Source organism: Streptomyces achromogenes, assembly GCF_030816715.1.
Lineage (GTDB): Bacteria > Actinomycetota > Actinomycetes > Streptomycetales > Streptomycetaceae > Streptomyces > Streptomyces achromogenes_A.
The window spans coordinates 7,101,891-7,215,587 of sequence record NZ_JAUSYH010000001.1 but is presented as its reverse complement, the minus strand read 5'-3'; the positions used below and the strand labels follow the sequence as shown (position 1 = coordinate 7,215,587).

The following is a 113,697-nucleotide window of genomic DNA, read 5'->3' as shown; positions in this document are numbered from 1 at the left end:
AGGGGAAACAACCATGGACCTGCGTGAGACCGCCCGCCTCGCAGCCGGAGCCATCGCCGACCGGCTCGCCGCCCCGGACGACGTGCGCGACCTCGACCTCAAGCAGGGGTGGTGGCCACAATCCCTCGCGCACGGCGCCGTCGGCGTGGCTCTGCTGCACATCGAGCGTGCCCGCGCCGAGCAGGGCCCTTGGCAGCGCGTACACGACTGGCTCGCCTGCGCGGTCGACGGCGGAGCCGTTGGCGGAGCGGACGCCCACCTCTACTACGGAGCGCCCGCGCTCGCCTTCGCCCTCCACTCCGCCGCCGACCGCCCCGGACGGTACGCCCGCGCCCTGAGCACACTCGATACACACGTAACGAACCTCGTGTGCACGCGACTTCGCGCCGCCCACGACCGCATGGACCACGGCGAGTTCCCCGAGCTGGCGGAGTTCGACACGATCCGCGGATTCAGCGGCCTGGGCGCGCTGCTGCTGCATCGCGGCACCAACCCCGATCTCCTGCGGAACGTCCTCACCTACCTGGTGCGGCTCACCGAGCCGGTCAAACACGACGGCGAACTCCTCCCCGGCTGGTGGAGCCACCTTGCCCCCTCCGGCAAACGTTCCCCTGACTACCCGGAGGGCCACGCCAACAACGGCGTGGCCCACGGCATCGGCGGCCCCCTGGCACTCTTGGCCCTCACCGCCCGCCAGGGCATCACCGTGCCCAACCAGAACGAAGCGATCACACGCATTCTCAACTGGCTGGACCGATGGCAGCAGGACGGACCAGCTGGACCGTGGTGGCCGTACTGGATCACCCGCGACCAACTGCGCAACGGCCAACCCGGCCCCGGTCCCTCCCGCCCATCCTGGTGCTACGGCACCGCAGGCTTCGCACGTGCCCAGCAGCTCGCCGCCCTCGTCACCGGCGATACCCACCGCCAACACCTTGCCGAGACCGCCCTCCAGCAGGCCATGACCGATCCAGGCCAACGCAATGCCACCGTCGACCTATCCCTTTGCCACGGCTTCGCCGGACTGGCGCACATCACGCAACTCGCCGCCGCCGATGCGATCACCCCCGGCCTCACCGACTGCCTGCCCAGCCTGCTCGCGCCGATCACCGGCACCGCCCCCGACACCCTTGTCCACACGCTGTGTAGCCCGGCCGACGGCGGAGACATCGGACTCCTCGAAGGAGCCGCAGGCACGGCGCTCGCGCTCCACGCCTTCTCCACCGAAGGCCCCTCCCTGTCCGGCTGGGACAGCTGTTTCCTGACCAACTGACCTGGAGAGACACACATGGCTCCGGAAGAATGGCCGCAGCGCGTCCTGACCTTCACGGCATGGGACCAAGCGGAGACAACGGCCGCACAGCACCTGCTGCCCCTGCTGGCCGCCAACAACGCCGAGCTGGCCCACTGGTCGTTCCTGCGGAAGTTCCCCACCTGGCGGCTGCGATACCGCCCCGCCGGTCCGGCCGCGGCCAAGCGCCTGGACCTCGCACTGGATGAACTGGTCTCGGCCGGCGCCCTCGCCTCCTGGAAGCCGGGGCTCTACGAGCCGGAGGAAACCGTCTTCGGAGGACCGGCCGCCATGGCTGCCGCACACCTCCACTTCCACGAGGACAGCCGCCACATCCTCGAACACCTCACCCGCCAGCAGTCTGGAAAGCCCGACCCACTTGGCCGACGGGAGCTGGCCGTCTTGATGCTCAGCGTGGCGATGCGCGCTGCCGGCCTCGACTGGTACGAGCAGGGCGACGTGTGGGCGAGGGTCGCGGCTGAGCGAGACGGCGGCATAGCAGCGTCCGACCGGATGAGGGCATCCGTGCAGCGACTCATGACCGTCGACGTCAGCCCGTCCAGCAGCCTCGCCCGCGACGGCCGACTGGAGACGCTGACCGACTGGATCAACGCGTTCGACGCCCTCGGCCGCCGACTCGCCGACCTCCACCACGGTGGGGAACTCCAACGCGGCCTGCGGGCCGTACTCGCCCACCACGCCATCTTCCACTTCAACCGACTGGGCCTCCCCCGGGAGGAACAGCACACCTTGTCAACACTCGCGAAAGAGGTAGTCATGGGAACGAGCGACAGCGCCGCGTTTACCCCCAGCACGACGTCACCGACCACTACGGTCAGCGACGTGAACAGTGACACCATCGAAGCCAGCGCCGCCGACGACCTGCGTACTCAGCTCATCGACCGGTTGGTTACAGAGGGCTCGGTTCGCACGCCTCGCGTGGAGGAGGCGATGCGGACGGTACCCCGCCACGTCTTCGTCCCCGATGCTCCGCTGGAGGCGGCGTACAGCAACGCGCCCGTCAACATCAAGTTCGACGACAGCGGCGCGTCCATCAGCTGCGCCTCCCAGCCCGACATCGTGGCGATCATGCTCGAACAGCTGGAGGCGAAGCCGGGGCACAAGGTGCTGGAGCTGGGCGCCGGCACCGGCTTCAACGCGGGACTCCTCGGCTACCTGGTCGGCGAGAAGGGCCACGTCACCACCGTCGATGTGGACGACGACCTGGTCGAAGGCGCCCGCGCCGGACTCGTTGCTGCGGACATCGACAACGTCGAGGTCATCCTCGGCGACGGCGCACTCGGTTACGCGCCGAACGCTCCCTACGACCGCATTGTCGCCACGGTCGGCGCCCACGGAGTCCCGCACGCCTGGCTCGACCAGCTCGCCCCCGGCGGACGACTCCTTACCCCGCTGCGCCTCCGCGGCAGCGTCTCGCGCTCGATCGCCTTCGAGCGGGCCGAGGACGGCGCCTGGCGCAGCGTCGGCTCCGAGATGAACACCTTCATGCCGCTGCGACGCGGCATCGCGGACGACCCGCGCCGCTTCGTGCAGCTCACCGACGACGGCTCTGTGACCCTCGTGACCAACGGCGACCAGGTCGTCGACGCCGAGGCCCTGGCCGGGGTACTGGGTCAGACCCGCGCCGAGGCATGGACCGGCGTGAACTTCCGGGGGCCGGAGTCGGCCGAGTGGCTGGAGCTGTGGCTGACCTGCACAATGCCGAACGGCCTCAGCCGGATGCCCGCAACCCGAGAGGCCATCGACCGGGGTGTGGTCAGCGCCCCGTACGCGAGCTCCACCGCCGTGTTCGAAGGCGGCACGCTGACGTACCTCACCCGCCGTGCGGCCGCCGAGAAAGCCCCGGACGGTGCCACCCTGTACGAGTTCGGTGTCATCGGCCACGGGCCCGAGGCGCAGGCCCTCGCCGACCAGGTCGCCGAGCAGATCCGCGCCTGGGACCGCGACTACCGCAGCCGCGAGGTGCGGTTCGAGATCCAACCGGTCGACACCGCTGCACTCGCACCGAAGCCTGGCCGCTTCGCGCTCGACAACGCACTCAACCGCCTGATCATCGAGTGGCAGTGAGATGGACGCCAACCGGATAGCACAGCGGTTCCCGCTGGTCGCTCGTCCGCGCCCCGCGTGCCCGCCGCTCTCCGAGCGCGTCAAGGAGATCAGCACCCTGGCTGAGACCGCTCACCAAAAAGGCGGTCTCAGCCAGGCGGCCACAGCGATGAACAAGTCGGCCCTGATCGCCAGTGACTGCGGTCTTCCGAACCTGGCACGCGAACTGTGCTGGCGCCACGCCGAGATCTACCTGCGCGCCCAGCCGTTGGGCGCGCAGGAAGCGCGGTATGCCTTGGAACCTCTCGTCAACCTTGCCCGTCTGCACATCCGAGATGGCGAAGGGGAACATGCCTACCGGCTCCTCGACACCCTGAACCGCGCGGTAAAGAGCAAAACCAATCTGCTCTTTGAGGATCACCTTGTATCGTTCCGGAATCTCACGGCCACAGCAGAGGATCACCGAACCGTGTGCCAGTGGCTGTGGACGGTGCTGCTGGGCGATGGAACGCGCGCGCTCGTCGCAGCCAAGCAATGGGACCGAGCACGGGCGCATGCTGTGCAGCACAAAGGAATTGGCCGTCGCCTTTTCGACGGCCGCCAGGTGGAAATCGTGACGCGCTGCCTCGGGGGAGACCCAACCTCGGCACGCCGGATCATCGACGAGAGCACGCTAACCGAAGCCTGGGAACACCCCGTTGCGGCATGTCTTACGGTGCTCTGCCTCATGGTCGGCGGAGGAGTGCCGGAAAGCGCGGGCGAGAAGATGGCAGCGGAGTTCCTGAGTCACGACGCCGGGTCTGAACTGGCCGTCTTCCGCGCACGCGTTGGGCTGACAGTCCTCGACCTCTCCCCGTACTCCAGCCAGGCCGGGGTCGCCCGTCGCCTCGTGAACGACGCGGTGCGTTTCGGAGACGGCTACGTCGCGCGAGACGTCCTCTCGCACGCCGCTTGTTCCGCAGAGATGACCGCAGGAGAACAACGCAGGCTGACCGAGGCGGTCGGCTCCGCTGGGCTGGGATGCGGCGCTATGCCGCACAAGCTGGAACGGGATCTCCTTGATGCCGTGGAGGTGAGCACGACAGCAGTTATGCAACACCTCGTTGGCCGGCATTCTTCCTAGCCTCGACTTCCAGCCCATGACCTCGCTCGAATGGAGACCCACCCTTGACTCCCGTCACCGATCCCACCGTATGGCGGGACGAGCTCGTGAGCCGCCTCGTCGACAGCGGCCACTTGCGGACCCCGGAGGTCATCGCCGCGTTCCGGGGCACCGAGCGCCATCGGTTCCTCCCCGGTATCGATCTTCAGACCGCCTGCGTCGACGACGCCGTGGCGATCAAGCACGACGCGACGGGCGCGATGATTTCCTGCATCTCCGCACCCTCCATCGTCGCCACCCAGCTCGAACAACTGGGTGCCCAGCCCGGCCACAAGATCCTCGAAGCCGGGGCCGGCACCGGCTACAACGCCCGGCTGCTGTCAGAACTCGTCGCTTCCGAAGGCCGCGTGTGGACCGTGGATGTCGACCAGGACCTCGTCGACGGCGCACGGAAGAACCTCGCTCAGGCCGGGGCCGCAAACGTGACCGTCGCGCTGGGCGACGGCGCCGCCGGTCTGCCCGAGCACGCGCCCTTCGACCGCATCCAGTTCACGGTCGGCGCCGGCGACATTCCCGTGCGAATTCTCGACCAGCTCGCCCCCGGTGGACGCCTCGTCATCCCGATGCGGATTCGCGGCAGCATCTCCCGCAGCTTCGCGTTCGAACGCGACGGCCAGACCTGGCGGACGGTCTCAACAGAGATGATGACATTCGTCCCCCTACGCAAGGGCATCTGCGACGACGTCTGCACCATGGTCGACATGGCAGGTGAGGGCGACGTGCGCCTGGAGACCTACAGCGAGCAGAACGTCGACCGCGAGGCGATCCGCACCGCCCTCGACCAGCCCCCAGCCGAGATCTACACCAACGTGAAGTTCCGCAAGGGCGACTCCTACCAGTGGCTCTACCTGTACCTGGCATACCTGTTGCCGAACGGCCTGTCCCGGATGCCGGGCTCCCGCACCGGCCTCGTCCCGAACTTCGGCTGGGGCTCGATGACCGCACTCGATAATGACACCTTGGCCTACCTCACGAAGCAGGAAGGCGATGACGAGCACGGCCATTTCTGGCAGATCGGGGTCATCGGCCACGGCCCTCGCGCCACCGAGCTAGCCGACCAGGTCGCCACCGAAATCAGCGAGTGGAACCAAAACTGGGGCAACAACGCACCCGAACCCAGCTTCCGCATGGCCGTCGGTGATGCCCGCAACCAACTGACAGCCTCTGAGCCCCGTTTCGTCATGGACAAGCCCTGCAGCCGCCTCGTCGTCGACTGGCCCCGCAGGAGTTGAACCGACGATGCCATCACAGCAACGGAGAGAATTTCAGCGCCGTTGACCAGCATCACCGAACATGCAGCGCAGCGGTATTTCCCTTCTGGGTGCCAACACCCTTGCGCAGCGTGCATTTTTCACAAGCTCGTGACCTGAGAGCATCGATTACTTCCCTGATCTACCTGTAAAATCAACGAAGGCCGGAAACGGTCACCCGGGCGTCGCGGACATGACGCGAGACGACAAGTCTGCGCCCCCGGAGGACATCGTGCCCGCCCCGTTTCCCGCCTTAGCCGGTATGACGGCCCACCTCGGCCGCGCCCGACGCAATGCGGTCACCAGCTACGCAGGCGCGCCATCCTTCAGGCGCGCTGACGCCTCAAGTCCCGCAGTCACGCGGGTCATTGCCGCTGCCCCGAAGGGTAACGCGGGGTCCCTCGGACGCACTCACCTGGCAGAAACCCAATTCCGTGAGCATCACTGTCTCCCTGGTTGTTGTGCTGGCCGTCATGGTGTGGCTGCTGATCCGCAAAGGCGGCCTCAAGGCCGGCCACGCAATTGCGGCCATACTCCTCGGCTTCTATCTCCACGACAGCTCGCTCGCTCCGTCCATCAGCCGCGTCGTGCAGAGTGCGGTCGAGACGATCAGCGAGATCCGCATATAGACCGGCCGCCGGGGCACCCCCGTGGGCCCGGACCATACGCCGCCTCCCCCGTCGGCTGCGGTCTGGCGCGCGTGCCCCGGCGGCCACTCCCACGCGAATCCCGGCCTGCTCGCCACGGTCCGCGCACCCGGTGCGGATGCGCTGATCGCTCTTTCCCTGCCAGCCATTCCCTCCTCCCTGCCAGGACCACGTTCCGCGAGGTCACCAATGTCTGATCTGTCATGCCCGCGACCCATCGGTCACCGACGTGGCCAGCGCCGGCGTGCGCGCGGCGCCGAGCCGCTACGCACCGAGAAGGGGCTGCGCCTGCGGCTGCGGCTTCTGGTGCTCGTGCCCGCCCTCTTGGTCACGGCGATCTTGTGTATGGCGGCTGACGTCGGCACGACGGCACGCGTCCATGTGGATGGCTGGATCATCGGGGCGGTGGCAGCAGCCGCTGGCCTGGCCGTGCTGGTCTCCGCGGACTGGCTGGCCGTTCGCACGGCGGCTGAGCTGCACCGGCAGCGCAGCGAGTACAGCGATTCAGTGCATGGCTGGCTGCGGCACTTCCAGGCGGGTGTGGACGAGGGACGCAAGAGCATCAGCGATGCTCTGGAGAAGCTCGACCGGGGCGAGCGGCCTTCCCCTCCCGACTTCTCCCCAGCACAGGCGAAGCCCGAGGGCAACCCGTGGAAAGAAACCGAGGCCGCTCTGTTCCAGCTGCACGCAGAAACGTGGCGGGCGGTGGTGAACGGGCGGCAGACGGAACTGACACAAGCGCTTGTCTATCTCGCCGGGGGCTTGACCCTGCTGCTCGTACGCGCGCTGGGCACCGTGACGGAGCTGACCAAGCAGGTCCAGGACCCGGACGTGCTGTATCGGGTGTTCGACGTCAACAACCTGCTCAAGCGCATGCGTCGGTCGGCCGGACGGCTGGCGGTCCTGGGCGGTGTGAAGGCCCGCCAGCTGAACCAGCCGATCGGGCTGGTGGATCTGCTGCGGGGCGCGTCGGGGGAAATCGAGAAGTACGCCCGGGTCCGCATGCACACGTCCACCCTGGATGTGCGGATACCGGGCTTCGCGGGACCCGACCTGATCCACCTGCTGGCCGAGCTGGAGGAGAACGCCACGCTCTGCTCGCCACCGGACAGCAAGGTCATCGTGCGCGCGACGAGGGTCACCGCCGGCCTGGCCGTGGAGGTCGAGGACCGGGGCATAGGTATGGCCCAGGGCGAACTCGACCGCTACAACCGGATGCTGGCCAAGCCGCAGGACACGGACCTCGCCGAGCAGCTGGCCCAGCGCCAGACCGGCCTGCTCGTCGTGGCCAAGCTCGCCCGCCGGTACGGCATCCAGGTGCAACTGCAGAAGAACCTCATGCACGGCACCACAGCGCTCGTGGTCGTGCCGGACAAACTCCTGCTCTGGCGGCACGAGTCGGCGGCCCTGCCGCCGGCTCAACCTGCCGCACACGGTGCTGCTGCTCCGGCCCCGGAAACGGAATTCGCGGGGCATCCCGGCCCCCGGCCGACTGGCGGTCCCAGGCCCAGTCCCCCCGCTCCGGCCCCGGCAGGAACGGCGCCCTTGCCCTACCGTGCCGCGCGGCATACCCCGGCGCAGCACCCCGTCGGTTCGGCAACGATCAGTGCCACGCCACCGCCGGGCCCAGGACACGACACGCGCCCCCGACTGCCGCAGCGGACACCACAGGCGACGGTCCATGAGCCTGCGGCCCCTACCGCGCCAGAGGCCGCACCCGCCTCACTGTCGCCGCCGGATCCCGCCTTCGTCAGCAAGTTCGCCCAGGGCGTGCACCGCGCGGAGCAAGCCGAGGCAGACGGCGTGGCGCAGCCGTCCGAGGAGAGCGCGAGATAGCCGCTGGCTCCCCGCCTCCCGACCACGTCCTTCGTGCCCGCCTTCACGCCTGGGCACCAGCCGTACAGCGTACGAAGATACGGAGAATTCGATGACCACCGACTCGACGACAGTCAAGCCGGAAGAGATTGTGGACCAGCTGCTCAACGACCTGGCCCAGGTGCCGGATGTGACCGGAGTCCTGCTCGCCTCGCAGGACGGTCTGCGGCTGGCTCATGCAGGACCGGGAATGGACGGCACTCTGGCGGACCGCCTGGCCGCAGTGATCAACGGCATGTACTCGATCGCCAACGGTGTCGACGACGGCAAGGGCCGTGTCGAACAGGTCCTGGTCAGGAAGAACAACTGGATCCTGTTCATCATGAGTTCCGGGAGTCCGCCGGCCGTGGTGGCGCGGAACGCGGGACGTGACCCGGACAAGGTCGAAAGCGTGTTGGGCGTGCTGACCAACACGCGGGCGGACGAGGGTGCCGTCGGTTTTGCGATGGTCAACCTGATCCAGCGGATGGGCGAGTTGCTGGCCACACAGGCACGCGTGGGCGGGGCCCCTTCCGGTGACGGCCAGTGAGATGGCGGCCGCAAGCGGCCCGGCCTGGACCGTCGAGGACACCGAGGCCCCCAGCCTTTATGTCCTGACCGGCGGCCAGACCAAGCCCACACACGACTTGCAGCTCGAGACGCTGCTGTGGGCCGAGGGAGAACCGCCCTCCGGCCAGCCACCAGAAGCCGAGCAGGCCATGGCGTTGTGCCGGGAGCGGCCCCTGGCCGTCGCCGAGATCGGCGCCCTGATCGGGCTGCCGTTCCAGATCACCAGGATCCTCATGTCCCGGCTGATCGACATCGGTGCGCTGAGCGCCGTGACCGCCGCAGGCTCCGCCGACCTTCCCGACGTTGCTCTCCTGAAGGCCCTTCGCGATGGACTCCTCAAGCTCTGACCTCGGACTCTCACGCCCGCTCGCCGACGCGAGGCCCACCTCTGTCAAGATCGTCGTCGCCGGCGGGTTCGGCGTCGGCAAAACCACCTTTGTGGGCGCCGTCTCCGAGATCACCCCGCTGCGTACCGAGGCCGTGATGACCGCCGCCTCGGAGGGCGTGGACGACCTCACGCTGCTGTTCGACAAGAAGGCGACCACCGTCGGCATGGACTTCGGCCGAATCACCTTCCCGCAGCTCAACACCATCCTAATGCTGTTCGGCACGCCAGGACAGACCCGGTTCTGGTTCATGTGGGACGAGCTCACGCGAGGCGCCCTCGCCGCGGTCGTCCTCGTCGACACCCGCCGTCTCGACGAAAGCTTTCCCGCGGTCGACTACTTCGAGCGACTCGGACTGCCCTTCCTGGTCGCCGTGAACGAGTTCGACAACGCCAGCCGCTACGACCCCGACGAGGTCTCCTCCGCACTCGCCCTGCCGGCCACTGTTCCGGTCATGCTGTGCGATGCCCGCAAGCGGGCGGACGCGGCCGGCGTCCTCGGCCGACTCGTCGACCACGCGCTCATCCGCTCGCATGCCCCCGCCAACCTCCTTCAAGGAGCACAGCTGTGAACCCCCACGCTCAATCCGACCTCCGGTCCGCCACCGGCTCCGACATCGACTGGCAGAGCCACCTGCCCGAATTCCTCGACCCCGCAGCTCCGCCCGTCGGCGCCTTCGACGCATTCGCCCAGCAGGTCGCCGCCGCGGCAGGCACTCCGTACGCGATGCTCAACTGGGTCGGCAGCGAGCAGTTCTTCCTCGGTCTCGCCAACCCCGCAGGGGGCGAACTGCCGGTGGTGGGCCGCACCATGCCACTGACCCACGGCTTCTGCCCGCACGTCGTCCAGCGCCGGGGCTCGCTGGTCCTGACCGACGTCCTCGACTTCGACGAGTTCGCCGGCAACCCGGTCGTCGACGAGATCGGGGTCCGCGTGTATGGAGGAGCCCCCCTCATCGACGAGCGTACGAACCATGTCTGGGGCACGGTCTGCGTGGTCGGCACCGAGCCGCGCGACCGCGCGGAAGGCCGGCCGCTGTGGGCCCTCATCGACCACTATCGCGACCTCTTCATGACCGAGTTCTACCGGCGCACCAGCGCCTAGCAGCACCCGCGCGCCCGGCCGCAGCACCCGCGACCACCACCCCCAGGGGGAGACAACGATGCCCACGATGTCGTCCACGACTCCGGATCTCACGCCCGACTACGAAGCCCTGGTCCAGCACTTCGACGAGTTCGCAAACGCCGAAGTCACCCCCCGAGTCCAGCGCATGGAGTCCTCCCCTCACGCCGTGGAACGCGACCTGGCCCTGCTCATGGCCGAGCAGGGATGGTTCGGCGCCACGATCCCCCGCCAGTACGGCGGTATGCATGCGGGACATCTCGCCAAAACCCTCATGATCCAGAGAATGGCGCGGGCCTCGGGCGCGGCCGGCGCCATCCTGCAGGCGAGCCAGCTGCCCGTATCGATGATCATCCACTTCGGCAGCGACGAGCAGAAGGCCCTGCTGCTGCCCCAGGTCGCCTCCGGGGACACGCTGCTGTCGATCGCGGTGACCGAAGAAGAGACCGGCAGCCACGTGCTCGGCATGGAGACCACCGCCCGCCGCGAGGGCAGCGACTGGATCATCGACGGCAGCAAGGTCCATATCGGCAACAGTCACATCGCCCACGTCCACTGCGTCGTGGCCCGCACCGACTCCGCCGACACGGCCGGCTCCCGCGCCCTGACTGCCTTCCTCGTCGAACACGACCGCGACGGACTGACCGTCGAACCGCACCGGTCCGCCCTCGGCCTGCACGGCTTCAGCTTCGGCAAGCTCACTTTCGACGGCGTACGAATACCCGAGGCCAACGTGATCGGCGGCGTAGGCGACGGCAAAGACATCGCCTACAGCAGCAGCATCCTCTATGGCCGGCCCAACCTCGCCGCGGTGTCCCTCGGCATCCACGAAGCGATCGTGGAATGCGTGACCGACTTCCTTGAGGGGCGCCGCCGCTACAACGGCACCCTCGCCGACCTTCCCGTCCTGCGCGACCGGGTCGGCGACATGAAGTCCCGGCTGATGGCCAGCCGCGAGCTCGCCTACCTCGCCGTACGCATGCTCGACTCCGGCCGCAGCTGCGATGACCGGCTCATCAACTCCAAGTACCTCAACCATAAATGGGCCGTTCAATCGGGCCAGGACGCCATGGAACTGCACGGCGCCCACGCCTTGCGCACGGACTACGCCCTCCAGCGGCTATGGCGGGACGTCCAGCACACCTACTCGCCCGCCGGAACCGGTGAAGTACAGCGCCAGCGCCTGGCCGAAACCGAGCTCGGTGCCCCTCCCGTCCAGTGGTCCGAACGGCTCGCCGCCAAAACCTCGCTCTTCCTCCCCACCAGCACAGCCGCCTGACTCCCGAGCGCCTTCCCTTCCTCTCCTACTCAGCCGACACGGAGCACCTCCATGACGAGTACCACTCCCGCCGTACGTACGGCCGAAACAGATGTGTCCGCGTTTGTGGTCGGGGCGCGGCGGGAGCTGGACAGCATTGCAAACCGGGGCATCGTCTCCGCCCCACGTGCCGTCGCCGACACGCTCACCACGCTGGAGGAGCTCGCCCCCGCCCTCATTCCTCACGCCCTGGCCCTCGCCGCAACGCTCGATGAAAAGGAACGGTCCGACCTGCACGAGCTCATCGAGCGGACCGAGCGCCGCGCCGCCGCTCGGCCGCGGGCAGACCTGGCATACGAACATCTGCTGGTGCTGGTCAGCCAGTTGCAGGAGCTGCTGCGCCAGCTGGAGCGAGCGCACGGCATCTCCTGCCGAGGCACACAGGCAGGCGGCGCCAGGCGCCGCGGCGACCAGGGCTCAACCGGACCACAGATATAACGACTCGCTGCTCGAACCCGAAGAGGGAGATCCGTTGACCTGCGACGACACTGAACTCCGCGTTGCCTGCTGGAACCTTGAGCACAACGGCGGCAGCGGACAGCTGCGACGTCTTCCATCCAGCCCATGGTCCACATGCGCATCGGCCGTCGGCATTTCGGCCACGGTCGCCATCTGGTGGGACCGCCTGAATCAGCGGCCGGTGACGTGCGGGCCACGAGATTAGGCGGCTGGGATATGACTCAAAACGTGCGTTCGAAGCCGGACGTCGCGTCGTTGTTCCGGTCGTCATCAGCTATCCCCCAAGTCGGCGCCGGAGGTGCCCAGTTGCCTGTAGTTCAGGCTCCCCCGAACGATCTCCGAGCGGCCCTATGGCCGTTTGCGTTCGCCTTCCGGTTTACCGACAGGGCGAGGGGAGGTAGCTGGTGAGCGCCGAGCCCACATCTCAGGCGTCTGACGGCGCGGCGTCGCGCCGATTGCCGCCTCCGCCGCCCGCCGAGCTGCGCTACGGCGGCCGGTACGCCAAGAACCCCCTGACAGACGCATCGTTCGCGCAGATGTGCAGGCGGCTTCCGTCAGTGCTGGCGCAGACCGCACGGATGGCGTGGGCGATCGACCGGTCGGCGGTGCTGCTGCTGGCGGGCTGCCAGCTGGCCATCGGCGTGAGCGCCGCCGTACTGCTCACCGCCACATCCCGCGCGATGCACTGGATCCTCGCCGACGGCGAGGTGGCCGACCGGCTCCACCAGGCGCTGCCGGCCCTGCTGGTCCTCGCCTGCGCCTCAGCGGCAGGGCGGGTGGCGACCGCCCTGTCCTCGTACGCGGACGGCCGGATCACCCCGCGGTTGACGACCGAGTCCGACTGCGCCCTGGTGGCGGCGGTGTGCCGGATGGAGGCCGCCGCGCGGGCGGAGGACGGCTGCGCGGACCGGCAAGAGGCGGCGGAGATGGGGGTGGTCCGCAGCCACGTGATGGTGCAGGACGCCACCCGGTTCACCGCCGCTGTCGTACGTATGGTCAGCGCGAGCGGGGTGCTGTCGGTGCTGCACCCGCTGTTGCTGCCGCTGTTGCTGCTCGCCGTCGTCCCCGCCGGCGTGGGCGCCGTCCTGCACGCCCGTGTCAGCTACGAGACGCACTACGCCAACGTGGGCGACCGCAATGTTCGGCAGAACCTGCGCGGCTGGGCGACCAGCGTGAAGTTCACCGATGAGATCCGCGCCAACGGCATGACCTCGTACCTGGTGTTCTGGTACCGGTCGATCTCGGAGCGGATCGACGCGCGCACCCTCGCCGCGGCGCCGAAGATGTTGCGGATCGTGCTGGTCAGTTCGGCGATCGGCGGCATCTTCCTCGTCGCCACCTGGGCGGGTCTCGCCTGGCTGGCGGCCAGCGGGCGGATCGAGCCGTCGATCGCCGCGACCGCGGTCATCGCGGTGCAGACCGCGCTCGCCGCCCTCAGTCAGCTCGTCATCTACGGCGCAGCCATGTTCCACACCTCCCTCTACCTCGCGGACATGGGCGGCTTTCTCGACTACGCCGCCGAACGCGCGCCCAACCGGGGCGAGTTCACGCCGAGTCGGCCGGTGGAGGAGATCCGCCTCGACGAGGTCGTGTACCGGTATCCGGGCAAGGAGACTCCGGCCGTGGCGGGAGTGTCGCTGGCGGTGCGCAGCGGCGAAATCCTCGCCGTGGTCGGCGAGAACGGCTCGGGGAAGTCCACCCTTACCCGGCTGCTCGCCGCCATCTTCCTGGCCGACAAGGGCATGGTCTCCTGGAACGGCCGCGACGTCGCCGACCTCGACCCCGACAGCCTGTGGGACCTGTCCGGGCTGGTGCCGCAGAACTTCGCGCACTGGCCTCTGTCCGTCCGCGACAACGTCACCCTCGGCCAGCCCCGCGAGGCGGGCGACGACCTGGTGTGGCGGGCCTTGGAGGAGGTCGGGCTGCGGGACGCCGTCGAGGAACTCCCCGACGGCCTGGACACGCTGCTGGCCCGGGAGCTGTGGGGCGGGACGGAACTCTCCGGTGGGCAGTGGCAGCGCCTGGCATGCGCGCGGGCCCTGTATCGCAGGTCAAGCCTGCTGATCCTGGACGAGCCTACCAGCCAGATGGATGCCCGCGGCGAGCACGCCATCCTGGAAGAGATCAAGACCATCGCTGCCGGCCGGATCACGATCGTGGTGACCCACCAGCTGGTCAATACCAAGATCGCCGACCGGATCATCGTGATGGAGCACGGCCGGATCGCCGAACACGGGACGTACGACGAACTCGCTTACGGCGGTGGCCTGTTCGCCGAACTTCTGGCCCTGTCCACCGACCGCTGACCCAACTACGTCGCGCCCCGGCCCCGGGGCGCGACGACCCCACCACTTGCCCGCCGTACGGATGGAGGATTCCGTGACCGCACCAGCCGTTACCACGACCACGGCGGCGCTGCTCGTCAGCGCGGACGGCCGCTACCTGCTGCATCTGCGGGACGCGAACAAAAACATCTGCAGCGCCGGACAGTGGTCCCTGCCCGGAGGCCATCCCGAACCCGGCGAAAGCCTCGACGACACGATCGCCCGCGAACTGATGGAAGAGGCCGGCCTGCACATCCCCGACCTCGTCCCGCTCGCCGTCGTCGAGGACATCGACGCCGACGACCGGACCACCAGCCGGGTCCAGGTGTACACCGGGACGTGGGACGGCGACCCCGCCCTGCTGCCCCTCACCGAGGGGATCATGCTGCGCTTCACCGATGCCGAGCAGATCCCGTATCTGACCATGGACCCCGGCACCACAGCCGTCATCCGCCACCACCAGGAGGGTCGACGCCCAGACGGTGATGCCGCCGACGCGTTGCCGGTGCTGCGCCTACGCGATGCCGACACGAAGACGGTGCCGAACGTTATCGGCGTCCATCTGTACCTGGAACGGGACGGCGAGATCCTGCTCGGGTTGCGGCATCCCGACTCCGCCTACGCGCCCCTGGAGCACCACTTCCTGGCCGGTCACTGCGAACGGGAATCCGCCATCGCCTGCCTGATCCGGGAGGCTTGGGAGGAGGCCGGGTTGGTGATCAAGGCTGTGGACGTCGAACTCGTGCACGCCGTCCACCTCGTCGACTCCCCCGGCGCACAGCCGCGCCTCCAGCTGGTCTTCCGAGCCCACCGATGGCAAGGCGAACCCCAGGTCCTCGAGCCGGACAAGTGCGTCAGCTGGGGCTGGTGGCCCGCCGACGCCCTGCCGGAGCCCACCGTCGCCTACACCCGGGCCGCCATCGACGGCATCCGGAGCGGACGCCTCTACACCGAACTCGGCTGGGCCTGACCCTTGCCCCTTTCCCCTCGCCTTCTTGAGGAGATCGCCACCATGCCCGAACCCGCCCCACCCGTCTCCCCCACCATCGCAGCCATGGACGACACCGACGCGGCGAGAGCCCGTGCGGCCATGGTCGCCCGCTTCCACAAGGCCGGGCATCTACCCCCGGGCCCGGTGTCCGAGGCACTTCTGGCGCTGGACCGCCAGGTACTGATGCCGCAGGCGTACGTGCGACGCAGCGCACCGGACGAGGCCCCACCACGCTGGGATCTGCTGGACTGGTCGGTGCGCGAGGACCGGGACGAGCTGTTGCACGTGCTCTACAGCGGGGACAGCGTCGCCATCCAGCATGACGGTGAACCACTGCTGGGCCGGGCGCGTGGCACGCGCTCGGGCGGGGCGATGACGTCCATGTCGAGTGTGATGGGGATGACCGCCGAGCTCCTGCAGGAGCTGGATCTGGAGCCTGGACAGCGGGTGCTGGATGTCGGCACGGGCGCCGCCGTGACCGCTGCGGTGGCCTGCTTCGTCAGCGGCGACGCCGGGGTCGTCACCATCGACCGCGACGAACACGTCACCTCGGCCGCCGCCGCGCACCTCGCCGACCTCGACTACCGGCCCACCGTGATCACGGGAGATGGAAAGGCGGGCTGGCCCGACCGGGCGCCGTACGACCGGGTGTTCGTCTCCTTCGCCGTGCCCCGGGTGCCACCGGCGCTGGTGGAACAGCTCGCGCCGCAGGGGTTATCGCTGGCGACGGTCGGCACCAGCTCGCCCTCGTGGCCGGGACTTGCCGTGATCACGAAAACCGCCCGGGGACGCGTCGCGGGAGAGCTGCGGGCGGTCGAGTTCGGGCACCGCGCCGGGTGGGGCTGGGGCCGCCTCTTCCTGTCCGCCGCGTTCCGCGAACAGATGGCCACAGCCGAAGGCGTGATCGTACGCGGGCACCGCCTGCCACCACCCCGAGAGGCGCGGGGATTCTGGCTGGCCCTCGATCACCTTCGGCCCGGACTGGTATGCAACTTCGGCGCCGAGCACCTTCAGATAGGAGCTCCGGAGTGCGGCTCCTGGGTGCGCGTGAGCCCGGATGGTGACGGCACGTGCTCAGTCACAGAGTTCGGGCCTCGCAGCATCTGGCACGAGATCGAAGAGATCGCGGACCAGTGGCGGGTGGCCGGCGAACCCGACGCGTACCGGATCGAGTTCTCTGCGGACGGAAAGCAGTGGGCGGTCGCCGGATCCGGCCGTGTCGAGCTGTGCTGGACGCTCCGCGACGAACGCCCTGTGAAAGGGGACCTGCAGTGAACCCGCCCGCCGATCACCCACCCACTCCGGATCCGGATGGCGAGGACCTGTTGTTCGGGCCAGCGGCCGACGGGTACGCCCGCTTCCGGCCGGGCGTACCCGAGCAGGTTGCGTGGCTACTGGCCGACGCCGTGAAGGGCGTACCGGACGTGACGCTGCTCGACCTCGGAGCGGGCACCGGGCAAGTTGCCGCAGCTCTCCTCCCAGCGCTTCCCCATATCACTTACGTGGATCTGGTCGACCCGAGCCGGGCCCAGCTCCGTGAAGCCGCCATCACCCTCCACCCCCTATTGGGGAACCGCACCCTGTCCTGCCACGAAGTCCCGGCCGACCAGTTCAACCCTCAACGGCCTCACTACCGGGCCGACTTGATCACCTGCTGCCGGGCCTTCCACTGGATGAACCGCCCCGCCGTACTGGCGATGGCCAACCGGGTCGCAGCCCCGCACGCGACGCTCGCACTCATGGGTGACGGCAGCCTGTGGACCCACGAAGCAGACTGGACAGGCGCGTTGAAAGGCTTGATCCAGTCCTATCTCGGGCCCGGCCGCCGTGCCGGCAGCTGCGGCACCTACACCGAGCCGAGCCGCCGTTATGAGGACGACCTCGCCGACTCCGCCTTCAGGGACGTCAGCCAGCACCTCTTCCGCTTCCCCCGGGCCTGGACGCCGCAGCAAGTGATCGGCTATCTGCGCACCACCTCGTTCGCCAGAGCCGACCTGTTCGCCGAGCGGCACGCCGAGTTCGAAGCGGAGGCGCTGCACCTGCTCGAAGGACACGCCGATGAGAACGGACGGGTGACCGAGCAGGTCGACTTCACGGTGCTGCTGGCCCGCCGCCCGGGAGGCACCGCGTGAGCGAGTAGGCCGCCGCTGGGCGGTTCACACTTCCGGTCGACGTGCACCTGCTCCTGCTCCTGCTCCTGCTGCGCGACAGCCCCAAGGGCGAGCAGGTGCTGGCCGTACCTGTTCCCAGTGTCGTACACGCTGATGTTCACCGCGCAGACCAGCCTCGCCGGTCCGCCGGTGAATCCACCCCCGGACTCGGAGTGCGGGCCTGCCAGATGGGTCACCCCTGCGCAGGTCAGGCATCGGTGCGCGACCTGCACCTGGCTGCCCTTCCTCGCCGTGCTGCGCGAGGCCCGGCACCAGGCCGACCTCTGCTGGAACTTAGAAGCCTGAGCCTCCCGCGTCGGGTGCGAGGAGACACCGATTGAGAAACGTCACCCTGCGTCTATGCCGGACGCTTAGGCAAACGCTCCTCAAGCGGCTCGAAGCCTTCAGGCACAGTGATCCCGAACCGCTGGCACAGCAACGGCACATCGTGGCGATCGACATCACGGGCCGGGTATCCCGTATGCCAGCGCACCGCCCACTCAGCCGACTCGCACCGCACCGCAGTCCCGGCAATCAAACCATGTCCGGCGAGTGCCTCAGCCGGAAAAGCACCGCCATCCACCACGGATCCGTAGTGCAGCGATCCGTCCGCGAGCGGCTCGTAGAGGTGCAAGTCGACCCGCAACCGAACACCGTCGTGCAAGACGAAGTTCCACGGCCTGTCACCAGGCCACGGGAAGATCCGGTCAACACCAAGCTCCGCGAACGCGACGAACAACGGCTCAAGATGTACGGCCGGCGCCCATACGTCAAGGTCGGAATGTTCTCGCGTCTGCTCCCCGAGCAGCGCATCCACGCCCCACCCGCCGCCAACACACGCATCTACGCCGTGGGCGTCGAGCCGCTCCACAAGCGCGACTACATCCTTGGCTGACATCGAATAATGGCTCACCGCATCAGGCTAGAGGCTAGCCCGACCCCACATCTGGCGATCACTTCGGCTTCACCGGACTGGCTCCCGGGGAGAGCCGCCAAGACCGCCTACGCCTCGTCGAGCCCAGCGGCGGATCTAGTGCCGCCTCAGGCAACGTTCGCCCTGTCGACGACCTTGCGTAGTCGTTCGTCGGCGGCGTGGTTGTTCCGCCAGAGGATGTAGCGGCGGATCATGCTGCCCTGTTCCTTGTGGCTGGCGTGTTAAGAACGGCGAGCGGGTCCTTGTCCCGGCTGCTCGGACGAAGAACGCGCGGAGCAGCGAGGTCCGTTGCCTGACACGGGCCTTTCGGCGTTGGGTGCAGGTCGGGTTGTTCGGGTACGGCGCGGACGGTGTGCTCTCACCGAGGTGTTCGCGGCGCCGGGAGCCATCCCGTGCGCCGCGAACACCTCGGATTCTGCTTCTGGGCTAGAAGGCCGCTGTCCGGTCTTCGCTGCGCGGGTCGATCACCTGGTGGTCGGTGTAGATGCCCGCGCGCGCCTCACGACGCCAGGGACGCGCGTAGGTCAGTGCCCATGTGGCGGCCTCGGCACTGTCGTCGAGGTTCACGACGGCTACCGATGGGGAGTCGTCCGCGGGGCACCGCGCAAGCCAGTCGCCGTTGGGAGCGACGATTCCGGACGGTGCGGTGGCGCTGTGCTGTGTCGGCCCTGACAGGCTGACCCAGTAGCTGTTGACCGCGGCGTGGCCTTGGGCTTGGGCGGCGGTGTTACCCGGGGTGCCGCTGGTGGAGAACAGGACGCAGTCGACATCCAGTTTCTCGTATTCTGCGAACAATTCCGGGTAGTGGATCTCCATGCCGAGCAGGCAGCCGAAGCGCACACCGTCGACCTCGAAGGTCACCGGTGAGTCGCCCGGCGAGTACATGTACGAGATCTTCGTCTTCGACAGCAGGCGCTCGTCATAACGCGTGACGACGGCGCCGCGATCGGAGATGACGTAGAGGCTGTTGTGCGGGCGGTTCGGCTCGGTCAGGCGGTGCACCGATGCGATCACCGTCCACAGCCGCAACTCGCGGGCCTGCTCGGCGATCGCGGCCAACTCCGATTGGAGTACCGGCCACTGGCACCGGTCCCAGTCCGCCGGGCCGACCGTGTCCGGGCCGTCGACAGACATGACGAACTTGCTGGGAAAGCAGATCGCGCCTTCCGGAAAGTGCACGATCCTCGCTCCCTGAGCAGCGGCCTCGCGCATCAGAGCACGGACCTCACTCCCGCTTTCGCGCAGCGCTTCAACGTCTCGGGGGTCTTCGCGTACGGGGGTCTGCGCTACGGCAAGCCGCACGCTCTTGGGATTCCTTGCTTCCGACATGACGTCTCCTGATGGAGTCGGACGGAAGTGCCGGAGGGCGGACGTGTAGGACTCACCGGTCTTGGCGGCGCGGGCACGCACCTGGTGCTTGAAGTTCCTACGGGCTGTCATCGCGGCCTTCCACGCCTTGAGCGACGGCTCCCCAGCAACCTCGCCCGAGGCGATCGGGCTGCGAAAACGACCTGAGACGCTGGTCCCTTTGCCTCCGATGGGAGACCGTGCTGGGGACGGTCGCGGGAGGTTCGGCGTAGGCCACGCAGTCGGTCATCATGCCGTCACTCGCAGACTCCGTCAACATCCTTCAACACGTCCAGCGCGCCGTCGCACGGCCGGCCGCTGGAGAGAAACACCTCGGCTCAACCCACTGAACTTGACCGAGAAAACACGTGTGGCTACAGGCATGGCCCCGGCGGACACGGCACCTGTACGCGCAGCTGATCCCCAACCAGGACGGACCGGACGCCGAGCCGCAGATCTGGATCACCCCACCCCGGCACGCTGTGCGGACCGTCGATGAGCTCGCTGACGTGGTCGCCGCGGCCATCGCTCCCTACGAGCCGGTCCAGAGGCCAGGCGTGCTGATCAAGACGTGGCTGACTCGTCCGCCCTTGTCATCCCGGTAGATCGAGTCCAGCAAGTCCCGCTCCGTTGGGTGCCGTTGAGACGAAACGGCGCGATAGAGAAGGCCGCGAAGAACCCAGGCCGGGGGCGGCCCCGGCGCAGAACAGCAACGAGTGCGCTCCTGCTGCATTTCGCCATTCACCATCGCGGGACCGCCGGTGGTGACCGCGGCGGTTCGTCGCAGGTGAGAGACACCCTGTCGTGAACCTCGCAGCGCTTCGGCGGGGCGGGGCGTTCCTGACCGCTCAGGAGTCGGAAGGTTCATCCGCCGAGGTCAGCAGCCCAGGCTTCCATCCTGGTGGGCTGACAGATCGGGGTGGCGCGCCTGGCTTGATGACGGCCTGCCCCGGCTCGCTCTCGTCGTGATCCATCAGTTTCTGTCAGTGCCCGCTGCTACACCATTTTCGAGGGACAGGCCGCGACCGCGGCTCGTATATGGGAGGGGACACCATGTCGAAGGCGCCGAACGGCTTCCACTACGTACGCGGCCACATTCGCCGCAATCCGAAGCCGGGCAGCGGGAAGCGGATGAGCGGCTGGATGATCGCTGGCCTTGCGGCCGGCATCTGGTTATGGGGGCAGGTTTTCGGGTTCAGCGAGGCGAGCTCCACGACGCCGCCCGCTCAACCGCAGCCGGCCGTCTCCACTCCGGCCGCCCGCTGATGGGGCGTAAGCGGTTACGCCTTCGCCGCCCGCACGGCGCGCCCGAGGTCCTCTCGGCCGCGCTCGTGGCATTGGCCGCCCTGGTCCTGACGTTCCAAATGGCCGCCGCGGCGGTCGGAGCACTCAAGGACGCCTGGCCGTTCCTCTTGGCCCTGGTCCTGCTGGCGGGGGCCGTCGGGGCCTGGCGGATCGCGCGCACGGTGCACGGTAGACGGCGTGCCGCCGAGCGGCTGGCCACGCTGCGGATCACCCTGGCCGAGTTCGACGCCATGGACGACCGGCAGTTCGAGCACGCGTTGCGGGACCTGTTGGTCCGCGACGGCTGGTCGGCACGCCGCGTGGGCGGCAGCGGCGATCAGGCCGCTGACGTCATCAGTGACCACACGCACGTTGGGCGGATCGTCGTCCAGGCCAAGCACACCCGCGTCGGCGGGAAGGTGGGGTCCTCGGTCATGTACGCGGTGAAAGGGACGGCTGGCCCGGTCCACCGCGCCGACCACGCCGTCGTCGTCACCAACGGCACCTTCACCCGTGACGCCATGGCCTGGGGCGACCGGCACAGCGTCCACTGGGTCGACCGGAACAGACTCCGGCGCTGGGCGGAGACCGGCACCGCGCTGCACGAGCTCCTCGGGCTGTCCGCACGCTCCCGCCGCGCCCGGTTCAGGCGCGCCGCCTGACACGCCCCTCATCGTCAACGTCTTGGAGGTGTGGTGTTCGATGAAGACGGGTCGCTCGACCCGCTGCTGAAGTTTCTGTTGTACGCCGTCCTTGCGCTGGCCATCGGCAAGATGGTGTGGGAGTGGCTCACGGACGACGTCAGCCGGTGGATCACCGTGGACCTGTGGGGGCTGATAGCCGATCACCCCTGGTGGACCGGCTTCATCGCCGTCGGCGCACTGGCCACACTCACCCTCGTTACGAGGCTGCTGTCGTTCCGGTTCGGCGCCGGCACGTACGCCTACGTCGGTGACGGCGAGGACTACGCGTCCACCGCCGCACCGGGCGAAGCCGTGGATCCGGATGTGTTGACCTTCAAGATGAAGCAACTCGCCGCGATGACCGCGACGGGCTTCGAGCAGGCGTGCGCCGATCTCCTAGCCCGTGACGGCTTCCGCAGGACACGGCGGGTGGGAGGCGCCGGAGACCTCGGCGTGGACGTCACCGCCCGCGACCACGACGATCGGCTCCTGATCTTGCAATGCAAGCAGTACCAGAACCCCGTCGGATCGGGGCACGTGCAGAAGTTCAACGGCACGGCACGCCTCCACCACGGAGCCGATGTACCGATCATGATCGGCCTCAACGGCTTCACTCAGCCTGCGATCGACTTCGCCGCGCACCACGACCTCATCCTCATGGGCCGTCCCGAACTGAAGAAATGGGCCCACGGCCAGCACCTGTACGACGTCCTCGGCATCCCGAGCACGACGCAGTGACCGGCCGCCCGGTCCCGCCGCCCGCTGTCGAAGCGGCCATGCTCCGCCTCGGCGCTACGGCCGACGAGGTACCCCGGGAGACGGGGTACTCCTACGCCACCCGCAACCCCCGTGGTCCCGGAGGCGTTCCTTCACCGACACCCCAGGCGAGCACGTATTCATCGACGAAAACACAGCTGACGCCCTCGCCGCTGTCGTCCACGAGCGGCTGCGAGACTTCGCCGCCCGCTTGCAGACGGTCAAACGCACGCTGACACCGCACTACTTCACCGGTCTCCTGCGCCCGCACTACCCACTTCCCAACGGCGGTCAGTGACCGCGCATGCGTTGGTCGTAGTCCGCCGCTGGTTCCAGACCCATCGCGGCGCGGCGTTCATCGAGCCGATCGGGGTCGGCAACGGGCTGCAGGCGCAGGTTCGAGCCGTCTGGGTCGTCGGTGTACTGCGTTCCGTACACCTGGGGTTCGCCAGCTGCGACCAGGACCCGGTCGGTGAGGTAGGCGAGCTGGCGTGGAGAGGCGTCTCCGGCCGCGACCGCAGCCTTCAGGAGTTCGAGCGCCTGGCGCTGGAAGGCGGGCGCGAGATCGGCGTGTTGGGCAAGAAGCCATGCCTCCTCAGCTCCCTGCGCGCCCATTAACGCGGCACCTGGCCAGCCGTGTTCGGCGATTACCTGCTTGAGCCAGGCGGTGTTTTCTGCGTCGATCCGGCACATCTCGCGTCCGTCACGAGTCTTGGCCGCGAGGCGCCGTGCAGCTTGGTCTTGTTCGGCGCGGCGGTGGAGCTCGGCGGCGAGGTCGTGGTTCATCGTGTACAGATTGCCCGCGTTCGTGACTATGGACAAGCAAAAGACCCAGGCACCCTCCGGCACTGGTCGCGAGAGGCGTGCGGGCACGCTGGAAGGCGCAGGTCATGCGCTGGGGCTTCAGGACCGTAATTCCGCTGGGTAGCTGCGAGTTCGCGCAGTCGTTGGGTGTGTGTTGGCATCGCCGAGGACGCGCACCACGGTGGGGAGGACCTGGGCGGCGAGGGTATGGGCTTCCTCGGACCGGTCGGCGACGGTGAGGACGCGGGCGAGGTCGCAGCTGATGGTGATCGTGTAGGGGTGGTCGGCGCCGAGCTTCGCGGTGCACATCTGCCGTACGCGTGCGACCTGCTCTTCGGCGCCTGCCAGGTCACCGGTGTTGCAAGGGCCCCCGCCGCCATCTGCCACGTCGCCGACCTGCTGTCCGAACCTCTCTGCGACCGGGCCACCATCGGCATCATCACCCCGATCATGCCCACCAGCCCGCCCGCCTCCGGCGAGGGGCAGCGGAACAAGGCGACGCTGTTGCCGCTGAGTCGAGCACTCGCCGGGCCCGTCGCCCGCTGGGCGGTGTCGCCTCCCCAGGCGAGAAGATTCGCCGTACCAGATCACGGAGTCGCGACCAATACTCCAGCTGTAGATCGTGATCTTGGTGTCTGCCTGCCGTCGGCATAGAGCGACTCGCCTCAGGGCGTGGGGCATAGGCCCTGTCAGGTGATGGCGCTGAAGTACGCAGCTGCAGCGTCGATGAAGCGGTCGTGTGCCGCCCGTGCAGCGTCCTGCGCTGCGGTGAGCTCCTCGATGCTCGTGGCGGCATCGACCATGTTGTAGGTGGCGACAACCATCGCCTGTGCGGTGGCGTGGACAGCCGGGTCGGGCACGAGGAGCCGCAGCGCAACCAGGGGGCGGGTGATGGCGGAGCGGGTGATGTGAGACCTGGCTCGCAGTTCTTCCAGCTCAACGTCGCTGACGCCGCGCAGCCGAGCTTCCCCACGCATCCACAAGGCCCGTCGGTGGTCGGATCCGGCGGAGGCGAGTGTGGTCACCGCGTCGAGCCGGTCGCGGCGCAACTGCTCAGCGGCGGCTGCGCGCTCGGCGCGGCCAGCCGCCAGGTGTTGGAACGTGCCGGTGACAATCGATCCCAGGAGCGTCCCGATAACGGCAAGAACAGTGGCGATCATGAGCTGCTTTCTTGGCCGGGCACTTGGTCCGGGACCGGTGCAGACGGGTGCAGCCACCGTTGATCATCGTGAGTTCTGTGGACTGACGATGAGACGGTGGCCGCAGGTCACAGCATAGATCCCGCCCGATGGCGGGAGGCGTTCGAGGTGGTCATGGGACGGATTGCGACCGGTTCGCCCGGGCCGAACCCAGTCTGTGAGCCGGGCGGTTGGTGCTGGGCCTGCTGTCGGACCTGCCGCGCAAGAATTGCTGGACCATCGTGGAGTGGGCCGGGGAGGCCGGCCCGCACGGCATGCAGCTATCTGCTGTGCCGGGCCGTCTGGGACGCCGAACGCCGTCCGCGGTGACGTGCGTGAATACGTCTCGTGCATCTCCACGACGATGCCGCGGTGCTGGTCGTGGACGAGACCGGCGACCTGAAGAAGGGCAGCCATACCGTCGCCGTCCAGCGCCAGTACACCGGCAGGCCACAGTGCGGCAGGGTCTCGGGGAAGCGGTTGCTGGGTCACTGCGCCGAGAGTAGCGGGCGCCGATCGCCCGCCGTCAGGCCGACGGCGGACTGATCAGCGTGCCAGCTGGAACACGGCCGCGGCCACGATGGTGCCGAGGATTGTGCCGGCGATGACCTGATTGCGTGTGTGGTCCCGCAGCTCGACCCGAGACCATCCGACGATGACGACCAGGAGGAACCCGAGGGCCATCCACGCACCGTAGGTCTGTACGAGCATCGCGCAGGCACCTGCCGAGACGGCCTGGTGCACGGAGATCTTCCAGACGAACGTGATCACGGCGAGGATCGCGAGGGTGACCAGCATCGACACGATGAGGGCGGTCATCGTCCGCGGGGCCCCTGCGGCTGCCATGAGGAGGATTCCGGTGGCCACGGAGAGCAGGATGACGGCCATGACGACGAGCCGTGCAGGCTTGGCCCCGACGTGTCGATCGCCCCAGTGGCCCTTCCTAATGCCGTACTTGATGAAGGTGATGGGAATGATGGCGGCGAAGAGTGCGCCGACTGCTCCCCAGGCGACGCCGGTCCATTGCGCCGTGTGCCAGCCGATTAGGAGGGTGACGGCGATAATCCAGTTTTTCGGCTCAAGCCAGTCGGTGATGCGGCGTGCCAGTTTAGACTCCGCGGGGTGCACGTCAGTTGTCATGGGAGGAGTCCTTTTCCGGTCCACCTGCCGGCAAGGAGGCAAGTGCGACTTCCTGGCGGGTGAATTCTGTTACGACGGGTGAAGAAGCGTAGGCGCGGGATACCGCGTGGAGCCACGCGAGTTCACTCGGCCGGTCCCTTCCAGTGACGCCGAGGGGCGGGTGCTCAACACCTTCAAGTTGGTTTCCTGTTCGAGCGGCGCTAGCGGCCACGCGCAGCCAGGCAGCTTCTGTCACAGCATCAACTTCCTGCTCACTTACGCCTTTTTGGAAGGCGAGCGCGCGAGCCCGCTCGCGGACATCAACTGACACGTATTCACGTAGCGCCAGGCATGCGTCCTCGATTTCGATGACGCACCGTTCAAGTCGGAAGCCGACACGCTGCTTTGGAACCGTTGCGGAGAGCACCACGTGGGGAGCAGCGTCAGTCAGGCGCTTCCACAAAGGCTGGAGCCGCCTGAGAACGATCCAGGATCTGACGTACTCCACAGCCACGGAGAGCGGTGGCAGGCAGCTGCCGAGCGCGATCGACAGAATCGCCAGCTGCTTGAGTGCGGTGGAGATCTGGTACTCCAGCGTCGGATACCGGACTCCGGTGGCGAGGTCCAGCGTGACGAAGCCGACGCGTTGCAGGGCATAGAGGCTGCCGAGCAGCGTGCCGAGCCCCATGAGGCCGAGGCCGGCCCTGCCCAGGAGGGTGCGGCTGTGCCGGACGCCGCTGAGGAAAAGCCAGGTGGCGACGAACATGGCGATGCCGATGTAGAGCGTGAAGACGGCCGTGTAGAGAACCGGATAGATGGCGCGCTCACCGTCGCCGACCCGTACTGGCCCACCTGGCATCCAGTTCGCCAGCGCATAGAAGAGGACCATGAGGGGGAGCGTGGCTGCGATCGCTGCCAGCCTGGTGCGGCGGGCTAGGCCCTGCGGGCGGACGACAGCAACGATGAAGTCCAGGAGGAAGGCCGCGGAGGTAACGCCGAGCAGGTGTTTCAGCAGCGGAGTAAGGCTGGTGACGCCGGCGTTGTCGCTGATAGCGGCTTTGACGGCGGGCACCTCGAAGGTCATGGCCGCAGCCAGGGCCGCGAACGTCAGCGCAAGGCTCCGCTGCTTGTGGGAGTGACGGATGGACGGCAGACGCCATACGGTCACGAGCCACAGGGAGCCGGCGACGAGGGTCGGAGTGTTCATGAGCGGCGGTTCCTTCGGGGATGGACGAGGGCGTCGTCAAGACGCGTCATGGCGCCTGGCCGCCCTGGTTCTCGGCCGGAGTGCGCCAGTTCCTCGAACAGCTCACCGAGGGACGAGGCGGCCATCTCGGCGTCGTACTCGGTCTCACTGTCGTAGCTGGTCCGTCCGAGCGCTGTGAGTACGGCCGAGGGGTCGACGCCCTGCGGCATGATCGACAGGAGCGACTCCACGACGCTCGTGTTCTCGCTTGCATGCCCGAGCAGTAGGTGCGCCAGTTCGTGGCGGACTATTTGCGCGCGGTGCCGCTCACTTGTCGCCGTCACATGAAATATGTGATCTCCGCTTTCGAAGGAGATCATGAGACCGCACGGGGCGTTGACACCTCCCAGGTCGGGCAATTCGTGGAGGTGCAGCGGGCGCCCACGCTTGACCGCCAGCTGGCGGCATACTTCATCCACCGCGTAGGGGTCGGATATTTCGATTCCTCGCAATTGCTCCTCGCACTGTCGCCTCAGCTGCGCTTCTTTTCGCGCATAGCGCCGATTGAACATGAACGAGATCCTTGCTGTGATCCCCGAGTAAGCGCAGTACGCAGTTCTTACTCGACTCTTACTCACCGGCGCACGAGAATTCCCCGCGGCCAAGCGGAGCTTTACACAGCCTCGCCGAGCGACCAAGAGGATCTTGAAGGCATATCCGTCAAAACGGGATAGCAGGTGAGGGAGGTCACGTTACTGAGGGATTGTCAGGCTTATCAAGACCCTCTAGGCGACGTGCCTGTTCAATTACCGTCGTGATCATTTTGAGGCTGTCGGCCGAGAGTCCATTGGCTCGCAGTGCGAGCCCTCGCACCTTGCTGTCCCCCACGGCCGCGATCAGCTCCATGGAGGCCCGGATCTTCTCGGACTCCTCGGCGTCGAAGTCAGGGAAGAAGTATTGGGGTGTGACATTGAAGTGGCGCGCCAGCGCTTCGACGGTATTCACGGTCGGGTTCGGCTTGGCTCCGGAGCGTAGCTGCGAAATGGCGCTCTCCGAGACAGTGAGGCCGTCCGCCTCGCCGGCCTCACGGATCGCGCGAGATACCTCCGCGTTGGTGTACCTCTTGCCCGTCGCCGGGTTCTTCACCGTTTCGAAGAGGTGGTTCAGCTTGTCGGCGAGGCTCAGCTGCCGACCGCCGGACGACCCCGAGGGCACCTCCGCCGATCCGCTGGACTCCACCATCACCCGGCTCCTTCCATCTACACCCTGAAGACCTGACGATACTCCAGTGTTGATGTGAGACCAACCCGCGAGACGGAACACTATGGTGTTGACAGGCGGGGATCACTTTGGCGTATGTTCCAGCCACGGCAACACCAAAGTGTTGCAACGCCAGGGAGGGGCTGCAGAGCGCATCGCTCCCTGTGGCGTTCCCCATACCCCTAGGCACGAGGACCGCACATGATGACCCGCCCCGCGTCGCGGCCCGCTGCCACCCATAGGCGCAGGTACCGCCGCCCTCCGTCGCGACTTGTAGAGAGTCCTTTAGCAAGGTCTGGATCTTGCCGCAGAGCCTGCATATGTTCGTCGTCCCTCGCCGGGCACCCCGCCGGGCGGCAACGACGCTAGGAGCCATCTGCTGAACGCACGATCCAGCCAGGTGAGATAGCCCCGAAAGCAGCGACGGCGCCCATGGAGCGGTAACTCCGGGACGCCGAACGCCAACTGGTACTCCTGCCCCGGCAAGGGCGGAGATTTACCCACCTTCACCGCACCGGTCCTTTCCTACGAGGCACACCGGCGCGGGTTTCACTACGGAGGAGAGTCTTACATGCCGCCTGCCCTGCGCAAAGGGCCGGTGTCCCCGGCTCGCGCGGCAGCCGTCCTCGCTTCGCCGCCTGGCTCACTGACTGCGCACCGGTCGCTCGGCGCCCTCGCGCCGGAGCCGACCCCCGGCGCCCGCCCCGTTTGGGCGGTGCCCCGATGAGCCGGGATACCCGCGAATGGGCGTGGGAGTACAGCGCCAGCCGCGGAAACGCGCGCCTGGTCCTGCTGTCGATCGCCGACCGGATCCCCGACGAGCAGTGCGTCGCCTGGGCGTCCCTCACTTCGCTGATGAAGCGCACTAACGCAAGCCGCAACGCCGTGCGAGGCGCCTTGGTCGCGCTGGCCGACAGCGGCGAACTGGAAGTCCTCGACGACCTCGACGGCCCGCAGCACAGCACGGTCTACCGGCTGCCGCGCGCCGCTGCGTGGCTGGCCAAGGTCGCGGCGGCCCGGAAGGACGACCCCGAGACGTACGTCGAGCCCCTGGCCGAATCCGATCCGGTGCCCGAGCTGGACATCGAGCGGCTGCGCAAACACGGCATCTGGCCCAAGGCCGGGTCGGAATCCGACCCCCATGGCCAGAATCTGACCGGGTCAGATCCCGACCCCTCTCGTCAGAATCCGACCCCTCCCCGGGTCAGATCCCGACCCCTCCCCGGGGCAGATTCTGACCCCCAGAACCGTAGTGAACCGAAGGTGAACCGTAGGTACAGCAGCAGGGGTGCTGCCAACCTCACCTCCGCCGCGGACTGGGAGATCGACGAGGAGAGCCGCTCCTGGGCGCAGCAGCAGGGACACCTCACCCGCCTCGGCGAGCAGGGGCTCCAGGCCGCCGACACGAAGTGGCGCTCCCACCGAGCGGCATGGAGCCCGCGCACCGCCGCCGCGTGGGCCGCCGACTGGCGCACCTGGATCGCTCGCGAGCACAACCCCACACCGGGACGACCCAACCTCTACGCCCTGCCCGGCGGCACCCCCGCCGCCAGGGCTGGCATGACCCGAGCCGAGGCGCACACCGCCGCCCTGCTCGCCGCGCTCGACGAACCGACTGGAACGGAGTAACTGCCTTGAACCCACGTGAAGTTGCTGCCGTCCTCGCTTATCTCGGCCGCCTCGACCCGCGCACGATGCGCACTGACACGGGCGAAGCCCGTGACCAGATCGCCCAGTGGCACGAGCTGCTCGGCGACGTGCCCTTCGCCACCGCCCACGGCTGGGACGTGCGTGAGGCGATCAAGGCGCATGTGCTCGCCTCCCCGTACCCGATCCTGCCGGTGGACGTCGCCCGCCGCTGGCGCGCCTACCGCCGCGACCGCCTGGACCGGCACACCGACCCCACCCCGGTCGCCGACCCGGACGACCCGGCCGCCTGGCGAGCCGAGCTCCTCGGCACCCGGCACGCGGTAGCCGCAGGGGCCACCGCCCCCGCCACACACCGGCAGATCACCAGCGGCGGACCGCACCCTGACATCGAGAAGCGCCTCGCGGCCATCGGCTCGTGCATCCCGGCCACCGTACGCGCCGACCTTGCCAAATATCGGCCCGCCCGCGCCGCCCGCGAGGCCGCCATCGCCGCCGGAGGCCCCGACGTGCTCAGCGTGCGATGCGAGTGGTGCCACGCCAGCGAGGGCGAGCCCTGTCGCAGCCGGCGCGTCGGCCTCGACGGACGGGCCAGGGGCAACGCCCCGCGTGCCACCCCGCACCCGAGCCGCATTGATCTCGCCGCGGCAGCACGCATCCAGCAGGTGGCAGCGTGATCGCCCGCCGCACGCTCGCCCAGATGATCCGGCTCCGCCATGGAGCCCCGCGGCGCATGCCGATGCGCCCGCTGCCTTCCGGCCGCTGAGCCGACCCCCTTTGGCAACCGATCCACCTCCGGTGCGGCCTGCCGCCGTACCCCTGCCCGCTTCGAAGACGCGACCTGCCGCAGCCACCCGCCGCTGCTGCCGCGCTGACCGCTCGACGAGGCGACCTCCGGAGACTCTCTTGCGCCACATCACCACCAACCACACCCCCGCCCCGACGATCCGGGGCATCGCCGACCACAGCTGGCAGGAACGGGGCCTGTGCCACGGCCTGCCGGCCAAGGACATCGACGAGCTGTTCTTCCACGCAGCCCGCAACCGCGCAGCCATCGACGAGGCCAAGGCGATCTGCGGCAGCTGCCCAGTGAAGAAGGCGTGCTTCGACTACGCCCTCGACAACGAGATCCGCCACGGCATGTGGGGCGGGCTCACCGAGGACGAGCGCCGCCCCTGGCACGCCCGAGTCAACAAGCGCCTGGAGTACAGCCGCGTCAAGGCCGCGTTCGAGGGCCGCGACGTCCACCTCAGCGACGCCGAGCGCGAAGCCGTCACGCGCCACGCCTACGTCCGCGGCTGGAGCCCCGAGCGTCTCGCCTACGCACTGCGGCTCGACCTCGACTGGGCGCGCGACCTGATGCGCAACGCCGCACACGCTGTCGCCGACCGCGACCGCTACTGGGGGCAAGTCGACGAGGCCGAGGCAGCCGACGACGAGTACGTCGAGGACGAAAACGCCGAGGACGCCGCCTCACCGGTACAGGTGCCCCGCCAGGTGCAGACCCACGCCCTGATAGCCGCTCTCCGAAAGGCCGCATGACTCACCTCATCGCCATGTCCCTCCCCTCCGGCATCGAGCCTGTCTACGGGGTCGCAGCCGTCGGTGTGCTCGCCCTGGTGCTGGCCGGATGGTCGATCCGGCGTAACCGGACCCGGGCGGGCGGCCCGCGCGCCGGAACCCCCGCGGTCTGGGTCGCGGCCCTCGCCGCCCTCAACTGCACCGCCTACAGCGCGGACACCAGCTGGCGGTTCGCCGCTGACTACCTCGACATGGCCGGCACGCTGGAGCGGGCCATGATGTTCAGCGCGGCCGAGCTGGCGCTGTTCGCGACCGCGCTGATGGCCCGGCAGAACCTGAAGACCCAAGGAGCGCCCGGCCTGCCGGGCGGCCTGGTCTGGGTGATCACCGGGGTGCAGGTCATCCCGGCGTACGCCGAGTCAGGCACGGTAGGCGGCACCGTGCGGGCCTTCGTCGGCCCGGTCATGGCGGCCGTGCTCTGGCACCTGGCCATGGGCATCGAGCTACGGCTGCACAAGCCGGACGCCGCCTCGCAAGGGCTCCTGGCCACGCTCGGACGTGAAGTGCGTGAGCGTCTCCTCTCACGCCTCGGCGTCGCCACCCGGAACCGCGATGCCGCGCAGATCACCAAGGACCGCGCGACTCGGCGGGCAGTGGCACTCGCCTCCTTGCTGACCGCGATGTCGGCGGAGGAGCGTGAGAATCGCCGTGGCAGCCGGATCACGCGTCGGCTCCAGTCGGCTCTCGCACGGTCCGGTGTCGGCACCGACCCGCACCAGCGTCGTGCGCTTCTGGAGCAGCTGGCCGCCCGCCGGCACGCCACAGCGCTCGCCACAGTGGCCCTGCCGTCGCCCTGGATTCAGCCCGAGCGGGACCAGGACGCCGATCGAGGGGACCGGTCCCCTCGCGCTCCGTCCGTCGTGACTCGGCCGGCGAACGAGAAGCAGGCGAGTCCGTGGCTGAGCGCGGTCCCCGACGACGGTCCCCAAAGCCCCGCATCGATCGGGGACCGGCCGGACGGGGACCACACAGAACCGGGGACGAGGAGCGAGCCCGACGGGGACCGTCCCCACTCGGACGCCGTCGACAACGGGGACCGAGCCAATGAGCCCGGCTCGAGCCTGCTGAGCGAGGGCAAAGAGGCCGCGATCGGGGACCAATACGCCGCGCCCGCCGGGACCGTAAACACTGACGGCGGCGCGAGCGGCAGTGCCGAGGGTGTGCACGAAGTCGCTGCTCAGAGGGGCACAGGCCCGTCCCCGGCGGCTGTCCCCGGCGGCGACGAGGGCCGGGAGCACCCGGGCACCGAAGCGGGGACCGAACCGGACGGGGACCGTCCCCACACCGTCCCCAACGACGACGGGGACCGCGAACACCCCGACACCGAAACGGGGACCGAACCCAACGGGGACCGTCCCCACACCGTCCCCGTACGGCGGAAGCCGAAGGCTAAGGCGTCCCGGAACCGGCCCCGCGGCAGCCAGTCCAAACGGTCCCGGAAGCAGCCGCAGCTGACCGTCGAGGAGATGGTCGAGCGGGTCCGTCCCCACGTGCCGACGCTGCTGAAGCGCGACGGAAACGAGTCCCTCACCCGGGTGCAGCTCCGGGAAATCCTCCGCGCCCAGAAGCTCCAGGGCGGCAGGAACGAACGCCTGACGCCGGTTCTGCAGCGGCTCCGCGACGAGGCAGGCACCACCACGACAAGGAGTACGGTCCCATGAAGACCTGCCAGCGCTTCGCGCACATCAAGACCGGCTTCGAGCAGGACATCCGCTTCCTACGCGGTCACGCCGAGCGTCACCAGGGATCCGCGTCGGCGAAGACCAGCGCGAAGAACGCCATCTCGGTGAAACGGAACATGGCGCGGGCCTTGAACCGGCACCTCGATCGCTGCCCCGAGTGCGGCTGATGCTTTCAAACAAGCAGGTCAGGCGCCTGCTTCCGTCATTCCTTCTGGTGGCCCGGCCTCGGCCGGGCCACCGCCCCCGCACTGGAGGGATCGCCATTCCTGCCCGTCACCCGCGTACGCACGCACCGTCCGCCGCCGAGGCCGGCGCGTGGGCGGAGGTGCTCGTGCGCCACCAGCTCCTGCACGCAGCCGTGCTGACCCCGGGCGGCCAGTGGCTCGTCCAGCACCGCGCCGAATCCCCCGTCCAGCTCCTCGACGGCCCAACCGCCATCGTCGATCTGGCCGCCGAAATCCAGCACCACATCCGCACCACGAGGAACTGCATCCGATGACGAACCCGACGACAACCCCCAGTCCCGCGCCAGGTGGGCCGGAAACCAACTCGACCTCAACGCGAGCAAGTTGGTGCGAGAGTAGTACTCCCGTTGGGAGTACTACTCTCGCGTCTTCCGCCCCGGGGGTGGCGGAAGCGGTCCAGCGCCGGGGGGCACTGGACCGTGGGGATGCGACCGAGGGCGGCTCGCATCCTGAGGAGGAGACGACTCACCCGTGCCACAACCCGCACTGCACGCACAGTGCGAGCGCGCCGCCGAGTCAGCCGCCCGCGCGTAACCGCCCGCCCAAGACCAAGAGCAGCAAGCGCAAGCACCTGATCACCAGCCGATTCAACGACGCCGAGAAGCAGTCCGTCCTCGACGCCGCAGCAGCATGCGCCATGACGCCGTCCGGCTTCCTCGCCCACGCCGCCCTAAGCGCCGCCCGCGATCTGACCCGCACGGCGGCCGAGGTCGCCGGCGAACGCGAAGTGATCGCCGAGCTGTTCGGTCTGCGCCGTCACCTCGGCCAGATCGGCAACAACCTCAACCAGGTTGCCAAGAGCCTCAATTCAGGCGGTGACGCCCCGCAGGCCGCAGCGGTCCTCGCCGCTGTGCACCGTGCCGCACAGCGTGTGGACACCTTCACCCAGCACTACCTGGACAGCGAGCGTCCGGCTGCATGATTCCCCGCGTCCACGACATGGGCACCCGCACCATGGGGCTGCTCTACTACCTCTACGGGCCCGGCACGCACGAGGAGCACGTCGACCCCCACCTCGTCGCGGCGTGGGACAGCCTGGCCCCCGACCCCGGCCGCGACCCCAAGGCCACGTACGGCGACCTGCAGCGCCTGCTCGACCAGCCCGTCATGGCACTGCCCAAGAGCGCCAGGCCCGCCGAGCACGTGTGGCACCTCTCCGTGCGAGCCGCTCCCGAGGACCCGATCCTCACCGACAAGCAGTGGGCGGACATCGCCCGCCGCATGGTGGCCGCCACCGGCATCGCCCCCGAAGGCGACGATGCCGCCTGCCGCTGGGCAGCCGTCCGCCACGCCGACGACCACATCCACATCATCGCCACCGTCGTACGCGAGGACGGCCGCCAGGCCCGCATCCGCCAAGACGGCGCCCGCTCCCAGGCGGAAGCACGGAAGATCGAAGTCGACTACGGGCTGCGCAGATTGAACGCCGGTGACGGCACCGCCGCCAAACGCCCCACCAGCGCCGAACGCCACAAGGCCCAGCGCCAGGGCAAAGAACGCACCCCGCGCGAGGAGCTGCGGGAAACCGTGCGCCGCGCCGCCGCCGGCGTCGCCAGCGAACAGGAGTTCTTCGACCGCCTGGCCGCCGCCGGCCTGCTGATCCGCCAGCGCACCGCGCCCTCCGGCGACCTGCTCGGCTACACGGTCGCACTGCCCGACGACCGCAACGAGGACCAGGAACCGATCTTCTATTCCGGCTCCACCCTCGCGCCCGACCTCTCCCTGCCCCGCATCCGCAAACGGTGGTCCGGCTCCGATCCCAGCCACGGCAGCGACACAACCACCGACCGCTCCGCCGACTCGACGCGCATCAGCCCGTCGACCGCACGGCGCCGGGCGACAACGGCGGTCTGGCAGACCGTGCTCGTCCTCGACCAGGGCGACGACGGGCAGATCGCCGCGCACCTCGCCGCGGCCGGCGAGGTCCTCGACGCACTCGCCAAGACCTCGGCCGCACACACCCGCCGCGAACTCCGAGACGCCGCCTGGGCATTCGAGCGTGCCACCCGCTCCCACATCCGGGCCGAGCGGGGCCACGACCGCGCCCTGCGCCAAGCCGCCCGCGACCTCGTCTACGGCGGCCCCGCGCTCGGCCGAGGGGAGGACGGCGCCACCGCGGCGATGCTGATCGACATGGCGTTCTTCCTGGTCACCGCTGTCGCCCACTGGCACGGAAAGAAACAGCACGCCCAGCAGGCCGCTGCTGCCCGCCAGGCCGCCGAGCACCTGCGCGCCGCCTACCAGGCCGCCGCCCCCATGCCATTGGCCGCCCTGCATCAGCGCGGTCGGCGCCTGTCCCAGCCCTTGCGCCACAAGCAGGCCGCCTACCTGCGTCAGGCGGTGCCGGAGCTGGCAGAGCAGGTCCTGGCCGAGCCCGGCTGGTACGCCCTGGCCGCCACCCTCGTTGACGCCGAGAGCGCCGGTTATGACCCGGCCGCGCTCCTGGCCGAAGCCGCCGAGCGACGGGAGCTGGACACCGCCGGCTCGATCAGCGACGTGCTCGTGTGGCGGCTGCGGCGGATGGCCGATCTGCCCGCAGACGCATCCTCCATGCCCGAGCACACCACCGCCGCGCCCGCGGCCACCCGCGGGACCGCACAGCGCGCGACGAAGGCCAACGACCGTTCCGGCAAGACCCGTTGAGTTCAACAATTCTAGAGTTGCAGCAGGTCAGAGACTTACGGCACTCTCCTCGTGCAGGCCCGACGACAGAGATGGAGACGGCATGTTCCGACGCACTCGTGCGGACCGAGAGTTCCGTGAAGCCCAGCGTGCTGGCCAAGCGGTGCTGGCGATGCACAGCGAGCTGCCGCTGCCCGACGCACCCGGCCCGGCAGCCGCGGCGACCCCGGCCGCGCCGGAGACCACGGTGGTGCCCGACTTTCTGCCGCCGGAACTCCGGGCGCCGTCCCGCCAGGACGTCTCGGGATTCATGATGCGCTGGGACCAGCCGCTCGTCATCGACGGGGAAGTCCACCAGTGCCACTGCGGTGCGTACCGAAACTGGATCGTCTTCAACATGCGCGACGACTCGGTGTGGCTGCGCTGCACGGCCGGCCACGAGACGAAGGAGCCGCGCCTGGACACCGCCTGGTACAACCGCAACTCCGGTCCGGTCGACCACTTCCACCCCACCCTCGAAGACGGACTGCGCCACCTCGGCCACTGAAGCCACGAAACCCCTTCCCCCCACCTCTGCGTACGTCGGCACCCGGAGAGCCGACCCGGTCAGACCGTCCGTCTCGCATCACCAAGGGGTTTCCGCATGCGCCGTTCCACCACGACCGCCCTCGGCCTGAGCGCCCTCACTGTCCTCGCCCTGACCGGCTGCTCGAGCAGCACCGAGCCCGTCGGCACCTCGGCCGCGTCCTCCGCACCCGCACACCGGGGCGGCGGCGCGCCCTCGGCATCCGCGCCGCTGTCCTCGGCCGAGCTGAACCAGCGGCTGTTGAACGAGAGCGACCTGGGCGGGGGCTACTCCCGCAAGCCCGAGACCGCTCGCCGGAACGACGACGTCACCGTCATCGGCTGCCCGGCGCTGGAGAAGCTCGGCAGCGACGCGGCCACCGGCTCCGGCCTCGACTTCACCCGCAAGGCGAAGGAGTCCTTCACCTACACCGGCAGCAGCAACTCCGAGGTGAGCGAGGAGCTGTACAGCGACAGCCCGGCGAAGCTGTCCAAGGGCATCGGGAAGGTCTTCGACGCGATGCTCTCCTGCCCCTCGTACCAGGTGACGTCGGGAAGCACGATCCTCGACATGGGCACCGAGAAGACGTCCGCGCCGGACCTCGGCGACGAGCAGTGGAGCCAGCTGCTCACCTACTCCGCCGGCGGACAGCGCAGCGTCGTCAAGCAGACGGCGATCCGCACCGGCAACATCCTGGTAATCGTCTCCGGCTCGCCGGGCCTCGTGGATGCCCACCTGGACAAGGCGCTCGCCAAGGCGCGCACTGCACGCTGATCTGCTCCTCCACAGCCCCGGTGTCCGGGCCTGTCCTCCCGACAGGCCCGGACACCGGGGCTTCGGCGTGTGAGGCGATCAGCCGTCGAGACGGAGTTCGCGTGGCTCGTAGCGGAGTTGGAATGTCTGCGCGTGCTCCCCGTCCATCCAGTACAGGGTCATGGTCGACAGCATGCTGCGCTTGATGTACCGGGTTCGCGATGGCATTCCTTCGTCCTGTTGGACGATCCAGGCTTCCACCCGCTCCGGCAGACCGAACCTCAACGCGTATGCCTGTGGGTGCTCCGCCGAACGCAGTTCCCAAACGGGATGTGACGCTGCCTGATTGATGCGGCGCAGGCGCACCGCGTGCGTGGGGTGCGCTCTCGCGTAATCCACGAAGCCGTACAGATCATCCGAGGCCAGTCCCAGGACGAACGGCGCTGCCGGAAACGCCAGGACAAGACCCAGCTGCGACCGGCTATGCAGGGCCTGAGCCAGGTAATCGAGTGGGCCGCGAATCGCATCGGGCAGGTCCACGTCGCCGGCGTCCATTTCCAGCAGCGGCCCGCGAAGATACGCCCGTATCTCGCGCACCTTCGGCCGCTCGGCCGCGGGAGTGGCTTCGAGCACTGCGTGAATCGTGTCAGCCGTGATCTTGACGAGATTCCGCAGTACAGCGAAGTCCGGCGCGGAGAGGTCAATCAGGGATATCTGGTGGGCCAGCGCGTAGTCCTGTGCCTCCGGACTGAAGCCGGAGGTCGAGAAGATCGCATAGCTATAGCGGTATCGCGTCCGCGGCCGGCCAGTCCCCGGGGCGGTGAGCGTTGTGGTCTCGCCCTCATTCACGTCGTGGATCACACCGTGGCCGTTGCGTACGGTGGGCAGACCAACTGGCGTTGTGGTCAGGTACTTTGCCTCCACGAACAGGCGGACAGGCAGTGAGAACGGCGGGACGTACCGGAACTGTCCGAGCGCGTCGACCTGGTGCCATGCCCCGCGTCCACGGACCAGCAGACCGTTCTTGTCCTCCTTCAGCACCTTCCATGGCTCTTTGTCCTTGTCGTCGTCGGCCGTGAGGACTTCGAAGCCGCTGGACCGCAACAACCAGGCCAGCACCTCCTCCAGGAGGTAGCCGCGCAGTGGTCCTTTGCCGATTACTTTGCCTGCCACGACGGCGATCCTATGCACGGCCTGGATCTTGGTTCCAGGGTGCCGTCAGGGGGATGCCGGGGCACGGCGAAGGCCCGGTGGTTCCGCTCTCCTGAAGGGAGTAGAACCACCGGGCCTAGAAGTGGAGGCATCCCCCCGTCGATCCCCCGCCTCGGTCACCGGCTATGAGCAGCTCGTCAGCCGCGGCGTACGACGGTGAGACGGTCCTCCGCACCTTCGGGCAGCGTGCGGCGCGGTACCGGGCCAGGTGCGGCGAGGGACGAGGCGAAGGCCGCGACCAGCTCGTGCGGAGCGCTCGCGCTGAAGCTCGCACACCACAGGTACGACGCCCCGAGCACGGGCTCCGCCCACGCCTGCCACCCCAGAAGGTCATCACGGGGGTCGGCGTCGTGGATGAGCGGCGGCAGCATCTCCAGCGAGACGTTCGTGGAGAAGCCGGGGTCGGTGGCGGTCGTGCGCGGACGGTCCATGTCGCGCAGCCAGCCCCCCGCGCTGAGCGCGGTGAGCACCGACTCGGCGTTCTCGAGCCCGGCATCGGGTGTCTCGCTGGCGTCGAGCGCGAGCAGGAAATCGGTGAGCGCCTCGTGCGGTACTCCGGGGGTGAAGTACGCGTTCCACTCGGTAAGGGCCGAGGCGGCGTGCGGGCGAGCGGAGAGCTGCCAGGCCACCGCGAGGCCGCCCAGCTCGAACGGGTAGGCGGCGAGGATCCACTCGGCGCCGCGCAGACCGTCGGGGCTCACATAGAGCAGGGTGTTGCGGGAGGTCGGCCACATGCGCCAGCCGAGCTCGGTCAGGGTGTCGCCGATTCGCTCGGCGAGGACGCCGTCATCACCGGCCAGGTGGCGCGGGGTGACCCAGTACACCGGGTCCGGCGAGGTGGGGTGGGAGGGATCGATGGGGTGTTGCGGCTGCAGGGGCGCCTCCATGGGTTCGGGGGTGAATCACTGGCCTGCGTCCGGCCCGGTCGCCCCGCGTCGGCGGCGCGGGGGTGCCTCGACCGGGTCCTGCCAGGTCAGAGCGACGGCCACGGCGGGCGGCAGCGGGCCGAACTGCTCGGCCTCCGGGGACTCGGCGATGTAGACCATCGGCCGACCGTGCTCGTCCACCGCCTTCTCCACGCCGCCCAGACGGTGGGCCATGGGGAAGAAGGGGTTGATGGCAAGACGGACGGGTGTATCGCGGTCGCAGGCGGACAGCAGGTCGAGGATGTCGCCGACGGTCATCTCGGGCGAGTGCGGGTCCAAGGCGTTCTCCTAGCAGTAGCGGGCGAAGCCGCGAGAGCAGGGGCAGGGTACGCGTCGCGTATACAAGGAAGAGGATGCGCCCGTCACAGGGGCCGGGACGTTGACAGGATCTGGGCCACGACGCCGGCAACGATCTCCGCCGGCGTGTCCGTACCGAAGGCCATCCGGTAGCCGGGGACGTTGGCGGTACCGGTGACGGCGATGACCCAACCCTCGCCCGTCACCCAGTCTTCGTCAGCGCCGCCGGGCCGACCGTTCGGGAAGTAGCCAAGGTAGAACCGGCCGTCGCGCGAGCTGACGTGCACGTCGGCGCGGTCGTCGACGATGTGCGTGAAGTCGGCCTCCGAGAACTGGTCGATCACCTCCATCGCCTGGCCAGCACCGAGCTTCCAGGAGCGGAGCCGCAGAGCCGCGACCGTCGTGGCGAATCCAGGTTGCGCAGCATCCAATGCCACAGCATCACCTCTCTGACCTGGGGTTACCGGAAGGTCGTTCAGGTTGACATGCCGTCGCAGCGTCCACCAGCCCTTTGGGCGATCTTCCTTGTCTGCCACCGGCGAACTTGTCTGTTGTCAGCGAAGCCAGCCGCTTTGCCATCCAACCCGGTCGAATAGTGGTGAGCTCTCGGTGTCGCCGCAATGGACACCTCGGCCATGCCGTTACGCGTGAGCTGCGCACTCTCGGATGGGACACTTGGTCACATGAAAGAGGTGCGCTGCGAGCGATGCGACAACATCATTGGCATGGGGTGCGCCTGCCCTCCTGATGGCAGCGTGCCCAAGGCACACCCGGAGGAAAGGTGTGTTCGACAGGAGTGGCGGCGGTTCCCCGGCAACGCCATCTTGATCAAACAGAATGGTAAGGCGCACGTTCCAGGCGCCTGCGATCACATGACAGAAGACGAGGTGCGGCCTCCGAAGTGGGGTTGGATTCTCGATCCGTCCCCCGGAGATTGGGGCCGTATCAGCGAAAGCAGCCCAGCCATCGCCACGGAGGGGAACGCGCAGCTGAGGGCGACGAGCCGGTGCATGACATGCATGGGGACTCTCGGCGGCTGATGAGCTGCAGGGCGTGCTGTGCTGTGGGGCAGCTGACCAAAGGACCGACGGCTTGCCGTCGGCCCTCGTTCGTTTCGTGGTTCTGGGCACGCCGGATGCGGCACGACTCGGTTCGATGGCAAAACGATTGGGTTCGATGTCAACGGACAGAACAGTCCTTGGACAGTGAAGCCAGTCGCCCTGTCATCCAATCGAGGCGTTTGACCTCGGGCTCGGGCTCGTGCAGTTCGATGCGCACGCGGCGCCGGTCGCCCTCGGCGACGAGGAGTCGCTCGAAGGCGGAGTAGATCGTCTGGAGCATCTGCCCCGACCGCTTGCCCGACTTCTTGCAGTAGGAGAGGTCTTCGCACAGCGAGTAGGCAGCGCCCAGTCGGACTGCTGGTAGAAGTCGGCCTGGCCGGTGTCGGGCTGCATGGAAGGTTTCAGTGAACCTCTTTCATCCTCTGTATGCGCAGATCAGGAGGGTGTGGACGGAAGAGACGATGCGTCCGATGCGGTTGGTCGAGCACCGGGCTCGACCAAGTAGACGCCAAGTTTTCAACTGTGCGAAGGCACGTTCGCCGGGGGCGCGCAGTCGGGCATGGTCCCGGTTGTACTGCTGGTAGTGCTCGGGCAGTTCGTGGTGGTGGTAGTAGGGGGTGCGGGCGGTGGCGCCGGCGCCCTGGTGGGCACGGTCGGCCAGGACGAGGATGTGCCGGGTGAGGCAGTTCTCGATCACGCCGTGGGCACGGGCGGCGGTCAGGTCGTGGGTGCGTCCGGGCAGGGCACGCGAGAACCACAGGGGTGTGCCATCGGGTGCGGCGATGACCTGCACGTTCATGCCGTGCTTCTTGTGTTTCTGTGCTATGCGGGCTGCTTCCGGTTCTTGGCTGAGGAGGCGCGGGGACCACCGCGGTGCCTCATCCATGGGAAGACGCTGCCAAACGCGGTTTCTCCGGGACATGGGCGGGGTTGCCAGCCACCGGGGAAGGCATCGGGGCCCCGGCCCACGTGTCTGGGATCGGCTAGGGAAGGATCTTGATTGAGCTGTGCCAGTTCAGCTGGAGTGGCTGCTGGATGGCGATGTGCAGGAATCCCATCGCCTCCAACTCGCGAGCTCTGCGCAGGGGTCCTACATCCATCGGGCGCATCGTGCCGGAGCGGACAAGTTCCGCGATCTTGTCCTTGGCTGCGGAGTCGTCTCCGGCGATCAGGACGTCGAGCGGGAAGCTGTGGCCCTCGCCTGTCGTCAGCAGGCCGGCGAAGGTGGTGTTGAACGCTTTGACGACTTTCACGTCGGTGCCGACGATCTGCTGGATCTCCTCGGCCGCCGAGCTGTCGGGGAGTGTCACCCGCGCGTCCATGGTGGAGACGTCGATGGGGTTGCAGATGTCCACGAGGACCTGTCCGGCCAGTGCGGCCCCGGCGGATCTCGCGACCTGCAGCGCCGCGTCGTACGGCAGCGCGAGCACGGTGACGTCGGCTGCCTTTGCCGAAGCGGCCCAGTCGCTTTCGCCGTCCGGGAACCGCTGCTTGAGCTCCTCGGCCAACGCCCGAGCAGGCTCGACGTCGGGGTGGACCAGGCACACTCCATGACCGCCTGCAAGAGCACGGGTGGCGATGGCGCGGCCCATGTTGCCGGGGCCCACAATGTTGATCTTCACTGCTGCTGCCTTCCGGGTCGGCGGAGCGTACGACGCCGTCGGGTCCGGCGGCCTGCCAATGGGCAGCTGGCCTCCGAGCGAAGGGCCGCGTCAGGGTTCAGGACGCCGAGAGGCGCAGATGCATCCCTATCCCGAGGTCCGACGGCTGTGCCTGAAGGCCGGTCACTGTCACCTGGATGGCGGACACGAGCGCGGCTGCTGACCGTTCGGACGACTGTGGAAGATCCCCTGGCCGTTTGGTCGGCACATCGACTCGCGCCTCGCCGCCGATCGCACCTGCCCGCTTCGCCGGCGGATTCAGCCCAGTGACTGGTTCTGATGCAGCCATGACATGGCGGAGACGTCGAGTAACCGTCCGTGTGGCCTTCGGGTGGGGAGTGTGGTGAGGATTTAGGGGTAGTTGCGATGGGCAAGGACGGCGCTTCGGACGTGAGGCGGACTGTATGAAGCTGGCTGAGCAAGACCAGGGTCAGCAACTGCGCCCAGACTGTTCGATTGCGGTCTCCGCTGCGTTCGAGGGCAGCGAGGAGATCGCCCAGGCCCGTCTCATGGCCCGGTCTTTCCTGCTGGAATTGCAGGACGAGCACGAGGTGCTGGTGTCCTGCCGGGCGGCGGGCATGATCGAGCTGGCGGTGAGTGAGCTGGTGACCAACGCCCGCAAATATGCTCCAGGGCCCTCCTTGCTGACGTTCGAGCTCAGCGGAGACGCCGTTGAGATCACCGTGTGGGACACCGAGCCGAAGATGCCCGTGCTCCGGCCGCCGGACCCGACGCGGGTAGGCCAGCACGGGCTGGAGATCGTCCTGGCGGTGTGCCAGAGCTTCGAGGTCCATCGCGAGCCGGTCGGCAAGCGGATCAAGGTGACGGTCGCTTTGGCCGATGACCAGCTCGGGGACGCAGCCGGCAGTGCGGGGTGATCAGGCGGCCAGGTCCAAGGCGGCAGTCTGCACGTTCGGTCGATCAGCCTCACGGCCGGAGCGAGGGGGCTGGTGCGCTCGAAAGTCCTCGCGGGACTGCCGGCCCCGTTCGGCCTGGACATGGTCGATCACAGTCCCTCGCCGGATGCTGACCGCACGCACGCCTTTTGGGGTCTGTCCGACGCACAGCGATGCCGCGCCGCATTTCCGTCCGCGTCCGAGAGGTCTTGGCGCCGGTCAGCGGCTGTTGTCGGGGCTGCGGACGACTGCCACTGGGCAGTGTGCGTGATGCAGCATGGCCTGGCTCACCGATCCGAGCAGCAGTCCGGCAAAACCGCCGCGTCCGCGTGCACCGACCACCAGCAACTGAGCCTTGCGGCTCGCCTCGATCAGCGCCTCCCGCGTCCCACCGTGGACAACCTCGTGCTTCACGCTCACGCCCGGGTACGTCTCCTGGTAGCCGGCGAGCGCCTCGGACAGGAGACGCCCCTCTTGTGCGGCCAGCGCTTCCGGTTCGTTCGCGTACGGCACCGCCTCGTCCTGCGGCGCTGGCATCGGTGCGTTCCAGGTGGTCCAGGCGTGCAGAGCAACGATGTCGACCCCGCGAAGTGCCGCCTCGGTGAAGGCGAAAGCAATCGCTCCGGCCCCAGCCGAGGACCCGTCGACCCCCACCACGATCGGCCCTGTAACCTCGCCCTCTTCGCGGACGACGAGAACCGGGCACCGGCCATGAGCTGCGAGATGCACCGCCGTCGATCCCACCATCAGCCCGACGAAGCTCCCCATACCGCGCGACCCGACAACCACGAGGTCCGCGGCACGCGATTGCGCCTGTAGGACCGTCAGCGGTTCCCCTGGCACCACAGCGCGGGAGATATCCACCTCCGGTGCCAACGACCGGGCGCGCTCCTCCGCCTCGGTCAGCAGGCGTTCCACCATGTTGCGCAAGCCGCCCTCAGGAGGGCCCAGCGGCGACGGGCCCAGTTGCACGTGCATGGCGGGCCAGATGAACGCATGCACCAGCCGCAAGTCTGCGCCGCGCCACCCTGCCTCCCGCGCCGCTGCCTCTACTGCGGCCATGCCCGAGGCCGAACCGTCCACGCCCACCACAACCAGACCGCTCATCACACCTCCCGCTTCCCTACCTTCCAGGTTCACTCCGACGGCTTCCTGCTGCCAAACGATCAAGAGGCCATTGCGGGGCTGGTCCGCCACCCGGGAGGGGAGGCTGCCCACCGATCACGGGTCGTAGCAGCTCAGCACCGGGCCGTCTGAACCGTTCGGATGGCACGTTGCGGTCGGGGGCGGCCGGCTTCGGGCGGACGGAGTCGTCGGGTTTCCACGGCCAGCGGCTCGGCGTAGGAGCGTGGTCCCGCAACGCTGCGCCCACACTGCGTCAGCGCTCGGTCGCGGAAACAATGAGGGCATGGCTCCTTCGACGAGCGCGGGACTGCCGCCCTCCTGGCACGCTCTGTCTGCCGGTGAAGTGGCCGCCGGGCTCGATGTGGATCCTTCCTCGGGGCTGTCGTCGGCTGAGGCGGCCCGGCGGCTTGTGGAGTATGGGCCGAACCGCCTTGAGGAGGCTCCGGCAGAGCCCGGATGGCGGGCGTTCCTACGGCAGTTTCAGGACTTGCTGATCGTCATCCTGCTGGTTGCAGCGGCGGTCAGCCTGGTGGTGTCCCGGGAGTGGGAGACGCCGGTGGCGATTGTCGTCGTGGTGTTGCTCAACGCGACGATCGGGTTTGTTCAGGAGTCACGCGCCGAGGCGGCGCTGGATGCCCTGCGGCAGATGACCGTGACGACCGCCACCGTCCGTCGTGACGGCCGACTGGCACGGCTGGACGCCGCGGAACTCGTGCCTGGGGACGTGGTGGTCCTGGCGGCCGGTGACCGGGTGCCCGCCGACGGCCGGTTGTTTTCGTCGAGCTCGCTGGAGGTGCAGGAATCCGTCCTGACGGGTGAGGCCATGGCGGTGGCGAAGTCGGCGGATGCCACCGTCGAGGCCGAGGTGCCGCTGGCAGACCGGGTGACCGCGGTGTACATGAATACGGCTGTCACCCGCGGTCGCGGGGAGGTCTTGGTCACCGACACCGGTATGGCCGGCGAGACCGGCCGCATCGCCGACATGCTCCACAAGGCCCAGCCGGGGCCGACACCGCTGCAGCGGCAGATCAACGCCCTCAGCCGCACCCTGACCTGGGTCTCCGGGGTGGTCATCGTCGCTGTCTTCGCCCTGGGGCTGGTGCGCGGGCAGGATTTCGGTGACCTGTTCGTCAGTGCCGTGTCCTTGGCGGTCGCGGCCATCCCTGAAGGACTGCCGGCCGTCGTGGCCTTCACGCTGGCCATGGGGACCGGCCGGATGGCCAAACGAGGCGCGATTGTCAAAAGACTGGCATCGGTGGAGACCCTGGGCAGTACCTCGCAGATCTGCACCGACAAGACCGGCACGCTGACCTTGAATCAGATGACGGCGCGGGAGCTGCTGCTGGCCGGCCGCCGGTTCACGGTCTCGGGACAGGGCTACTCCTTCGACGGCCGCATCCGCACCACCGACGGCTCGCCGGTGCCGGCCACCATGGACGACGCGTTGACCGCGATGGCCCTGTGCTCCGATGCCGTCCTCCGAGACGGGCAGGTGGTGGGGGACCCAACGGAGGGCGCGCTGGTGGTGCTGGCCGAGAAGGCCGGCATCGATGTGCCCCGGCTGCGCCAGGAGCGGCCCCGGCGACTGGAGATCCCTTTTGACTCCGCTTACAAGTTCATGGCGACCTTCCACGACTGGACCGATGACACCGGCCGTGAGGTGATCCGGTGCTTCGTCAAGGGTGCCCCCGATGCGCTGGCCGACCGTGCGGACCGCTACCTCGGCGGCGAGACGATCCTGCCGTTCGACGAGGAAGCCCGGCAGCGCTACGGCCAGGCCAACAGCGCCCTGGCCGGACAGGGCATGCGGGTGCTGGCCCTGGGGGCCGAGGACTTCCCGGCCGAGGGCTTCCAGGCTCCCGCCGACCCGAAGGAGTTGCTTGATCGGGTGGTGCTGCTGGCCCTGGTCGGCATCGTCGACCCACCGCGCACGGAGGCGCGCGCGGCGATCGCCGAGTGCCGCAACGCCGGGATCCGGGTCCGGATGATCACCGGTGACCACGCGATGACCGCCGGGGCCATCGCCGGTGAACTCGGCATCCCGGGGCAGGCCATCACCGGCGCCGAACTGGACCAGATCGACGACGACGCCCTGCCCGGCCGACTCGACGAGGTGGGGGTGGTCGCCCGGGTGTCGCCGGAGCACAAGATCCGGATCGTACGGGCGCTGCAGGCCCGCGGAGACGTGGTCGCCATGACCGGCGACGGAGTCAACGACGCACCCGCGCTGCGCCGGGCCGACATCGGAGTGGCCATGGGCGTCACCGGGACGGAGGTGACCAAAGAAGCCTCGACGATGGTCCTGACCGACGACAACTTCGCGACCATCGTGGCCGCCGTCCGCGAGGGACGGGGCATCTACGACAACATCGTGAAGTTCGTCCGCTTCCAGGTCTCGACGGCCTTGGGCTTCGTGACCACGTTCCTGGTCAGCTCACTGACCGGCCTGGCAGGGGGCGCACCGTTCACGGCACTGCAGATTCTGTTCGTCAACCTGGTGATGGACGGCCCGCCGGCGATGTCCCTCGGAGTCGACCCCGTCAGCCCGGACGCGATGAGCAAACCCCCACGCCCGACCGGCGAACCCATCCTCAGCAGAAAGCGGCTTGCCCGGATCCTGCTGACCAGCGCGGTGATGGCGGCAGGCACCCTCGCGGTGCTGACCTGGGGACCAGGACCCGAGGCAGAACCGGGGCAGGCCACCGTCGCGGGCACCATGGCCTTCGTCACCTTCGTCTTCTTCCAGGTCTACAACCTGCTCAACGTCCGGCACGACACACACAGCGTCTTCAGCAGGCGGACGCTGGAGAACCCCTCCATGTTCGTCGCCGGTGCTGCCGTGATCGTGCTGCTGGTTCTCATCGTCGAGATGGACGCCCTGCACGGCTTCTTCACCACGACCAACCTGACCTCCAGCCAGTGGCTCGTGTGCGCAGCCGTCGGCTCGACCATCCTGTGGGCCGGCGAGCTGGTCAAGACTGTGCTGCGGTCTCGTACCCGCCGCCGCACGCGCTCACGGACCATGCAGCCGCAGCCCAGCAGAACACAGTGAGTTCGGGTCCTATGAACCGCTTGACCATCGGCCAACGGCGGGCACCGATGCGGTCACCGGATGCGGGGCCACGTATCGCTCTTCAGTGCTGGTCGTACACCAGGAGGCCGTCCTCACGCAGCCGGGCACCAACCGTCGGCCGGTGTTCGGTCAGCCGCCCGTCATGGGACAGGTGCAACACCGGGGTCCCGCGCGCGAGTACCGCGAAATCGGCGATGATCCGCCGGTGGCAGCGCCACCACACCGCCTCCGCGCACATGACCGTGGTGCGCACGGCCGCGGCCTGCACGAGTAGCTCGTCCATAGCTGCCACGAACTCCGGGTCCCGCGTGTACCCGGCGTATCCGCGGAAGGAGGCGTTCTGCCAGAACGTGTCGGGCGAGTCGGGCGCGGTCCTGCGGAAGCCCCCAAGTCGAGGTTCCCACCGGTAGGCGATCCCCTGACGCGGCATCCACTGCTCCAAGGCGCCTCGGTTCGCGTCCGGGTTGTGGCGGCTTCCCGGAGCGGTGCGGACGTCGACCACGGCCAGCACCTCGGCGCCGTCGAGGAGGGCGGCCATCTGTTCTCTGGTGGCGGTGCTGTGCCCGAAGGTGAGCAACTGTCCGCGGCTCTGGTCCGTGCGGTTCACACGTCAGCCGGTTTGGCGACGGTGAGGAGCACCGCTGCGTCGTCGATCGCCTGGAGGGCGTGGCGTGCCGGGGGGATGACGATCAGGTCGCCGCTGCGCCCCTCCCAGGTGGTCTCGCCGCTGGTAAGCCGCACGCGTCCGCGCAGCACGAGCAGGGTTGCCTCTCCGGGGGTCTCGTGCTCGGCCAGCGACGTTCCGGCGGTCAGGGCGAGGACGGTCTGGCGCAGTGTGTGCTCATGGCCGCCGTAGACGGTGGTGGCGCTGCGCCCGCTGGAGGTGGAGGCGGCCCGTTCCAGTTGCTCGCGAGCTTGTGCGTCCAGGGAGATCTTCTGCATGTGTGCGGTCTCCAGGTATGTGGGGCGGCATCTATCCGCTGGTGCGCCGTTCGAACAGTCCCGTATGGCTGGACGCGCCGACCGGCACCGGCTCCTACCCACTCGACGGATCGGCGGGGTGTCCCTGCCGGCCGCGATCGTATGGCGTATTACCCGTATTTCACACAGTGTGGATGTGTATGGGGGCAGAAGGGATGAATTTCATGGATGGACGGGACTCGGCCGTGAACGTCGTGGTGGGTGTCGACGGCTCGCCTTCGTCGCATGCCGCGCTGCGGTGGGCGGTCCAGTATGCCGAGCTGATCGGCGGTGATGTGGTGGCAGTGGCTGCCTGGGAGCTGCCCTGGGCGTACGGGTGGTCCGCGCCCGCGGTGGATCCCACGTTCGACCGAACGATCGCGGAGCAGGGCCTCGTCAACCAGGTGCACCAGGTTCTCGGCGAGTCGGGCGCCGCCCAGGTGCGAAAGCGTCTGGTCAAGGGCAATCCCGTCGAGGTGCTGCTCAGTGAGGCGGAAGGGGCCAAGGCCCTCGTGGTGGGCAGCCGGGGCATGGGCGGTTTCCGTCGAACGCTGCTGGGCTCCGTGAGTCAGCAGTGTGCGATGCACGCCACCTGTCCGGTCGTCATCGTTCGTGGGACCGTCGAGGTGACGCACGCCGGTACACAGACTGAGTGAGGCGGGGCCCGCTGCGGGTGAGGGCCCCCTTGGCGGCCCCGTCACTGGCGCGCAGACGAGGCGGTGTGCGCCGCGCTCGGTCAGGTGCCCCTGGTGGCCGACGACTTTCGCGAGTGGGGGTTGCGACGGGCTTGGCCATCGCTTCGCTGCACCGCCTGCACCGGCGGCGGGGCGGGGGCGGTCGACGACATCCTTGCCGACCCACCCCGGGTCGGCCGGCAGCATCGGGGAGGCGGACCGAGCCTCCCCCACCGGAGACTGCGGATGCGGCCGGGGGATGCCGTTCATGTGCGTCGGTGTGACGTCGATGCTTCCGGAAGCCGGCGGTGCGGTTCTCGGCACGGTGTCATAGGGGGAGCAGGGCGCGCAGGGCGTAGGGCAAGATGCCGCCGTGCCGGTAGTAGTCGGCTTCCGTTGGGGTGTCCAGGCGCACGCGTGCGGTGAACCGTGTGGTGCCGCCGACCCCTTCCGCCTCGACGGTGACCTCGTCGTGCAGCTCGGCCAGGCCGTGGATGGTGTACTGCTCCTCACCGGTCAGGCCCAGAGAGCGGGCGCTGTCGCCGGGGGCGAACTGCAGCGGCAAGACTCCCATCCCGATCAGGTTGGAGCGGTGGATCCGCTCGAAAGACTCGGCCAGGACGGCCCTGACGCCGAGCAGCGCAGTTCCCTTGGCGGCCCAGTCCCGCGACGATCCGGAGCCGTACTCCTTGCCGGCGATGACGAGCAGGGGGACGTCCTCGGCGGCGTACCGCATCGCCGCCTGGTAGATCGTGGTCTGCTCGCCGTCGGGCAGGTGACGGGTGTAGCCGCCCTCGGTTCCGGGCGCCAGCAGGTTGCGCAGCCGGATGTTGGCGAAGGTGCCGCGGATCATCACCTCGTGGTTGCCGCGCCGGGAACCGTAGGAGTTGAAGTCCCCGGGCGCGATGCCGTGGGCCTGCAGGTACTCGCCCGCCGGTGAGTCCCGTTTGATGGCTCCGGCCGGGGAGATGTGATCGGTGGTGACCGAGTCGCCGAGCAGGGCCAGCACCCGGGCGCCGGTGATGTCGTCAGGTGGCCGTGGCTTGCGGGGCATGTTTTCGAAGTAGGGCGGCTTGCGCACGTATGTCGAGGCGGGATCCCAGGTGAACAGGTCACCCTCGGGGGTGGGCAGGGCCCGCCACCGCTCGTCGCCGGTGAACAGGTCCGCGTAGCCGTCGGTGAACATGCTCGGCCGCAGACTGGTGGAGATCACCTGCTGGATTTCGTCCTGGGTGGGCCAGATGTCGCGCAGGTGGACGGGCCGGCCGTCTGTGCCGGTGCCCAGCGGATCGCGGGTGAGGTCGACGGCCATGGAGCCGGCCAGGGCGTAGGCGACGACCAGCGGTGGTGAGGCCAGATAGTTCAGTTGCGTCTCGGGGTGGATGCGGCCTTCGAAGTTGCGGTTGCCGGAGAGCACCGAGGCCACGGTGAGGTCTGCCTTGGCGACTCCTTGGGAGACTGCGGGGATCAGGGGGCCGGAGTTGCCGATGCAGGTGGTGCAGCCGTAGCCGACCAGGTCGAAGCCGAGCGTGTCCAAGTACGGCATCAGTCCCGCGCGTTGGAAGTAGTCCATGACGATCCTCGACCCCGGCGCGAGGCTGGTTTTCACCCAGGGCTTGGACCGCAGGCCGCGCTCGACGGCGTTCTTGGCCAGCAGCGCGGCGGCGACCATCACCTGGGGGTTGGAGGTGTTGGTGCAGGAGGTGATTGCGGCGATCACGACGGCGCCGTGTCCGATCTCGGAGCTGCTGCCGTCTTCCAGCGTCACCGGGACGTGCTCAGGCGGCCGTGCCTTGCCCGTTCCGGTCGCATCGAGGCACCCCGGCTGGTCGCCGGGGTGGCTGCCGGTGACGGCCACCGGGTCGGACGCCGGGAAGGACTCCACGCCGCTCTGGTCCAGGCCGACCGGGGCCGCGTCGCAGGTCACGTCGCCGTCCAGGACAGCGCGCAGGACCCGTGAGGCGTCCGCCAGGGCGATGCGGTCCTGCGGCCGTTTGGGTCCGGCGATGGACGGGACGATGGCCGACAGGTCCACTTCGAGGGTCTGCGAGTAGTCGGGGGTGTGGGAGGGGTCGTGCCACAGTCCCTGCTCTTTGGCGTACGCCTCCACCAGCGCCACCTGCCCGGGGGGCCGGCCGGTGAGCCGCAGGTAGGAGAGGGTCTCGGCGTCGATGGGGAAGATCGCGCAGGTGGCGCCGTACTCCGGGCTCATGTTGCCGATGGTGGCCCGGGTGGCCAGTGGCACCTCGGCCACGCCGGGTCCGTAGAACTCCACGAAGGAGCCCACGACGCCGTGCTGGCGCAGCCGCTCGGCGATGGTCAGCACCAGGTCGGTGGCGGTGCTCCCTTCGGGCAGCGCGCCGGTGAGCCGCACGCCGATGACCTTGGGGATGAGCATGCTCACCGGCCGGCCGAGCATCGCTGCCTCCGCCTCGATGCCTCCCACCCCCCAGCCGAGCACGCCGAGCCCGTTGACCATGGGGGTGTGGGAATCGGTCCCGACCAGGGTGTCGGGGAAGGCCGTGCCGTCCTCGGCGAACACCACCCGGGCCAGGTGTTCCAGGTTCACTTGGTGGCAGATGCCGGTGCCCGGGGGCACGACGCGCAGGTTCCGCAGTGCGGTCTGCCCCCAGCGCAGGAACTGATACCGCTCCCGATTGCGCCGGTACTCCAGCTCCACGTTGCGGCCGAACGCCTCGGGAACGCCGAAATGGTCGGCGATCACCGAGTGGTCGATGACCAGTTCCACGGGCCGCCGTGCATCGATCAGCGCCGGATCGCCGCCGAGCGCGGCCATGGCCTCGCGCATCGCCACCAGGTCCACGATGCACGGCACCCCGGTGAAGTCCTGCATCAGCACCCGCGCAGGCGTGAACTGCACCTCGGTCGCCGGCTCCGCCGCCGGGTCCCAGCCGGCCAGCGCCTCGATCTGGTCGGCGGTGACGGTGCGGCCGTCCTCATGGCGCAGCAGGTTCTCCAGCAGCACCTTGAGGCTGTACGGCAGCCGTTGTGAGCCGTGCAGGGCGTCGAGCCGGTGGAGCGAGTAGGAGGTGCCATCGGCGTCGAGCGTGCCGCGGGCGGCGAAGCTGTCCAGGGACATGGGCGTGCCTCCTCAGTACGGGTCGGGCGGAGGTCGGCACGGGCTGGGGTCCCCCCAACGCGTCCCGGCGAGGGGCCCGGGCCCGGACCGGCCGTCCGCCCTGGGACTCGCGTGCCGGCCGGCTCGCCGACCTCCCGCCGTCACCTCAGGTCACCACCCTGCGCCCGGGCGCCCGTCCGCCGTGTCGACAGGCCGGCGCAGCCTTGCAGGGCAGCACTGCCCAGGCGGGCGGAACCAACCAGGGTCAGTCTCGACCACGCATATCCGGCCCGCAAATGGGGCGAATCCGGGAGCCACGGGGGAGGGGACGCGGGGCTCCGGCCTTGGCGCATCCAGCCTGCGTACCGAGCGGAGGGGTGATAGGACGGATCGAGGGTCTCGTCCGCATTGCCCGGAATCGATGGGAAGGGAACTCCGGATGGCGAAGATCGCGATCAACGGTCTCGGACGCATCGGGCGGGCCGCGTTCAAGATTCTCCACGACCTCGACGGGGTTGAGGTGGCTGCGGTCAACGACCTGGTCCCCGCCGAGAATCTGGCTTATTTGCTCACCCACGACACTGTCTACGGACGCTATGGGAAGTCCGTCACCGCTGCCGGTGACGCGCTGGTCGTCGACGGACACACCGTCCCGCTGTACAGCCGCCGCGACCCGGCCGAGCTGCCGTGGCACGAACTGGGCATCGACCTCGTCCTGGAGTGCACCGGTGCCTTCCGGCGCGAGGAGGAACTGACCCGGCACCTGTCCGCGGGCGCACGATTCGTGATCCTCTCGGCGCCCGCCCGCACCGAGACGATGGCCACCGTCGTCCACGGCGCGAATATCGCCCCAGCCGGGCAGCAGGTCATCTCCTGCGCAAGCTGCACGACCAACTGCATCACCCCCGTGGTGGAAGTGATGAACCGCAGAATCGGCGTGGAGCGGGCCGTGATGACCACCATCCATGCCTACACCTCCACCCAGCAGCTCATCGACGGGCCCAGCAAGGACTTCCGGCGCGGCCGGGCCGGAGCGGCCAACATGCTTCCCGCCTCCACCGGCGCCGCGCTCGCGACCACCAAGGCACTCCCGGAGCTGGCCGGCCGCTTCGACGGCGTGGCCGTCCGGATCCCGATCCCGGTCGGATCGATCGCCGACATCGTGCTCGTCACCTCCCGCCCGACGTCGCCCGAGGAAGTGAACGACCACTTCCGTGCGGAGGCCACCACCGACCGCTACAGCGGCATCCTCGGCGTCTCGGACGAGCCGATCGTCTCCAGCGACATCATCGGCGACTCCCGCGCCTCGATCGTCGACGCGGCGATGACCCGGGTCGTGGACGGCACCCTGGTCAAAATCATGAGCTGGTACGACAACGAGTGGGGCTTCACGCACCAGATGGTCCGCGAGGCGCTCTCCGTGCTCGGCGTCACTCAACCGCGGTGAGAAGCGCCCCACCGCAGTCGCGCGGACCGGCCGTTGCACCCACCGGGAAGGAACACGGTGAAGGTCAAAGAGATCATGACCACCCGGGTGGTCACCGTGGCCGAGGACACCCTGGTGGCCGACATCGCCGCGGCGCTACGCGGGCACCGGATCAGCGCCGTGCCGGTCCTGGACACCGCCGGCGCGGTGGTCGGCCTGGTCAGCGAGTACGACCTGCTCGCCCGCGAGGGAGCTACCGCCCGCGAGGTGATGACCCGCGAGGTCATCACCGCCACCGAGGACACCGACGTCGAGCAGGTACGCCACCTGCTGGTCGAACGCCGTATCCGACGCGTCCCGGTCCTGGCCGGACAGCGCCTGGCCGGCATCGTCAGCCGGTCCGACGTGATCGCGCTGCTCACCACCGAATGGGCCTGCCAGGTCTGCGGACAGACCGAGCGCGGCCCGCACCCGCCACCGCGCTGTCCCACCTGCGACGCCGGCAAGAACCGGTTCACTCAGCAGGCACCGCCCCCCGGCAGCTGACGCAACCACGGCAGACAGCAGGCCCAGACAGCAGGAGACACCGGCCATGGACCCGACGCAGGACCGTACCGAGCCCCACCCACAGGCACCCCCGGCGAGTGAGGACCCGGCGGCGCTGCGCGGCTGCTACCGGCAGATGGCCCTGATCCGGCACTTCGAACTGCGGGCCGCGGAGATGTACACCCGGGCGAAGATCGGCGGCTACTGCCACCTCAACCTGGGCGAGGAGGCCACCGTCGTCGGCCTGATGGCCGCACTGCGGCCGACCGACTACCTGTTCACCACCTACCGCGACCACGGCTATGCGCTTGCCCGCGGTGCCGACCCCGGCAAGGTGATGGCCGAACTGTTCGGCCGCGCCACGGGCCTGTCCGGCGGGCGAGGCGGCTCCATGCACCTGTTCGACGCCGGGCTGCGGATGCTCGGCGGCTACGGGATCGTCGGCGGCCAGATGCCCCCGGCGACCGGGGCGGCCCTCGCGATCGCCCACCGCGGCGAGCCCGGACCGGACAGCGAGGCCGTGATGTGCCTGCTGGGCGACGGCACCACCAACATCGGCGCCTTCCACGAATCTCTCAACCTCGCCGCCGTATGGCACCTGCCCATCGTCTACGTCATCGTCAACAACCACCTCGGCATGGGCACCCCGGTCGAGGCCGCCTCAGGAGAACCAGCGCTGTACCGGCGCGGCTGCGCCTACCGGATCCCCGGCGCTCGGGTGGACGGCAACGACGTGATCGCCGTCCGCGACGCAGCGCAGACCGCTCTGGAGCAGGCGCGCACCGAGCACCGGCCCCGGCTTCTGGAGGCCGTCAGTCACCGGCTTCGCGGCCACTCCGTGGTCGACCCGGCCCGCTACCGCTCGGCGCAGGAGACCGAGCGGCTGCGTGAGCAGGACCCGCTGCCCGCCTTCCGGGCCCGCCTGATCGAGGACCGCATCTTCAATCAAGAGGCGGCGGACCGCATCGACGAGGAATGCGAGCAGGCGGTCACCGCCGCCGTCGACTTTGCCGACGCCAGCCCGCCCCCGGACGTCGCGACCCTGTTCGACCACGTGTACGCCACCGAGGTCGCCAACACCCACTTCGGCCTGCCCGGAGACAGCCCGACCGGTCCCGGGCTCTTCGTCGACCGCCCCGGGAAGGAGTAGCCGTGGCCGCTGTTACCTACCGCCAGGCGCTGCACGACACGCTCCGGGCGGAGATGCTGCGGGACGAGAACATCCTGCTGATCGGTGAGGAGATCGGCGTCTTCGAAGGCTCCTACAAGATCACCGCCGGGCTGCTGGACGAGTTCGGCCCCCGTCGGGTGCGGGACACGCCGATCTGCGAGGAGGGCTTCGTCGGCGCAGCGGTCGGAGCGGCCATGCTGGGCCTGCGGCCGGTCGTCGAGATCATGACCATCAACTTCAGCCTGCTGGCCATCGACCAGATCGTGAATCACGCCGCCAAGATGCATGCCATGTTCGGCGGCCAGGTCTCGGTGCCGATGGTGATCCGCACTCCCGGAGGCGGCGGGCAACAACTGGCCGCCACCCACTCGCAGAACCTGGAGGTCTTCTATGCCCACGTGCCCGGGCTCAAGGTCGTCGCCCCCTCCAGCCCGGCGGACGCCAAAGGGCTGCTGACGGCCGCCATCCGCGACGACGACCCGGTGCTCGTGCTGGAGAACCTCGCGCTGTACAACACCAAGGGCGAGGTCCCCGACGGCGAGCACACCGTACCTATTGGCACCGCGCAGATCACCAAAGCCGGCCGGGACCTTACCGTCGTCGCCTACTCGCGCGCTGCAGCGATCGCCCTGGACGTCGCCCACCGCCTCGAGACGGAGGGCGTCTCGGTCGAGGTCGTCGACCTGCGCAGTCTGCGACCGCTGGACCGGCAGACCGTGTGCACTTCGGTACGCAAGACCACCCGCGCCGTCATCCTCGAAGACGACTGGCTCAGCTACGGCATCGGCGCCGAGATCGCCGCGACCATCGCCGAGGGGGCCTTCGACCGCCTCGACGCGCCCGTCCGCCGCGTTGCCGCCGCCGAGGTCCCCCTGCCGTACGCCAAACAGCTGGAGACCGCCGCCCTGCCCGATGCGGCAGCACTGACCCGGGTGATCCACGAAACCCTCGACGCCACCGGTTTCACCGCCCACCCGACCACGCCTGCAGGCGGTTAGGAGGCCCGTGATGCCCGAAGTCCTCATGCCCCGCCTGTCCGACACCATGGAGGTGGGCACCCTGAGCCGATGGCTCACCCACGAGGGCGCCCCGGTCCGCAAGGGCGATGCCATCGCCGAGATCGAAACCGACAAGGCCGTGATGGAACTGGAGGCATACGACGAGGGGCCCCTCACCCGCATCCTCGTCGCCGAAGGCACCACCGTGCCCATCGGAACCCCTCTCGCCGTCATCGGAACCGAACCCCAGGCCGCGCCGGATCAGCCTGCACCTGAGCAAGCTCGGCAGACGGCCGCACCTGCCCCGGCACCGCCCGCAAGGCCGACCGAAGGCCCCGCGCAGACCCTCCCCGCCACCGCCGAGCCTTCCGCGCCCGCCCGGGGGGACGAGCAGGAGGTGCGCACCTCCCCGCTGGCCCGGGCATTGGCCCGCCAGCACGGCATCGACATCACCACGCTCACCGGCAGCGGCCCCGGCGGGCGCATCATCCGCGCGGACGTGGACGAAGCCATCACCCGGCACGGCGGACAACCAGGCGCCATCCGGCCCCCCACTGCACCCGAGCCGCCCGCCGGACTCGCAGCGGCGCACCCGACGCCCGCCGAACAGGCCGAAGACGACGAGGAAGTGCCACTGAGCACCATCCGCCGCCTCACCGCACAGCGCCTGACCCAGAGCACGCAGCAGGCCCCGCACTTCTACCTGACCACCGTCATCGACGCCGAACCGCTGCTCGCCTTCCGCGCCGACATCAACGCGCAACTCGGCGAACCCGGCCCCCGCATCAGCGTCACCGACCTGCTCGTCAAAGGGTGCGCGACAGCCTTGCGCACTCACCCGCAGGCCAACTCCTCCTGGGACAGCACCCGCATCCTGCGCCACCGCCGCATCCACATCGGCGTCGCCGTCGCCCTCGAAGACGGACTGACCGTCCCCGTGGTACACGACGCCGACCGCAAACCCCTGACTCAGATCGCCCGCGAGGCCCACGCCCTGGCCGACAACGCCCGCGCCGGCCGCCTCGCATTGGAGGACCTCAGCGGCGGCACCTTCACCATCAGCAACCTGGGCACCTACGGCGTCGACCATTTCACCGCCGTCATCAACCCGCCCCAGGCCGCGATCCTCGCCGTCGGCGCCGCGCAAAGCCAGCCCGTCATCCGCGACGGCGAAGTCGCCGTCGGCACCACCATGGCGCTGACCTTGTCCATCGACCACCGCGTCCTGGACGGCGCCACCGCCGCTGCTTTCCTCGCCGACCTCAAAACACTCCTCGAACACCCCTTGGGCATCGTGCTGTAGCCGATGATGACGCTGCCCGCTCACACGCCCGGACTCGCCCGTGCCGCCGGCCTGCGCCGCCCGCCAACCGTGCGCCTGCGGCATCGCCGCACCACCGGTTCAAGTACCGCCAGTACAGCGAGGAGCACGACGGGACCGGACCACAACGGCCCTCAGACCGCTGCACCGCCCGCCCTGACCAGCCAGCCTCTCCCTGTCGCGCCGCAACAGTCCCAGCAGCAGTCAGAGCCACGGCCCGAAGTCCGCGACCGTCACCGAGTGCCGGAGGCCCGCCATGATCACCCATCCTGCGTACACCGTCGAACCGTGGTGCCTGCGCGAGAGCGAGCTCGACCTGGACGTGCTGGAGCAAAGCGAGTCGGTGTTCGCACTGGCCAACGGCCACATCGGCTGGCGCGGCAACCTGGACGAGGGCGAGCCGCACGGGCTGCCGGGGTCCTACCTCAACGGCGTGTTCGAGTTCCGTCCACTGCCGTACGCGGAGGCCGGCTACGGATACCCGGAGTCCGGGCAGACGATCATCAACGTGACCAACGGCAAGGTGATACGGCTGCTGGTGGACGACGAGCCGTTCGACCTGCGTTACGGCCGACTGCACCACCACGAGCGGGTGCTGGACTTCCGCGCCGGGGTACTGCACCGCAGGGTCGAGTGGACGACTCCGTCGGGGCGCACGGTGCGCATCCGCTCGACCCGGCTGGTCTCGCTCACCCAGCGGGCGACCGCCGCGATCGCCTACGAGGTCGAGGCGGTGGACGAGGAGGTGCGGATCGTGCTCCAGTCCGAGCTGGTCGCCAATGAACAGCTTCCGACGCGGGAGGGCGATCCTCGGGTTTCGGCCTCCTTGGGGGCGGTCCTGCAGCACGAGGAGGACTTTGTGCAGGACAGCAGGCTGCGGCTGGTGCACCGCACGGCCCGCAGCGGGCTGCGCGTGGCGACGGCGGCCGACCATCTGATCGAAGGCCCGCCGGGCACTTCTACCTCCGCTGAGAGCGGCCAGGATCTCAGCAGGCTGACGGTGACCTCGCTGTTGCGGCCGGGCCAGCGACTGCGGGTCGAGAAGACGGTCGCCTACGGCTGGTCGGGCGCCAGGTCGCTGCCCGCCGTCCGTGACCAGGTCGACGCCGCGCTGGCCGGGGCGGCCAGCACCGGCTGGGAGGGCCTGCTCGCCGAACAGCGCGGATACCTGGCCGCCTTCTGGGCGTGGGCGGATGTCGAGCTGGAGGGCGACACCGAGATCCAGCAGGCCGTCCGGTTCGCGCTTTTCCACGTGCTTCAGGCAGCGGCTCGCGCCGAGGAACGGGCCATCCCCGCCAAGGGACTGACCGGCCCGGGCTACAACGGCCACTGCTTCTGGGACGCAGAGACGTATGTGCTGCCGATGCTCACCTACACCGCACCACATGCGGTGGGGCCGGCGCTGCGCTGGCGGCACACCACGCTGCCCGCCGCGCTGGGGCGGGCACGCCAGCTCGGCCTGGCGGGGGCTGCGTTTCCCTGGCGGACCATCGACGGCGACGAGTGCTCCGCCTACTGGCCGGCCGGCACCGCGGCGTTCCACATCAACGCGGACATCGCCGACGCGGTGGTGCGCTACACCGCTGCCACCGGTGATCTGGTCTTCGAGCGGGAGGCAGGACTGGAACTGCTGGTGCACACCGCCCGGCTGTGGTTCTCGCTCGGCCACCACGACCCGCACGGAGTGTTCCACCTGGACGGCGTCACCGGGCCGGACGAGTACAGCGCGATCGCCGATGACAACGCCTACACCAATGTGATGGCGCAGCAGAATCTGCGCGCTGCCGCCGACGCGGCCGAACGCCACCCCGACCTGGCCGCCTCGCTCGGCGTGGACGACGAGGAGACCGCGGCCTGGCGGGATGCTGCCCGGCGGATCGTGCTGCCGTTCAACAAGGAACTCGGCGTGCACGAGCAGTCCGCGGGCTTCACCTCCCACCAGGTGTGGGACTTCGCCGGCACCCCGGCGGACCGCTACCCGCTGCTGCTGCATTTCCCGTATTTCGACCTGTACCGCAAACAGGTGATCAAGCAAGCCGACCTGGTCCTGGCCATGCACTTGCGCGGCGACGCGTTCACCAAGGAGGAGAAGGCCCGCAACTTCGCCTACTACGAACCGCTCACGGTCCGGGACTCCTCACTGTCCGCCGGCAGTCAGGCCGTGATGGCCGCCGAAGTCGGCCAGCTGCGCCTGGCATACGACTACGTCGGCGAGGCCGCGATGATGGACCTGGCCGACCTGGAGCGCAACACTCGCGACGGCCTGCATATCGCCTCGCTGGCCGGGACCTGGACCGCGCTCGTAGCGGGCTTCGGTGGGATGAGACACCACGGGGACGCCCTGTTCTTCGCCCCGCGGCTGCCCGAGCAGATCAGTCGGCTGGCTTTCGCCGTGCAGTTCCGGCAGTGCTGCGTGCATGTGGACATCTCGCACCAACAGGCCACCTACACCTTGTTGGCGGGGGCGGAGCTCGAGATCCACCACCACGGCCGCCCGTTGAAGGTGACCAGGGACGTCTCTCGCAGCGGGCCGATACCCGCTGTCCCCGATCTGCCGGAACCGCAGCAGCCTCCCAGTCGTGGTCCGACCCGCCGCAGATGGGCGGGGCACAACGAGTGAGTCCACATCCACATAGCATTCGTCGCCCCACGGACGCCACGGACGCCACGGACAGGCGACATGCCGCGGTCTTTCCTGGGATGCGTCAAGAGGAGGCGCCGCGGGAGTCGGCCGGAACGACGACGACGGGCAGGTGAGCGTGGTGCACGACCTCGGTGCTGGTCGATCCGAGCGTGAGGCGCCCCCAGGCGCCCGAACCGCGGGTGCCGACCACCAGCAAAGAGGCGTCCTTGCTCGCGTCCAGCAGAACCTGCGCCGGTCGGCCCGCCTCAGCGATGATCTCCACCTCCACGTCGGGTCCGCCGAGCTGCTTCCGTAGTTCGTGGACCGTCTCGGTCACCGCCTGTCGGGCGACATCGTGGAGCTGTTCATAAAGGGTGGTGGCACCCTCCGGAACGGCCATCCATCCGTAGCCCGTGAAACGAGCAGGGGTGTAGTCGTAGGCACAGACCGCCCGTAGACCGATGCCGCGCAGTTGCGCCTCGCGCAGAGCGAAGAGCACGGCGTGCCGAGCGTGCGGGGAGCCGTCCGTGCCGACCACGATCGGACCAGCCGGGACGTGCGCGGGAGTGTCGGTCATCGGGAATCCTTCCAAGGTGGCTCCGGCGGCCGGCCGGGCAGCATTCTGATCAACGTCAGGAAGCGGTCGTCGTATCTGTTGCACTACCGGTGCAGCCACTTCCGCTCGGCCGGGTGAGGCACCTCACGGCCGCACCGGCACGGTTATGGCCGGTCGCCGGACCGCTCACCGGTGCTGGGCGCTGAGAAGGAGAGCCTCGAGGGGCACCTGTGGGTCGGTGAGCATGTGAATGTCGACTGGATGGGCGGTGCGGACGAGGGCCTGGAGCTGGTCGTTGACGTCCCAGGTGTTGACGTTCATGCCTGCGAGCACCCGGTTGCCGGCGAGCCAGAAGGCGATGAACTCGCGTCCGGCCACGTCACCGCGGAAGACGACCTGGTCGTAGCCGCCCGGCTCGACATATCCGGCGTACTCCATGCCCAGGTCGTACTGGTCGGTGAAGAAGTACGGCACTCGGTCATACACCGCGTCCTGCTGGCCGAGCATCGCCTTGGCGGCGGTCTGCGGCTGGTGCAGTGCGTTGGCCCAGTGCTCGACGCGGATGTGCTTGCCCAGCAGGGGGTGGAAGGCGTTGGCGACGTCACCGGCGGCGTAGATGTCCGGGTAGGAGGTGCGCAGCCGTTCGTCGACGCGGATGCCGTTGTCGACCTCCAGGCCCGCCTCCTGCGCCAGCCCAATGTTGGGCGTGATGCCTACCCCGACGATGACCACGTCGGCGTCGATGCGGGTGCCGTCGGACAGCCGTACCCCGTCCGCCGCGCCGGCGCTGCCGGTGATCTCGGCGAGCTGTGCGCCGAACCGCAGATCCACGCCGTGGTCGCGGTGCAGGTCCGCGAACACCTGGGCGACCTCGCGGCCGAGGACCCGCAGCAGCGGCAGTTCGGCCATCTCCAGCACGGTGACCTCCACACCGGCCGCGCGGGCGGCAGCAGTGGTCTCCAGACCGATCCACCCTGCGCCGATGACCACGGCCCGTGAGGCGGACTGGAACGCTTCCTTGATCTGGTCGCTGTCCTCGACCCGCCGCAGGTACAGCACCCGCTTGAGGTCCGCGCCGGGGACCGGCAGGCGGCGCGGGGAGGATCCGGTGGCCAGCAGCAGCTTGCCGTAGCCGACCCGCTTGCCGTCGGCGAGTGTCACCTCGCGGGCGGCCGGGTCGACGGCGGTGACTGCCATGCCGAGCCGCAGGTCCACGTTGTGTTCCGCGTACCACTGCGGCGGGTGGACGTAGATCTGCTCGCGCGCGTCCTTGCCCGTCAGGTAGCCCTTGGACAGCGGTGGCCGCTCGTAGGGCCGTTCGCTCTCGTCCCCGATGAGGACCAGCGGGCCGTCGAAGCCCTCCTCGCGCAGGGTCTGCGCGGCCTTGGCACCGGCCAGGCTGGCCCCGACGATCACACACGCGTCGTTCGTGGACATCGTCAGTTCCCTTCCTGGGCTGCGGGCCGGCTCCGCAACGTTTCGGCGAGCTGTTCGGAGAGCTGCTCCCAGCTGGCGTCGAACTTCGACACCCCTTCGTCCTCGAGGGTCTGCACGAGGTCGACGTAGTCCACGCCCACTGCCCGCAACCCCTCGAGAACCTGCTGAGCGTCGTGGTAGTGGGTGCGGACCGAGTCGGCCGGCACCTGGCCGTGGTCGGCGACCGCGCGCAAGGTGGCCTCGGGCATGGTGTTGACCACGCCTGGCGCGACCAGATCGGTCACGTACCGCGTGTCGGGGTAGGCGGGATCCTTGACGGAGGTCGAAGCCCAGAGCGGACGTTGTGGGTGAGCGCCCGCCTTCTCCAGAGCCTGCCAGCGGTGTGAGGAGATCACGCGCTCGTAGTGCTGGTAGGCCAGCCGCGCGTTGGCGATCGCCACCCGGCCACGCAGCCCGGCCCCCTGTGCGGTGCCGGTCTTGTCCAGGCGTGCGTCTGCCTCGGCATCGACCCTGGAGACGAAGAACGAAGCCACTGAGCCGATCCCGGACAGCTCACGGCCCGCATCGCGGGCGCGTTCCATCCCGTCGAGGAAGGCGGCCATGACCTCGTCGTAGCGGGCGAGGGAGAAGATCAGCGTGACGTTGATGCTGATTCCCTCGGCCAGGCACGCGGCGATCGCCGGCAGGCCCTGCCGGGCGGCCGGGATCTTCACGAACAGGTTGGGCCGGTCGACCAGCCACCACAGCGCCCGCGCCTCCGCGATCGTCGCCGCGGTGTCGTGCGCGAGCCGGGGATCGACCTCGATGGAGACCCGCCCGTCGACACCGTCCGTCGCGTCGTAGACCGGGCGCAGCACGTCACACGCCCACCGGACGTCGGTTGTGGTCAGCGACCGCAGCGCCTCACCGACCCCGACTCCGCGGGCCGCCAGATCACGGATCTGTGCGTCGTACGCCTCGCCGCTCGTGATGGCCTTGGCGAAGATCGTCGGATTGGTGGTCACCCCCACCACCCGGTCCCGCGCGACCAGGTCCGCCAGACTGCCGGACACCAGCCGTTCCCGGCTGAGATCGTCCAGCCAGATCGACACTCCGGCATCGCTCAGTGTCTTCAAGGGATTCATGACGCTGCCACTCTTCCCGCGCACCAGGCGGAGTGAGCAGCTCAAGGGTTCTTACTGCTCGTCCGCGGCCCGCACCAGAGCTTGCCTGTCGCTCCATCGTCTCTGGAAGGCCAGTGGCCCGCAATCCGCACACCGGCTCAGGCCGACGGCGTGCTGGCCGGCCTGGACGGCTCGCCGACCGCCGAAGAGGGAGTCCGTATTCCTGATCTTCAGTGAAGTTCCAGGTCCAGCCGCTGAGCTACCACCATGGTTGCGGGACGGCCCGGAAACATGGAGGCATTTGGCACGAACGATGGGGCTAACGACATGCGGGCGCGAGACCGTCGCATTCCATCGGCCACCGGCCGCTCATCTGGCGTGCCGCTGGGACGGTGACGACGACGGTGCCCGAGTCGGCTGTGGTCACCTCTGGTCTGAGCGCGCGGTTTCGAGGGCGGTGCACCGCTGCCCGGGACGGTGCGGTCACCGGGACGCGGACTCATTCCACAACGCCAACAGCGCGGTGTCATCGCCACGTGCGGGGGCGACCCGCTCCACCAACTCGTCCAGGAAGTGGTCCGGCGAAAGGCCGCGCAGGTTTCCAGCTTCGCCGCGGAGCCGCTCGAGGCCAACGGACAGATCCTCACCGCGCCGCTCTATAAGGCCGTCGGTATAGAGCAGGAAGAGGCTGCCTTCGGTTAGCGGCGCCGTGGCCGCCGCTTCCCGCGGCACGTCGGTGTCCACTCCGAGTGGAAGGCCCTCGCCACCGGCCAGGAACCGTGCCCGGCCGTGGGGGCGGACGAGTAGCGGAGGCGGATGCCCGGCGTTGGCCCAGGCAAGCGCGGAGGGGCCGATAGCCGACGGACGCGCCACGCCGAAGATGAGCGTGGCCGTGACGTCGGGCTCGTTCAGCTTCTCCAACGCCTGGTCCAGGCGGCGCACCACCTCGTCCGGCGGGCCGGGACGGTCGAGGACGAGGGCGCGGAGCATGTGGCGCAACTGGCTCATCCGGGCAGTGGCCCGCACGTCATGGCCGGCCACGTCACCGACGGTGAACGCCAAGGTCCCGTCCTGAAGTGCAATGGCGTCGTACCAGTCGCCTCCCACCTCTGCGTACGTGCGCGCCGGGGAGTATCGGGCGACGAGACGAAACGGGTGGACGTCAGGCAGGCTGTTCGGCAGCAGAGAGCGCTGCAGGTGCGTTGCGATGTCGCGTTGCTGACCGTACAGACGCGCGTTGTCCACCACGAGTGCGCCTTGATGCGCGAGGCTGTCGATCAGCGGGACCTGAGCTTCGGTGAAGGGACGACGCGCTTCGGTGCGGGCGACGATGATCACCCCGAAGGGGCGCCCACCGGCTTCCAGGGGACACGCGATCGCGGTGGTCGCGCCCAACCGGGTCAACAACTCCAGTTGTGCACGTTCCAAAGGATCCGCTGCTTGGTCAGGCGTCGGCACGTCGGGGATCAGTACGGCGGTGCCTCGGCGCAGGGCTTGGGCCAGCGGTGCGGCAGAGCCCTGCGGCCATGAAGGGAGCAGTTGGGATGATTCTCCCGGACGGGGGCTGTTCGAGCGGCCTGTCCCACGCCCCGTCACCACAGCCCGGCGAGCCCGGCCCCTTTCGTCCAGCAGGTCGATCACACACCAGTCAGCCAGTCGTTCGACCAGGAGTTCCGCAAGCCTCTGCAGGCTTCCCTCCCAGCCTCGACCCGCTTTGAGCGCGTTCGTGACATCCGCCAGCAGCCTGAGGGGAATGGCCTCCTCCACGCGCCGCCTCCTACATTCGCACTACCGTTTCGCCAACGTCATGCCTCTCGCGCGATCGGAGACCACCCCCCTCTCCCGCCAGTGTGCCCGCAGCGATTACAAACGGCGTGTCGGCGTTTCCCCAGGTTGACCCAGCGTCGTTTGCCCGCCTGAATCGGCGCTCCGACGTCGTCCTCGGGATACGACGCACGACACGCCTGAATGGAGGAATACCTCAGCCTCGATGGAGCAACGCCGCGGTGGCGCAGGCATACGTGTGACCGTCGACCGTAGTGTGCCGCAGTGACCACGACGGACAATGCGGGAGCAGCCGTACCCAGCGTCCAGGCCCATCCGCGGCGGCTGCGGGGCGGCAAGATAGTGGTGGCGTGGCTGACCACCACCGACCACAAGACGATCGGCTCGCTGTACCTGATCACGTCGTTCGCGTTCTTCATCATCGGCGGCGTCATGGCGCTGCTCATGCGTGCCGAACTGGCCCGCCCCGGCATGCAGATCTTGTCGAACGAGCAGTTCAACCAGGCGTTCACGATGCACGGCACGATCATGCTGCTGATGTTCGCGACACCCCTGTTCGCCGGCTTCACGAACTGGATCATGCCGCTGCAGATCGGCGCCCCCGACGTGGCGTTCCCCCGCCTGAACATGTTTGCCTACTGGCTCTACCTGTTCGGCTCGCTCATCGCCGTCGGCGGCTTCCTCACCCCGCAAGGCGCGGCCGACTTCGGCTGGTTCGCCTACGCCCCACTCAACGACGCAGTCCACTCACCCGGCATCGGCGGAGACATGTGGATCATGGGCCTGGCCTTCTCCGGCTTCGGCACGATCCTCGGCTCGGTCAACTTCATCAGCACGATCATCTGCATGCGTGCTCCGGGCATGACGATGTTCCGCGTGCCGATCTTCACCTGGAACGTCCTGCTCACCGCCGTGTTGGTGCTCCTGGCGTTCCCTGTGCTGGCCGCCGCTCTGCTGTGTTTGGAGGCAGACCGGAAATTCGGTGCCCATGTCTTCGACGCCGCCAACGGCGGACCGTTGTTGTGGCAGCACTTGTTCTGGTTCTTCGGACACCCGGAGGTGTACATCATCGCGCTGCCGTTCTTCGGCATTGTGAGCGAGGTCATCCCGGTCTTCAGCCGCAAGCCGATCTTCGGTTACATGGGCCTGATCGGCGCCACCATCGCGATCGCCGGCCTCTCGGCGACGGTGTGGGCACACCACATGTTCGCCACCGGCGGTGTCCTGCTGCCGTTCTTTTCCTTCATGTCCTACCTCATCGCGGTCCCGACCGGCGTGAAGTTTTTCAACTGGATCGGCACCATGTGGAAGGGGTCGCTGAGTTTCGAAACCCCGATGCTGTGGGCGACGGGCTTCATGGTCACCTTTCTGTTCGGTGGTCTGACCGGTGTCCTGCTGGCCTCGCCGCCGCTGGATTTCCACGTCACGGACTCGTACTTCGTCGTCGCTCACTTCCACTACGTCGTCTTCGGTACGGTCGTCTTCGCCATGTTCTCCGGCTTCCATTTCTGGTGGCCGAAGATGACGGGCAAGATGCTCGACGAACGCCTAGGTAAGATCACTTTCTGGACGCTGTTCACTGGATTTCACGGCACTTTCCTCATCCAGCACTGGCTGGGCGCGGAAGGCATGCCGCGCCGGTACGCGGACTACCTGGCAACGGACGGGTTCACCGCGCTGAACACCATCTCCACCATCAGCTCATTCCTCCTCGGCATGTCGATGCTGCCGTTCTTCTACAACGTGTGGAAGACAGCCAAATACGGCAAGAAGGTCGAGGTCGACGATCCGTGGGGATACGGCCGTTCTCTTGAATGGGCGACGTCGTGCCCGCCCCCGCGGCACAACTTCCTCACCCTTCCCCGCATCCGCAGTGAGTCACCGGCGTTCGACCTGCACCATCCCGACATCGCCGCGAGAGAAGAACTGCGGGACCGCTCTGCGGGACAAGCGGCCCTGGGGCAGGGTGGGGGCGATGAACGGTGAAGCGTTCCGGCCTCGGCGTTCGTGCTGAGCGGCACAGCCAGGAGTACGCGCGCGGCCTGAACGAGTTGGAGGGCTATTTACTGGCTCAGGCCGAGGCGACTGACGCCCTCAGTTGCGGCGAGGCGTTCGCCGCGCAGATGCCCTGGCTGACGACCGCTCAACGGGAGGAGGTCGTCCGCCTCTATGCCACCGACCGGCTTCAGATCTCACGTGCCGCCCTCCAACGCGTCACCGACCGGGTGCTGGAGCTGCAGTGCCAGTACTCCAGCCGCTACCACGCGCTGCAGGTCCGGCTGCTGGGTCTCTTCCTCTCAGCCCTCGCCGTGTTCGTCGTTGTGCTGATGATCCTTGTGTACTGATCAGCCGCCCCCAGTCCCACTGGCCGTTACCCACCAGGGGCCCATCGGAGGCTGGTCAGTGACGAGGAGGCCGTCGTCGCGTGGGCTCCCCCGGCCGTCGGCTCGTCGCTGGGCTGCTGTTGATCCCTGAGCCGCGCTGTCTGCTCGTATGGTGCCGTCCGTCTGGGGCCACCCGGCCCGAGCAACGAGGCTGGACTGCGCAGGGCTGGGAGCAGCCCAGCGAGCTCTGCCAGGCTCCCGCGACCGAGGAATGGGGCGAATATGATCGCAGGAGACGCTCTGCGGCGCTCGCAGTGCGGTAGGAGTTCTTTTGGGGTGTATTGGTACAGGAGCCCGTTGACCGGGCGGTACTAGGGCCTCAAGGCCACGGACAGGGACGCACGCTTCCCGCTTCTCGGCACCCAGCTTCTATCGAGACGAAGGCAGTCGTTATGAAGCCAGTGCTCACTGTGGGTCTGGACGGCTCCCCCGAGAGCCTGGCCGCTGCTCGCTGGGGCGCGGCGGCAGCCGACCGGCAAGGGCTTACCTTGAGGCTTTTGCACGCGTGGATCCCGCTGGCGCCGGGGCCTCGCGGTGTCTCTGCGGAGAGTGACCAGCACCATTGGGCACAGCGCATTCTTCACGACGCGCATGTCGAGATCCACAAGCGTTACCCCGTGCTGTCCATCGTTGAGGATCTTGTAGCCGACGACGCCAGACCCGCACTGCTGACAGCGGCAGCGAAATCCCGGATGATCGTGCTGGGCTCGCGTGGACTGGCGGCTGGCAGTTACTTCCTTGGCAGCACCAGCATGGACGTCGTGTCACGGGCCGAGCGGCCGGTGGTCCTCGTACGTGCAAGCCTGGAGGAGACAGGGCCTTCTCCCGTCGGCAACTGCGTGGTGGTCGGCCTGAGCCTGCGGGACCCATGCGATGAGCTGTTCGAGTTCGCCTTCTCTGCCGCCCACGCACGCGGAGTGCCCCTACGGGCTGTCCACGGCCACGAGGTACCGGTGCAGGCGCATATGCCCTGGGGCGTGGACGCTGAAGTTGCCGCAGAGATCACGGACAAGGCGCAGAAGAAGCTCCGCAAGCAACTCCGTCCATGGCGCAAGAAGTTCCGCGGTGTGCGCGGTGATCAAAGTCCTCACCCTTGACAGCCCGGCCAGAGCAGTCGTCCACGACACGGAGACGGCGGGACTGCTGGTCGTTGGCAGACGCAGGCACCGGGGCGCCCTGGCGCCGCGGCTCGGGCCCGTGGCCCAAGCGGCCGTGCACCATGCGGCCTGTCCCATCGCCGTTGTCCCCCATGGCTGAGCCCACCTCCCACAGGACAGGTCGAGGAGTAGTGGTTTTGATGCGTACGGGCAATGAACCGATGACAGCCCGGAGTCCCCTGCGAGCGCGCTTCTGGCTGAGTGTCTGGGGTCTGGTCTGGGCAACCTTCGGAACGGTCGTGTTCGCCCTGGTCGGGCGGCCCGGCTGGGCAGTGGCGTGCGGCGTGCTGTGGCTTATCGTCACCATCGGCATGGCCGTGATCCTTCGGCGTATGCACCAGGGCTCGCGCTGGCAGCCGGGCCGCGATGTCCCGCCGTACGTGCCGCCGGAGGGCCGTCGCCGGTAGAGAAGATCAGGAGACCCTGGCCTGCGCAGGGCCGGGGGCGAATCGGAAGAGCGTGGCGGGCACGGCCATGCCGCACACCACGGGGCGCACCAATGTACTCGTCCCCACAGCGTTCGCTGCCTTGCTGCTCGAATAGATCCTGGATCGCCAGCGGCTGGCCGCCAGGGAACGTCACTTCGGCAGTTGCCTCGAGAAAGGCGCGCGATAGGCGCGTCGCCAGGATGGTCCCCCGCTCGGGGAAGGGTGGTGACTTCAGGGACGTCACCGAGATCGAGGATTGGGCGGCCCGCTTGGCAGGTGAACTTGATGACGAGGAGCACCGCTGCCTTCCGTCCGACCGTAAGGCCACGCACTCGTATGCCATGCCCTCGGCCGCCTTCTCTGGCGGGCCGTAGGGGAGTCACGCAGCGTGGATGGCAGAGGTGCTGGTCAGTGCAGCGGACGTATCAGCCATCGGAGGTGAGAGGTATGGAGAGGGACTCTGGGCCGCGTGTTGTGGTGGGCGTCGATGGGTCGCAGTCCTCGTACGCGGCGCTGCGGTGGGCCGTGCGGTACGGCGCTCTCATCGGCGCTGGCGTGGTGGCTGTGGCCGCGTGGGAGTTGCCGGGTGGGCGTGTCTGGCCGGCTCGGGCCATCGATGCCACCTTCGATGAGCAGAGAGCGCGAGAGGGGCTGGTCCAGGAACTCAGGGATGTCCTCGGCGCGGAGTATGCCGACACTGTTCGGGCGTACTTGGTGCAAGGGAACGCTGTTGATGTGCTTCTGGGGGCGGGCGAGGGCGCCGAGGCCATGGTTGTGGGCAGCCGGGGGCGGGGCGGCTTCGCCAGGGCCCTGCTGGGGTCGGTCAGCCAGCATGTCGCACAGCATGCGAAGTGCCCTGTCGTGATTGTCCGCCCGGACGCGTCGTGACCCAGGGTGTGGTTGTGAGCGCAGAGATGCGTATGGCGTACGGAGAATCCCGTCGGCAGCAAGGCGGCGCGTCCTGGACGCCGGCCGACGAGGCGTACGCCCTGGTGATCCGACCGGTCAGTGCCTGCGAAGGCCGTCTGCGGCCGTCCGTTCCCCACGGCCCCTCCGGCCGAGCGATGGGGCCGACGCCCGTGCGAAGCCCGGGGCTATGGGAGAGGCTGGATCTGCAGGGCGATCCCCGCAACCGGCGTCTGGTCGTACCTCCGGCGCAGCGCCGTCTGGAGACAGAAAGAGGAGGGGACGCCGCCGGCCCCGCCATCACCGCAGCGCGCCGCGGGCGGGAGACTCCGGCCTTCAGCTCGGCGGGGTTGGCCACAGGCTGCTGCACCACGCGGCCTGCCCGGTCGCGGTTACGCCGCAGCGGGTGTGATCGCCCGACGCACCGACGAGAGGAGTTCTCATGGCCGTCCGGTCCGAGAGTACGCTCGCACCCGTGCTGCGGGATGTCGGTGCTGTCGTCCTCGACACCGACGGAGTGATCACCGACTCGGCTCGGGTGCACGCCGCCGCCTGGAAGGATGCCTTTGACGCCTTTCTCAGTGAGCACCCGCCGGAGGACCCCACGCAGCGGCGCCCCTTCGACGTCCGGGCCGACTATCTCCCTTACGTGGACGGGAGGTCCCGGCTCGACGGCGCCGCCGCTTTCCTCGCTTCACGGGGGCTTGACCCCTCGGCCGAGACGGTGCGGGCTGTCGCCGCGGACAAGGAGCGGCTGTTCACAGCGCGGCTGCGCGAGAAGGGCGTCGACGCGTATCCGGGCACGGTGCGGCTCGTGCATGCCCTGCGCCGGGCGGGGAAGCCGGTTGCCGCCGCCTCCGCGTCCCGCCACGCCCGTGAACTCCTCGTCCGGGCCGGGGTGCTGGATCTGTTCCACGTGCTCGTCGATGGCGGTGAGGCGGCCCGGTTGAGGCTGCCGGGCAAGCCGCACCCCGATCTGTTCCTCGAGGCGGCTCGTCGACTGGGCGTCCCGGCCGACCGCGCCGCCGTCGTCGAGGACGCGCTGGCAGGCGTCGAGGCAGGCCGCCGCGGTGGATTCGCCCTCGTCGTCGGCGTGGACCGCACGGCCAGCCCGGACACCAGGGCGAGACTGGTGCAGCAGGGTGCGGACATTGTCGTACGTGACCTAGGAGAACTGCTCGTGGCAGGAACGCAGCAGTGACCGGCTGGACCTGGCGGTACGAGGGCTATGACCCCGCGGACGAGCGTCTGCGGGAGTCCCTGTGCACGCTGGGCAACGGCTACTTCGCCACCCGCGGGGCGCTATCCGAATGCGTCGCGGACGACGTGCACTACCCAGGCACCTATGTGGCGGGTTGCTACAACCGGCTCACCTCGCAAGTGGCCGGACGCCGGGTCGAGAACGAGGACATGGTCAACCTCCCGAACTGGCTGCCCCTGCGTTTCCGCCTCGCCGGGCGGCAATGGCTCACCCCGGACACGGCGACCGTGCTCGACCACGACCAGGTCCTGCACCTGTCCTCGGGCCTGCTCGAGCGCCGGACCCGGTACGGGCTCAGCGACGGACGCGCCCTGTCCGTGCACCAGCTTCGTCTCGTGCACATGGCCGACCCCCATCTCGCCGCCCTGCGTACCGAGCTCACGGCCGAGGGCTTCTCCGGCGAGGTGGAGGTCGAGGCCGCAATCGACGGCGCTGTCATCAACGCCGGCGTGCCCCGTTACCGCGACCTTGACGGCCGCCACCTGGTCCACGTGCACACCGGCACCGCCGCCACGGACACCGTGTGGCTGCGCTGCCGCACCCGCACCTCCGACATCCGAATCGGTCTGGCGGCCCGGCTGGCCGCCGAGGCACCCGTCACCACCCAGCACACGCCGGCCCGCGCCGTCCAGCGAGTGCGACTGCACGTGACGTCCGGCCAGACCCTCACCGTCGACAAGACCATCGCTCTGCACACCTCCCGCGACCCCGCGATCAGCGATCCGCTGGACGCCGCAGTCGACCGAGTCGAGGCCGCATCCGGCTTCGACGAGCTACTCGCATCCCACCGCACGGCCTGGAACCAGCTCTGGCGCCGGGCCGCACTCGACGTCCCCGGGGAGGCCGGCCAGGTGCTGCAGCTGCACCTTTTCCACCTCCTGCAGACACTCTCGCCGCACACCGCCGACCTCGACGTGGGAGTGCCCGCCCGGGGGCTGCACGGCGAGGCATACCGCGGACACGTCTTCTGGGACGAGCTGTTCATCCTGCCGTACCTCAACCTGCACTTCCCTGAGGTATCCCGCGCCCTGCTCCACTACCGCCACCGACGCCTGGACCGGGCCCGGGCCACAGCCCGCGCGCTCGGCAGGCGGGGGGCCGTGTACCCGTGGCAGAGCGGCAGCGACGGGCGCGAGGAGACCCAGGAACTGCACCTCAACCCGCACTCCGGACGCTGGCTGCCCGACCATTCCCGACTTCAGCGGCACGTCGGCTCGGCCGTGGCGTACAACGTGTGGCAGTACTGCGAGGCGAGCGGCGACGCCGAGTTCCTGCACACCAAGGGCGCCGAGATGCTGTTGGAGATCGCCCGCTTCTGGGCGGACTCGGCGACCTACGACGACAGCCTCGGGCGGCACCGCATCCGCGGCGTGGTCGGCCCCGACGAATACCACGACGCCTACCCCGGCGTGCCCGAGCCCGGCCTCGACGACAACACGTACTCAAACGTCACTGCCGCATGGGTGCTCACTCGCACCTTGGAGGTTCTGCGCGCGCTTCCCGAACCCCGTCGGCGGGAACTCGCCGAGCGCACCGATCTGGACGGCGGTGAACTCGAACACTGGGAGGACGTGTCCCGCACGCTCCATGTGCCCTTCCACGACGATGTCATCAGCCAGTTCGCCGGCTACGGCGACCTCGCGGAACTCGACTGGGACGGCTACCGGAAGCGGTACGGCGACATCCGGCGTCTCGACCGGATCCTGGAGGCGGAAGGCGACAGCGTCAATCGCTACCGGGCGTCCAAGCAGGCCGACGTGCTGATGCTGGGTTACCTCTTCCCACCGTCCGAACTCCGGGGTCTCTTCGAACGCCTGGGCCACCGGCTCGACGAGGACATCTGGCGGCGCACCGTCGACTACTACCTGGCCCGCACCAGCCACGGGTCCACCCTCAGCAGCGTGGTCCACGGCTGGGTCCTGGCCCGGGCCCGGCGCTCCGAGGCGTGGAGGTTCTGCCAGGAGGCACTGCGGAGCGACATCGCCGATGTGCAGGGCGGCACCACCGGAGAGGGCATCCACCTCGGTGCCATGGCGGGCACGCTCGACTTCGTCCAGCGCGGACTGCCCGGGCTCGAGACTCGCCAGCAAGCACTATGGCTCGACCCCGTACCACCGCCAGAGCTGGCGTCGTACGAATTCGCCGTCCGCTACCAGGGACATTGGGGCGTGCGGCTGCGTTTTGAGCGCGGAAGGCTCGAGATTACGGTGCCCCCCTCCAACCATTCCCCCATCAACATCCGGCTGCCAGACCGCTCGGTGTGCGTCCAGTCGGGGGAAACGCGCCAACTGCTGCTCCCGCACTGAAACTCCAGGGCCGTGGCCCCAGCGACCTTCCGGCAGCGGCCGGGATGTCGGCCCGGCCGCTGCAGGCACGGGCGGACTGGTGCCGAGGGCGGGGGTGACGGCCCGGTGCCGGGCAGGTTCCGCAGCCGCCACCTCATGCGAGACCGCCGGGGCCGGCGGAACAGGGCATGCGCCACAACAACGCGCCTGTGCCTGTCGAGGTCACGACCGATCATCCCTTTCACGCGACAGGTGTTCGCATCTCGCCGCCCGGGCCGCCGACCGCGGCTCGGGAGACCTCCGCCCCCGTGACCGCGTTTCCATCGACGCTGGTAAAAGACGGACCTTCCAGCCTCCCGGTCTGCGAGCGGACGCAGGTGATCACCTCGACGAGCTGATCACGCAGCATCTTGAGGGCCACATGTCCGGCCGCCGGAGCCAATAGTCCGTGGACACATAACACCCCTGAGGGAGGAATACCGCAATTCCATAGGAGGCGACGCCATGATGGTCGCCAGGCATCGCGTAACCGCAGGAGGGCTCCCGTGACAACGACGGGCAGTACCGGAACGGCTGTATCCGGCGCCCGGCGCCATCCCGGTCGCCTGTGGGGAGGCAGGATGGCGGTGGCGTGGCTGACCACTCCCGACCACAAGACGATCGGTTCGCAGTACCAAGAAGCTCCGCGAGCAGCTCCGTCCATGGTGCAAGAAGTTCCGCGGTGTGCGAGTGGTCGACGCCCACGTCGCTTTGCCCGCAGCCTCCCCCTAGTTTGGGGAGGACGACAGGTGGCTGCCCATTCGACGCCGGGCAGCCGTACCCCAGAATCGCAGCCCGATATGGCGCGCCGGCCGAAGTGATGAGTGCAGGCACGCAGGTACTGACACCTGACGGAGGTGGCCGGGAGCAGGCTGGCCGGTCCGTACAGAACATGGGGGCACCGGAGGTCTTCGCGGCGCTGGTCACCTCACCCCGAGGGATCTCTCCGACGGATGCGGCAGAGCGGCGCGAGCGGTACGGCGCCAACGAACTGCCGCGCCCGCCGCGACAGGGCCTGTGGCGACAGTTCGCGGCGCAGTTCACCGATCTCTTCGCGGTTGTATTGCTCGTCGCCGCCGTGATCACCCTCTTGGCCTACGAACTGCAACAGCCCCGGGATCCCGGCACGCTGCAGTTGGCAGTGGCGATCCTCGGTGTGGTGGTGCTGAACGCTGCGATCGGGTTCGCACAGGAGTACTCCGCCGAGCGTACGGCCGAGTCCCTCCAGGCGATGGTGCCGCACATCTGCAGGGTGCTGCGCCAGGGTGAACGGCGGGAACTGCCCGTGCAGGACCTGGTGCCAGGCGATGTGGTGGTGCTTGAGGCGGGGGATGCGGTGCCGGCCGACTGCCGCCTGACCGAGGCACACGACGTCTCGGTGAACAATGCTGCTCTGACGGGGGAGAGCGACGCAGTAGGCCGTACCGACGAAGCCGTGGCATCGGGCCCCCTGCTGCAGGCGCGTAACTGCGTGTTCATGGGTACCGACGTGGTGACCGGGTCCGGGAAAGCCGTGGTGTTCGCCACCGGCGCGGCGACCGAGTTCGGGCGTATCTTCCGGCTCACCGCTGCCGCCCCGCGCCAGAAGACGCCTCTTCAGCACCAGGTCGCCACCATGGCCCGGCGCGTGGCGGGGGCCGCGTTGGCGATCGGGGCCGTTCTGTTCGCCGTCCGTCTTCCCGCTGGGGACCCCCTCGTCGAAACCTTCGTGTTCGCGCTCGGGGTGATGGTTGCGCTGGTGCCGGAGGGCCTTCCCGCGACGCTGTCCGTTTCCCTGGCGATCGGTGTACGGCGCATGGCACGTCGGCATGCGCTGATCAAGAAGCTGCTGGCCGTGGAGACGCTCGGGTCCACCACCGTCGTGTGCACGGACAAGACGGGGACGCTGACGCAGGCGGAAATGACGGTCGTGCAGATGTGGGCCGACGGCACCGCGCACTCCGTCTCCGGGGTGGGATACGAGCCGACGGGCCAGGTGGCGGACCCGGGACCGGTACGCGAAATGCTGCGGGTTGCGGCCCTGTGCTGCAACGCCAGGCTGGTACCGCCCTCGGCTGATGCGGCGAGGTCCCCCCAGCCGGATCGTGCGGGATGGAGGGTGCTCGGTGACACCACCGAGGGAGCGCTGCTGGTGGTCGCGGCCAAGGCCGGCCTGGACGTGACTGCGCAGGAGGCCGTCACACCCCGGGTGACCGAGTTCCCCTTCGATTCCACCCGCAAGCTGATGAGCACCGTCCACCGCGGTGCGGACGGCGAGTGGCACGCCTACGTCAAGGGCGCTCCCCAGGAACTGCTCGCCCGCTGCACCGGCATCCACTGGCAGGGCGGACCACAGGCCCTGACGGCCCGGTTGCGGGCTGTCGTCACCACCGCGCACGACGACCTGGCCTCCCAGGGTCTGCGCGTGCTGGCGGTCGCCTCCCGGACACTTCCCGATCCCCGTGCCTCACGGGAAGAAGCCGAGGCGGGGCTGACGCTGCTGGGGCTGGTCGGCATGCTCGACCCTCCGCGGCCGGAGGTCAGCGAGTCGGTCCGCGCGGTACGGCGCGCCGGCATCCGCATCGTCATGGTCACCGGAGACCACCCCCTGACCGCGGAGGCAGTCGCGCGCCGCGTGGGGATCGTGCGGGAGCCCGCCCCCACCATCATCACTGGCAGCGAACTCGACACGCTGGGCGACGGTGCGCTCGACGCCCTGCTCGGGGAGCCGAAGGAACTGCTGCTGTGCAGGGTGAGCCCCGAACACAAGATGCGGGTGGTCGCCGCCCTGCAGCGCCGGGGTGAGGTGGTCGCTGTGACGGGCGACGGCGCGAATGACGCCCCCGCGCTGAAACACGCGGACATCGGTGTCGCGATGGGTGTCTCGGGCACGGACGTGGCGCGCGAGGCCGCGGCGATGGTGCTGCTGGACGACTCGTTCGCCTCCATCGCCGCAGCAGTGAAGCTGGGCCGGTCGGTTTACCAGAACATCCGCAAGTTCCTCGTCTACGTCTTCACCAGCAACATCGGCGAGCTCGTTCCGGTCCTGGCCGCGACGTTCGCAGGGTTCCCGCTGGTTCCTGTCAGCGCGGTGCAGATCCTTGCGATCGATCTCGGCTCGGACGTCCTGCCCGCACTGGCACTGGGTGCGGAGCCGCCCGAGCCCGATGTCATGGACCGCCCGCCCCGTTCCCGGCGCGAGCCCTTGTTCTCGGCGGCCGTGGTGCGACGGATTCTGTTCCTGGGCGGCATCCAGGCCCTCGGTGTGTGCGTGGTGTTCTTCTGGCACATCAGCGCTTCGGGTATTGCGTACGCCGACTTCACCGAAGACGATCCCGTCTACCGGGAGGCGGTCACGATGGTGCAGGCGGGCATCGTGCTCAGTCAGTTCTTCGTCGCCCTGGCCGTGCGCACGGACCGGCAGAGTGTCTTCCGGATCGGAGTGCTGTCCAATCCGAGACTGCTCGCCGCGGGACTCGTCGGGGTGGCCCTGATGGCCGCGATCAGTTACGTGCCCACGCTTCAGAAGGTGTTCAACACCGCGCCGCTGGCCGCTGCCGACTGGGCGGTTCTGGCCGGATTCGGGGCAGTGCTGCTGGGTGCGGAGGAAGCCCGCAAGTGGTGGCTGCGCCGACGCTCCCGCTCACTGGGCAGGAAGGGATGACAGCGATGAGGGTGATCATCGTGGGCTGTGGGCGGGTGGGCTCGTCCCTTGCCGACCGGCTCACCGCCGAGGGCCATGAGGTGCACATCATCGACCGCAGACCAAAGGCCCGCAGGCGTCTGTCCGCCGGTTTCAGCGGCCGGTTCCACGAGGGCAACGGGTTCAGCCGTCCTCTGCTGGACTCTGTGGGAATCGAGCATGCGGACGCGTTCGTCGCTGTCACCTCGGGCGACAGCAGCAACGTCGTCAGCGCCCGGACGGCGAAGGAGGTATACCGAGTGCCGATCGTCCTCGCCCGTGTCTTCGACCCCCGCCGCGCTGACATCTATCGCGATCTCGGCATCCCCACCATCGCCTGCGTGAGCTGGGCCGTGCATCAGATCCACCAGATGCTTCTACACCGACATCTCACCCCGGAGATCAGCTTCGCCAACGGTGAGACCCTGCTGATCCGCTCCGAACTGCCCGCCTACTTCGCCGGGCGGCGGCTGGCCGAACTGGATGTGGAGGGCGAGATCCGCGTCGTGGAAGCCACCCGAGCAGGCCACTCGTTCGTTCCCGCCCACAGCACCCTGGCGGTCCCCGGCGACCTCGTCACGTTCACTGTTGCCGCCACGGCTCTGGGCCGCCTACGGGGCTTTCTGGACAAGGAGCTCGGGACATGAACGTACTGGTGGCCGGCGCAGGCCGCCTCGGCGCCCAGATCGCCCAGGTCCTCGCCGCAGCCCGCAATGACGTCACGCTCGTCGACCTTGACGAGGACCGCATCGCCGAACTCGAAGGCCACCTCACCGTACGGCTCGTCGCGGGAAACGCCTGCGAGGCCCCCCTCCTCGAGCATGCTGGGGCGCACACCACCGACCTCGTCATCGCAGCCACCGGAAGCGACGAGGACAACCTCGTCATCAGCCTGCTCGCAAAACGCCGATTCGCCGTCCCCCGCGTAGCCGCCCGCGTCAACGACGAGGAGAACACCTGGCTGTTCGATCACCGCTGGGGCGTAGACGTAGCCGTTCCCGCTACGGGCCCCCTGATCTCCCTCATCGAGGAGGCAACCGGCGCCACCGACACCGTGGCGCTTCTCCGGCTGAGCAAGGCAGGCGTGAATGTGATCGAAACCGCGATCACGCCACAGTCCCACGTCGTCGGCCGCACCCTCGCCGACATCCGCCTCCCCACAGGCACCATCATCGCTACTGTCATCCGCGCAGGTCAGCCCACTGTCCCCACCCACCAGACCCAACTGATGCCCGGCGACGAAATCCTCCTGGTCTCCCACACGGCCACCGAGGAGGAAATCCACGCCGCGTTCCAGTAAGACAGGTCTCGCAGCCCTTCACCGATTACGTAGGTCAAGATCGTCGAACCCAGGTGACAGATGCCTGCTCAGTTGGGCAGGTGCTGGGTGACAGGCACCGCTTTGCAGACCTTCCGCCGGGCATATCGACGGCTCTCATGTGGAACCGGTCTTTGCATGACCGAAAGTGCGAGCCCTTATATCTCGACACCGAGGATCATCGTGCTGGGAGTGCAGCCCGGTGATCCTCCCTTTCGCATTGTGGAGATCGACGGGGAGGTGGTCGGCGAGGCAACCTCGATGACGGACGTGCTCTTGGCTGCCGCAGCCCGAGGCATCACGGTCCACGACCTCGATGACCCGGGCGTGATTCGGTGGGTGGGCGGCGGGAAGTTCACCTGGAGGTTGCACTAAGCGCCGCCTGCGCGGGAGGCACTTTCCGTGAGGTGGCCGCAACCGAACGTTGCGCATAGGTGGGAGTGGCCCCCGGCGGGGCCCTCATTCGCAGTGGGCAGGATCGAACGTGCGGACTACAGTCCGGCGGGCACGGCTGCCGCGCTGAGCACCGTGCACACCAGCATCCGTGCTGCGACGGCGCGTGGAGATGCTGCGCGGGCTGACGTGATAGCGCCGAACATGCCTCGTCATCGTCGCCCGACTTTCTGGGGGGGGGACCCGCTATACACCGACCGCAAGACCGTCTGGACCGAGCAAGCCTCCCACCTCTGCACCCATGCCCCCGCAGATGCAGGAAGGAACGGCTCACGAACGCAGGTGAGTGATCACGTCAACAGCGGCGGCGTCCGCCGTTGCGGGGTCGAAAGAGCTGAAGGAGGCTGGTGGTGTGTTCCGCAGGCGTTTGCCATCTCGCGCAGCCGACGCGCCAATTCCACGCGCCGAAAGCGCCGGTGAGTCCCCTCCCAGAAGCGCGGTCAGGGCTCCAATGGTCTATGTGGTCGCGCTGACGATCCCGATCGTGGCACTGGAGCTGGTCATTGATGACCGTACAGTGCGGCTCGCCCCCCTGTTGATCCTGCTGCCGGCCTTCCCCGCGGCGATCGGCACGGTGCGGCAGACCATCTACGCGGTCGGCTGGGTGCTGATCGTCATCACCGGAGTACTGATCTACCGGCCGCTCCCTTCGTGGTACGACTTTGTGATCGTCATGGTGCTGGCCGCAACGCTGGGCGTGCTAGGCGTCCTGACCTGCCACTTGCGAATCCGGCGCGAGCAAGATCTCCGCCGGGTCCGGTCCACAGCTGTCGCCCTGCAACGGCAGGTGCTGCGCCCGCTGCCCGTCCTTACCGACCGGGTAATCGTTGACGGTGTGTATCTGCCGGTGGAGCAGGACCGACTGGTAGGAGGAGACATCTACGAGGCGGTGGCCTCGCCGTACGGCACGCGTCTGCTCTTCGGCGATGTCCAGGGCAAGGGGCTGCCTGCGATCGGAGCCGCCTTCGCCGCGCTCGGAGCGTTCCGAGAGGCCGCCTTGCGCGAGCCGACACTCACCGCGCTCGTGGATGACCTGGAAAGGGCAATCGTCCGCCACAACGCCTTCGCGCAGCAGACCGGCGAACCTGAACGGTTCGTCACCGCCCTCGTGCTCTGCATTGACGAGTCGGCGGACACGCAGGCGGTCAACTGCGGCCACCCTCCGCCCTACCTGTTGAACACGGGAGCGGTCACCCCCGTACGGCTCGGCGACCCTGGCGTGCCTCTCGGCCTTGCGGACCTCGCTCCGAAACCCCGGACCGTCGCGTGGTTCCCGTTTCCGACCGGGGCCACTCTTCTCGCCTGCAGCGACGGCGTCACCGAGGCCCGCAGCATCACCGGCGCCTTCTATCCACTCGAAGAGCGCCTGCGGGCCTGGGCGGACGTTTCTCCCTGGGAAGTCGCCGGCAATCTGGCCAAAGACTTGAGCCAACACACCGCAGGCGAACAGCGGGACGACATCACGGCCCTCGTGGTTCGCAGAGCCTCTTGAACAAGCACTTCCGAAGAGGGACCACGCCACGGCCTGTAGGCGACCTCAGTGGCGAGCTGCCCCTCTCGAACCCATGTGGCCAGCAACGACAACGCGTGCTTCAGCGGGTACCTGCGAACCGAAGGAGCCTGTGACAGAGGACTCCAAGACATTCAGAGGCGCCCGTCCGGGTGAGAGATCTTCGAATCAGCCGAAGTGATGCCAAGGCTCCCCTCGTCAGGCCCCAGGATCCGAACCGCTGATCGGCCCCCATTGGCGCTCCTGTACATCGAGGGAGAGGCTGGAATGGCTTAGCACGGACGAACCGGCCTGGAGGTGCCATGTACAGCAAGATCACCATCGCCGGCCATCCCATTCACCCGATGCTGGTCGGTTTCCCCATTGCCTGCTACACCGGCACGCTGGTGGGTTTCGCCGTCTACGCGGCCAATGGGCAGCAGTTCTGGCTGAACTTGGCCATCGCCCTCAACATCGCCGGGGTCGGCATGGCACTGCTGGCAGCCCTGCCCGGCATCGCCGATCTGGCGTTCGGCATTCCCCGCCGGTCGGCGGCCAAGACCGTCGGCATTGCCCACGGCAGTCTCAATGTCGCGGCGCTGGGCCTCTTCGGAGCGAGTCTTGCCATCTACGCCACCCATTGGGATGGCCCGGCGACTGGTGTCACTCCCGGACTGGCACTGTCCGCGGCTGGACTCGCCTGCACGCTCGGGGCCGGCTTCTTGGGCTGGACGCTGGTCCAGGACTACCACGTCGGCATCCGGCTCACGCCCCTCCAGGAAAGCGATGAACAGGCGGTGCAGGACGCCCAGTTGATCCACCTGCACCGCGGCTCCCACGTGGCTTGAAGGGCGTAGCCAGGCCGCTCCTCGGCCGGAGCCGCCGACCGGCCGTTCCACCGACACTGACGCACCCGTGGCCGACCTCCTCCTCGAACAGTAGGCCGCGGATTACCGAAAAGGGTGCCTTCAGGTGACACCCACACCGTCCAGTTCGGGTTCTGCATCGCCGGCACCGGACATGCCCTGGAGCCGGCAGACGGACCTACCTGTTGTGTCAGACGTCCCGGCCGACCGACCGGCACGCTTGGACGGGTACACGGAACTGCGGAACTACGCGGTGATCGGGGACGGCCGCTGCTGCGCGCTCATCGCCCGGGACGGCTCGGTGGACTGGCTGGCCTGGCCGGACCTTGACTCGCCGACCGTGTTCGCCGCCGTGCTCGACCACCTCAGGGGAGGACGGTTCCTCCTCCGGCCAGAGGCGCCCTACACCGCCTCCCGCCGCTACCTGCCTGGCACCAACGTGCTGGAGACGACGTTCACCACAGCAGGCGGCACGGTTCGGGTGACCGACGCACTGACTATTCCCGACAGCCGTTCCCTGGCGCCTGCCCGGGAGCTGGTCCGGCGGATCGAGGGCTTGGCGGGCAGCGTCCCCATGCGCTGGAGTGTCCAGCCGCGCTTTGGCTACGGCGCCCGCGCACCTCACCTGACACGTCGTGCGGGCGTCCCGGTCGTCACTTCAGGTCCTGAGGCGGTCGGGATCTGTGCCTGGAACGCGGGAGAGCCGCAGCCCACCTCCGATGCCGTCGTATCCCGCTTCCGGGCGGACGCGGGGACCCGGGCCGTGCTCGCGCTGCCGTACGCACACCGGGAACCGCTGGTGCTCCCCACGCGCACTGAGTGCGAGGCCCGGCTCGATCACACGGCCGCCACCTGGAGAGAGTGGACCGACGGCCGCACTTACACGGGGCCCTGGCGGGAGGCGGTGCTGCGCAGCGTCCTCGCCCTCAAGCTGCTGGTCTTCGCGCCCTCCGGCGCGGTCGCCGCCGCGGCGACCTGCTCGTTGCCCGAGGAGCTCGGTGGGGAACGCAACTGGGACTACCGCTTCAGTTGGATCCGCGACTCCGCCTTCACCCTGAACGCCTTCGTCAAGCTGGGCTGCGCGCCGGAAGCGACCGGCTACTTCTGGTGGCTGATGCATGCCTCCCAGCTCACGCACCCCCGCCTGCACGTCCTGTACCGCCTCGACGGCGGCGCCCGCGCACCCGAGAAGACCCTTCCCCTGTCGGGCTACCGCGGTTCGACGCCCGTACGCATCGGCAACGCCGCCGCCGACCAGCTCCAACTGGACACCTACGGAGAGCTGGTGCAGACCGCGTGGCTGTACACGGCAGCGGGCCATCGGCTCGACGCCGACATCGCACGCCGACTGGCCCAGACCGCCGACTTCGTCAGCACTAGCTGGCAGCAGCCCGACACGGGCATCTGGGAGGTCCGCAGCGCTCCCGAGCACTTCACCCAGTCCAAGATGATGTGCTGGATCGCACTCGACCGCGCCCTCGACCTCGCCCAGCGGGGGCTGATCCCAGACCAGCACGCACCTCGCTGGCGGCGTGAACGGCAGGCCATCGCCAAGTTCGTAGACGACCGCTGCTTCAGCCTGCGGCTGAACACCTACGTGCGCTCCGCCGACAGCGACGACCTGGACGCCGGCCTCCTGCTCGGACTGCTCCACGGCTACCGGTCGCCCGACGACCCGCGCATGCGCGGTACCGTCGCAGCCATCCAGCAGGCATTGCAGGACGGTCCCTACGTCAGCCGCTACCTCGGCGCCGACGGAGTCCACGGCAGTGAGGGTGCCTTCCTCGCCTGCTCCTTCTGGTTCACGGAAGCCCTCGCCCGGACCGGCCGCGCCGACGAAGCCGCCCACCTCATGGACCAGCTCGTGCCTCTCGCGAACGACGTCGGCCTCTACAGCGAGGAGATCGACCCCGCCACCGGCGACTTTCTCGGCAATCTGCCCCAGGGCCTGTCCCACCTGGCCCTGATCAGCGCCGCCTGCGCGATCGGCCAGGCCACCCGATGAGCATCTGGGCCGCACTGGCGGGCGGGCTGGTCGGCACCCTGGTCCTGACCACTACCCTGCGCGCGGCCAATGCCCTCAGCCTCACCCGCATCGATCTGCCGTTCCTGCTCGGGACCGCCTTCACCAGCGACCGGACCCGCGCCAAGGCCCTCGGCTACGGCGCACACTTCATCAACGGCCTGATCTTCGCCCTGCTCTACTACGCGGTCTTCGTCGCCATCGGTTACAGCAGCTGGTGGCTGGGATGCGTCTTCGGCCTCGTCCACGGCCTCTTCGCCACCACCGCGCTCGTCAACATCCTGCTGCCGCTCGTCCACCCGCGCATGGGCCAACCCGAAACCAGCGCCCCCCATGTCGCGCTGCTCGAACCCCCCGGCTTCCTCATGCTCAACTACGGGCCCAGCACACCCGCCGTCACACTCACCGCACACCTCGCCTACGGCACCATCGTCGGCGGGTTCCTGGCATGGCCAGCCTGAGAACCCGTGCCGCACCCCGTCAGGACCTGCTGCACATCCCAGCAGGCAGGACACCGTCCAGGTAGCGTGGAAACCGGACCAGGAAACCGCACAAAGAAGCCCTCGCATCGCGACCGAAGGCGGAAGGGTCCACATGACCACCCCACACGAAGCGGCCTCCTCCGGCCGGCACCCTACGCAGCTTCCACCGGATTCGGAGCCGACTGGTAGCAGATCGGATGCGCGCGGACCCCGGCTGGCCTCGGTCGTGGTGTTCGTCCACGACCACGACGCCTCGGCGGACTTCTACGGGGAGCTGCTGAACATGGAGGTCACAGTACGCACCGCCACTGCCGCGCTGCTCGTGAGCCACAACGGCTTCCAGGTGTACCTACGGGCCGTGGGCTCGCACGCCATCCACCCGACAGGTCACGTCGGCGCGCACTACGTGATCTGGACGGCGGACGGCCCCGACGACTTCCAGCGGTGCGAGCGCGTACTCAGAGCCCGCTCCGACCGTGTCGACACCAAAGAAGCTGAGGGCTTCACCCTCATCGAGGGCAGAGATCCCAGCGGCCTGCCGGTCCTGGTGGCTTATCCGGGACCGGACGAAGTGGCGCGGCTCGAGATCATCTCTCGTTACTACGTGTGATGGGGAGAAGCGGAGATTCGACAGGAGGTCCTCCATGGCACACAAGCGAACGGTGCACGTCCGCCGCGTCTACGACGCACCGGCGCAGACCGACGGCACCAGAGTGCTGGTCGACCGCATCTGGCCCCGGGGCATGACCAAGGAGAAGGCCCACCTCGACGAGTGGTGCAAACAGGTCGCACCCTCCCTGGAGCTGCGGAAGTGGTACATCCGCAACCCCGATCGCTTCGCGGAGTTCAGCCACCGCTACCAAACCGAGCTCCAAGACCCCGAACGCGCAGACGCCCTGGCCCACCTGCGAGACCTCGCCGAAGACCGAACCCTGACACTACTCACCGCAACCAAACACCCCGAGACCAGCAAAGCCGAGGTGCTTGCCGAGCTGCTCCGGAGCTGACAGCACAGGGCAGCGAGCTCCACTCTCCCTGCAGGCCCCAGGGGGCTCTGCGAAACCAAACAGCCGCACCGCCACCTGTGTCTCCACCGGGTAGCGCGACGGCGCCCGGGACCCCAGAGTCCCTGGAGAGATGGGACCCCGTCGGGCAGGCAATTCCCAGCGAGTCCGGTCGCCGCTCCTCAGGAAGCAATTCGGCGTAGACAGTAAATCTGAGACAGGAGGGCCCGGATGGCCACCACGACGAATTTGCTGAGCCTGCTCTCACCCGAAGACCGCGACCGCTTGCTGCAGTTCGCGACCGACGTGTCTTTCCCCGCGGGCGCCCGTATCTTCGAGGAGGGCAGCAAGGCCGACCGGTTCTGGACCGTCATCACCGGATTGGTTGCTCTCGACGTGCACGTCCCCGGCCAGCGGGCGGCCACTGTCGACGCCGTCGGCCAGGGTGAACTGCTCGGCTGGTCGTGGCTGGTCCCGCCGCACACCTGGCAGCTGGGCGCAGAGGCACATGGCCCGGTACATGCACTGGAATTCGACGCGGCGGCGGTGCGCACACTGATCGAGGAGGATCCGGTGCTGGGGCTGTCGATCACACGCTGTGTCGCCACCGTGGTCGGCAACCGACTTCAATCCACCCGGACCCGCCTGCTGGATCTCTACGGGCCAGCCGGCAGCGGCCCGAGGCGCTGACCGGCAACTCGTGTGCCGCCGCAGGATGCCTACGTCAACTCGCTCAGCACTCCGGTACCTGCAGGGCGATAATGGAACAAGCCGACTTCACACGATGTTCGTTGCGTCTTGAGGCCGCATATGAACGAGCAATTCACGCAGATGCATGGCCCCCCGCCCGTCGTGGGGATGGTGGGCGAACGGCTCGTACCCCTCACCGACGAGGCAGAGTGGGCGGCCGTGTCTCCACGGCAGATCGCCCCCGAGGAGTGGCAGCGGTTCGAGGGATACATGAGTGAGATCTTCGGGGCGCTGGGCCTGGCCGTCGAGTCAGAGGCCACCGTGGACACCCCCCGCCGCTTCCTGCGTGCCCTCTTCGACGCCACCAGCGGGTACGAGGGCGACGAGAAGCTGGTCACCGCCTTCGAGACCGAATGCCACGGAGGGTCGGACTGCCGGATCAGCCAGATCGTCGAAGGGCCGATCCCGTTCTTCGCTCTCTGTGAGCACCACGCTCTGCCGTTCTTCGGTAAGGCGTACATCGGCTACATCGCCCACGAGCACATCCTCGGCCTGTCCAAGCTGACCAGGCTGGTGCGGCTGTTCGCCCGCCGTTTCTCGGTACAGGAGCGCATCGGCCGCCAGCTCGCCGAGTCGTTGCAGCAGATCCTGCTGCCCCACGGCGTCGCGGTCCACTTGGAAGCGGTGCATCTGTGCACGCAGATGCGCGGCGTTCGGGAGATCGAGTCCAGCACCCGCACCACCCACTGGCGGGGCACCTACGACGAGGATCCGCAACTGCGAGGCGAGTTCTTCACGCTGTGCGGCCAGCGGGGCCTGGCCGGCCATGGCTGAACACAGCGCCGGGCACCCCGTAGGAGGGACACAGACAGGTTTGCTGGAGCCGCTGGAGTTGTTGTACGAGGAAGCCGGGCAGCCCCGGTTCGGTCTGCCCCCGGCGCTCGCCACTGCCTATGGCGGCGATCTGGGCTTCGCCCTGCCGTGTGTGTACGCGAACTTCGTCACCTCCATCGACGGAGTGGTCGCTCTTGGGCCCGAATACCCCTCCTCCGGCTCGGCGATCAGCGGGCGCGAACCCACGGACCGGTTCGTCATGGGACTGCTGCGCGCATGCGCCGACGCCGTACTCATCGGGGCCGGCACTCTCCGAGCCACGCCGGGCCACCAATGGACACCCGATCACGTCTGCCCGCAGGCCGCCCCCGCCTTCGCCGAGCTGCGGCGGAGTCTGCGACGCCTCGCCCAACCAAAACTGGTCGTGATCACCGCGAGCGGTGACCTCCCCACCGAGCACCCAGCCCTGGAATCGGGCGCGCTTGTGGCTACCACCGTGGAAGGCGCCCGTCGACTGGAGGGACGCCTGCCGCCAGCGTGCACGACACTCACCGCAGGCGAAGGGACCGTCCTTCCTATGGCCGACGTACTCGCGGTTCTCCACGCTCACGGACACACCGCGGTGCTCACCGAGGGCGGACCGCACCTCATCGGCAACCTGCTCGGTGAGAGCTTGCTGGATGAACTGTTCCTCACGACATCCCCGGTACTCGCCGGCCGCGCCGACACCTCGCGCCCGGGACTGATCACGGGACTCGAACTGCTGCCGAAGCAACCGGCATGGGCCGACCTGATCAGCGCCCGGCGACGGGATTCATACCTGTTCCTCCGCTACCGACTACGCTCCCGTGTCCTCGGTCACCGGGCCAGGACCGCACAGCCCAGCGCGAGCAGGGACAGCACCTTCACAAGCTCGAGCGCTACGTAGTACAGGTGGGCGCGGGAGCGGTGCCGCGCGGGGTCCTCGCCCGCGAGTACGGCGTCGGAACGCCTGTTCAGGCGCGGGCGGACGACGGCGAGCTGTCGGGCCAGGACGGCCAGGGTGATCGCGGTGAACGTGACGACGGCCGTGGACGGTGTGGCCGTGGCGACTGCGGCGACAACGATGACGGCGAGGGCGGTCTCGACGAGGTTGAGCGCGCGGAAGACCATCCGGCCGATGCCGAGTCCGATCGGGATCGTCACTCCCGGGGCCCGGAACTTCAACGGCGCCTCCAGGAAGGAGATCGCCAGCACCATCCCGAGCCAGAGAAAGGTGACGGCGCCTGCCACGGCCGCCGACGTCGTATTCATTGTGTGTGGTCCCTCTCGTGTGTCCGGGGCGGCGGCATCCGTCAGAAGCAGCTGCGGGACGTCACCGCCGAGCGGGAATGCCAGAGCCTCCGGCGGCGGGCACGGTGGCCCGGTGCTTCAGGCGATCGGCCACGCCGCCAGCCGGGACGCGAACTCCGGGGGCGAGGCCACGACCTGCGTTGCGGCGGTCGGGCCGTCGGCCACGGGGGCTCGGCCGCGGGTCGCGGATTCGGTGTCGGCGACGTGCATGCGGATTCCTCGTTTCCGGCGCGGGTGGGCCCGCGGTGCGTTCCGTATCTGTGCAGGGGCAGGTACACGAGGGGACTATGAGGCCGTGGAGGGGGCGAGATGTGCCAGGCAGGCGTCGGGTTCGGCGAAGGGTTCGAGCCTGGTGGCTTCCACGGGGGCGCGCATTTCGGCCAGGGCGCCCTGCATCAGGCCCAGGTGGAGCGGGCAGACGATTGTGCCGTACTCCTCGGCGAGTTCGAGGAAGGGGCAGTGCCGCAGCCGGACGGGGCCGGGCACCTCACCGTCATCGCCGATCTGTGGCTCGAAGCCCAGATCGTCGAGCATGGCGGCCAGTCGGCCGACGGCTTCGTCAGCGGTCAGCCGGCGGGAGGGGGGCACCTGCTCGACCAGATACCGGCCCCAGGCGCGCCCCGCGTCGGTGGCCGCCGCATCGGCGCCGGACCCGGTCGAAGCCAGTTGGCTGAGCAGCATCCGGGCCAGCAGCCGGTAACGGCGCGTTCCACCCCGGTCCATTCCCGGTTGCGGCGCGTAGACCGTGCGCGGGCGTCCCGGACCCGACGGTTGCTCCACCGTCCGCTCGACGCGACCCTGTGCCACAAGCGCGTCGAGATGGAAGCGCACCGTGTTGGAATGCACGTCGAGCCGGTCGGCGACCTCGGTGACGCCCAGCGGGGCATCGGCGGCCTGCAACGCGTCGAGCACCGCGCGGCGGCGTCCGGATAGCTGTTTCCGATCCGCCCGCTCCTGGCTGGTGTCCATGGTGGTCAGCCTTCCCGGACTTGCGACTGCAGTTGCCCCTCGTAGACGCAGTCGACGGGGCATTCTTCGACGCGCGCCTTGTCTTTCACGTCGACGCAAGGCTCGGCGATCACGTAGGTCACGATGCGCTCCTCACGCCACCGAGAGGTTTCTCTAAATAGTACATGTAATAATCGTGAGTGGGGGCTGAGAGGAGCATCACGCCGTGGCATCGTCATCCGAGATCTATATCGAGGCGACAGAAACCGACCCGGCCGTCCGGGCTCAGGTAGCGATCCGTGCTGTGCACCAAGCGCTGAGGATCGGGCTCGCCGTCTTCAGTGAGTCCGAATTGGTCGCCGACTCCCAGAACGTGCACGCGGCCCTGGTGGATTTCTGTACCGGTGAGCTGCGCCGTCATCTGGCCGCCACCGACCAGGCGCTCTTCGCAGCCGCCTCCGGCGCGACCGAGACACGCCTGCTGGTTCGCGCCCTGCGCACCTCAGCGGCAGCCCTCGAAGCGCACATCGACGCGCTCGCCGCCACTGACGACACCACCTCCGGGACAGCGAGCGCCCAGGTGATCGAGGCGGTCCTGGCCGTCCATCTGGCGGCCGAGGAGACCGTCCTGCTGCCCGCGCTCGCGGCGCTGCCGGGTGCCGATCTGCCCGCCCTCGTCATGGATGTGCTGACCCTGCTCGCGGGCGGCGAACTCGACCATCCGCCGGTCCTGGACGTCCGTGAGATCCCACACGATCGGCGGCACCCGCAGGTCTTCGCGCGCTACGGCCGCCTGAGCCCCGGCGAGGGCTTCGTCCTGGTCAACAACCACGACCCCAAGCCCCTGCGCCGAGAGCTCGAGGCCACCCACCCGGGCACCCACACCTGGGACTACCTCGAATCCGGCCCGGAGACCTGGCGGGTACGGATCGGAAAGGCGGCCGTCGATGCCTGAGACCCCACCTCCCGGTACCCCCGGGGCGATCGACCCGGAGGTCGCCGAGCCCTCGCCACGGTCCGCTCCCTCGCCGACACCGCGCCTGCTGTGTGACGTCCATGCCCTCGCCGGGGCCGATCCGGCGAGCGCGGGTGCCGTGTGGAAACTCACCGAGTCCGGCCGCCAGCTCGATGCCAACCTTGTCCACCTGCCGGCTCACCAGTGCGTCGAGACCCACGCCGAGCCCGACCTCGACGTGCTCCTGCTCATCGTCGCCGGGCACGGCATCCTCGGCACCAGCGACCGGACCGAACCCCTCACAGGTGGTGCGCTGTTCTGGCTTCCCCACGGCTCGACCCGCCGCATCACCGCAAGTGCCGACGGCCTGTCCTACCTCACCGTTCACCGCCGACGCCCCGGCATGCAGATCCGCCCCCGCCCCGCAACGGACAGCTGATCGCCGGCGCATCTCCACCAGTGCCCGCCCACAACGCGAGCTGCGCAGCCCGCCGCAGTGGGAGCGGCACACCTGCTCGTCGGCCTCGCCTCAGCAGTCCCGGTGGTGTCGATGGCAGCGGGTTCGAGGCGGTCGCGGTCGAGCCGGGCCGCCAGCGCGAGGCGAGGGTGGAAAGCTCGGCGCCAGGCCCGGCCCCGATCGTAGGCAGCAGCACGGCTTGTTCCACCGTCAGATGAGCCGCGAGGACCGCCCCAATGTGCTGAGCGGGGGGCCACGGCACCTACGTCATGGGCGCGGGACCCAAGCGTCGATCTAATCGTCGAGGTCGTCCGAGACGGCCCGCAGCGCCCGGATCAGCAGGCAGTTGGCGGCAGCCCTCGGCCAGCAGGGCCCGTGGCCAATACGGCCCGAGCGCCGGAGAGTCCCGCTGCCACCCGCTCCAGTGACACCAGTGGAGGCTCCCCCTCTCCGACCAGTCGGGGCGCAAGCGAGCCGGCCTTGCAGGGTTCCGGCGTTGTTCAGAACTTGCTGTACCGGTCAGATCTCAGCAAGCCATTCAGCGAGTACGGCGGCCTCGCTGTGATCCACGTCCTTGGTGGCGGTGAGGAGCGTGAGCTTGTCGTGGGCGGCCAGATCACGCAGATGCTCTGCGGCCTGCCGGTGTCCGGCGTCCTTCAACTCGGACAGGTAGCGGCGGCGGAACTCGGCGAAGCGGCTCGGCTCGTGGCCGTACCAGCGGCGCAGGTCGGTCGAGGGGGCGACATCGCGCAGCCACTCGTCCAGGTTCGCCTCGTCCTTGCGCACACCCCGTGGCCAGACACGGTCGACAAGGACCCGCTTGCCCTCTTTGGGGGAGGTCTCTTCGTAAACTCGGCGGTACGTGATCTGCTCGGCCATGACGGCACCTTCCAGATCGATCAGTCAGTCCGGCCCGCAGGCGGTGAGCGGCCGGTGCCTGCCCCACCCAGTGGTGTTTCTGACTCACCCATTTTATCGGGGGGCGCCGTTTGCCGAGGGGCGAGCCGGCCGGGCTGTTCCGCGACCGTTCGACAGACGGTGTGAGGAGGAGCATGAGCACGCACGGCAGCCGCCCGACACCGCAGGCCCGCCACTTCCCCTTGACGACAGCTCCCCGACTGGATTCCGTGCGCGAACTGGACGAGACGGTGAGCACCTGCCGGGCCTGCCCGCGGTTGGTGGCCTGGAGGGAGGAGGCCGCCCGCGTCAAACGCAGGTCCTTCCGGGACTGGGAGTACTGGGCCAAGCCCGTGCCAGGCTTCGGTCCGCCGGACGCACCACTGGCGATCATCGGACTGGCTCCAGCCGCGCACGGCGGTAACCGCACCGGACGCATCTTCACCGGCGACCCGTCCGGCGATGCCCTCTACGCCGCCCTGTACGACTTAGCTCTCGCCTCCCAGCCACAGGCCACGCACCGCGACGACGGGATGGAGCTGTTCGGCGTGCGGATCACGGTGCCGGTGCACTGCGCACCGCCCGACAACCGCCCCACCACCACAGAGCGCGACACCTGCCGGCCATGGCTCGCGAAGGAGCTGGAACTCCTGCGCCCGACCCTGCGCGCCATCGTGGTCCTGGGCGGCTTCGCCTGGCAGGCACTGCTCCCGGTACTCACCGCCACCGGCTGGCAGGTGCCCCGTCCGCGCCCAGCCTTCGGGCACGGCGCACACACGCAGCTGACCGACGCTCGAAGTGGACGGGTGTTGCACCTGATCGGCGGCTACCACCCAAGCCAGCGCAACATGTCCACCCGCACCCTGACCCCCGCCATGCTTCGCGACGTCCTGCACCGCGGTGCCGACATCGCCGACCTGCCGGTCCGCCGGCCTCCTGGGTGACCTGCCGTTGACCACCTCTCCTACGACGGGACCGGCGACGCGTGCAAAAGGGGGGATCCGTCTCTGTTCCTCCGCTACTGCCTTCGACCCCATGCGCGGGCGTCAGCCCACAATGATCATTGTGCAGGCCGCGTCGCCGTAGTGGTGGTCCGTGCCGGCGGCGTGCCGTTCGCGGCGGGGTCGGCCATCATGGAGGGGTAGGGGCCGCCGGTATCGTCGGCGCTCTCCCGGATGCTCCGTGGAGGAAGGAAGGCTCATGGAGCTCTTCCCGCCGATTCCGCTCGCCGAATGGCGGGACTGCAAGGAGACGCTGCACCGGTTCGCGCAGGTCGTCGGCAAGATCCGGCTCACCGCCAGCGTTCGGCGCAACCACTGGTGGAATGTGCCCTTCCACCTCACCGGACGTGGCATCACCACGCGTCCGATGGGGCCGGCCGAAGGTAATCCGTTCACCATCGACTTCGACTTCGTCCGCCATCAGCTGGTGGCCGCTTCACTGGACGGCACAGAGGTGTCCTTTCCGCTCTACGGCCAGTCCGTGGCGTCCTTTCACCGCGCGACCCTGGACGCTCTGGCCGTGTTGGGTGCCCGCGTGGACATCCCAGCCCCCAGCCCATTCGACTTGCCGGACTCAGCACGGCCGTTCGCCGAGGACACCGAACATGCGGCCTACGATCCCGTGCAGGTCAACCGATACTGGCGAGTTCTCAGCCAAGTGGCGCTGGTGCTGGAGGAGTTCGCGGCTGGTTTCTCGGGGAAGGCCAGCCCCGTGCACCACTTCTGGCACACCTTTGACATCGCCTACAGCAGGTTCTCCGGACGGCACACCGAACAGCCGGCAGAGGCCGACTCGGTTACCCGCGAGGCGTACTCCCGTGAGGTGATCAGCTTCGGCTTCTGGTTCGGAGACGACACGTTCCCCGAACCCGCTTTCTACTCCTACACCTCACCCGAACCCCCAGGGCTGGCGGAGGAGCCGCTCGCACAAGGATCCGCCCGGTGGGTAGCGCGCAACGGCAGCCATCTGGCCGTGCTGCGCTACGACGACGCCCGCGCCGAAGCAGACCCCCGCGCCGCCGTGCTCGCCTTCTACAACAGCGCCTACCGGGCCGGAGCCGGGCGCGCCGACTGGGACATGGCCAGTCTGGCCTGCCCTGGAGGGATAACGGACCAGTACCTGGCGGCGGCTCCGCCCGCCTGAGCCCACCCGGCGCATGCTCGCACCGGGCGCTAGCCCGGCCACAACCCCCGTACCTACCCGTTCGACGTTCTCGTTCGTTCAGTGCAGGTCCCGCCGGTCCATGGGGAGCTTGTCCTTGGGGCCAGGCACCGGCTGCGATTCCGGGTGCGAGGTGGGCGGCATCAGTTTCGGCCCCTCAAGGAACGTCTCGGTCTCGACGTTCCAAAACCAGCTCTCTCCGGGTTCGAAGCTGGCCAAGATGGGATGCCTGGCGTCGCGTGCGTGTCTGGTGGCGTGCTGGGAGGGTGAGGAATCGCAGCATCCGATGTGCCCGCAGGCGGCGCAACGCCGCAAGTGGAACCACCATCCGGGGCCATCGCCCGCCAAGCACTCCACACACCCCACCCCACTCGGCCCCGCGGTGAGATCGATTCCGGGGGTGCACTCCGACGCACCATCAGACATGCACCTATCGTAGCTATTACGCAGATCTATGTGGCTTTGGCAGGAGAGTGGAGCGACTGCCGCATGACCGCCGGAGTGGACGAACGCGGTGGGGATTTTCCAACTCCCCTGTCGCAGAAGAACCACGGCAGAGTCGGCCCCGCTGATCCGCCAACCGCCGTGCAGCCATTCCGCCACCTGCGCGGCAGCCGACCTGCACTCGTCGGAGGTGCCCGCAGGCAATGCGCATGGCCACAGTTGTGTTGACGCGCCAGAGCGCGTGACGCGGTCGGCCGGCAGGGTGTTCGCGAACAGGTGTGCCCATCCACGTGGGGAGGGCATCATCACCCGGATGCCGGTCACCCGGGCGGGCCACTCATTGCTTGAAGCCCGCTCATACTCGGGGGGCTTGCGATTCGTTTGGGCCGGGTTCTGCGTGGCGCTGGGCGATGTCTGCGACGATTTGGCGGAACTTCTTCTCGGTCAGGGGGTAGGTCACCATGAGGGCGATCGCGGGGATGATGACCAGGGCCGGGACAGCCCCGGCCGCGATTCTGATCGAGGTGACAGCGCTGTCGCTCTGGGTGGCAGCGCCGGATTCGTAGCCTCCGAGGCCGATGATGTAGGCCGCGGCGGCAGCCCCGATGGCCTGCCCGAATTTGCGGCTGAGGGAGAGGACCGAGTAGGTCGCGCCTTCGGCGCGCACGCCGGTTTTCCATTCCCCGTACTCGACGGTGTCGGCGACGAGCGCCCAGATCAGGGTGTTGATGGCACCGATTCCGATGCCGAGGATGCCGAAACCGACGAAGGCGATCGTGGGAACGGATCCTGGCGCGACGGCGGTGACGACGCCGCCCAGCACGGCGATGGTTCCGCCCGCGACGTAGGAGGTCCGCTTTCCGACCTTGCTCACCATGGTGGGGATGAGCAGGGTGGCCAGGAGCATGCCGACAACCTGTACGGCGACGAGAACGACGTAGAGGCCGGCGTCGTCGAGTACATAGCGGGCGTAGTAGATGGCAGTGGTCTCCAGGGCGAACATGCCGCACAGGAACAGCACGCTGGACAGGCCCAGCCGCAGCAGCGGCTTGTTCTGTTTGACGGTGTCCCACGCCTGGCGCAGGCTGACTTTCTCGACGTCGCGCTGCACCTGCTCCTTGGCGGTGGAGAAGGTGAACAGATACAGCGCCATCCCGATCACCACGAGGCCCAGGGTGATGATCGTCAGGGATTGCTGGAGGTCGTCGGAGTTCGCGATCTGCCGTGAGACGACGACCGCCAGGAGCAGGATGACCAGGTTCGTGGCGAGAACTCGGGCGCTGGAGAGTTTGGAGCGTTCGTCGGGATCTTGTGTCATGGCGGTGGACAGGGAGCCGTAGGGGATGTTGACCAGGCCGTATGCGAAGGAGAACAGCGCGTAGGAGATGTAGGCGTACACGAGTGCGCCGCCCTGACTCAGTCCGCCCGGGACGGAGAAGAGGGCGACGAGCAGCGCCAGCAGCGGTAGTGAGGCGAACAGCAGGTAGGGGCGGTACTTGCCCCATCGGGTGGAGGTGCGGTCGACGATGCGGCCGGCGATCACGTCCCCGATGCCGTCCCAGGCCCGCACGACCAGAAACAGCGTTCCCGCCGTGGTGGCGGAGATCCCGACGACGTCGGTGTAGTACAGGAGCAGGAACATCGAGGCCATGGAGAAGGCCAGGTTGTTCGCGAAGTCTCCGGCGCCGTAGCCGATGTACTGGATGGTGCGCAGTTTGGGGGTCTGCTCGCCCGTCGGGCCGGTCATCGGCGTGCTCGCCAGCGTTCGCGTAGCTGCCATGCGCTGGTTTTGGGTCGGCGGTCGCGGGTGAACACGCCTTTTTTGTTGCCGTCGACGCGGAGCAGGCCGGGGGCGGTGGCGAAGTCGGCGAAGTTCCAGATCTGTTCGCCGACGACCGCCTCGATGCGGTCGAAGACGCGGTGGTACATCGCGAGTACGGCGGCCTGGTAGTCCTCGGTCCACGGGGTGGGTGTGATGGTGCGCAGCCCTGTGAGTGTGTCCGCGCCGTATTCGGTCATGATGATCGGTTTGTCGTGCTTGCGTGTCCAGGCGCGGAGTTCGTCTTCCAGGTTCCGCTCGGCCGCCGCCAGGTCGGCCAGGTTCTTGTACCAGCCGTAGTAGCGGTTGAGCATGAGGACGTCGAACAGGCCGGAGATGACGTCGTTGTCCGGGGTGGCGCTCATGAAGTTGGCGAAGGCCAGCGGGCGGGTCGGGTCCAGCCGCCGGGCTTCGTCGACCAGCGGCTCGAAGTAGGAGCGGGAGGCCGTGGTGGTGGACTCCGGCTCGTTGGCGATGCTCCAGATCACCACACTGGGATGGTTCTTGTCCCGGGCGATCATCTCGGCGAGCGCCTGGCGGTGGACCTCCTGTGTGGCGCTGTTGATGGTGAACTCGGAGAACGTGGTGAACACCGCCTCGGCGAGGGTGGCGCCGAGTTCGGCGTTGAGTCCGACAGCGGGGGTTTCGCCGATGACCACGATGCCGTGCCGGTCCGCGTACTCGAGTACCTCCTCCGCATAGGGGTAGTGCGAGGTGCGGAAGGAGTTTGCGCCGAGCCATTCCAGCAGCGCGAAGTCATGGACCATGAAGGCGTCGTCGTGGCCCTTGCCGCGTACGGGGCTGTCCTCGTGTTTGCCGAATCCGGTGAAGTAGAACGGCTCTCCGTTGATGAGGAACCGGTTCCCCTCGACCGCCACAGTCCGTACTCCCACCTGCAGCGTGTACGCGTCGGTCGGTTCCTCATCGGCGTCCCGCAGTTCGGCGTGGAGGTGGTAGAGGTAGCCCTCGCCCGGCCGCCAGGGGTGCACGTCCTCGACGGTGAGTCCGCCGGTGCTGCCGGTGGCTCGCGCGACCTCGGCGCCGTCGGCGTCCCGGAGGATGACGCGGACGTCGTGCTCCTCGTGGCCGACCGCCTGGATCTGGTAGTCGACGGTCCCGGTCGATCCGGCCAGCCGGGTGAAGACGGTGATGTCACTGATGCAGGTGCGGGGTGTGGTGTAGAGCCAGACGTTGCGGTGCAGGCCGGCGTAGTTGAAGAAGTCGTGGAAGTAGCGCTGGCGCGGTCCGTCGGGAGTCTGCTCGACGTAGCCCGGGGGGATGGACTGCCATGACAGGGTGTTGTCGACCACGATCGTCACCCGGTGCTCGGCGCCCGGCTCGACCAGGTCGGTGAGGTCCGCCTCGAACGGCGTGTACCCGCCCTCGTGGGCCGCGACCTCCGTGTCGTCGACCCAGACCACCGCCCGGTGGGTCGCGGAGTCGAAACGCAGGACGATCCGCTGGCCCTCCCACCGCCCCGGAATCCGTATCACCCTCTGGTACCAGACGTCGCCCACATGGTCGTGCACCGTCGGATCCGGGAACAGGTCGTTGTAGCTGGCTGGCACGGGAGCCTCCCGCCTGCCGGGCAAGGTGTGGCGCCACCAGCCGTCAGCCCGGCCGACCCCTTCGGTGTCGACGGCGAACCGCCACAGACCGTTGAGCGAGGTGCACTCGCGGGTGGGCGTGTCGCGGGGCCTGAGCATAGGTACTCCTCATGTCTTTAACTCACTTGCTGCGCGACATGCGCAAGGTGGCGGCAGCGACGATCAGTTCCACGCACGCGTCGACGCTGAAGGCGGTGGCGTCGATCATGAGGTGATACAGGGCCGGGTCGTCACCGTCGGTGCCGTACGCCCTGCGGACGTACTCCCTTCGCGCCCAGTCGTTGGCCTTTACGCGCTGCTCAGCAGTGGCACGATCGACGTCCTCAGCTTCCATCGCCTGTGCGATACGGGCATCGAGGGGCCCGCCCAGGTACACGTGCAGCGCTTGCGGCAGCTCGCGCAGCACGATCGCGCCGCCGCGCCCCAGCACGACACCCCCGGACCGGGCAGCGGCCACCATGAAGCGGCGGATCTGCGCCCGCATCTCACTCTCTTCCAGAGGCCAGCGCTCCTGGGCCGGGCCGGCTGTCAGGCTGGGTGCCCTGGCCAGCAGCGCCAGCAACCGTTGCCCGCGCCTGAGCGGGCGCTCATCGGCTGCGGCGACGACCTCCTCTGGGACGCCGGTCTGCGCGGCGACCGAAGCGGGGATGGCGCGATCGAGGAAGGCAACGCCGAGCCGCTGCGCCACCTCGGGCCCGATGACGACGCCGCCCGTGCCGTACAACGCGGCGAGCGTCACCACCGGAGGAGACCGCTTCGGTTCCGAACCTGCCGACTCAAGATCAGGCATACTTGGAATTCTTCATGAACCGCAGCAAACCGCCACTCAATCATGTTTTCTGGATTAAACGGCACCTTCGCGCTGTCCGGTGCTGCCGATTCGTCGTACAGGGGCCAGCAATTGATCAAGACGTTGGTGCTGCTCGGTGCGACCGGTGACCTCGCCGGCCGCTACCTGCTGCCGGCTCTCGCTGCACTCCGCGCCGCGGACCGGCTCCCCGACGGCTTCGAGATCATCGCGGCCGCCCGGCAAGACCTGGACAACCGCGCCTTCCAGCGCACAGCCGCGGAGAGGCTGGAGCGTCACGCCCCGGATGTACCGGCCGCAGCCCGCGAGGACCTGCTGCGCTGCGTGCGCTACCGGCGAACCGAGATGGCCGATCCGAAGAGCCTCGCCGGCCTGCTGCACGGTGTTCGGCAGCCGGTGGCGGTCTATCTGGCCCTGCCCCCCGGTCTGTACACAGCGGTGGTGACCGCGCTCGGGGCCGCCGGGCTCGCTGCGGGAAGCCGGATTGCCCTGGAGAAGCCCTTCGGTGAGGACCTCGACAGCGCCGTGGCGCTCAACCGGCTCCTCGCCCAGGTGGCCGGCACCACCGGGGAACAGTCGGTGTTCCGGGTCGACCACGTCCTTGGGCTCCCCACCGTCCAGAACTTGCTCGCGCTGCGCCTGTCCAACCGGGTCCTGGAACCGGTATGGAACGGCCGGCACATCGAGCAGATCGACATCCTGTGGGAGGAAGACCTCGGCCTGGAGGGCCGGGCGGGCTACTTCGGACCGCTCCGGCACCCTGCGGGACGTGATGCAGAACCACATGCTCCAGATCCTGTCCCTCATCGCGATGGACCTGCCCACCTCTCTGGACGAGCACGCCCTGCGGGACTGCAAGGTCGACGTCCTGCGTTCCGTGCGCCACCTGAGCCGCGACGAAACCCTGTCCCGGACCCGTCGCGCCCGGTACACCGCCGGTACGCTCCCCGACCCGGCAGGCGGGGGCGGACGCGCCGTTCCGGCATACCGGGATGAGGGCGGCGTCGACGCGGACCGCGGCACCGAGACCTTCGCCGAGGTCGCGCTGGACCTCGACAGCGAACGGTGGGCGGGCACCCGCTTCCTGCTCCGGGCCGGCAAAGCGCTGCACCGCCGGCGCAAGCAGGTCACGGTCCGCTTCCGGCCGGCCGAGCACCCGTCGGCCCACAGCGCTCCAGCCAACGAACTGCGGATCGGCCTCGACGGCCCCGACGACCTCGCCTTGCACCTGACCGGCGGTGCCCTGAAGCCGCCGAGCCCGGCGCCGGTGACGCTCGCCGCGCCGCCTCCCGCCTCCGACCTGCCGGCCTACGGTCACGTGCTGCTGGACATCCTGTCGGGCGGCAGCACGCTGTCCGTCCGCGGCGACGAAGCCGAAGCGGCCTGGCGCGTAGTGACGCCTGTACTGGCAGCCTGGAACGCAGGGCTGGTCCCGCTGGAGGAATACGCGGCTGGAAGTGCGGGCCCGCCCTGACGCACGGCCGGCACCACCGGCTGTCAATGTCGGCGCCTCCGTCGGCTCAGACGGCGGAACACCGCGGCGGGGCTCGGCAGGCCGGGCTGGTGGAAGTCTTCCGGCGGCGCGGCCACCCGCGGCATGCCTGCGCCCCCCTGCTGGAACACGGCGAACGCTTCTGAAGGGGCGGCGCCGGCGAAGACCATGATGTCGAGGCAGAGGAACCGCACGCCGGCGGCCACTGCTTCCCGCTCCATATGCGGCACCGGGGCCTCGCCGGCCCGGCGGGCAACGGTGAAAGCGCGGTCCACCGCCCGCTGGCGGACCGGGCGGCTGCCCAGGTCTGCCGAAAGGTCGGCGATCGCTCCGGCCAGCTCCCGCACCGCCTGCGCAAGCCCGGCCTGCCCCCGCAGATCCGCGCTGGCAGCGGTGCGCAGGAGCATCAGACAACTGGCTCCGAGCAACTGGACCTGGGCGGCCTCCTCGGTCGTCCGCCTGACGGCGGGGCGCCGGTAATGCCAGATCAACGAGTGGCCGGCGACCCGGGCACCGGCCGGCCCAGCCCTGCCCACCTCAGCAAGGTGCTCCCGCACACCGGACATGCACCTGATCAACCCCGCATGCAGCTCCTCGTCGTACGCACCACGCTCGATCGCCTCAGCCGTCAGCCGCAGGCCCTCGGCCATCGTGGCCAGCGCCGCCCGCTCCGCCCGGCGCACCAGGGCCAGCGGCTCGGGGGGAAACAGAACCTGCGTGAACACCAGCGCCACCCCAGCACCGATCAGCGCATCGATCAAGCGGTTCACACCAGCCCCGCCGTCGGCCGCGGCGATGGTCAGGATCGCCCCGGCGGCCGCCTGGACGCGCATCAGCCGATTGGCCCCCAGCGCCTGAGCGACGACCAGCGCGACGAACGTCGCAAGCGCGAGGCTGTCCCAGCCGCCTCCGAGGACCACGACCGTGAGTTCTCCGAAGACGATGCCGATACACACGCCGAAGACCAGCCGCAGGGCGTTCCGGCCCCGCTCGCCGCGCCCGAAGTTGAGAGCGACCACCGCGGCGATCGGAGCGAAGAACGGGGCATCGTGACCGCCCACCCGGACAGCGATCACCCAGGCCACCGTGGCCGCTGCCGTGGCCTGCACCAGCGGCCAGGTCTCGGCGAGCCACGTCCGCAACGCTGCGGCTCTGGGCGAACGGGCCATACGGCGGTCTCCCGGTTCAGGCACTATGAAAAAGAATGTGAGCTTTCCGCCTAAAAGTACCTGTCTTGTCTGGAGGCGCCGATGCGCGTGGAGCAGGTGACCGATCCGATCGTTTACCACGGCGAGGGGCCGGTATGGTCGCCGCGCTGGGGCGGCCTGCGCTGGGTCGACATGCTGGCCGGGGATGTGCTGTCCCTTGCCGGCGACGGAACCGTCACCCGCCGCCATGTGGGCGATGTCGCCGCAGCAGTGCGGCCCCGCCGCCAGGGTGGCGCGGTCATCGGAGTCGAGCGGGGCTTCGCCCTGGAGGACGCCGACGGCACCGTCACGCACCTGCCCACCCTGTGGGACGACGACTGTGGGATACGGATGAATGAGGGCGGCTGCGATCCCGACGGCCGCTTCTACTGCGGCTCGATGGCCTACGACAAACGCCCCGGCGCCGGCACCCTGTACCGGCTGACACCGGACGGCTCCGTCGCTGTAATCCTCACCGGGGTCACCATCTCCAACGGGCTGGAGTGGAGCGCCGACGGCACCCACGCCTACTACAACGACACGCCCACACAGCGGATCGCCGTGTTCGACTACGACTCCGAGTCGGGCTTGACCGGGCAGCGCACCTTCGTGACCGTGCCCGCCGATGCCGGACGTCCGGACGGGCTGACCGTCGACGCCCAAGGCGGCGTCTGGGTGGCTCTCAACAACGGTTCAGCGGTGCGGCGTTACTCTCCGACGGATGTCCTCGACGAGGTGATCGAACTGCCGGCAAGGAAGGTCACCGCCTGCACCTTCGGCGGGCCGCACCTGGACGAGCTGTTCATCACCACGTCCCGGGAGGACCTCGCACCTTCAGAGGACCCGCTGGCAGGCTCGCTGTTCCGAGCACGAGTCGACGTCTCCGGGCTGCCCGTCCGCGAGTTCGCGGGATGACGCGCCGTGGCACTCCCGGCAGCGAGAAGCCGTCATCCCCGCCGCATCCGCTCGCGGTGAAAACCACGCCCACACCAAGGCCCAGGCCAAACGCACCGCCGCGAGCTGACCTGCGGCCCCGGGTCCTATCGAGCCATGACAGCCCGGGGCCGCCGGTCACCGGCCGGTGCAACCGGACGACAGGTGCGGGCCTGGTCTGCCCGCTCGAAGAAAGCAGGCTCAAGACCGATAACACGCCGCACCAGTGTCACCGGTCCAACGGGCACAGCCCGGGCAACGACACGGGCCGCGTCAACACTGAGCGCCACAGGCGTCGTCGAGAGCGACCTCGGCATAGGGATGCGCGAGCGCGAGCAGTAACGGAAGGCCGGGACGGTCCGGGCCGTGCGGGGCGCGAGCAGATACGTCGCCCTTCCACAGGCGTCCGATCCCGACAACCGGCGGCTCGCAGCGGCACTGATGGGCATCAGCGCACGGCATCCCGCAGCTCGAACGCCGACTCGCGCTTACGGGCACCTGCTGATGCGATCGTCGCTGGCCGCGCTGTGAGCAAACGCGTTGCCGCTGGCACCGTGACGAGGACGGGCCCCAGCCCTCCTCGATGGCGGTGGCCGGCAGATGCACAACCGCCCCGATCGCGGCGGTACCGGCCGGTCGGGGCGGCGCTCGGCCACCAGCGCCTCCATCAGCTGGGCCCCGCAAAAGCGCCCACGACAAAGCCCCCGGAATCGAACGATTCGATTCCGGGGGCTTTGCGGAGTGAAGCCTGTGCCGTCAGCCCGCGGTGGAGCCGTCGTCGGTGGAGTTGTCCGTGCGTCGGCGGCGGGCCACGAAGAGGGCGCCTCCGCCGGCAGCGATCAGGACTCCGGCGCCGCCGATCAGCCACGGGGTGGCGTCGGCGCCGGTGTGCGCGAGCGAGCCCGCGGGGGCGGGGGCCGCGGTGCTCGACGTCTCGTCGGAGGTCGGGGTGCCCGAGGCGGACGGCGTCGAGGTGTCCTCTTCCTGGCCGGGCTTGTCCGCGGTGGGCCCGTCGCTCGGCTTGTCAGTGGGCTTGTCGGTCGGCTTGGGCGGCGGGGTGGTGGCGCTCTTGGCGTTGGTGACAGTCACGGTCACGGGGTCGCCCGGCTTGGCCTTGAACGCCTTCGAGGGCTTGTAGATCTCGTAGCCCGCGGGCGCCTTCACCTGCTTGACCCAGAAGTCGCTGCCGGTGCGGGCGTTGATGGGCAGCTTGCCGCTCGCCGTTCCGTCGGAGCCGGTCGTCAGCGTCAGGATGGTCTTGTCGCCGCGGCCGATGTTGACCGTGGATCCGGCCAACAGCTTGCCGGTCTTGTCGTCCTTGGCCTTCAGCAGAACCGAGGCGGGCTTGAACGGGTCGATGATGGTCAGCGGGGTGTCGGCACCGGGGGTAACGATGACGTCCTGGTCGTCGACGACCCCGTGCAGCGGGCTACCGCTGGAGACCTCCTTGAGCCGGTAGACACCGGGCGCGAGGTCCTGGAAGGTCAGCTGGCCCTCGGTGTCGGTGGTGCCGCGGGCGGCCTGCTTGCCGGTGGAGTCGAGCAGGGTGAACGTGGCGCCGGCGAGAACATCGCCGCCCGGGTCCTTCTTCAGGATGGTGACGCCGCCGTTCCCGGCCGCGCTCAGCGGAGTGATGGAAGTGGAGGGGGTCGGCTCGGGGGTCTGCGCGGAGGCGGCTGGGGCCAAGGCTACCGCGCCGGTCATGGTGGCGACGGTGACGGCCACGGCGGACAGGCGGCGGGCGGAACGGGTACGCAAGAAGGAACTCTCCTGGAGGTGATGCGGGCAGGGCTGCCCGTCGGTAGCAAGCGGGATAAGGCCGGTCAGCGGGTACGGGCCGGCGACGGCTGGGGCGGCGGGGCCGGACGGGTTTGCCCTGGAAGGTGCGCGGGGGCGTCGATCATGCTTCCGCGGGCGGCGGCCCGGACGAGGTGGTGTTGGTCCTCGATGGGCAACGTCGCGATGTGCGACAGGCCCTTGGCGACGGAGGCACCGCGCAGTGTGCTCGCCGGTAGGCCGGCGGCATGCACGATCCGGGCCGCAGCCTCGGCTTCGATCAGGAGGCCGAACGCCGGTGGAATGTCGAGCAGTTGGGCAGCGTGCTCGCGGCTGCCGGTCAGTGCTTGAGTGAGGGGAAGGCCGTCGTCGAGGACGCTGTCGACGATGTCCAGCCAGACCGGCGTGGCCTGGTGAAGGCGGGTGAGGAAGTCGGCGTCGGTGAGCCAGCTTCCCCAGGCAGGCTCAGGATCCGTATCGAGCTGAGCCGGTCGCCGCCGTGCGCTGTCGGCGCTGCTGGTCGGGGACGGTTCGGGCGTCCAGACCTTCAGGTAGTCCTGGATGGCATGGCTCAGGGGTATGACCGCGGCGCCGATCCAGGGTGAGGTGTCGTCGTGGTGCCAGTCCCGTACGACGCCGTAGCCGTCATGCCCGGGCTGTTTGCCGAGGCGGGCATCCCGGACGGCGAACGTGCCGTGGTCGGCGAAGGACAAGTACGCGTGGTCGAAGGCGCCTCGGTCCGAATGGAGGAGGCTCAGGCGCAGTCCGCCGTACTCGCGTTCCCGGATGGTCTGGGCGAATTCAAGGCGCAGGCGTAGCGGGGAGTCGGGCGTGATGACCGCGTAGCAGGTGTCGCCGATCACTCGTCGTTCGTGGACGGGCAGGTCGAGCAGGTCGGTGAAGAAATGCTGGGCGTGCAGGGACAACGGTGATGGCGCTCCTCGGCAGCGGACGCTTCTGCGGGGCGGCTACCTGCGTCGGCCAAGCGGCGGGGCAGGAGGGGCGGACGGCGCGGGCGCGGTGCCCGGGACCCCGGGCACCGAGCTGTGCGCGGACGACAGGGTCGGCGAAGAGGGCATGGACGCTCGACTCTGTACCGGGGCACCCTGGTGCGCGGCGGCATCGGCCGGGGCGGCGGGGAGGGTGAGATGGAGACGGGTGTCGGCCGGAATGTTCCACACGGCCCGGGCTAGCGGCACGGGTGAGGCCGGGGAGGAGGCGATCCCCGCGACCAGGGAGGCGGGCACGGCGGAGGAGAACGTGGCCTTCCACAGCGGGTAGTCCGGTGGCCCGCCCCACGCGGACCAGACGGGTGCGGCCAAGTTCTTGTGCACGTAGGCGTGTTGCAGCACGCCGTAGCCGTCCGGGCTGCGGAAGTACTGGACCCCGTCCGTCTTGACCGTGTGTTGCCAGCCGGAGGTGAGCAGCGGCAGGTATACGTCTTGGGGGCGGACGTCGTCTGGGCGCAGCAGGTCGCGTTCGCCCCGCCTGTCCGCCTCACACAGCGCGAGCACTTCGGCGTACAGGTCGCGGACGAGTTCGACGGGGGTACTGGCATCGAGCGTGGCCGTCCAGGTGGCCGGCCGGAAGGGGTCCTTGTGCGCGGCAACCAGCCACTCGCCGCCGCGTGGGTGGGCCTCGGAGGGGATGTGCCCGGCCAGCAACCGCATGCCGGGACTAATGGCGATGGTGGGTCCGTCTTCGGAGTGGGCGAGGGTCCAGTTCTGGTCGAAGGGGAAGGGCCACACATCGGAGAGCTCGTGGATGCCGGGACCGGCGAGGTGGCGCGGGAGGACCTCGACCACGTCGTGGTCGTCGAGATCGTCCAGAGGGCTGAACGACACAAGGTCCTTTCGGTGGGCGGGAGTTGCTGGTCGCGGGCAGCGGCGGTCAGCGGCGCGCGGCCGTACGTGGGGCGGCGGGCGCCGGAGGAAGGGTGGCCGTGCTCCAGCGCGGGACGCTGCGGGTGCCGAGTGCCGGCGGTCGGCGGGTAAGGGCGCGCTGGACGTCGAGCGGGGTCGGAACCGGGGCCGCGGGCGGTGTGACGGGTGTGAGCTGTGCGGCCTCGCGCATCCCAGGGAGCATCGAGTCCCTCCAGCGCGGGAGGGGCGCCGGGTCGGACACGCTCTGGGTGATGGCCTTCACCAGGGCGATGGGGGTGTTGGTGGTGGCGGTGGCGTACCAGCGGGCGTAACCGTTCTTCGGTCCGCCCCACAGGTGCCAGCGGGCCCCAAGGGTGGTCAACTCCTTCTCCGGATCGAGGCGGCCGGTGGTGTACTCACAGGTGGCCATCGCGTCCGGGGACTGCAGTTCCATCACGCCCCAGCGCGGGTGCTGGAACTGCCAGCCGTTCTTGATCAGCGGGACGACGGCGTCGAAGGCGCCGAGCTCGGGGTCCTTAAGGTCGGGCTCGGCGAGGTAGATGTCGGGGCCGGCGGTGTACGCCTCAGCGAGGGCGGTGGTGAAGGCGGTCACGAACTCGAAGGGCGCAGCGTCATTGAAGGAGACGCCCCATGCGGGCGGGCCGAAGCGGTCACGGTAGGCGTTGATCCGCCACAGTCCGTCGTCATCTCCCTCGGGCAGGAAGCCGAGTCGGACGCGGTGGTCGGGCGCGGTGACGTAGGCGTTGCCGAGATCATCGTGACGCAGGTCGAAGTCGAGCGCGAGGAGGGGCTCCAGCGCAGGGTCTCCGACAGCGGTGCTGCCGGCCAGGTAGCGGGGGGAGACGTAGACGTCGCCGTCGATCTCTTCGGTGTCAGGCACGAAAGTCCAGGGGTTCGGGGTTGAAGTGAGCGGCGTGGTGCGCGGTCAGGAACCGGCACTGTCCGCGAGGGCAAGCAGCAACTGCTGTTCCAGGTCTGCGGGTTGGCCGGCGTAGTGCAGGGTGCGCAGGCCCAGCTCGGCGGCGGCCCGGCAGTTGTCCTCGCGGTCGTCGACGAACAGCACGCGTGCCGGGTCGGCGACGCCGGTGGCGGCCAGGGCGTGTTCGTACGCGGCCGGATCGGGCTTGCACAGGGCCAGGCGGGCGGAGTACAACGCGTCGACCATCAGCTCGCGCCGCCAGTCGGTGGCATCCAGGACGTTGCTGAGGTGGGCGGGGGCGTTGGAGAGCAGCACCATCGTCAGCCCCGCGATCCGGGCGCGGTACAGGATGTCGAGGACGCGCGGGTCGGTGCGGGTCCACATGGCGGTATCGGCGGCCCGCAGCGTGCGCAGCCACCGCGGGCCGGGATGGTGCCCGAGCACCTTCGCCCAGTAGGCGAGATCGCTCAGTTCGCCTGCGTCGTACGCGTTCCGGGGGGCCCAGAAGGCTTCTTGGAAGGAGGGGAGGTGTCGGTCGGGCCACTCGGCCAGGTCGGCGAGGCGGGTCCACATGCCGGTGCTGGGCTGGAGTCCGAGGACTCCGTTGTAGTCGAGGAGTAGGGCGTCCACGCCGTTCGGGGAGACGGAGGTGTGGGTCAAGGGGTGGGCTTCTCCAGGGCTTTGGGGGCGAGAGTGGCGACGGCTGCGGCGAGGAGGGCAGGCAGCAGCAGGGCGTGCGGCAGGGCGGTGACGGTGGCGACGGCGCCGATGAGGGCGGGTCCGGCGAGCAGGCCGACGTAGCCGGTGACCGCGACGGTGGCGACGGCGCGGGGGCCGCCGATGCCTGCGGCGGTGATCAGGCTGGGGATGGTTACGGACAACCCCAGGCCGAAGGCCGCCCACCCGAGGAGGGCAAAGACGATGGTGGAGCCAGCGAGCCCGGTTGCGAGGCCGAGCGCGGCCAGGGCGGCACCGGCGCGGACAACAGCGGGAGCGCCGAAGCGGGCGGTGAGCCGGTCTCCGGTGAGGCGACCGGCGGCCATGGCGGCGCTGTAGACGCCGTACGCCACGGCGCTGGTCGCGGCGGTCGCACCGAGGTCGTGCAGGTGGACGGCAGCCCAGTCGGCAGCGGCTCCCTCGCCCAGCAGTGTTCCGGCCGCCAGTGCGCCCAGCAGCCACAACCGGGGCCGCGCCAGACCCCCGCGCTCGTCCAAGCCCAGTGCCACATGGTTGTGGACGGGCTCGAGTCCAGGGCTGGCAAGACAGCGGGTGAGGCGTGTCGCTGCACCTGCCGCCGTGGCGGCGGTGGCTGCGACGCTGGCGAACAGGACGGTGTGCGGGGTGTGGGCGGTGGCTGAGGCTAGCACGGCGCCGGTGAGGCCGCCGAGGCTGAAACTCGCGTGCAGCCGGCCCATGATCGGGCAGCCGTGGGCGTCCTGGCAGCGGACCGCGGCGGCATTGACTGCGACGTCGAGGACGCCGTGCGCGGCGCCGAAGACGAACGCCACCACAAGAAGGGTGTCCAGGCTGCGGCAGGCCCCGAGGGCGGCGAGGCAGGCGGCGAGACCGATGGCGCTGCCGGTCATCAGCGCGGGCAGGCGGGCCGGGTGCGCGAGACGTCCTCCGGTCTGCAGTCCGGCGACCATGCCGAGGGCTGCGGCCAGCAGGACCAGGGCGAGCCCGGCGGTGCTCACATCGGCGGTCTTCTGGACGGCGGGCATGCGTGCGCCCCATACAGCCATCACCACACCCAAGCCGGCGAAGTACCCGGTCAGCAGTCGGCGGCTGCGCGTCAGCTCGGGCGCTGCGGTCTGGTTCACGCGGTGTGCTCCCCTGTGGCTGGGGCCGTCTGCGCGACCGCAGCCACCTGGACGTCAAGGTTGCGGTACGCCTCCTGGGCGCAGGCTTGGGCGACCGTGGCGGTCGGCCCGATGGTGATCAGAAAGCCAAGGCGCGCGGTGAACAGATCGCCACCGTCCTGTGGCAGCACGAGCTGGTCGCCGGCCTGTCGCTGGAAGCGCACGCGCTCCACTCCCCCGGTGGGTTCCGTAACACGGCGGGCTGTGAGGATGCCGGAGTAGGCGGGGTAGATGAAGCGGATCGCCGCGGCCTGGTGGCGGGTGGGCGTCAGGTCGGGGGTACGTCCGCAGGCGATGTCGGCGGCGGCACGGGCGAGGTCGACGCCGGTGGCCAGGTGGACGAGGTGGCTGATCATGTCGCCAGCGATCCGGGCGTTGACCTCTATGAGGCGGGGGCGGCCGTCGACCACGCGGATCTCGACGTGGCTGACGCCGTCGGTGACACCGAGGGCGTCGAGTGCCGCGACGGCGGCTGGGGCCACGGTGGCAAGGAGCGGGTCGTTCGCGTCGACCACGTGCGCCAGCTCCTCGAAGTAAGGCGGCATGCCGACGGTCTTGCGGGTGACGGCGACGACGGTGGTCTGCCTCTGGTGGGTGACGCACTCGACGCTCACCTCCGGGCCGTCGAGGTACTCCTCGACCAGGACCTGGGTGCTCTCCACTCCGTGGCCGGCGATGTGCGCGGCGAAGGCGTACGCGGCCGGCAGCTCGTCAGCGGTGTCGACGCGGATGACGCCCATGCTCGCGGCATGCGCGACGGGTTTGAGGACGACGGGGAAGCCGATGCGCCGGGCGGCATCTGCCGCCTCGTGCTCGGTGCGCACGCTGACGGAGGCGGCGGAGGGCACCCCGTGGCGGGCGAACAGGCTGCGGCTCGTGTGCTTGTTGCGGCAGCCCTGAAGTGCCTCCGGAGCGGTGGTGGGCAGGCCGAGCTGGCGGGCCAGGCGGGCGACGGGGACGAGGTACCACTCGGTCCACGTCATAACGCCGGCCAGCGCATGCCGCTCGGCCAGCGCGCGCCCGGCCGCGTTAAGCGCCGCCTGATCGGCGGGGTCGGCGACCGCGTAGTCGAGGAGGAACTCCTTCTCCCAGGTCGGCGCGGCGCCGGAGATCAGGACGACGTCGTAGTGGGCGGCGACGTTCTCCAGGCAGGTACCGCGATACGCCTGGGCCTCCATGTCGGCGGCGGCAACGACCAGGACGACGGGGCGAGAGGACAACAAGGCTCCAAACAGTGCGGGGGGAACGAAGAGCTGAGGCAGGGCGCCTGGATCAGGGGGTGCGGCGGCGTCGCAGCTCAAAGGCGGACGCCCACTGGGGGTGGTCCTCGATCAACTTGCGGGCGTACAGGGCGGTGAAGGAGTTGTTCAGTCCGCGCACGCCCGCTGGCAACTGCCAGCGCAGGTCCTCGAACAACGCCTTCAGCCCAACCCGGGAGGCGCCGGCGGCGAGTCGGTCGGCCGTCAGGCGCTCCAGGGCGCTGTAGACGTACGGATGCTCGGCGTCGAAGGCCAAGAACCGGTCGGTCAGCGTCGGGCGCGAGCCCGCTCGAAACGACGCTCGGGCTACCGGCAGGGCGTAGGGGTCGGCAAAGGTGTGGAACGTGGGCATGGCGGCGGTCTCCGGGGGTGAGCGGGAGGGTGACCGGGCGGTCAGGCGAAGGAGGTGCGCAGGGCGGGGGTGGTGCGCAGCCGGGCGAAGGCGGCGAAGAGGCCCAGGGCCTGCAGTGCGGCGCAGATGGTGATCACGTGGCCGAGCTGGCCGGGCGGCACGGTGGCGACGAGGACACCGGCGAGGGGGAAGGGCAACAGGAGCAGCAGGATGGTCAGCGACAGGGTGGCGCCGAACACCGGTGCGGGGATGAGGCGGGAGCGCAGGGTGCGCAGCACGACGGTCATGCCGCCCTCGCCGGCCATGAGCACGGCGATCAGGGTGAGATAGCTGCCGTAGGTGTCGGTGAAGGAGACGGCCAGGCACGCGCAGGCGGCGATCGTGGCGGACACGGCGCCGACCGGCCACAGGCCGAAGCGGTCAATCGCCCGGCGGCACAGGGCGACCGCGATGAGAGAGGCGACGGCGGCGACCGACCAGATGAGGCCGACGTCGGCCGTGGAATGTCCGAGCTGTTTGACGATGATCACCGGGGCAGCGGCCTGCAGCAGGCCGACGGTCAAGTTGGACACGGTCAGTCCGCTCACCAGCCAGCCGAGGGCCGGCAGAGACCGCAGGGTCGACCAGCCGGTGTGTAGCCCCTTAAGGACCGGCTGCGGCTCGGCGGGCTTGGCCCTGTGGTACTGGCGCGGGGCCAGCACGCTGGTGAGCAGCGAGAAGACGCAGATCACCATCAGCATCCCGGCGGTGCCGGCCCACTGCAGCAGTACCCCCGCGAGTGCGGGGCCGGACAGCATGGCGACCTGGTCGATGCCGAGCAGCACCGACTGAACGCGGTGGGCGCGGTCGCCGGCCTCGCGGCTGACGACCCCGCCCGCGGTCTCGGCCGCGATGTACGAGCATTCGGTGAGGATCCCGGTGGACGCGGCGAGCAGCATGACGGTGACCGTCGCATCGAGCCCCGCTGCCTGCGTCGGCAAGATGAACGCGGCGGCCAGGACGACCAGGGCCCGGCCAGCGGAGGCGGAGCGGAGCACGGCGGTGGTGCCGTGGCGGTCGACCAGGGCCCCGACGAAGGCGAACGCGCCAAGTCTCGGAACCCATTCCAGCGCGAACGCAAAGCCGGTCAGGGCGGCGGAGTCGGTGGTGGCCAGTACCAGCAGCGGGATGCCATAGCTGGCCATGGCGAACGCTGCGGCGTCCGTGCTGCGCGGCAGATAGATGCCGCGCACCAGAGTGGGGACCGGTCGGCGGGCATGCCGGGGTCCGACACGGGATCTCACGCAGCGCGCCCCGATTCCTGCGCCGCGTGAGAGGAGCGGGCGACGTCCTGGTGCAGTACGCGGGGGTGCGCCTTAAACCACTCGGACAGCGCCTCGTGCGGAGCCGACGGTTCGGTCGCTGCGCCGGGGTGCTCCGGGCCGCCGTCCCGCACCTGGAGGGCGTACTGGACGCGCGCGACGAAGTCACTGTTGTGGCTGGGGAGTTCGCGGGTTCGGGCCCAGCGTGCTGCGGTGTCGTACACCTCAGCGAGGTCCTTGCCGCCCGCGGTGAGCTGGTAGCGGGCCAAGGCGTGTCCGCGGGCGTGGATGAGGCCGAGGTCGCGTGCGGTGTCGATGGCGTGGCGCAGTTGTCCGGGGGTGAGGTCGCCGAAGGCGCCCTGCAGGCTGCCGCGTTGGCGGCTGATGGGGCCGTTGTCGTCGATCTCGGTGACCAGGCGTATCAGGCCCGGCAGGGACAGGGTCCGGATCGCGCGGCGTTCGCGCAGGAGACTGGAGGGCAGGGCCGCGGTCATCGGCGCGGGCCTCCTGCCGGGGTGATGGGGCGGGCGGGTATCCGGTGGGAGAAGAGGTCGTTGGACTTCCACGCCGGGCCGTCCGGCGTGGTGGTCAAGGCAGGACCGGCAGACGATGCAGCGGGTGCCGTGGGAGCCGGAAGTCGGGTCGGGGTGGTCGCCCAGGGGCCGGAACGGTTCTGCGACGGGGCGGCGCCCTGCCCCCGGGGCCGGCGAGCCTCGGCGAGCGGGGCGGTGGCCCAGACGGAGATCGCCTGGAAGACGGGGGCGAGAGCCTGGCCGCTGGCGGACAGCTGGAAGTCGCCGCTGCCGGTGGCTGTGACGAGGCCGTCGGCGACCAGACGGTCCAGGGGCTTGTAGACGGCGGTCAGCCCGTAGCCGGGCATGGCCTCGGTGGCCAGCGTCTTGGCGCTCGCACTGCCCCGGGCCTGCAGGGTCCACAGGATCGGGGTGGCGTGCCGCGGGGCGATCAGGGCGAGCGTGTCGTCGATGTTCTGGGCCGGGGGGATCCGCTCAAGCTCCATAGTGTCGGTGGCCTTGCTTGCGACGAGCGACTTCTCCAGGTGGGTGTCGCCCCAGGAGGCGATCACGGCCATGACGGGCAACAGCTCGGCGCCGCGGCCGGTGAGGCCGTAGGTGACGTGGCGCGGGGCGTACTCCGTGCGTTCGACCACGCCGGCGTTGGTGAGGTGGCGCAGCCGGGGGTGGAGCTGGCCGTCGCCCAGCCACGGCAGCCGGGGCTTGATCTCGGCGTAGCGCAGCGGCTGGGAGGAGATGGTCATCAGTACCCACACGCTCCAGCGCGGGGCGAGCAAATCCAGGGTCTTGGTGACGCTGGAGAGGTCGTTCGGGGTGGTGGGGGGAAGACCGGTGGTGGCCAAGGATGGGGCTCCTCAAGCGGTGCGGGCAGATCAGCGGGTGCGGGAGGTGGCGGTCGGCGGGGCGGCGGGGACGGGCACAGCCGGCGGTTGGGCGTCCGGGGCCGATGCGCGGCGCAGTCCGCCCAGGACCGCGCCGGTGCTCTTTGCGTGGGCGTCGCGGGTGGCGACGGACTCGGCAATGCGGCGGGCGCAGTCGAGGATGTGCCCGACGGTAAAGCGGCCGATCTCCCGTTCAGGGGAGGTGAGTTCGCGCAGCCTTTCCAGCTGGAAGGCGATGTTGCGTTCGGCCAGGACCAGGTCGCTGTGGCTGCCGATGAGCGCGGCGAGCAGGGTGGCGTCGGGAGCGTTGTCGGCGAGGGCTTCGAGTTCGGCGAGCGGCTGTCCGAACAGCGCCTCGATGCGCTGGGCGATGATCTGGGAGATGGAGTTGGCGGTGGCTTCGGGCTGGGGCAATCGGCGTGGCTTTCAGGGGCGGCGGGTCCGCACCGCCCCGGCACGGCGGTCTGCCGGGGCGGGCGGAGCAGTGGCGGTGATCCTCGGTTGGGCGACCTGCACCGGATGTGTGGGGCGTTGATCGGGAGCGGGCATGGTCAGCAGGAGGTCGTCGAGGGCGGCAACGTAGCCGTTACGGCCGGACAGAGCCGCCTCCAACCACTGGGCGTCCATGCGCAGGTCATCGGCGGACAACTCGCCCAGGTCGCGGTCGGAGGACGTGGCGTCGTGGACGCGATCACGTACGCGGACGACCTGCTCCTCGGCGACCACGAGAAAGCTGCGCAGCGCCAGCGCGCGGTGGAGTGCAGCGCAGACCTCGGAGTGTGCTGCCTGCGCATACAGCTCGGCGACGGAGGCACCGAACGCCTCCTCCAGCGCGGTGTCGCGGCTGGTGGACTTGTCGATGACGCTCATCGCGTTACCCCTCGTGTCGGGATACCCCGCACGGCGGGCAGCGCAGGCGCCGAGGTGGGCAGCGCCGGAGCGCGGCGCGCGGCGGGGTAGGCACCACGCCAGGCGCCCGGCCCGCGTTTGCCAGGGGCGAGGGGGTCGAGGAGGTAGTCCACGACCATGGCGCGACCGTCACGTGCGGCGACAGCGGCGTTGACCTGGTGAGCCAACTCCATTACGACGTCGTCGAGTTCGCCCGGTTGGGTGCCGAGCGCCTCGACGAGCGCGTCTTCCGCGGTGTCGAGTGCGTCCTGGGTTTCGGTGAGCAGGCCGTACCAGTGCACGACACTGGTGGCGTCGGGGTTGGCCTGTGGTGCCGCCTGAACCGCCCGGCGCAGATCGGCGAGAGGCATCTGAAAGCGGTCCTCGACCCGCTCGGTGACGACGCCCATCACGTCCTCGCTGAACTCGGGCACGGAAAGGCTCCTTTCATTCGCGTTTCGGGGCGGGAAAGCCGCACTGCGATTCCGGTCCGTGCAGAGACGGTCCGCGAACTCGGATGTTGGATAGGGGAATTGCAGGCTGGGCCTTTAGTCCAG

114 protein-coding genes and 5 pseudogenes (2 of these 119 running past the window's edge) are annotated in these 113,697 nt (G+C 68.9%); 69 read left to right on the top strand and 50 right to left on the bottom strand.

Annotated elements, in window-relative coordinates; all coding sequences use genetic code 11:
* From QF032_RS32250 to QF032_RS32165, 18 genes are all read left to right on the top strand, one after another.
* A protein-coding gene (locus QF032_RS32250) for a lantibiotic dehydratase (protein ID WP_307058743.1) crosses the window boundary here: on the top strand, positions 1-27 show its 3' end. The gene continues 3,078 nt to the left of window position 1, outside the view; the window shows 27 of its 3,105 coding nt (coding positions 3,079-3,105); its start codon lies off the left edge, out of view; it ends in the stop codon at positions 25-27.
* A complete protein-coding gene (locus QF032_RS32245) occupies positions 14-1,273 on the top strand; it encodes a lanthionine synthetase C family protein (RefSeq protein ID WP_307058741.1) in 1,260 nt (419 codons plus the stop codon). Before QF032_RS32250 ends, QF032_RS32245 begins: the two co-directional genes overlap by 14 nt.
* A 15-nt stretch (positions 1,274-1,288) precedes the next feature.
* Entirely contained in the window at positions 1,289-3,379 is a 2,091-nt protein-coding gene (gene fxlM, locus QF032_RS32240; protein WP_307058739.1) for a methyltransferase, FxLD system, read from the top strand.
* A 1-nt stretch (position 3,380) separates the two neighbouring features.
* A complete protein-coding gene (locus QF032_RS32235; RefSeq protein ID WP_307058737.1) occupies positions 3,381-4,481 on the top strand; it encodes a hypothetical protein in 1,101 nt (366 codons plus the stop codon).
* Between the two features lie 44 nt (positions 4,482-4,525).
* Positions 4,526-5,752 (top strand): methyltransferase, FxLD system, encoded by a 1,227-nt coding sequence (fxlM, locus tag QF032_RS32230; protein WP_307058735.1) that lies wholly within the window; start codon positions 4,526-4,528, stop codon positions 5,750-5,752.
* Between the two features lie 452 nt (positions 5,753-6,204).
* Positions 6,205-6,399: a hypothetical protein gene (locus QF032_RS32225; protein WP_185006866.1), complete on the top strand. Its 195-nt coding sequence runs from the start codon at positions 6,205-6,207 to the stop codon at positions 6,397-6,399.
* 423 nt (positions 6,400-6,822) lie between these two features.
* The gene (locus QF032_RS32220; protein ID WP_307058732.1) at positions 6,823-8,253 is read left to right on the top strand and encodes an ATP-binding protein; all 1,431 of its coding nucleotides are present in this window, start codon (positions 6,823-6,825) and stop codon (positions 8,251-8,253) included.
* A gap of 91 nt (positions 8,254-8,344) precedes the next feature.
* A complete protein-coding gene (locus QF032_RS32215; protein ID WP_185006871.1) occupies positions 8,345-8,821 on the top strand; it encodes a roadblock/LC7 domain-containing protein in 477 nt (158 codons plus the stop codon).
* A 1-nt stretch (position 8,822) separates the two neighbouring features.
* Complete coding sequence (locus QF032_RS32210; protein WP_185006873.1) at positions 8,823-9,188, top strand: DUF742 domain-containing protein; 366 nt, start codon at positions 8,823-8,825, stop codon at positions 9,186-9,188.
* Positions 9,169-9,798 (top strand): GTP-binding protein, encoded by a 630-nt coding sequence (locus tag QF032_RS32205; RefSeq protein ID WP_185006875.1) that lies wholly within the window; start codon positions 9,169-9,171, stop codon positions 9,796-9,798. Before QF032_RS32210 ends, QF032_RS32205 begins: the two co-directional genes overlap by 20 nt.
* Positions 9,795-10,331, top strand: coding sequence for a GAF domain-containing protein (locus QF032_RS32200; protein ID WP_373430408.1), 537 nt, complete (start codon positions 9,795-9,797; stop codon positions 10,329-10,331). Before QF032_RS32205 ends, QF032_RS32200 begins: the two co-directional genes overlap by 4 nt.
* 58 nt (positions 10,332-10,389) lie before the next feature.
* Positions 10,390-11,628, top strand: a complete 1,239-nt coding sequence (locus tag QF032_RS32195) for an acyl-CoA dehydrogenase family protein (RefSeq protein ID WP_307058728.1) — start codon at positions 10,390-10,392, stop codon at positions 11,626-11,628.
* A 51-nt stretch (positions 11,629-11,679) separates the two neighbouring features.
* Positions 11,680-12,105, top strand: coding sequence for a hypothetical protein (locus tag QF032_RS32190; RefSeq protein WP_185006882.1), 426 nt, complete (start codon positions 11,680-11,682; stop codon positions 12,103-12,105).
* Positions 12,106-12,530: 425 nt separating this feature from the next.
* Positions 12,531-14,432: an ABC transporter ATP-binding protein gene (locus QF032_RS32185; protein ID WP_307058726.1), complete on the top strand. Its 1,902-nt coding sequence runs from the start codon at positions 12,531-12,533 to the stop codon at positions 14,430-14,432.
* Between the two features lie 73 nt (positions 14,433-14,505).
* Positions 14,506-15,420 carry an NUDIX hydrolase gene (locus tag QF032_RS32180; protein ID WP_307058724.1) on the top strand — a complete coding sequence of 305 codons (915 nt, stop codon included), beginning with the start codon at positions 14,506-14,508 and terminating at the stop codon, positions 15,418-15,420.
* Positions 15,421-15,462: 42 nt separating this feature from the next.
* Positions 15,463-16,716, top strand: coding sequence for a protein-L-isoaspartate O-methyltransferase family protein (locus QF032_RS32175; RefSeq protein WP_307058722.1), 1,254 nt, complete (start codon positions 15,463-15,465; stop codon positions 16,714-16,716).
* Positions 16,713-17,573 (top strand): class I SAM-dependent methyltransferase, encoded by an 861-nt coding sequence (locus QF032_RS32170; RefSeq protein ID WP_307058720.1) that lies wholly within the window; start codon positions 16,713-16,715, stop codon positions 17,571-17,573. Before QF032_RS32175 ends, QF032_RS32170 begins: the two co-directional genes overlap by 4 nt.
* Before the next feature lie 117 nt (positions 17,574-17,690).
* Complete coding sequence (locus QF032_RS32165; RefSeq protein ID WP_307058718.1) at positions 17,691-17,897, top strand: hypothetical protein; 207 nt, start codon at positions 17,691-17,693, stop codon at positions 17,895-17,897.
* 52 nt (positions 17,898-17,949) lie between these two features.
* Here the strand turns inward: QF032_RS32165 and QF032_RS32160 are convergent, their stop codons facing one another.
* The 3 genes and pseudogenes from QF032_RS32160 to QF032_RS32155 form a co-directional block, all read right to left on the bottom strand.
* Positions 17,950-18,504, bottom strand: coding sequence for a nucleotidyltransferase domain-containing protein (locus tag QF032_RS32160; RefSeq protein WP_307058716.1), 555 nt, complete (start codon positions 18,502-18,504; stop codon positions 17,950-17,952).
* 128 nt (positions 18,505-18,632) lie between these two features.
* A pseudogene (locus QF032_RS40725) lies at positions 18,633-18,746 on the bottom strand (transposase); the annotation flags it as partial.
* Between the two features lie 205 nt (positions 18,747-18,951).
* Entirely contained in the window at positions 18,952-19,854 is a 903-nt protein-coding gene (locus QF032_RS32155; RefSeq protein ID WP_307058714.1) for a carbon-nitrogen hydrolase family protein, read from the bottom strand.
* Between the two features lie 1,071 nt (positions 19,855-20,925).
* On the opposite strand from QF032_RS32155, the gene QF032_RS32150 reads away from it, so the two are divergent.
* Genes QF032_RS32150 through QF032_RS32140 form a run of 3 tightly spaced genes read left to right on the top strand, consistent with a single transcriptional unit; the run spans position 20,926 to position 22,577 of the window.
* Positions 20,926-21,138: a hypothetical protein gene (locus QF032_RS32150; RefSeq protein WP_307058712.1), complete on the top strand. Its 213-nt coding sequence runs from the start codon at positions 20,926-20,928 to the stop codon at positions 21,136-21,138.
* Positions 21,138-21,818, top strand: coding sequence for a restriction endonuclease (locus QF032_RS32145; RefSeq protein ID WP_307058711.1), 681 nt, complete (start codon positions 21,138-21,140; stop codon positions 21,816-21,818). The genes QF032_RS32150 and QF032_RS32145 overlap by 1 nt, the downstream gene beginning before the upstream one ends.
* A 33-nt stretch (positions 21,819-21,851) precedes the next feature.
* Positions 21,852-22,577, top strand: coding sequence for a restriction endonuclease (locus QF032_RS32140; protein ID WP_133911493.1), 726 nt, complete (start codon positions 21,852-21,854; stop codon positions 22,575-22,577).
* Positions 22,578-22,886: 309 nt separating this feature from the next.
* Here the strand turns inward: QF032_RS32140 and QF032_RS32135 are convergent, their stop codons facing one another.
* The 3 genes from QF032_RS32135 to QF032_RS32125 form a co-directional block, all read right to left on the bottom strand.
* Entirely contained in the window at positions 22,887-23,381 is a 495-nt protein-coding gene (locus QF032_RS32135; protein WP_307058707.1) for a DUF6624 domain-containing protein, read from the bottom strand.
* A 117-nt stretch (positions 23,382-23,498) separates the two neighbouring features.
* The gene (locus tag QF032_RS40720; protein ID WP_373430407.1) at positions 23,499-24,080 is read right to left on the bottom strand and encodes a tetratricopeptide repeat protein; all 582 of its coding nucleotides are present in this window, start codon (positions 24,078-24,080) and stop codon (positions 23,499-23,501) included.
* A gap of 8 nt (positions 24,081-24,088) precedes the next feature.
* Positions 24,089-24,559 (bottom strand): hypothetical protein, encoded by a 471-nt coding sequence (locus QF032_RS32125; RefSeq protein WP_133911489.1) that lies wholly within the window; start codon positions 24,557-24,559, stop codon positions 24,089-24,091.
* Positions 24,560-24,712: 153 nt separating this feature from the next.
* Between QF032_RS32125 and QF032_RS40935 the strand changes: the two are divergent.
* Positions 24,713-25,034 (top strand): annotated as a pseudogene (locus tag QF032_RS40935) (transposase); the annotation flags it as partial.
* Between the two features lie 89 nt (positions 25,035-25,123).
* Here QF032_RS40935 and QF032_RS32115 read toward each other — a convergent pair.
* The 4 genes from QF032_RS32115 to QF032_RS32100 all read right to left on the bottom strand — a co-directional run bounded on the left by QF032_RS32115 (position 25,124) and on the right by QF032_RS32100 (position 28,124).
* Positions 25,124-25,705, bottom strand: a complete 582-nt coding sequence (locus tag QF032_RS32115) for a hypothetical protein (protein ID WP_082412973.1) — start codon at positions 25,703-25,705, stop codon at positions 25,124-25,126.
* 1 nt (position 25,706) lies between these two features.
* Positions 25,707-26,903: an MAB_1171c family putative transporter gene (locus QF032_RS32110; protein WP_307058701.1), complete on the bottom strand. Its 1,197-nt coding sequence runs from the start codon at positions 26,901-26,903 to the stop codon at positions 25,707-25,709.
* Complete coding sequence (locus tag QF032_RS32105; protein WP_260859550.1) at positions 26,900-27,226, bottom strand: hypothetical protein; 327 nt, start codon at positions 27,224-27,226, stop codon at positions 26,900-26,902. Before QF032_RS32105 ends, QF032_RS32110 begins: the two co-directional genes overlap by 4 nt.
* Positions 27,227-27,629: 403 nt before the next feature.
* Positions 27,630-28,124: a helix-turn-helix domain-containing protein gene (locus QF032_RS32100; RefSeq protein ID WP_054243520.1), complete on the bottom strand. Its 495-nt coding sequence runs from the start codon at positions 28,122-28,124 to the stop codon at positions 27,630-27,632.
* A 741-nt stretch (positions 28,125-28,865) separates the two neighbouring features.
* Here QF032_RS32100 and QF032_RS32095 point away from each other — a divergent pair.
* The 10 genes from QF032_RS32095 (at position 28,866) to QF032_RS32050 (ending at position 37,258) form a co-directional block, all read left to right on the top strand.
* Positions 28,866-29,771, top strand: coding sequence for a helix-turn-helix domain-containing protein (locus QF032_RS32095; RefSeq protein ID WP_133911487.1), 906 nt, complete (start codon positions 28,866-28,868; stop codon positions 29,769-29,771).
* Between the two features lie 5 nt (positions 29,772-29,776).
* Positions 29,777-30,466: a zinc finger domain-containing protein gene (locus QF032_RS32090; RefSeq protein ID WP_133911486.1), complete on the top strand. Its 690-nt coding sequence runs from the start codon at positions 29,777-29,779 to the stop codon at positions 30,464-30,466.
* Positions 30,467-30,695: 229 nt separating this feature from the next.
* On the top strand, positions 30,696-31,331 hold the full coding sequence (locus tag QF032_RS32085) for a WhiB family transcriptional regulator (RefSeq protein WP_307058699.1): 636 nt from the start codon (positions 30,696-30,698) through the stop codon (positions 31,329-31,331).
* A complete protein-coding gene (locus tag QF032_RS32080; RefSeq protein ID WP_307058697.1) occupies positions 31,328-33,031 on the top strand; it encodes a hypothetical protein in 1,704 nt (567 codons plus the stop codon). The genes QF032_RS32085 and QF032_RS32080 overlap by 4 nt, the downstream gene beginning before the upstream one ends.
* The gene (locus QF032_RS32075) at positions 33,028-33,219 is read left to right on the top strand and encodes a hypothetical protein (RefSeq protein WP_133911483.1); all 192 of its coding nucleotides are present in this window, start codon (positions 33,028-33,030) and stop codon (positions 33,217-33,219) included. Before QF032_RS32080 ends, QF032_RS32075 begins: the two co-directional genes overlap by 4 nt.
* Positions 33,220-33,383: 164 nt before the next feature.
* Positions 33,384-33,551, top strand: a complete 168-nt coding sequence (locus QF032_RS32070; protein WP_307058694.1) for a hypothetical protein — start codon at positions 33,384-33,386, stop codon at positions 33,549-33,551.
* A 128-nt stretch (positions 33,552-33,679) separates the two neighbouring features.
* Positions 33,680-34,219, top strand: a complete 540-nt coding sequence (locus QF032_RS32065; protein ID WP_307058691.1) for a plasmid mobilization protein — start codon at positions 33,680-33,682, stop codon at positions 34,217-34,219.
* Positions 34,216-35,940: a relaxase/mobilization nuclease domain-containing protein gene (locus QF032_RS32060; RefSeq protein ID WP_307058689.1), complete on the top strand. Its 1,725-nt coding sequence runs from the start codon at positions 34,216-34,218 to the stop codon at positions 35,938-35,940. The genes QF032_RS32065 and QF032_RS32060 overlap by 4 nt, the downstream gene beginning before the upstream one ends.
* Positions 35,941-36,022: 82 nt before the next feature.
* Complete coding sequence (locus QF032_RS32055) at positions 36,023-36,466, top strand: hypothetical protein (RefSeq protein WP_054243527.1); 444 nt, start codon at positions 36,023-36,025, stop codon at positions 36,464-36,466.
* Between the two features lie 96 nt (positions 36,467-36,562).
* Positions 36,563-37,258 (top strand): hypothetical protein, encoded by a 696-nt coding sequence (locus QF032_RS32050; RefSeq protein WP_307058686.1) that lies wholly within the window; start codon positions 36,563-36,565, stop codon positions 37,256-37,258.
* Positions 37,259-37,336: 78 nt separating this feature from the next.
* Here the strand turns inward: QF032_RS32050 and QF032_RS32045 are convergent, their stop codons facing one another.
* From QF032_RS32045 to QF032_RS32015, 7 genes and pseudogenes are all read right to left on the bottom strand, one after another.
* Positions 37,337-38,410: a hypothetical protein gene (locus tag QF032_RS32045; RefSeq protein WP_208117101.1), complete on the bottom strand. Its 1,074-nt coding sequence runs from the start codon at positions 38,408-38,410 to the stop codon at positions 37,337-37,339.
* 176 nt (positions 38,411-38,586) lie between these two features.
* Positions 38,587-39,336, bottom strand: a complete 750-nt coding sequence (locus QF032_RS32040; protein WP_307058684.1) for a DUF317 domain-containing protein — start codon at positions 39,334-39,336, stop codon at positions 38,587-38,589.
* A 15-nt stretch (positions 39,337-39,351) separates the two neighbouring features.
* Complete coding sequence (locus QF032_RS32035; RefSeq protein WP_037706614.1) at positions 39,352-39,633, bottom strand: hypothetical protein; 282 nt, start codon at positions 39,631-39,633, stop codon at positions 39,352-39,354.
* 104 nt (positions 39,634-39,737) lie between these two features.
* Positions 39,738-40,109, bottom strand: a complete 372-nt coding sequence (locus QF032_RS32030) for a DUF317 domain-containing protein (RefSeq protein ID WP_307060459.1) — start codon at positions 40,107-40,109, stop codon at positions 39,738-39,740.
* Positions 40,110-40,851: 742 nt separating this feature from the next.
* On the bottom strand, positions 40,852-41,064 hold the full coding sequence (locus tag QF032_RS32025; protein ID WP_444875864.1) for a phage terminase small subunit: 213 nt from the start codon (positions 41,062-41,064) through the stop codon (positions 40,852-40,854).
* An 84-nt stretch (positions 41,065-41,148) separates the two neighbouring features.
* A pseudogene (locus QF032_RS32020) lies at positions 41,149-41,556 on the bottom strand (transposase family protein); the annotation flags it as partial.
* A 160-nt stretch (positions 41,557-41,716) separates the two neighbouring features.
* Positions 41,717-42,355, bottom strand: a complete 639-nt coding sequence (locus QF032_RS32015) for an NADPH-dependent F420 reductase (protein WP_307058680.1) — start codon at positions 42,353-42,355, stop codon at positions 41,717-41,719.
* Between the two features lie 443 nt (positions 42,356-42,798).
* Between QF032_RS32015 and QF032_RS32010 the strand changes: the two genes are divergently transcribed.
* The gene (locus tag QF032_RS32010; protein ID WP_307058678.1) at positions 42,799-43,272 is read left to right on the top strand and encodes an ATP-binding protein; all 474 of its coding nucleotides are present in this window, start codon (positions 42,799-42,801) and stop codon (positions 43,270-43,272) included.
* A 237-nt stretch (positions 43,273-43,509) separates the two neighbouring features.
* Here the strand turns inward: QF032_RS32010 and QF032_RS32005 are convergent, their stop codons facing one another.
* Positions 43,510-44,397: a universal stress protein gene (locus QF032_RS32005; RefSeq protein WP_307060457.1), complete on the bottom strand. Its 888-nt coding sequence runs from the start codon at positions 44,395-44,397 to the stop codon at positions 43,510-43,512.
* Between the two features lie 301 nt (positions 44,398-44,698).
* Here QF032_RS32005 and QF032_RS32000 point away from each other — a divergent pair, with 301 nt between their 5' ends.
* Positions 44,699-47,467 carry a cation-translocating P-type ATPase gene (locus tag QF032_RS32000; protein ID WP_307058676.1) on the top strand — a complete coding sequence of 923 codons (2,769 nt, stop codon included), beginning with the start codon at positions 44,699-44,701 and terminating at the stop codon, positions 47,465-47,467.
* Between the two features lie 82 nt (positions 47,468-47,549).
* On the opposite strand, the gene QF032_RS31995 is transcribed toward QF032_RS32000, so the two are convergent.
* The gene (locus tag QF032_RS31995) at positions 47,550-48,026 is read right to left on the bottom strand and encodes a DUF488 domain-containing protein (protein ID WP_307060454.1); all 477 of its coding nucleotides are present in this window, start codon (positions 48,024-48,026) and stop codon (positions 47,550-47,552) included.
* A gap of 65 nt (positions 48,027-48,091) precedes the next feature.
* A complete protein-coding gene (locus QF032_RS31990) occupies positions 48,092-48,430 on the bottom strand; it encodes a cupin domain-containing protein (protein ID WP_307058674.1) in 339 nt (112 codons plus the stop codon).
* Positions 48,431-48,633: 203 nt separating this feature from the next.
* Here QF032_RS31990 and QF032_RS31985 point away from each other — a divergent pair, with 203 nt between their 5' ends.
* A complete protein-coding gene (locus QF032_RS31985; protein WP_307060452.1) occupies positions 48,634-49,104 on the top strand; it encodes a universal stress protein in 471 nt (156 codons plus the stop codon).
* A 346-nt stretch (positions 49,105-49,450) separates the two neighbouring features.
* Here QF032_RS31985 and QF032_RS31980 read toward each other — a convergent pair whose 3' ends face one another.
* Complete coding sequence (locus QF032_RS31980) at positions 49,451-52,222, bottom strand: aconitate hydratase (protein ID WP_307058672.1); 2,772 nt, start codon at positions 52,220-52,222, stop codon at positions 49,451-49,453.
* A gap of 418 nt (positions 52,223-52,640) precedes the next feature.
* Between QF032_RS31980 and gap the strand changes: the two genes are divergently transcribed.
* The 6 genes from gap (at position 52,641) to QF032_RS31950 (ending at position 60,283) form a co-directional block, all read left to right on the top strand.
* Positions 52,641-53,648, top strand: coding sequence for a type I glyceraldehyde-3-phosphate dehydrogenase (gene gap, locus QF032_RS31975; protein WP_306947863.1), 1,008 nt, complete (start codon positions 52,641-52,643; stop codon positions 53,646-53,648).
* A gap of 57 nt (positions 53,649-53,705) precedes the next feature.
* Positions 53,706-54,173 (top strand): CBS domain-containing protein, encoded by a 468-nt coding sequence (locus QF032_RS31970; RefSeq protein WP_307058670.1) that lies wholly within the window; start codon positions 53,706-53,708, stop codon positions 54,171-54,173.
* A gap of 46 nt (positions 54,174-54,219) precedes the next feature.
* Entirely contained in the window at positions 54,220-55,323 is a 1,104-nt protein-coding gene (pdhA, locus tag QF032_RS31965) for a pyruvate dehydrogenase (acetyl-transferring) E1 component subunit alpha (RefSeq protein ID WP_307058669.1), read from the top strand.
* A 2-nt stretch (positions 55,324-55,325) separates the two neighbouring features.
* On the top strand, positions 55,326-56,342 hold the full coding sequence (locus tag QF032_RS31960) for an alpha-ketoacid dehydrogenase subunit beta (RefSeq protein WP_307058667.1): 1,017 nt from the start codon (positions 55,326-55,328) through the stop codon (positions 56,340-56,342).
* A gap of 10 nt (positions 56,343-56,352) precedes the next feature.
* The gene (locus QF032_RS31955; protein ID WP_307058665.1) at positions 56,353-57,645 is read left to right on the top strand and encodes a dihydrolipoamide acetyltransferase family protein; all 1,293 of its coding nucleotides are present in this window, start codon (positions 56,353-56,355) and stop codon (positions 57,643-57,645) included.
* A gap of 274 nt (positions 57,646-57,919) precedes the next feature.
* Positions 57,920-60,283: a glycoside hydrolase family 65 protein gene (locus QF032_RS31950; RefSeq protein ID WP_307058663.1), complete on the top strand. Its 2,364-nt coding sequence runs from the start codon at positions 57,920-57,922 to the stop codon at positions 60,281-60,283.
* Between the two features lie 85 nt (positions 60,284-60,368).
* Here QF032_RS31950 and QF032_RS31945 read toward each other — a convergent pair whose 3' ends face one another.
* The 4 genes from QF032_RS31945 to QF032_RS31930 all read right to left on the bottom strand — a co-directional run bounded on the left by QF032_RS31945 (position 60,369) and on the right by QF032_RS31930 (position 65,149).
* Complete coding sequence (locus QF032_RS31945; RefSeq protein ID WP_307058661.1) at positions 60,369-60,863, bottom strand: universal stress protein; 495 nt, start codon at positions 60,861-60,863, stop codon at positions 60,369-60,371.
* A 165-nt stretch (positions 60,864-61,028) separates the two neighbouring features.
* A complete protein-coding gene (locus QF032_RS31940) occupies positions 61,029-62,279 on the bottom strand; it encodes an NAD(P)/FAD-dependent oxidoreductase (protein ID WP_307058659.1) in 1,251 nt (416 codons plus the stop codon).
* A gap of 2 nt (positions 62,280-62,281) precedes the next feature.
* The gene (gene tal, locus QF032_RS31935) at positions 62,282-63,403 is read right to left on the bottom strand and encodes a transaldolase (RefSeq protein WP_307058657.1); all 1,122 of its coding nucleotides are present in this window, start codon (positions 63,401-63,403) and stop codon (positions 62,282-62,284) included.
* A 462-nt stretch (positions 63,404-63,865) separates the two neighbouring features.
* Positions 63,866-65,149 carry a PP2C family protein-serine/threonine phosphatase gene (locus QF032_RS31930; protein ID WP_306947881.1) on the bottom strand — a complete coding sequence of 428 codons (1,284 nt, stop codon included), beginning with the start codon at positions 65,147-65,149 and terminating at the stop codon, positions 63,866-63,868.
* A 342-nt stretch (positions 65,150-65,491) separates the two neighbouring features.
* Between QF032_RS31930 and ctaD the strand changes: the two genes are divergently transcribed.
* The 21 genes from ctaD (at position 65,492) to QF032_RS31825 (ending at position 87,375) form a co-directional block, all read left to right on the top strand.
* Positions 65,492-67,153, top strand: a complete 1,662-nt coding sequence (gene ctaD / locus QF032_RS31925) for an aa3-type cytochrome oxidase subunit I (RefSeq protein WP_306955869.1) — start codon at positions 65,492-65,494, stop codon at positions 67,151-67,153.
* Positions 67,150-67,512 (top strand): hypothetical protein, encoded by a 363-nt coding sequence (locus QF032_RS31920; protein ID WP_306947882.1) that lies wholly within the window; start codon positions 67,150-67,152, stop codon positions 67,510-67,512. The genes ctaD and QF032_RS31920 overlap by 4 nt, the downstream gene beginning before the upstream one ends.
* Positions 67,513-67,943: 431 nt before the next feature.
* Positions 67,944-68,648: a universal stress protein gene (locus QF032_RS31915; protein WP_307058655.1), complete on the top strand. Its 705-nt coding sequence runs from the start codon at positions 67,944-67,946 to the stop codon at positions 68,646-68,648.
* Positions 68,617-68,808: a universal stress protein gene (locus tag QF032_RS31910; protein ID WP_307058653.1), complete on the top strand. Its 192-nt coding sequence runs from the start codon at positions 68,617-68,619 to the stop codon at positions 68,806-68,808. Before QF032_RS31915 ends, QF032_RS31910 begins: the two co-directional genes overlap by 32 nt.
* Before the next feature lie 40 nt (positions 68,809-68,848).
* Positions 68,849-69,115 (top strand): DUF6343 family protein, encoded by a 267-nt coding sequence (locus tag QF032_RS31905; protein WP_306947884.1) that lies wholly within the window; start codon positions 68,849-68,851, stop codon positions 69,113-69,115.
* Between the two features lie 468 nt (positions 69,116-69,583).
* A complete protein-coding gene (locus tag QF032_RS31900) occupies positions 69,584-70,024 on the top strand; it encodes a universal stress protein (protein ID WP_307058652.1) in 441 nt (146 codons plus the stop codon).
* Positions 70,025-70,484: 460 nt separating this feature from the next.
* Positions 70,485-71,243, top strand: a complete 759-nt coding sequence (locus QF032_RS31895) for an HAD family hydrolase (protein ID WP_307058650.1) — start codon at positions 70,485-70,487, stop codon at positions 71,241-71,243.
* The gene (locus QF032_RS31890) at positions 71,240-73,609 is read left to right on the top strand and encodes a glycoside hydrolase family 65 protein (RefSeq protein ID WP_307058648.1); all 2,370 of its coding nucleotides are present in this window, start codon (positions 71,240-71,242) and stop codon (positions 73,607-73,609) included. The genes QF032_RS31895 and QF032_RS31890 overlap by 4 nt, the downstream gene beginning before the upstream one ends.
* A gap of 838 nt (positions 73,610-74,447) precedes the next feature.
* Positions 74,448-77,270 carry a cation-translocating P-type ATPase gene (locus QF032_RS31885; protein WP_373430503.1) on the top strand — a complete coding sequence of 941 codons (2,823 nt, stop codon included), beginning with the start codon at positions 74,448-74,450 and terminating at the stop codon, positions 77,268-77,270.
* A 5-nt stretch (positions 77,271-77,275) separates the two neighbouring features.
* On the top strand, positions 77,276-77,935 hold the full coding sequence (locus QF032_RS31880) for a potassium channel family protein (RefSeq protein ID WP_307058644.1): 660 nt from the start codon (positions 77,276-77,278) through the stop codon (positions 77,933-77,935).
* Positions 77,932-78,588, top strand: a complete 657-nt coding sequence (locus QF032_RS31875; RefSeq protein ID WP_307058642.1) for a potassium channel family protein — start codon at positions 77,932-77,934, stop codon at positions 78,586-78,588. The genes QF032_RS31880 and QF032_RS31875 overlap by 4 nt, the downstream gene beginning before the upstream one ends.
* A gap of 156 nt (positions 78,589-78,744) precedes the next feature.
* A complete protein-coding gene (locus tag QF032_RS31870; RefSeq protein ID WP_306947897.1) occupies positions 78,745-78,981 on the top strand; it encodes a hypothetical protein in 237 nt (78 codons plus the stop codon).
* Positions 78,982-79,510: 529 nt separating this feature from the next.
* Positions 79,511-80,551: a PP2C family protein-serine/threonine phosphatase gene (locus QF032_RS31865; protein ID WP_307058641.1), complete on the top strand. Its 1,041-nt coding sequence runs from the start codon at positions 79,511-79,513 to the stop codon at positions 80,549-80,551.
* Positions 80,552-80,871: 320 nt separating this feature from the next.
* Positions 80,872-81,396 (top strand): DUF2231 domain-containing protein, encoded by a 525-nt coding sequence (locus QF032_RS31860; RefSeq protein ID WP_307058639.1) that lies wholly within the window; start codon positions 80,872-80,874, stop codon positions 81,394-81,396.
* Between the two features lie 238 nt (positions 81,397-81,634).
* Positions 81,635-83,419, top strand: a complete 1,785-nt coding sequence (locus tag QF032_RS31855; protein WP_307058637.1) for a glycoside hydrolase family 15 protein — start codon at positions 81,635-81,637, stop codon at positions 83,417-83,419.
* Positions 83,416-83,898: a hypothetical protein gene (locus QF032_RS31850; protein WP_306947905.1), complete on the top strand. Its 483-nt coding sequence runs from the start codon at positions 83,416-83,418 to the stop codon at positions 83,896-83,898. Before QF032_RS31855 ends, QF032_RS31850 begins: the two co-directional genes overlap by 4 nt.
* 133 nt (positions 83,899-84,031) lie before the next feature.
* Positions 84,032-84,529: a VOC family protein gene (locus QF032_RS31845; RefSeq protein ID WP_373430405.1), complete on the top strand. Its 498-nt coding sequence runs from the start codon at positions 84,032-84,034 to the stop codon at positions 84,527-84,529.
* 34 nt (positions 84,530-84,563) lie between these two features.
* The gene (locus QF032_RS31840) at positions 84,564-84,926 is read left to right on the top strand and encodes a DUF488 domain-containing protein (RefSeq protein WP_307058636.1); all 363 of its coding nucleotides are present in this window, start codon (positions 84,564-84,566) and stop codon (positions 84,924-84,926) included.
* A gap of 228 nt (positions 84,927-85,154) precedes the next feature.
* Positions 85,155-85,613: a Crp/Fnr family transcriptional regulator gene (locus QF032_RS31835; RefSeq protein WP_307058635.1), complete on the top strand. Its 459-nt coding sequence runs from the start codon at positions 85,155-85,157 to the stop codon at positions 85,611-85,613.
* A gap of 120 nt (positions 85,614-85,733) precedes the next feature.
* Positions 85,734-86,447: a GTP cyclohydrolase I gene (folE, locus tag QF032_RS31830; protein ID WP_307058633.1), complete on the top strand. Its 714-nt coding sequence runs from the start codon at positions 85,734-85,736 to the stop codon at positions 86,445-86,447.
* 40 nt (positions 86,448-86,487) lie between these two features.
* Positions 86,488-87,375: a RibD family protein gene (locus QF032_RS31825; protein WP_307058631.1), complete on the top strand. Its 888-nt coding sequence runs from the start codon at positions 86,488-86,490 to the stop codon at positions 87,373-87,375.
* Here QF032_RS31825 and QF032_RS31820 read toward each other — a convergent pair.
* From QF032_RS31820 to QF032_RS31805, 4 genes and pseudogenes are all read right to left on the bottom strand, one after another.
* Complete coding sequence (locus tag QF032_RS31820; RefSeq protein WP_307058630.1) at positions 87,306-87,740, bottom strand: hypothetical protein; 435 nt, start codon at positions 87,738-87,740, stop codon at positions 87,306-87,308. The genes QF032_RS31825 and QF032_RS31820 overlap by 70 nt on opposite strands.
* 117 nt (positions 87,741-87,857) lie before the next feature.
* A complete protein-coding gene (locus QF032_RS31815; protein WP_307058628.1) occupies positions 87,858-87,989 on the bottom strand; it encodes a hypothetical protein in 132 nt (43 codons plus the stop codon).
* Positions 87,990-88,064: 75 nt separating this feature from the next.
* Positions 88,065-88,748, bottom strand: coding sequence for a helix-turn-helix transcriptional regulator (locus tag QF032_RS31810; protein WP_307058626.1), 684 nt, complete (start codon positions 88,746-88,748; stop codon positions 88,065-88,067).
* Between the two features lie 32 nt (positions 88,749-88,780).
* Positions 88,781-88,870, bottom strand: a pseudogene (locus tag QF032_RS31805) (ferredoxin); the annotation flags it as partial.
* Positions 88,871-88,953: 83 nt separating this feature from the next.
* On the opposite strand from QF032_RS31805, the gene QF032_RS31800 reads away from it, so the two are divergent.
* Complete coding sequence (locus tag QF032_RS31800) at positions 88,954-89,682, top strand: DUF2249 domain-containing protein (protein ID WP_307058624.1); 729 nt, start codon at positions 88,954-88,956, stop codon at positions 89,680-89,682.
* Entirely contained in the window at positions 89,675-90,121 is a 447-nt protein-coding gene (locus tag QF032_RS31795) for a hypothetical protein (protein WP_307058622.1), read from the top strand. Before QF032_RS31800 ends, QF032_RS31795 begins: the two co-directional genes overlap by 8 nt.
* Before the next feature lie 537 nt (positions 90,122-90,658).
* Here the strand turns inward: QF032_RS31795 and QF032_RS31790 are convergent.
* On the bottom strand, positions 90,659-91,018 hold the full coding sequence (locus QF032_RS31790) for a DUF488 domain-containing protein (protein WP_307058620.1): 360 nt from the start codon (positions 91,016-91,018) through the stop codon (positions 90,659-90,661).
* Between the two features lie 173 nt (positions 91,019-91,191).
* Between QF032_RS31790 and QF032_RS31785 the strand changes: the two genes are divergently transcribed.
* Entirely contained in the window at positions 91,192-91,980 is a 789-nt protein-coding gene (locus tag QF032_RS31785) for a uracil-DNA glycosylase (protein WP_307058618.1), read from the top strand.
* Between the two features lie 256 nt (positions 91,981-92,236).
* Complete coding sequence (locus tag QF032_RS31780) at positions 92,237-93,181, top strand: DUF5996 family protein (RefSeq protein ID WP_307058616.1); 945 nt, start codon at positions 92,237-92,239, stop codon at positions 93,179-93,181.
* A gap of 78 nt (positions 93,182-93,259) precedes the next feature.
* On the opposite strand, the gene QF032_RS31775 is transcribed toward QF032_RS31780, so the two are convergent.
* The 4 genes from QF032_RS31775 to QF032_RS31760 all read right to left on the bottom strand — a co-directional run bounded on the left by QF032_RS31775 (position 93,260) and on the right by QF032_RS31760 (position 97,859).
* Complete coding sequence (locus QF032_RS31775; protein WP_307058614.1) at positions 93,260-93,625, bottom strand: UBP-type zinc finger domain-containing protein; 366 nt, start codon at positions 93,623-93,625, stop codon at positions 93,260-93,262.
* Between the two features lie 373 nt (positions 93,626-93,998).
* Positions 93,999-95,423 (bottom strand): glycoside-pentoside-hexuronide (GPH):cation symporter, encoded by a 1,425-nt coding sequence (locus tag QF032_RS31770; RefSeq protein ID WP_307058612.1) that lies wholly within the window; start codon positions 95,421-95,423, stop codon positions 93,999-94,001.
* A complete protein-coding gene (uidA, locus tag QF032_RS31765) occupies positions 95,387-97,168 on the bottom strand; it encodes a beta-glucuronidase (RefSeq protein WP_307058610.1) in 1,782 nt (593 codons plus the stop codon). Before uidA ends, QF032_RS31770 begins: the two co-directional genes overlap by 37 nt.
* Before the next feature lie 22 nt (positions 97,169-97,190).
* Entirely contained in the window at positions 97,191-97,859 is a 669-nt protein-coding gene (locus tag QF032_RS31760; RefSeq protein WP_307058608.1) for a cytidylate kinase-like family protein, read from the bottom strand.
* A 42-nt stretch (positions 97,860-97,901) separates the two neighbouring features.
* On the opposite strand from QF032_RS31760, the pseudogene QF032_RS31755 reads away from it, so the two are divergent.
* Together QF032_RS31755 and QF032_RS31750 are read left to right on the top strand one after the other, a co-directional pair.
* Positions 97,902-98,567, top strand: a pseudogene (locus QF032_RS31755) (hypothetical protein); the annotation flags it as partial.
* 82 nt (positions 98,568-98,649) lie between these two features.
* Positions 98,650-99,351, top strand: coding sequence for a hypothetical protein (locus QF032_RS31750; protein ID WP_307060450.1), 702 nt, complete (start codon positions 98,650-98,652; stop codon positions 99,349-99,351).
* Between the two features lie 23 nt (positions 99,352-99,374).
* Here QF032_RS31750 and QF032_RS31745 read toward each other — a convergent pair whose 3' ends face one another.
* Positions 99,375-100,538: an FUSC family protein gene (locus QF032_RS31745; RefSeq protein WP_307058606.1), complete on the bottom strand. Its 1,164-nt coding sequence runs from the start codon at positions 100,536-100,538 to the stop codon at positions 99,375-99,377.
* A gap of 81 nt (positions 100,539-100,619) precedes the next feature.
* Between QF032_RS31745 and QF032_RS31740 the strand changes: the two genes are divergently transcribed.
* Positions 100,620-101,471, top strand: coding sequence for an SMP-30/gluconolactonase/LRE family protein (locus QF032_RS31740; protein WP_307058605.1), 852 nt, complete (start codon positions 100,620-100,622; stop codon positions 101,469-101,471).
* Between the two features lie 774 nt (positions 101,472-102,245).
* Here the strand turns inward: QF032_RS31740 and QF032_RS31735 are convergent.
* From QF032_RS31735 to QF032_RS31665, 15 genes are all read right to left on the bottom strand, one after another.
* Positions 102,246-103,247: a SpaA isopeptide-forming pilin-related protein gene (locus QF032_RS31735; protein ID WP_373430404.1), complete on the bottom strand. Its 1,002-nt coding sequence runs from the start codon at positions 103,245-103,247 to the stop codon at positions 102,246-102,248.
* Positions 103,248-103,312: 65 nt separating this feature from the next.
* Positions 103,313-104,191 (bottom strand): hypothetical protein, encoded by an 879-nt coding sequence (locus tag QF032_RS31730; RefSeq protein ID WP_307058603.1) that lies wholly within the window; start codon positions 104,189-104,191, stop codon positions 103,313-103,315.
* A 42-nt stretch (positions 104,192-104,233) separates the two neighbouring features.
* Positions 104,234-105,109, bottom strand: a complete 876-nt coding sequence (locus tag QF032_RS31725) for a DUF317 domain-containing protein (RefSeq protein WP_307058601.1) — start codon at positions 105,107-105,109, stop codon at positions 104,234-104,236.
* 46 nt (positions 105,110-105,155) lie between these two features.
* A complete protein-coding gene (locus QF032_RS31720; protein ID WP_307058600.1) occupies positions 105,156-106,028 on the bottom strand; it encodes a DUF317 domain-containing protein in 873 nt (290 codons plus the stop codon).
* Positions 106,029-106,073: 45 nt separating this feature from the next.
* On the bottom strand, positions 106,074-106,727 hold the full coding sequence (locus tag QF032_RS31715; RefSeq protein ID WP_307058598.1) for an HAD family hydrolase: 654 nt from the start codon (positions 106,725-106,727) through the stop codon (positions 106,074-106,076).
* Positions 106,724-107,887 (bottom strand): MFS transporter, encoded by a 1,164-nt coding sequence (locus tag QF032_RS31710; RefSeq protein ID WP_307058596.1) that lies wholly within the window; start codon positions 107,885-107,887, stop codon positions 106,724-106,726. Before QF032_RS31710 ends, QF032_RS31715 begins: the two co-directional genes overlap by 4 nt.
* Positions 107,884-109,104 (bottom strand): ATP-grasp domain-containing protein, encoded by a 1,221-nt coding sequence (locus tag QF032_RS31705; RefSeq protein ID WP_307060446.1) that lies wholly within the window; start codon positions 109,102-109,104, stop codon positions 107,884-107,886. The genes QF032_RS31710 and QF032_RS31705 overlap by 4 nt, the downstream gene beginning before the upstream one ends.
* Positions 109,105-109,198: 94 nt before the next feature.
* Entirely contained in the window at positions 109,199-109,537 is a 339-nt protein-coding gene (locus QF032_RS31700) for a hypothetical protein (protein ID WP_307058594.1), read from the bottom strand.
* Positions 109,538-109,578: 41 nt separating this feature from the next.
* Positions 109,579-110,820: an MFS transporter gene (locus QF032_RS31695; RefSeq protein ID WP_307058592.1), complete on the bottom strand. Its 1,242-nt coding sequence runs from the start codon at positions 110,818-110,820 to the stop codon at positions 109,579-109,581.
* Complete coding sequence (locus QF032_RS31690; protein WP_307058590.1) at positions 110,817-111,332, bottom strand: hypothetical protein; 516 nt, start codon at positions 111,330-111,332, stop codon at positions 110,817-110,819. The genes QF032_RS31695 and QF032_RS31690 overlap by 4 nt, the downstream gene beginning before the upstream one ends.
* On the bottom strand, positions 111,329-112,213 hold the full coding sequence (locus QF032_RS31685; RefSeq protein WP_307058587.1) for a winged helix-turn-helix transcriptional regulator: 885 nt from the start codon (positions 112,211-112,213) through the stop codon (positions 111,329-111,331). Before QF032_RS31685 ends, QF032_RS31690 begins: the two co-directional genes overlap by 4 nt.
* Before the next feature lie 30 nt (positions 112,214-112,243).
* Positions 112,244-112,666 carry a hypothetical protein gene (locus QF032_RS31680; RefSeq protein WP_307058585.1) on the bottom strand — a complete coding sequence of 141 codons (423 nt, stop codon included), beginning with the start codon at positions 112,664-112,666 and terminating at the stop codon, positions 112,244-112,246.
* Between the two features lie 12 nt (positions 112,667-112,678).
* Positions 112,679-113,122, bottom strand: coding sequence for a hypothetical protein (locus QF032_RS31675; RefSeq protein ID WP_307058583.1), 444 nt, complete (start codon positions 113,120-113,122; stop codon positions 112,679-112,681).
* Positions 113,119-113,574 (bottom strand): hypothetical protein, encoded by a 456-nt coding sequence (locus tag QF032_RS31670; protein WP_307058581.1) that lies wholly within the window; start codon positions 113,572-113,574, stop codon positions 113,119-113,121. The genes QF032_RS31675 and QF032_RS31670 overlap by 4 nt, the downstream gene beginning before the upstream one ends.
* Before the next feature lie 114 nt (positions 113,575-113,688).
* Positions 113,689-113,697, bottom strand: partial view of an SH3 domain-containing protein gene (locus QF032_RS31665; RefSeq protein WP_307058579.1) — the final stretch only. Its footprint extends 318 nt past the window's final position; only the last 9 of its 327 coding nucleotides appear in the window; its start codon lies beyond the right edge, outside the window — the gene reads right to left on this strand; its stop codon occupies positions 113,689-113,691.

Bases quoted from the DNA above. Each gene is read 5' to 3' on its own strand.
- QF032_RS31840 (WP_307058636.1), top strand. From the start codon at position 84,564: ATGGCACACAAGCGAACGGTGCACGTCCGCCGCGTCTACGACGCACCG.
- QF032_RS32215 (WP_185006871.1), top strand. From the start codon at position 8,345: ATGACCACCGACTCGACGACAGTCAAGCCGGAAGAGATTGTGGACCAG.
- QF032_RS32155 (WP_307058714.1), bottom strand. From the start codon at position 19,854: ATGTCGGAAGCAAGGAATCCCAAGAGCGTGCGGCTTGCCGTAGCGCAG.
- QF032_RS32010 (WP_307058678.1), top strand. From the start codon at position 42,799: ATGAAGCTGGCTGAGCAAGACCAGGGTCAGCAACTGCGCCCAGACTGT.
- QF032_RS32095 (WP_133911487.1), top strand. From the start codon at position 28,866: ATGAGCCGGGATACCCGCGAATGGGCGTGGGAGTACAGCGCCAGCCGC.
- QF032_RS32205 (WP_185006875.1), top strand. From the start codon at position 9,169: ATGGACTCCTCAAGCTCTGACCTCGGACTCTCACGCCCGCTCGCCGAC.
- QF032_RS31940 (WP_307058659.1), bottom strand. From the start codon at position 62,279: ATGTCCACGAACGACGCGTGTGTGATCGTCGGGGCCAGCCTGGCCGGT.
- QF032_RS32150 (WP_307058712.1), top strand. From the start codon at position 20,926: ATGTCGAAGGCGCCGAACGGCTTCCACTACGTACGCGGCCACATTCGC.
- QF032_RS31900 (WP_307058652.1), top strand. From the start codon at position 69,584: ATGGAGAGGGACTCTGGGCCGCGTGTTGTGGTGGGCGTCGATGGGTCG.
- QF032_RS31950 (WP_307058663.1), top strand. From the start codon at position 57,920: ATGATCACCCATCCTGCGTACACCGTCGAACCGTGGTGCCTGCGCGAG.
- QF032_RS32000 (WP_307058676.1), top strand. From the start codon at position 44,699: ATGGCTCCTTCGACGAGCGCGGGACTGCCGCCCTCCTGGCACGCTCTG.
- QF032_RS32100 (WP_054243520.1), bottom strand. From the start codon at position 28,124: ATGGTGGAGTCCAGCGGATCGGCGGAGGTGCCCTCGGGGTCGTCCGGC.
- QF032_RS31705 (WP_307060446.1), bottom strand. From the start codon at position 109,104: ATGGAGGCCCAGGCGTATCGCGGTACCTGCCTGGAGAACGTCGCCGCC.
- pdhA (WP_307058669.1), top strand. From the start codon at position 54,220: ATGGACCCGACGCAGGACCGTACCGAGCCCCACCCACAGGCACCCCCG.
- QF032_RS32005 (WP_307060457.1), bottom strand. From the start codon at position 44,397: ATGAGCGGTCTGGTTGTGGTGGGCGTGGACGGTTCGGCCTCGGGCATG.
- gap (WP_306947863.1), top strand. From the start codon at position 52,641: ATGGCGAAGATCGCGATCAACGGTCTCGGACGCATCGGGCGGGCCGCG.
- QF032_RS32040 (WP_307058684.1), bottom strand. From the start codon at position 39,336: ATGGAGGCGCCCCTGCAGCCGCAACACCCCATCGATCCCTCCCACCCC.
- QF032_RS32210 (WP_185006873.1), top strand. From the start codon at position 8,823: ATGGCGGCCGCAAGCGGCCCGGCCTGGACCGTCGAGGACACCGAGGCC.
- QF032_RS32035 (WP_037706614.1), bottom strand. From the start codon at position 39,633: ATGACCGTCGGCGACATCCTCGACCTGCTGTCCGCCTGCGACCGCGAT.
- QF032_RS31985 (WP_307060452.1), top strand. From the start codon at position 48,634: ATGGATGGACGGGACTCGGCCGTGAACGTCGTGGTGGGTGTCGACGGC.
- QF032_RS31885 (WP_373430503.1), top strand. From the start codon at position 74,448: ATGAGTGCAGGCACGCAGGTACTGACACCTGACGGAGGTGGCCGGGAG.
- QF032_RS32125 (WP_133911489.1), bottom strand. From the start codon at position 24,559: ATGATCGCCACTGTTCTTGCCGTTATCGGGACGCTCCTGGGATCGATT.
- QF032_RS31870 (WP_306947897.1), top strand. From the start codon at position 78,745: ATGACCGAAAGTGCGAGCCCTTATATCTCGACACCGAGGATCATCGTG.
- QF032_RS31835 (WP_307058635.1), top strand. From the start codon at position 85,155: ATGGCCACCACGACGAATTTGCTGAGCCTGCTCTCACCCGAAGACCGC.
- QF032_RS31895 (WP_307058650.1), top strand. From the start codon at position 70,485: ATGGCCGTCCGGTCCGAGAGTACGCTCGCACCCGTGCTGCGGGATGTC.
- QF032_RS31745 (WP_307058606.1), bottom strand. From the start codon at position 100,538: ATGGCCCGTTCGCCCAGAGCCGCAGCGTTGCGGACGTGGCTCGCCGAG.
- QF032_RS31915 (WP_307058655.1), top strand. From the start codon at position 67,944: ATGAAGCCAGTGCTCACTGTGGGTCTGGACGGCTCCCCCGAGAGCCTG.
- QF032_RS31790 (WP_307058620.1), bottom strand. From the start codon at position 91,018: ATGGCCGAGCAGATCACGTACCGCCGAGTTTACGAAGAGACCTCCCCC.
- QF032_RS31690 (WP_307058590.1), bottom strand. From the start codon at position 111,332: ATGACCGCGGCCCTGCCCTCCAGTCTCCTGCGCGAACGCCGCGCGATC.
- QF032_RS31700 (WP_307058594.1), bottom strand. From the start codon at position 109,537: ATGCCCACGTTCCACACCTTTGCCGACCCCTACGCCCTGCCGGTAGCC.
- tal (WP_307058657.1), bottom strand. From the start codon at position 63,403: ATGAATCCCTTGAAGACACTGAGCGATGCCGGAGTGTCGATCTGGCTG.
- QF032_RS31740 (WP_307058605.1), top strand. From the start codon at position 100,620: ATGCGCGTGGAGCAGGTGACCGATCCGATCGTTTACCACGGCGAGGGG.
- QF032_RS32075 (WP_133911483.1), top strand. From the start codon at position 33,028: ATGAAGACCTGCCAGCGCTTCGCGCACATCAAGACCGGCTTCGAGCAG.
- QF032_RS31770 (WP_307058612.1), bottom strand. From the start codon at position 95,423: ATGGCAGCTACGCGAACGCTGGCGAGCACGCCGATGACCGGCCCGACG.
- QF032_RS32135 (WP_307058707.1), bottom strand. From the start codon at position 23,381: ATGAACCACGACCTCGCCGCCGAGCTCCACCGCCGCGCCGAACAAGAC.
- QF032_RS31955 (WP_307058665.1), top strand. From the start codon at position 56,353: ATGCCCGAAGTCCTCATGCCCCGCCTGTCCGACACCATGGAGGTGGGC.
- uidA (WP_307058610.1), bottom strand. From the start codon at position 97,168: ATGCTCAGGCCCCGCGACACGCCCACCCGCGAGTGCACCTCGCTCAAC.
- QF032_RS32050 (WP_307058686.1), top strand. From the start codon at position 36,563: ATGCGCCGTTCCACCACGACCGCCCTCGGCCTGAGCGCCCTCACTGTC.
- QF032_RS31785 (WP_307058618.1), top strand. From the start codon at position 91,192: ATGAGCACGCACGGCAGCCGCCCGACACCGCAGGCCCGCCACTTCCCC.
- QF032_RS32060 (WP_307058689.1), top strand. From the start codon at position 34,216: ATGATTCCCCGCGTCCACGACATGGGCACCCGCACCATGGGGCTGCTC.
- QF032_RS32110 (WP_307058701.1), bottom strand. From the start codon at position 26,903: ATGAACACTCCGACCCTCGTCGCCGGCTCCCTGTGGCTCGTGACCGTA.
- QF032_RS31980 (WP_307058672.1), bottom strand. From the start codon at position 52,222: ATGTCCCTGGACAGCTTCGCCGCCCGCGGCACGCTCGACGCCGATGGC.
- QF032_RS31845 (WP_373430405.1), top strand. From the start codon at position 84,032: ATGACCACCCCACACGAAGCGGCCTCCTCCGGCCGGCACCCTACGCAG.
- QF032_RS40720 (WP_373430407.1), bottom strand. From the start codon at position 24,080: ATGCCCCACGCCCTGAGGCGAGTCGCTCTATGCCGACGGCAGGCAGAC.
- QF032_RS31760 (WP_307058608.1), bottom strand. From the start codon at position 97,859: ATGCCTGATCTTGAGTCGGCAGGTTCGGAACCGAAGCGGTCTCCTCCG.
- QF032_RS31795 (WP_307058622.1), top strand. From the start codon at position 89,675: ATGCCTGAGACCCCACCTCCCGGTACCCCCGGGGCGATCGACCCGGAG.
- QF032_RS31905 (WP_306947884.1), top strand. From the start codon at position 68,849: ATGCGTACGGGCAATGAACCGATGACAGCCCGGAGTCCCCTGCGAGCG.
- QF032_RS31875 (WP_307058642.1), top strand. From the start codon at position 77,932: ATGAACGTACTGGTGGCCGGCGCAGGCCGCCTCGGCGCCCAGATCGCC.
- QF032_RS32190 (WP_185006882.1), top strand. From the start codon at position 11,680: ATGACGAGTACCACTCCCGCCGTACGTACGGCCGAAACAGATGTGTCC.
- QF032_RS31775 (WP_307058614.1), bottom strand. From the start codon at position 93,625: ATGTCTGATGGTGCGTCGGAGTGCACCCCCGGAATCGATCTCACCGCG.
- QF032_RS31820 (WP_307058630.1), bottom strand. From the start codon at position 87,740: ATGAATACGACGTCGGCGGCCGTGGCAGGCGCCGTCACCTTTCTCTGG.
- QF032_RS32080 (WP_307058697.1), top strand. From the start codon at position 31,328: ATGACTCACCTCATCGCCATGTCCCTCCCCTCCGGCATCGAGCCTGTC.
- QF032_RS32145 (WP_307058711.1), top strand. From the start codon at position 21,138: ATGGGGCGTAAGCGGTTACGCCTTCGCCGCCCGCACGGCGCGCCCGAG.
- QF032_RS31865 (WP_307058641.1), top strand. From the start codon at position 79,511: ATGGTCTATGTGGTCGCGCTGACGATCCCGATCGTGGCACTGGAGCTG.
- QF032_RS31750 (WP_307060450.1), top strand. From the start codon at position 98,650: ATGCAGAACCACATGCTCCAGATCCTGTCCCTCATCGCGATGGACCTG.
- QF032_RS32245 (WP_307058741.1), top strand. From the start codon at position 14: ATGGACCTGCGTGAGACCGCCCGCCTCGCAGCCGGAGCCATCGCCGAC.
- QF032_RS31995 (WP_307060454.1), bottom strand. From the start codon at position 48,026: ATGGCCGCCCTCCTCGACGGCGCCGAGGTGCTGGCCGTGGTCGACGTC.
- QF032_RS32235 (WP_307058737.1), top strand. From the start codon at position 3,381: ATGGACGCCAACCGGATAGCACAGCGGTTCCCGCTGGTCGCTCGTCCG.
- fxlM (WP_307058739.1), top strand. From the start codon at position 1,289: ATGGCTCCGGAAGAATGGCCGCAGCGCGTCCTGACCTTCACGGCATGG.
- QF032_RS31815 (WP_307058628.1), bottom strand. From the start codon at position 87,989: ATGCACGTCGCCGACACCGAATCCGCGACCCGCGGCCGAGCCCCCGTG.
- QF032_RS32195 (WP_307058728.1), top strand. From the start codon at position 10,390: ATGCCCACGATGTCGTCCACGACTCCGGATCTCACGCCCGACTACGAA.
- QF032_RS31780 (WP_307058616.1), top strand. From the start codon at position 92,237: ATGGAGCTCTTCCCGCCGATTCCGCTCGCCGAATGGCGGGACTGCAAG.
- QF032_RS31945 (WP_307058661.1), bottom strand. From the start codon at position 60,863: ATGACCGACACTCCCGCGCACGTCCCGGCTGGTCCGATCGTGGTCGGC.
- QF032_RS31860 (WP_307058639.1), top strand. From the start codon at position 80,872: ATGTACAGCAAGATCACCATCGCCGGCCATCCCATTCACCCGATGCTG.
- QF032_RS32175 (WP_307058722.1), top strand. From the start codon at position 15,463: ATGCCCGAACCCGCCCCACCCGTCTCCCCCACCATCGCAGCCATGGAC.
- folE (WP_307058633.1), top strand. From the start codon at position 85,734: ATGAACGAGCAATTCACGCAGATGCATGGCCCCCCGCCCGTCGTGGGG.
- QF032_RS31850 (WP_306947905.1), top strand. From the start codon at position 83,416: ATGAGCATCTGGGCCGCACTGGCGGGCGGGCTGGTCGGCACCCTGGTC.
- QF032_RS31675 (WP_307058583.1), bottom strand. From the start codon at position 113,122: ATGAGCGTCATCGACAAGTCCACCAGCCGCGACACCGCGCTGGAGGAG.
- QF032_RS32055 (WP_054243527.1), top strand. From the start codon at position 36,023: ATGTTCCGACGCACTCGTGCGGACCGAGAGTTCCGTGAAGCCCAGCGT.
- QF032_RS31990 (WP_307058674.1), bottom strand. From the start codon at position 48,430: ATGCAGAAGATCTCCCTGGACGCACAAGCTCGCGAGCAACTGGAACGG.
- QF032_RS31810 (WP_307058626.1), bottom strand. From the start codon at position 88,748: ATGGACACCAGCCAGGAGCGGGCGGATCGGAAACAGCTATCCGGACGC.
- QF032_RS31880 (WP_307058644.1), top strand. From the start codon at position 77,276: ATGAGGGTGATCATCGTGGGCTGTGGGCGGGTGGGCTCGTCCCTTGCC.